120 protein-coding genes and 5 tRNA genes (1 of these 125 cut by a window edge) are annotated in these 115,343 nt (G+C 42.7%); 86 read left to right on the top strand and 39 right to left on the bottom strand.

Annotated elements, in window-relative coordinates:
- Nucleotides 1–7: 7 nt before the first annotated feature.
- From nusA to tpiA, 6 genes are all read right to left on the bottom strand, one after another.
- Nucleotides 8–1,492, bottom strand: coding sequence for a transcription termination factor NusA (gene nusA, locus WDM69_RS09445; RefSeq protein WP_078306353.1), 1,485 nt, complete (start codon nucleotides 1,490–1,492; stop codon nucleotides 8–10).
- Between the two features lie 60 nt (nucleotides 1,493–1,552).
- Complete coding sequence (gene rimP, locus WDM69_RS09440; protein WP_078306352.1) at nucleotides 1,553–2,047, bottom strand: ribosome maturation factor RimP; 495 nt, start codon at nucleotides 2,045–2,047, stop codon at nucleotides 1,553–1,555.
- A gap of 190 nt (nucleotides 2,048–2,237) precedes the next feature.
- A tRNA-Met gene (locus WDM69_RS09435) sits at nucleotides 2,238–2,314 on the bottom strand.
- A 116-nt stretch (nucleotides 2,315–2,430) separates the two neighbouring features.
- Nucleotides 2,431–2,515, bottom strand: a tRNA-Leu gene (locus WDM69_RS09430).
- A gap of 169 nt (nucleotides 2,516–2,684) precedes the next feature.
- Nucleotides 2,685–2,996, bottom strand: a complete 312-nt coding sequence (gene secG / locus WDM69_RS09425; protein WP_078306351.1) for a preprotein translocase subunit SecG — start codon at nucleotides 2,994–2,996, stop codon at nucleotides 2,685–2,687.
- A 111-nt stretch (nucleotides 2,997–3,107) separates the two neighbouring features.
- A complete protein-coding gene (tpiA, locus tag WDM69_RS09420) occupies nucleotides 3,108–3,929 on the bottom strand; it encodes a triose-phosphate isomerase (RefSeq protein WP_078306350.1) in 822 nt (273 codons plus the stop codon).
- A gap of 510 nt (nucleotides 3,930–4,439) precedes the next feature.
- Here tpiA and pilB point away from each other — a divergent pair.
- From pilB to coaE, 4 genes are all read left to right on the top strand, one after another.
- Nucleotides 4,440–6,143 carry a type IV-A pilus assembly ATPase PilB gene (gene pilB / locus WDM69_RS09415; RefSeq protein WP_078306349.1) on the top strand — a complete coding sequence of 568 codons (1,704 nt, stop codon included), beginning with the start codon at nucleotides 4,440–4,442 and terminating at the stop codon, nucleotides 6,141–6,143.
- Between the two features lie 177 nt (nucleotides 6,144–6,320).
- Nucleotides 6,321–7,544, top strand: coding sequence for a type II secretion system F family protein (locus WDM69_RS09410; protein WP_078306348.1), 1,224 nt, complete (start codon nucleotides 6,321–6,323; stop codon nucleotides 7,542–7,544).
- 11 nt (nucleotides 7,545–7,555) lie between these two features.
- Entirely contained in the window at nucleotides 7,556–8,461 is a 906-nt protein-coding gene (locus WDM69_RS09405; RefSeq protein ID WP_205760089.1) for a prepilin peptidase, read from the top strand.
- A gap of 100 nt (nucleotides 8,462–8,561) precedes the next feature.
- Complete coding sequence (coaE, locus tag WDM69_RS09400; RefSeq protein ID WP_078306439.1) at nucleotides 8,562–9,179, top strand: dephospho-CoA kinase; 618 nt, start codon at nucleotides 8,562–8,564, stop codon at nucleotides 9,177–9,179.
- Between the two features lie 11 nt (nucleotides 9,180–9,190).
- On the opposite strand, the gene rlmB is transcribed toward coaE, so the two are convergent.
- Together rlmB and WDM69_RS09390 are read right to left on the bottom strand one after the other, a co-directional pair.
- Nucleotides 9,191–10,024 carry a 23S rRNA (guanosine(2251)-2'-O)-methyltransferase RlmB gene (rlmB, locus tag WDM69_RS09395; protein WP_078306347.1) on the bottom strand — a complete coding sequence of 278 codons (834 nt, stop codon included), beginning with the start codon at nucleotides 10,022–10,024 and terminating at the stop codon, nucleotides 9,191–9,193.
- 60 nt (nucleotides 10,025–10,084) lie between these two features.
- Nucleotides 10,085–10,420 (bottom strand): pyrimidine/purine nucleoside phosphorylase, encoded by a 336-nt coding sequence (locus tag WDM69_RS09390; protein ID WP_078306346.1) that lies wholly within the window; start codon nucleotides 10,418–10,420, stop codon nucleotides 10,085–10,087.
- 374 nt (nucleotides 10,421–10,794) lie between these two features.
- On the opposite strand from WDM69_RS09390, the gene recN reads away from it, so the two are divergent.
- The 8 genes from recN to WDM69_RS09350 all read left to right on the top strand — a co-directional run bounded on the left by recN (nucleotide 10,795) and on the right by WDM69_RS09350 (nucleotide 16,281).
- Nucleotides 10,795–12,480, top strand: coding sequence for a DNA repair protein RecN (recN, locus tag WDM69_RS09385; protein WP_078306345.1), 1,686 nt, complete (start codon nucleotides 10,795–10,797; stop codon nucleotides 12,478–12,480).
- A 197-nt stretch (nucleotides 12,481–12,677) separates the two neighbouring features.
- Nucleotides 12,678–13,193, top strand: a complete 516-nt coding sequence (locus WDM69_RS09380; RefSeq protein WP_078306438.1) for a YqgE/AlgH family protein — start codon at nucleotides 12,678–12,680, stop codon at nucleotides 13,191–13,193.
- 173 nt (nucleotides 13,194–13,366) lie between these two features.
- A complete protein-coding gene (gene ruvX / locus WDM69_RS09375; RefSeq protein WP_169832898.1) occupies nucleotides 13,367–13,816 on the top strand; it encodes a Holliday junction resolvase RuvX in 450 nt (149 codons plus the stop codon).
- Nucleotides 13,813–13,965 (top strand): hypothetical protein, encoded by a 153-nt coding sequence (locus WDM69_RS09370; RefSeq protein ID WP_158077837.1) that lies wholly within the window; start codon nucleotides 13,813–13,815, stop codon nucleotides 13,963–13,965. Before ruvX ends, WDM69_RS09370 begins: the two co-directional genes overlap by 4 nt.
- A gap of 9 nt (nucleotides 13,966–13,974) precedes the next feature.
- A complete protein-coding gene (locus tag WDM69_RS09365) occupies nucleotides 13,975–14,397 on the top strand; it encodes a hypothetical protein (protein ID WP_240494811.1) in 423 nt (140 codons plus the stop codon).
- A gap of 18 nt (nucleotides 14,398–14,415) precedes the next feature.
- Nucleotides 14,416–14,697, top strand: a complete 282-nt coding sequence (gene tusA / locus WDM69_RS09360; RefSeq protein WP_078306436.1) for a sulfurtransferase TusA — start codon at nucleotides 14,416–14,418, stop codon at nucleotides 14,695–14,697.
- Nucleotides 14,694–15,689, top strand: a complete 996-nt coding sequence (gene xerD / locus WDM69_RS09355) for a site-specific tyrosine recombinase XerD (RefSeq protein WP_338755411.1) — start codon at nucleotides 14,694–14,696, stop codon at nucleotides 15,687–15,689. Before tusA ends, xerD begins: the two co-directional genes overlap by 4 nt.
- The gene (locus WDM69_RS09350; RefSeq protein ID WP_143823231.1) at nucleotides 15,667–16,281 is read left to right on the top strand and encodes a class I SAM-dependent methyltransferase; all 615 of its coding nucleotides are present in this window, start codon (nucleotides 15,667–15,669) and stop codon (nucleotides 16,279–16,281) included. The genes xerD and WDM69_RS09350 overlap by 23 nt, the downstream gene beginning before the upstream one ends.
- Before the next feature lie 114 nt (nucleotides 16,282–16,395).
- Here WDM69_RS09350 and tnpA (WDM69_RS09345) read toward each other — a convergent pair whose 3' ends face one another.
- Nucleotides 16,396–16,809 carry an IS200/IS605 family transposase gene (gene tnpA / locus WDM69_RS09345; RefSeq protein WP_078306342.1) on the bottom strand — a complete coding sequence of 138 codons (414 nt, stop codon included), beginning with the start codon at nucleotides 16,807–16,809 and terminating at the stop codon, nucleotides 16,396–16,398.
- Nucleotides 16,810–16,857: 48 nt separating this feature from the next.
- Here tnpA (WDM69_RS09345) and WDM69_RS09340 point away from each other — a divergent pair, with 48 nt between their 5' ends.
- Nucleotides 16,858–17,958: an RNA-guided endonuclease InsQ/TnpB family protein gene (locus tag WDM69_RS09340; protein WP_078306341.1), complete on the top strand. Its 1,101-nt coding sequence runs from the start codon at nucleotides 16,858–16,860 to the stop codon at nucleotides 17,956–17,958.
- Nucleotides 17,959–17,977: 19 nt separating this feature from the next.
- Here the strand turns inward: WDM69_RS09340 and WDM69_RS09335 are convergent, their stop codons facing one another.
- Nucleotides 17,978–19,171 (bottom strand): LptF/LptG family permease, encoded by a 1,194-nt coding sequence (locus WDM69_RS09335; RefSeq protein WP_078306340.1) that lies wholly within the window; start codon nucleotides 19,169–19,171, stop codon nucleotides 17,978–17,980.
- A gap of 57 nt (nucleotides 19,172–19,228) precedes the next feature.
- Entirely contained in the window at nucleotides 19,229–20,437 is a 1,209-nt protein-coding gene (lptF, locus tag WDM69_RS09330) for an LPS export ABC transporter permease LptF (protein WP_276206610.1), read from the bottom strand.
- A gap of 185 nt (nucleotides 20,438–20,622) precedes the next feature.
- On the opposite strand from lptF, the gene WDM69_RS09325 reads away from it, so the two are divergent.
- The 12 genes from WDM69_RS09325 to WDM69_RS09270 all read left to right on the top strand — a co-directional run bounded on the left by WDM69_RS09325 (nucleotide 20,623) and on the right by WDM69_RS09270 (nucleotide 33,359).
- Entirely contained in the window at nucleotides 20,623–22,197 is a 1,575-nt protein-coding gene (locus tag WDM69_RS09325) for a leucyl aminopeptidase (RefSeq protein ID WP_338755410.1), read from the top strand.
- A 77-nt stretch (nucleotides 22,198–22,274) separates the two neighbouring features.
- Nucleotides 22,275–22,793 (top strand): DNA polymerase III subunit chi, encoded by a 519-nt coding sequence (locus WDM69_RS09320; RefSeq protein ID WP_338755409.1) that lies wholly within the window; start codon nucleotides 22,275–22,277, stop codon nucleotides 22,791–22,793.
- A gap of 149 nt (nucleotides 22,794–22,942) precedes the next feature.
- Nucleotides 22,943–24,148 carry a serine/threonine transporter SstT gene (gene sstT / locus WDM69_RS09315; protein WP_338755408.1) on the top strand — a complete coding sequence of 402 codons (1,206 nt, stop codon included), beginning with the start codon at nucleotides 22,943–22,945 and terminating at the stop codon, nucleotides 24,146–24,148.
- A 266-nt stretch (nucleotides 24,149–24,414) separates the two neighbouring features.
- Nucleotides 24,415–25,362, top strand: coding sequence for a transporter (locus tag WDM69_RS09310; RefSeq protein ID WP_338755407.1), 948 nt, complete (start codon nucleotides 24,415–24,417; stop codon nucleotides 25,360–25,362).
- 40 nt (nucleotides 25,363–25,402) lie between these two features.
- The gene (locus WDM69_RS09305) at nucleotides 25,403–25,921 is read left to right on the top strand and encodes a hypothetical protein (RefSeq protein ID WP_338755406.1); all 519 of its coding nucleotides are present in this window, start codon (nucleotides 25,403–25,405) and stop codon (nucleotides 25,919–25,921) included.
- Between the two features lie 100 nt (nucleotides 25,922–26,021).
- Entirely contained in the window at nucleotides 26,022–26,417 is a 396-nt protein-coding gene (locus tag WDM69_RS09300; RefSeq protein WP_338755405.1) for a hypothetical protein, read from the top strand.
- Between the two features lie 13 nt (nucleotides 26,418–26,430).
- Entirely contained in the window at nucleotides 26,431–26,667 is a 237-nt protein-coding gene (locus WDM69_RS09295) for a hypothetical protein (RefSeq protein ID WP_338755404.1), read from the top strand.
- 70 nt (nucleotides 26,668–26,737) lie between these two features.
- Entirely contained in the window at nucleotides 26,738–27,400 is a 663-nt protein-coding gene (locus WDM69_RS09290; protein WP_338755403.1) for a C39 family peptidase, read from the top strand.
- 444 nt (nucleotides 27,401–27,844) lie between these two features.
- Nucleotides 27,845–29,764 (top strand): threonine--tRNA ligase, encoded by a 1,920-nt coding sequence (thrS, locus tag WDM69_RS09285; RefSeq protein ID WP_338755402.1) that lies wholly within the window; start codon nucleotides 27,845–27,847, stop codon nucleotides 29,762–29,764.
- Nucleotides 29,765–29,909: 145 nt separating this feature from the next.
- A complete protein-coding gene (locus WDM69_RS09280; protein ID WP_338755401.1) occupies nucleotides 29,910–31,223 on the top strand; it encodes an ABC transporter ATP-binding protein in 1,314 nt (437 codons plus the stop codon).
- A gap of 92 nt (nucleotides 31,224–31,315) precedes the next feature.
- The gene (gene infC / locus WDM69_RS09275) at nucleotides 31,316–31,816 is read left to right on the top strand and encodes a translation initiation factor IF-3 (RefSeq protein ID WP_338755921.1); all 501 of its coding nucleotides are present in this window, start codon (nucleotides 31,316–31,318) and stop codon (nucleotides 31,814–31,816) included.
- 307 nt (nucleotides 31,817–32,123) lie between these two features.
- On the top strand, nucleotides 32,124–33,359 hold the full coding sequence (locus WDM69_RS09270; RefSeq protein ID WP_338755400.1) for a toxic anion resistance protein: 1,236 nt from the start codon (nucleotides 32,124–32,126) through the stop codon (nucleotides 33,357–33,359).
- 86 nt (nucleotides 33,360–33,445) lie between these two features.
- On the opposite strand, the gene WDM69_RS09265 is transcribed toward WDM69_RS09270, so the two are convergent.
- The 3 genes from WDM69_RS09265 to dapB all read right to left on the bottom strand — a co-directional run bounded on the left by WDM69_RS09265 (nucleotide 33,446) and on the right by dapB (nucleotide 35,030).
- Nucleotides 33,446–33,521: transfer RNA gene (locus tag WDM69_RS09265), tRNA-Phe, on the bottom strand.
- Between the two features lie 146 nt (nucleotides 33,522–33,667).
- Nucleotides 33,668–34,090: a hypothetical protein gene (locus WDM69_RS09260; RefSeq protein ID WP_078306326.1), complete on the bottom strand. Its 423-nt coding sequence runs from the start codon at nucleotides 34,088–34,090 to the stop codon at nucleotides 33,668–33,670.
- Between the two features lie 73 nt (nucleotides 34,091–34,163).
- Nucleotides 34,164–35,030: a 4-hydroxy-tetrahydrodipicolinate reductase gene (dapB, locus tag WDM69_RS09255; protein ID WP_078306325.1), complete on the bottom strand. Its 867-nt coding sequence runs from the start codon at nucleotides 35,028–35,030 to the stop codon at nucleotides 34,164–34,166.
- Between the two features lie 314 nt (nucleotides 35,031–35,344).
- Between dapB and WDM69_RS09250 the strand changes: the two genes are divergently transcribed.
- From WDM69_RS09250 to WDM69_RS09240, 3 genes are all read left to right on the top strand, one after another.
- Nucleotides 35,345–37,216, top strand: coding sequence for a chromosome condensation regulator RCC1 (locus WDM69_RS09250; RefSeq protein WP_078306434.1), 1,872 nt, complete (start codon nucleotides 35,345–35,347; stop codon nucleotides 37,214–37,216).
- A 134-nt stretch (nucleotides 37,217–37,350) separates the two neighbouring features.
- On the top strand, nucleotides 37,351–38,841 hold the full coding sequence (locus WDM69_RS09245) for a di-heme oxidoredictase family protein (protein ID WP_078306324.1): 1,491 nt from the start codon (nucleotides 37,351–37,353) through the stop codon (nucleotides 38,839–38,841).
- A 423-nt stretch (nucleotides 38,842–39,264) separates the two neighbouring features.
- Entirely contained in the window at nucleotides 39,265–39,657 is a 393-nt protein-coding gene (locus tag WDM69_RS09240; RefSeq protein ID WP_078306323.1) for a hypothetical protein, read from the top strand.
- A 207-nt stretch (nucleotides 39,658–39,864) separates the two neighbouring features.
- Here WDM69_RS09240 and tnpA (WDM69_RS09235) read toward each other — a convergent pair whose 3' ends face one another.
- Nucleotides 39,865–40,281, bottom strand: a complete 417-nt coding sequence (tnpA, locus tag WDM69_RS09235; protein WP_078306322.1) for an IS200/IS605 family transposase — start codon at nucleotides 40,279–40,281, stop codon at nucleotides 39,865–39,867.
- Nucleotides 40,282–40,330: 49 nt separating this feature from the next.
- Between tnpA (WDM69_RS09235) and WDM69_RS09230 the strand changes: the two genes are divergently transcribed.
- Nucleotides 40,331–41,434, top strand: coding sequence for an RNA-guided endonuclease InsQ/TnpB family protein (locus tag WDM69_RS09230; protein ID WP_078306321.1), 1,104 nt, complete (start codon nucleotides 40,331–40,333; stop codon nucleotides 41,432–41,434).
- A 154-nt stretch (nucleotides 41,435–41,588) separates the two neighbouring features.
- Here the strand turns inward: WDM69_RS09230 and WDM69_RS09225 are convergent, their stop codons facing one another.
- Nucleotides 41,589–44,165: a Tex family protein gene (locus WDM69_RS09225; RefSeq protein ID WP_078306320.1), complete on the bottom strand. Its 2,577-nt coding sequence runs from the start codon at nucleotides 44,163–44,165 to the stop codon at nucleotides 41,589–41,591.
- A 337-nt stretch (nucleotides 44,166–44,502) separates the two neighbouring features.
- Between WDM69_RS09225 and ompR the strand changes: the two genes are divergently transcribed.
- A complete protein-coding gene (gene ompR / locus WDM69_RS09220) occupies nucleotides 44,503–45,306 on the top strand; it encodes a two-component system response regulator OmpR (RefSeq protein ID WP_240494808.1) in 804 nt (267 codons plus the stop codon).
- 64 nt (nucleotides 45,307–45,370) lie between these two features.
- Here the strand turns inward: ompR and WDM69_RS09215 are convergent, their stop codons facing one another.
- The 3 genes from WDM69_RS09215 to WDM69_RS09205 form a co-directional block, all read right to left on the bottom strand.
- Entirely contained in the window at nucleotides 45,371–46,348 is a 978-nt protein-coding gene (locus WDM69_RS09215; RefSeq protein ID WP_411350668.1) for a polyprenyl synthetase family protein, read from the bottom strand.
- 149 nt (nucleotides 46,349–46,497) lie between these two features.
- A complete protein-coding gene (locus WDM69_RS09210; protein ID WP_338755399.1) occupies nucleotides 46,498–47,190 on the bottom strand; it encodes an RNA-guided endonuclease InsQ/TnpB family protein in 693 nt (230 codons plus the stop codon).
- A gap of 28 nt (nucleotides 47,191–47,218) precedes the next feature.
- Complete coding sequence (locus WDM69_RS09205; protein ID WP_240494966.1) at nucleotides 47,219–47,362, bottom strand: helix-turn-helix domain-containing protein; 144 nt, start codon at nucleotides 47,360–47,362, stop codon at nucleotides 47,219–47,221.
- Between the two features lie 383 nt (nucleotides 47,363–47,745).
- Between WDM69_RS09205 and fadB the strand changes: the two genes are divergently transcribed.
- Together fadB and fadA are read left to right on the top strand one after the other, a co-directional pair.
- Nucleotides 47,746–49,899, top strand: a complete 2,154-nt coding sequence (gene fadB, locus WDM69_RS09195) for a fatty acid oxidation complex subunit alpha FadB (protein WP_338755398.1) — start codon at nucleotides 47,746–47,748, stop codon at nucleotides 49,897–49,899.
- Between the two features lie 80 nt (nucleotides 49,900–49,979).
- The gene (gene fadA / locus WDM69_RS09190) at nucleotides 49,980–51,152 is read left to right on the top strand and encodes an acetyl-CoA C-acyltransferase FadA (RefSeq protein ID WP_078308422.1); all 1,173 of its coding nucleotides are present in this window, start codon (nucleotides 49,980–49,982) and stop codon (nucleotides 51,150–51,152) included.
- A gap of 89 nt (nucleotides 51,153–51,241) precedes the next feature.
- On the opposite strand, the gene asd is transcribed toward fadA, so the two are convergent.
- Entirely contained in the window at nucleotides 51,242–52,156 is a 915-nt protein-coding gene (gene asd, locus WDM69_RS09185) for an archaetidylserine decarboxylase (protein ID WP_338755397.1), read from the bottom strand.
- A gap of 208 nt (nucleotides 52,157–52,364) precedes the next feature.
- Here asd and WDM69_RS09180 point away from each other — a divergent pair, with 208 nt between their 5' ends.
- The 3 genes from WDM69_RS09180 to WDM69_RS09170 all read left to right on the top strand — a co-directional run bounded on the left by WDM69_RS09180 (nucleotide 52,365) and on the right by WDM69_RS09170 (nucleotide 54,886).
- Complete coding sequence (locus WDM69_RS09180) at nucleotides 52,365–52,721, top strand: zinc ribbon domain-containing protein YjdM (RefSeq protein WP_338755396.1); 357 nt, start codon at nucleotides 52,365–52,367, stop codon at nucleotides 52,719–52,721.
- A gap of 29 nt (nucleotides 52,722–52,750) precedes the next feature.
- On the top strand, nucleotides 52,751–52,873 hold the full coding sequence (locus tag WDM69_RS09175) for a hypothetical protein (RefSeq protein WP_276206639.1): 123 nt from the start codon (nucleotides 52,751–52,753) through the stop codon (nucleotides 52,871–52,873).
- 195 nt (nucleotides 52,874–53,068) lie between these two features.
- Nucleotides 53,069–54,886, top strand: a complete 1,818-nt coding sequence (locus WDM69_RS09170) for a YadA-like family protein (RefSeq protein ID WP_338755395.1) — start codon at nucleotides 53,069–53,071, stop codon at nucleotides 54,884–54,886.
- A gap of 72 nt (nucleotides 54,887–54,958) precedes the next feature.
- On the opposite strand, the gene ispE is transcribed toward WDM69_RS09170, so the two are convergent.
- From ispE to gatC, 10 genes are all read right to left on the bottom strand, one after another.
- Nucleotides 54,959–56,059 carry a 4-(cytidine 5'-diphospho)-2-C-methyl-D-erythritol kinase gene (ispE, locus tag WDM69_RS09165; protein WP_143823362.1) on the bottom strand — a complete coding sequence of 367 codons (1,101 nt, stop codon included), beginning with the start codon at nucleotides 56,057–56,059 and terminating at the stop codon, nucleotides 54,959–54,961.
- Nucleotides 56,056–56,799 carry an outer membrane lipoprotein LolB gene (locus WDM69_RS09160; protein ID WP_078308416.1) on the bottom strand — a complete coding sequence of 248 codons (744 nt, stop codon included), beginning with the start codon at nucleotides 56,797–56,799 and terminating at the stop codon, nucleotides 56,056–56,058. The genes ispE and WDM69_RS09160 overlap by 4 nt, the downstream gene beginning before the upstream one ends.
- Nucleotides 56,800–56,806: 7 nt before the next feature.
- On the bottom strand, nucleotides 56,807–58,783 hold the full coding sequence (locus WDM69_RS09155) for a hypothetical protein (RefSeq protein ID WP_338755394.1): 1,977 nt from the start codon (nucleotides 58,781–58,783) through the stop codon (nucleotides 56,807–56,809).
- Nucleotides 58,773–61,109: a DNA topoisomerase IV subunit A gene (parC, locus tag WDM69_RS09150; RefSeq protein ID WP_338755393.1), complete on the bottom strand. Its 2,337-nt coding sequence runs from the start codon at nucleotides 61,107–61,109 to the stop codon at nucleotides 58,773–58,775. Before parC ends, WDM69_RS09155 begins: the two co-directional genes overlap by 11 nt.
- 205 nt (nucleotides 61,110–61,314) lie before the next feature.
- Nucleotides 61,315–61,391 (bottom strand) — tRNA-Pro (locus tag WDM69_RS09145).
- A 60-nt stretch (nucleotides 61,392–61,451) separates the two neighbouring features.
- Entirely contained in the window at nucleotides 61,452–62,444 is a 993-nt protein-coding gene (locus tag WDM69_RS09140; RefSeq protein ID WP_078308411.1) for a DNA cytosine methyltransferase, read from the bottom strand.
- Nucleotides 62,441–63,316 (bottom strand): NgoPII family restriction endonuclease, encoded by an 876-nt coding sequence (locus tag WDM69_RS09135; RefSeq protein WP_078308430.1) that lies wholly within the window; start codon nucleotides 63,314–63,316, stop codon nucleotides 62,441–62,443. The genes WDM69_RS09140 and WDM69_RS09135 overlap by 4 nt, the downstream gene beginning before the upstream one ends.
- Nucleotides 63,317–63,321: 5 nt before the next feature.
- Nucleotides 63,322–64,839, bottom strand: coding sequence for an Asp-tRNA(Asn)/Glu-tRNA(Gln) amidotransferase subunit GatB (gene gatB, locus WDM69_RS09130; protein ID WP_338755392.1), 1,518 nt, complete (start codon nucleotides 64,837–64,839; stop codon nucleotides 63,322–63,324).
- Between the two features lie 210 nt (nucleotides 64,840–65,049).
- Nucleotides 65,050–66,543: an Asp-tRNA(Asn)/Glu-tRNA(Gln) amidotransferase subunit GatA gene (gene gatA / locus WDM69_RS09125; RefSeq protein ID WP_338755391.1), complete on the bottom strand. Its 1,494-nt coding sequence runs from the start codon at nucleotides 66,541–66,543 to the stop codon at nucleotides 65,050–65,052.
- 105 nt (nucleotides 66,544–66,648) lie between these two features.
- Nucleotides 66,649–66,954 (bottom strand): Asp-tRNA(Asn)/Glu-tRNA(Gln) amidotransferase subunit GatC, encoded by a 306-nt coding sequence (gene gatC / locus WDM69_RS09120; RefSeq protein ID WP_338755390.1) that lies wholly within the window; start codon nucleotides 66,952–66,954, stop codon nucleotides 66,649–66,651.
- 482 nt (nucleotides 66,955–67,436) lie between these two features.
- Between gatC and WDM69_RS09115 the strand changes: the two genes are divergently transcribed.
- From WDM69_RS09115 to rplQ, 33 genes are all read left to right on the top strand, one after another.
- Complete coding sequence (locus tag WDM69_RS09115) at nucleotides 67,437–68,465, top strand: rod shape-determining protein (RefSeq protein WP_078308405.1); 1,029 nt, start codon at nucleotides 67,437–67,439, stop codon at nucleotides 68,463–68,465.
- Nucleotides 68,466–68,490: 25 nt separating this feature from the next.
- Entirely contained in the window at nucleotides 68,491–69,387 is an 897-nt protein-coding gene (gene mreC / locus WDM69_RS09110; protein WP_338755389.1) for a rod shape-determining protein MreC, read from the top strand.
- 81 nt (nucleotides 69,388–69,468) lie between these two features.
- Nucleotides 69,469–69,930 (top strand): rod shape-determining protein MreD, encoded by a 462-nt coding sequence (gene mreD, locus WDM69_RS09105; RefSeq protein WP_338755387.1) that lies wholly within the window; start codon nucleotides 69,469–69,471, stop codon nucleotides 69,928–69,930.
- Nucleotides 69,931–69,973: 43 nt separating this feature from the next.
- Nucleotides 69,974–70,678 (top strand): Maf family protein, encoded by a 705-nt coding sequence (locus tag WDM69_RS09100; RefSeq protein WP_205760135.1) that lies wholly within the window; start codon nucleotides 69,974–69,976, stop codon nucleotides 70,676–70,678.
- Nucleotides 70,679–70,818: 140 nt separating this feature from the next.
- Nucleotides 70,819–72,861, top strand: coding sequence for an Rne/Rng family ribonuclease (locus WDM69_RS09095; protein ID WP_338755386.1), 2,043 nt, complete (start codon nucleotides 70,819–70,821; stop codon nucleotides 72,859–72,861).
- A 558-nt stretch (nucleotides 72,862–73,419) separates the two neighbouring features.
- A complete protein-coding gene (rpsJ, locus tag WDM69_RS09090) occupies nucleotides 73,420–73,731 on the top strand; it encodes a 30S ribosomal protein S10 (RefSeq protein ID WP_078308175.1) in 312 nt (103 codons plus the stop codon).
- Between the two features lie 50 nt (nucleotides 73,732–73,781).
- Nucleotides 73,782–74,420, top strand: coding sequence for a 50S ribosomal protein L3 (gene rplC / locus WDM69_RS09085; protein WP_338755385.1), 639 nt, complete (start codon nucleotides 73,782–73,784; stop codon nucleotides 74,418–74,420).
- 14 nt (nucleotides 74,421–74,434) lie between these two features.
- A complete protein-coding gene (gene rplD, locus WDM69_RS09080; RefSeq protein ID WP_338755384.1) occupies nucleotides 74,435–75,037 on the top strand; it encodes a 50S ribosomal protein L4 in 603 nt (200 codons plus the stop codon).
- Entirely contained in the window at nucleotides 75,034–75,390 is a 357-nt protein-coding gene (rplW, locus tag WDM69_RS09075; protein ID WP_078308179.1) for a 50S ribosomal protein L23, read from the top strand. Before rplD ends, rplW begins: the two co-directional genes overlap by 4 nt.
- Nucleotides 75,391–75,401: 11 nt before the next feature.
- Nucleotides 75,402–76,229, top strand: coding sequence for a 50S ribosomal protein L2 (gene rplB, locus WDM69_RS09070; protein ID WP_338755383.1), 828 nt, complete (start codon nucleotides 75,402–75,404; stop codon nucleotides 76,227–76,229).
- A 12-nt stretch (nucleotides 76,230–76,241) separates the two neighbouring features.
- Nucleotides 76,242–76,517 (top strand): 30S ribosomal protein S19, encoded by a 276-nt coding sequence (gene rpsS / locus WDM69_RS09065; protein ID WP_078308182.1) that lies wholly within the window; start codon nucleotides 76,242–76,244, stop codon nucleotides 76,515–76,517.
- A gap of 10 nt (nucleotides 76,518–76,527) precedes the next feature.
- The gene (gene rplV / locus WDM69_RS09060) at nucleotides 76,528–76,857 is read left to right on the top strand and encodes a 50S ribosomal protein L22 (protein WP_078308184.1); all 330 of its coding nucleotides are present in this window, start codon (nucleotides 76,528–76,530) and stop codon (nucleotides 76,855–76,857) included.
- A gap of 2 nt (nucleotides 76,858–76,859) precedes the next feature.
- The gene (gene rpsC / locus WDM69_RS09055; RefSeq protein WP_338755382.1) at nucleotides 76,860–77,585 is read left to right on the top strand and encodes a 30S ribosomal protein S3; all 726 of its coding nucleotides are present in this window, start codon (nucleotides 76,860–76,862) and stop codon (nucleotides 77,583–77,585) included.
- A gap of 2 nt (nucleotides 77,586–77,587) precedes the next feature.
- On the top strand, nucleotides 77,588–78,001 hold the full coding sequence (rplP, locus tag WDM69_RS09050; RefSeq protein WP_078308187.1) for a 50S ribosomal protein L16: 414 nt from the start codon (nucleotides 77,588–77,590) through the stop codon (nucleotides 77,999–78,001).
- Entirely contained in the window at nucleotides 78,001–78,198 is a 198-nt protein-coding gene (gene rpmC / locus WDM69_RS09045) for a 50S ribosomal protein L29 (protein ID WP_078308189.1), read from the top strand. The genes rplP and rpmC overlap by 1 nt, the downstream gene beginning before the upstream one ends.
- On the top strand, nucleotides 78,195–78,470 hold the full coding sequence (gene rpsQ / locus WDM69_RS09040) for a 30S ribosomal protein S17 (protein WP_338755381.1): 276 nt from the start codon (nucleotides 78,195–78,197) through the stop codon (nucleotides 78,468–78,470). Before rpmC ends, rpsQ begins: the two co-directional genes overlap by 4 nt.
- Nucleotides 78,471–78,577: 107 nt before the next feature.
- On the top strand, nucleotides 78,578–78,946 hold the full coding sequence (gene rplN, locus WDM69_RS09035; RefSeq protein WP_003656976.1) for a 50S ribosomal protein L14: 369 nt from the start codon (nucleotides 78,578–78,580) through the stop codon (nucleotides 78,944–78,946).
- Nucleotides 78,947–78,954: 8 nt separating this feature from the next.
- Nucleotides 78,955–79,272, top strand: a complete 318-nt coding sequence (rplX, locus tag WDM69_RS09030) for a 50S ribosomal protein L24 (protein WP_338755380.1) — start codon at nucleotides 78,955–78,957, stop codon at nucleotides 79,270–79,272.
- Between the two features lie 19 nt (nucleotides 79,273–79,291).
- Nucleotides 79,292–79,828 (top strand): 50S ribosomal protein L5, encoded by a 537-nt coding sequence (gene rplE / locus WDM69_RS09025; protein WP_078308193.1) that lies wholly within the window; start codon nucleotides 79,292–79,294, stop codon nucleotides 79,826–79,828.
- A 12-nt stretch (nucleotides 79,829–79,840) separates the two neighbouring features.
- Complete coding sequence (gene rpsN / locus WDM69_RS09020) at nucleotides 79,841–80,146, top strand: 30S ribosomal protein S14 (protein ID WP_078308195.1); 306 nt, start codon at nucleotides 79,841–79,843, stop codon at nucleotides 80,144–80,146.
- A 19-nt stretch (nucleotides 80,147–80,165) separates the two neighbouring features.
- The gene (rpsH, locus tag WDM69_RS09015; protein ID WP_078308196.1) at nucleotides 80,166–80,564 is read left to right on the top strand and encodes a 30S ribosomal protein S8; all 399 of its coding nucleotides are present in this window, start codon (nucleotides 80,166–80,168) and stop codon (nucleotides 80,562–80,564) included.
- A 294-nt stretch (nucleotides 80,565–80,858) separates the two neighbouring features.
- Nucleotides 80,859–81,392 carry a 50S ribosomal protein L6 gene (gene rplF, locus WDM69_RS09010; protein WP_078308198.1) on the top strand — a complete coding sequence of 178 codons (534 nt, stop codon included), beginning with the start codon at nucleotides 80,859–80,861 and terminating at the stop codon, nucleotides 81,390–81,392.
- A 17-nt stretch (nucleotides 81,393–81,409) separates the two neighbouring features.
- Nucleotides 81,410–81,760, top strand: coding sequence for a 50S ribosomal protein L18 (rplR, locus tag WDM69_RS09005; protein WP_078308199.1), 351 nt, complete (start codon nucleotides 81,410–81,412; stop codon nucleotides 81,758–81,760).
- A gap of 2 nt (nucleotides 81,761–81,762) precedes the next feature.
- Nucleotides 81,763–82,260, top strand: coding sequence for a 30S ribosomal protein S5 (gene rpsE / locus WDM69_RS09000; protein ID WP_078308201.1), 498 nt, complete (start codon nucleotides 81,763–81,765; stop codon nucleotides 82,258–82,260).
- 20 nt (nucleotides 82,261–82,280) lie between these two features.
- Complete coding sequence (rpmD, locus tag WDM69_RS08995; protein ID WP_078308203.1) at nucleotides 82,281–82,460, top strand: 50S ribosomal protein L30; 180 nt, start codon at nucleotides 82,281–82,283, stop codon at nucleotides 82,458–82,460.
- 5 nt (nucleotides 82,461–82,465) lie between these two features.
- On the top strand, nucleotides 82,466–82,900 hold the full coding sequence (rplO, locus tag WDM69_RS08990; RefSeq protein WP_240494955.1) for a 50S ribosomal protein L15: 435 nt from the start codon (nucleotides 82,466–82,468) through the stop codon (nucleotides 82,898–82,900).
- A gap of 27 nt (nucleotides 82,901–82,927) precedes the next feature.
- Entirely contained in the window at nucleotides 82,928–84,241 is a 1,314-nt protein-coding gene (gene secY / locus WDM69_RS08985; RefSeq protein WP_078308206.1) for a preprotein translocase subunit SecY, read from the top strand.
- A gap of 29 nt (nucleotides 84,242–84,270) precedes the next feature.
- Entirely contained in the window at nucleotides 84,271–84,387 is a 117-nt protein-coding gene (gene rpmJ / locus WDM69_RS08980; RefSeq protein ID WP_078308207.1) for a 50S ribosomal protein L36, read from the top strand.
- A 170-nt stretch (nucleotides 84,388–84,557) separates the two neighbouring features.
- On the top strand, nucleotides 84,558–84,914 hold the full coding sequence (rpsM, locus tag WDM69_RS08975; RefSeq protein WP_078308309.1) for a 30S ribosomal protein S13: 357 nt from the start codon (nucleotides 84,558–84,560) through the stop codon (nucleotides 84,912–84,914).
- Nucleotides 84,915–84,934: 20 nt separating this feature from the next.
- Entirely contained in the window at nucleotides 84,935–85,330 is a 396-nt protein-coding gene (rpsK, locus tag WDM69_RS08970; protein ID WP_078308209.1) for a 30S ribosomal protein S11, read from the top strand.
- A gap of 22 nt (nucleotides 85,331–85,352) precedes the next feature.
- Nucleotides 85,353–85,994 (top strand): 30S ribosomal protein S4, encoded by a 642-nt coding sequence (rpsD, locus tag WDM69_RS08965; RefSeq protein WP_338755379.1) that lies wholly within the window; start codon nucleotides 85,353–85,355, stop codon nucleotides 85,992–85,994.
- 34 nt (nucleotides 85,995–86,028) lie between these two features.
- Nucleotides 86,029–87,036 (top strand): DNA-directed RNA polymerase subunit alpha, encoded by a 1,008-nt coding sequence (locus tag WDM69_RS08960; RefSeq protein ID WP_338755378.1) that lies wholly within the window; start codon nucleotides 86,029–86,031, stop codon nucleotides 87,034–87,036.
- A gap of 19 nt (nucleotides 87,037–87,055) precedes the next feature.
- On the top strand, nucleotides 87,056–87,421 hold the full coding sequence (rplQ, locus tag WDM69_RS08955; protein ID WP_078308213.1) for a 50S ribosomal protein L17: 366 nt from the start codon (nucleotides 87,056–87,058) through the stop codon (nucleotides 87,419–87,421).
- Between the two features lie 104 nt (nucleotides 87,422–87,525).
- On the opposite strand, the gene WDM69_RS08950 is transcribed toward rplQ, so the two are convergent.
- Complete coding sequence (locus WDM69_RS08950) at nucleotides 87,526–88,146, bottom strand: L-threonylcarbamoyladenylate synthase (RefSeq protein WP_338755376.1); 621 nt, start codon at nucleotides 88,144–88,146, stop codon at nucleotides 87,526–87,528.
- Between the two features lie 88 nt (nucleotides 88,147–88,234).
- A complete protein-coding gene (locus WDM69_RS08945) occupies nucleotides 88,235–88,792 on the bottom strand; it encodes an elongation factor P hydroxylase (protein WP_338755375.1) in 558 nt (185 codons plus the stop codon).
- 192 nt (nucleotides 88,793–88,984) lie between these two features.
- Between WDM69_RS08945 and WDM69_RS08940 the strand changes: the two genes are divergently transcribed.
- The 6 genes from WDM69_RS08940 to htpG all read left to right on the top strand — a co-directional run bounded on the left by WDM69_RS08940 (nucleotide 88,985) and on the right by htpG (nucleotide 95,161).
- A complete protein-coding gene (locus tag WDM69_RS08940) occupies nucleotides 88,985–89,566 on the top strand; it encodes a YceD family protein (protein WP_338755374.1) in 582 nt (193 codons plus the stop codon).
- A gap of 217 nt (nucleotides 89,567–89,783) precedes the next feature.
- Nucleotides 89,784–89,966, top strand: coding sequence for a 50S ribosomal protein L32 (gene rpmF / locus WDM69_RS08935; protein WP_338755373.1), 183 nt, complete (start codon nucleotides 89,784–89,786; stop codon nucleotides 89,964–89,966).
- Between the two features lie 392 nt (nucleotides 89,967–90,358).
- Nucleotides 90,359–91,321, top strand: a complete 963-nt coding sequence (gene fabD, locus WDM69_RS08930; protein ID WP_338755920.1) for an ACP S-malonyltransferase — start codon at nucleotides 90,359–90,361, stop codon at nucleotides 91,319–91,321.
- Nucleotides 91,312–92,046: a 3-oxoacyl-ACP reductase FabG gene (fabG, locus tag WDM69_RS08925; protein ID WP_240494956.1), complete on the top strand. Its 735-nt coding sequence runs from the start codon at nucleotides 91,312–91,314 to the stop codon at nucleotides 92,044–92,046. Before fabD ends, fabG begins: the two co-directional genes overlap by 10 nt.
- 57 nt (nucleotides 92,047–92,103) lie before the next feature.
- Nucleotides 92,104–93,060, top strand: coding sequence for a 4-hydroxy-3-methylbut-2-enyl diphosphate reductase (gene ispH, locus WDM69_RS08920; protein WP_338755372.1), 957 nt, complete (start codon nucleotides 92,104–92,106; stop codon nucleotides 93,058–93,060).
- 136 nt (nucleotides 93,061–93,196) lie between these two features.
- Nucleotides 93,197–95,161 carry a molecular chaperone HtpG gene (htpG, locus tag WDM69_RS08915; RefSeq protein WP_338755371.1) on the top strand — a complete coding sequence of 655 codons (1,965 nt, stop codon included), beginning with the start codon at nucleotides 93,197–93,199 and terminating at the stop codon, nucleotides 95,159–95,161.
- Nucleotides 95,162–95,289: 128 nt separating this feature from the next.
- Here the strand turns inward: htpG and WDM69_RS08910 are convergent, their stop codons facing one another.
- Entirely contained in the window at nucleotides 95,290–95,880 is a 591-nt protein-coding gene (locus tag WDM69_RS08910; RefSeq protein ID WP_338755370.1) for a YhgN family NAAT transporter, read from the bottom strand.
- Between the two features lie 171 nt (nucleotides 95,881–96,051).
- Nucleotides 96,052–96,127: transfer RNA gene (locus WDM69_RS08905), tRNA-Glu, on the bottom strand.
- Between the two features lie 295 nt (nucleotides 96,128–96,422).
- Between WDM69_RS08905 and WDM69_RS08900 the strand changes: the two genes are divergently transcribed.
- Nucleotides 96,423–99,254, top strand: a complete 2,832-nt coding sequence (locus WDM69_RS08900; RefSeq protein WP_338755369.1) for a TonB-dependent receptor plug domain-containing protein — start codon at nucleotides 96,423–96,425, stop codon at nucleotides 99,252–99,254.
- Between the two features lie 154 nt (nucleotides 99,255–99,408).
- Here the strand turns inward: WDM69_RS08900 and rnt are convergent, their stop codons facing one another.
- The 3 genes from rnt to WDM69_RS08885 form a co-directional block, all read right to left on the bottom strand.
- A complete protein-coding gene (gene rnt / locus WDM69_RS08895) occupies nucleotides 99,409–100,062 on the bottom strand; it encodes a ribonuclease T (RefSeq protein WP_205760129.1) in 654 nt (217 codons plus the stop codon).
- A gap of 115 nt (nucleotides 100,063–100,177) precedes the next feature.
- The gene (gene pyrC / locus WDM69_RS08890) at nucleotides 100,178–101,278 is read right to left on the bottom strand and encodes a dihydroorotase (RefSeq protein WP_338755368.1); all 1,101 of its coding nucleotides are present in this window, start codon (nucleotides 101,276–101,278) and stop codon (nucleotides 100,178–100,180) included.
- Between the two features lie 141 nt (nucleotides 101,279–101,419).
- The gene (locus WDM69_RS08885) at nucleotides 101,420–102,817 is read right to left on the bottom strand and encodes a hypothetical protein (protein WP_338755367.1); all 1,398 of its coding nucleotides are present in this window, start codon (nucleotides 102,815–102,817) and stop codon (nucleotides 101,420–101,422) included.
- Nucleotides 102,818–103,004: 187 nt separating this feature from the next.
- Here WDM69_RS08885 and WDM69_RS08880 point away from each other — a divergent pair, with 187 nt between their 5' ends.
- The 5 genes from WDM69_RS08880 (at nucleotide 103,005) to WDM69_RS08860 (ending at nucleotide 108,333) form a co-directional block, all read left to right on the top strand.
- Nucleotides 103,005–103,499, top strand: a complete 495-nt coding sequence (locus WDM69_RS08880) for a L,D-transpeptidase (RefSeq protein WP_338755366.1) — start codon at nucleotides 103,005–103,007, stop codon at nucleotides 103,497–103,499.
- A 312-nt stretch (nucleotides 103,500–103,811) separates the two neighbouring features.
- Nucleotides 103,812–104,288: a TonB-dependent receptor plug domain-containing protein gene (locus WDM69_RS08875; protein WP_338755365.1), complete on the top strand. Its 477-nt coding sequence runs from the start codon at nucleotides 103,812–103,814 to the stop codon at nucleotides 104,286–104,288.
- A 3-nt stretch (nucleotides 104,289–104,291) separates the two neighbouring features.
- The gene (locus WDM69_RS08870; protein ID WP_338755364.1) at nucleotides 104,292–105,971 is read left to right on the top strand and encodes a TonB-dependent receptor; all 1,680 of its coding nucleotides are present in this window, start codon (nucleotides 104,292–104,294) and stop codon (nucleotides 105,969–105,971) included.
- A 26-nt stretch (nucleotides 105,972–105,997) separates the two neighbouring features.
- Nucleotides 105,998–107,320, top strand: a complete 1,323-nt coding sequence (locus WDM69_RS08865; protein WP_338755363.1) for a PepSY-associated TM helix domain-containing protein — start codon at nucleotides 105,998–106,000, stop codon at nucleotides 107,318–107,320.
- Between the two features lie 404 nt (nucleotides 107,321–107,724).
- A complete protein-coding gene (locus tag WDM69_RS08860; protein ID WP_338755362.1) occupies nucleotides 107,725–108,333 on the top strand; it encodes a nitroreductase family protein in 609 nt (202 codons plus the stop codon).
- Between the two features lie 186 nt (nucleotides 108,334–108,519).
- On the opposite strand, the gene WDM69_RS08855 is transcribed toward WDM69_RS08860, so the two are convergent.
- A complete protein-coding gene (locus WDM69_RS08855; protein WP_338755361.1) occupies nucleotides 108,520–110,001 on the bottom strand; it encodes a CHAD domain-containing protein in 1,482 nt (493 codons plus the stop codon).
- Nucleotides 110,002–110,078: 77 nt separating this feature from the next.
- Nucleotides 110,079–111,119 (bottom strand): NADP(H)-dependent aldo-keto reductase, encoded by a 1,041-nt coding sequence (locus tag WDM69_RS08850; RefSeq protein ID WP_078308241.1) that lies wholly within the window; start codon nucleotides 111,117–111,119, stop codon nucleotides 110,079–110,081.
- A 404-nt stretch (nucleotides 111,120–111,523) separates the two neighbouring features.
- Between WDM69_RS08850 and WDM69_RS08845 the strand changes: the two genes are divergently transcribed.
- The 6 genes from WDM69_RS08845 to WDM69_RS08820 form a co-directional block, all read left to right on the top strand.
- Entirely contained in the window at nucleotides 111,524–111,886 is a 363-nt protein-coding gene (locus WDM69_RS08845) for a roadblock/LC7 domain-containing protein (RefSeq protein ID WP_078308243.1), read from the top strand.
- Between the two features lie 139 nt (nucleotides 111,887–112,025).
- A complete protein-coding gene (locus tag WDM69_RS08840; RefSeq protein WP_078308244.1) occupies nucleotides 112,026–112,514 on the top strand; it encodes a PAS domain-containing protein in 489 nt (162 codons plus the stop codon).
- Nucleotides 112,515–112,516: 2 nt separating this feature from the next.
- Nucleotides 112,517–113,263: a PhnD/SsuA/transferrin family substrate-binding protein gene (locus WDM69_RS08835; RefSeq protein ID WP_078308246.1), complete on the top strand. Its 747-nt coding sequence runs from the start codon at nucleotides 112,517–112,519 to the stop codon at nucleotides 113,261–113,263.
- 167 nt (nucleotides 113,264–113,430) lie between these two features.
- Complete coding sequence (locus WDM69_RS08830) at nucleotides 113,431–114,066, top strand: hypothetical protein (RefSeq protein ID WP_338755360.1); 636 nt, start codon at nucleotides 113,431–113,433, stop codon at nucleotides 114,064–114,066.
- Between the two features lie 187 nt (nucleotides 114,067–114,253).
- The gene (locus WDM69_RS08825) at nucleotides 114,254–115,069 is read left to right on the top strand and encodes a hypothetical protein (protein ID WP_338755359.1); all 816 of its coding nucleotides are present in this window, start codon (nucleotides 114,254–114,256) and stop codon (nucleotides 115,067–115,069) included.
- A gap of 189 nt (nucleotides 115,070–115,258) precedes the next feature.
- Nucleotides 115,259–115,343: the 5' portion of a GTP-binding protein gene (locus tag WDM69_RS08820; RefSeq protein ID WP_078308252.1), read on the top strand. It continues 455 nt past the right edge of the window; 85 of the gene's 540 nt are visible here — the first part of the coding sequence; its start codon is at nucleotides 115,259–115,261; its stop codon lies beyond the right edge, outside the window.

Genomic DNA, 115,343 nt, shown 5'->3' with positions numbered 1-115,343 from the left:
ATCATGCTTATTCGTTGAACCACGATTGACGAGCCGTCATAATCAGCCTGCCTGCGGTGTCTTCATCCAGACCTTCGATATCTTGTAAGTCAAAAATGGCTTGCTCTGCTAAGTCATCAACCGTGATGATGTCTTGCTCTGCCAGTTTATATGCCCAAGCGACTGTCATGCCATCAAGATTGAGCAACGCTTCACTGGGCTGTTTGATGTTTTGCTGTTTGACCAATTCATCAGCTATCACAGCTTCTTTGGCACGCTCTTGTATCATGTTAATTGCATCGTCATCTAAGCCGTCGATGTCATAAAAGGTGTCAGCAGGCACATAAGCCACCTCTTCAATGCTGGTAAAGCCAATATCTACCAAAGCTTGTGCCAAATCCTCATCGACCTCTAGGCGGTCATAAAATAGTTGTATGTAGGTTTTGGTTTCATTTTCTTGTTTTTTGAGATACTCTTCTTCGAGCATCATGTTTAGGCGATAACCTGTCAATTCAGATGCCAAGCGGACATTTTGACCTTGGGAGCCAATGGCTCTGGCAAGCTGGTCATTGGTGCTAAAGATGATGTCAGCGGTTTTGGTATCCTCGTCAAGCACAATGCTGTTGACATCTGCAGGCTCAAGGCTACTGATGATGTATTGAGCAGAATCATCTGACCACACCACCACATCAATACGCTCATTATCCAGCTCTTGCTGTACCGCTTGAATTCGAGTACCACGCATACCGATACACGCCCCAACAGGGTCAATGCGGTGGTCGTTGGTTTTAACCGAGATTTTAGCACGCAATCCTGGTATGCGAGCCACGTCTTTGATTTCAATGATTTGTTCAGCAATCTCTGGCACTTCTTTTTGCATCAATGCCACCAACATATCAGAATGCGTGCGTGACAATAGCAACTGTGGACCACGATTGTCTCGGTTAACATGATACAAAATGGCATTGATACGAGACTTGACGCGCAACTGCTCTTTAGGCAACATTTGGTCACGGAATAAATACCCTTCCACATTATCACCCAAATCGATGATGTAGCCATCACGAGTTTGTTTTTTGACCTCACCATAAATCATTTCACCAATACGTGATTCAAAGGCATCTGCCACCAATGAACGTTCAGCTTCACGGATTTTTTGAATGATGACTTGCTTGGCTTGGGTGGCAGCAATGCGACCAAACTTAATTGATTCAATTTGCTCTTCTTTAACATCACCGATGGACCATTCATTTGGGTCTAAGTCGCTGATGGCAAGTTGGCAAGCTGGCATCTCGTGATCTTCATCAGCAACCACCGTCCAATAACGATAGGTATCATAGTCGCCTGTTTTTCGATCAATATCGACTCGCAACGCCACTTCAGGCTGTTCAGTATATACTTTCTTTTTTGTTGATACCACCAACGCCTGTTCAAGTGCCTCAAAGATATCTTCAGGGTCTAAGCCTTTTTCGTTACTGACTGTTTCTACAACCGTTAATATCTCACGACTCATGATAAACCTGCTATGTGATTAAAAATTGGGAAAATAAACTTAAAAAATGTCTTAAATGTCTTATTGATAAATCAGATTGGCTTTATCGATGTTGTCCAATCGGATTTGTAAGGATTCACCTTCTTCACTCAAAAGCTGTAAACTGTCCGTATCAAGACGCTCAAGCTTGCCTGCCACTTTGCGTCGTTTACCTGCTTTTGAAGTAATGGCGTTAATCAAACGTAAATGCACCGTATCACCGACATAATCTGCCATCTGTTCAGCGGAAAAAAACGAACGATTCAAGCCGGGGGAAGACACTTCTAGCACATACTCACCAGCGATGGGATCGTGAACATCTAATACCCCACTGACTTGATGGGTAACAGCAGCACAGTCATCAATGGTAACATGAACGCCTTGTGCCTTGGCATCAGGCAGGGCTTCAATATAGATGCGTAATAATGAGTGTCGCCCTTGGGGGATAAACTCAACGCCCCACAGTGCCACATCGCAAGCCAAAACCGCTGGGGCAATGAGCTGGCTTAATTCACTGACTTTACTGGATAGCTTCATAAATATCAAAGTTAAAAAGTATTGTTAAAGATAACAAGCATCAAGCTTATGGGTATTGTTGATTGATGAACAACACACCATTGCAATGTTTTACGGATTTATTTAAGGTATAAAAAAACCCACAGACAATTGGTGGGTTCATCATATCAAACTTATCAATAAATATGAATAAATTTGATTAAGAAATAAGTGGTAGCGGGGGCTGGATTTGAACCAACGACCTTCGGGTTATGAGCCCGACGAGCTACCAGACTGCTCCACCCCGCATCAATTTAGACGGCATATACTAGCGATTATAAAATGTTTTGTCAAGGTATTTTTAAAGTATTTTTATGTTTTGGGTTGCTCAATGATGAAGCAATTAACGATGATGTGATTAACATTGGTGCGATCGGAGGGACTTGAACCCTCACGCCGTGAAGCACCACCCCCTCAAGATGGCGTGTCTACCAATTCCACCACGATCGCATGTTGTAGATAAAACAATTAACACATATTGACTATAACTTGATACATGACCAAACTGGGGACAAGCCCCAAATAAAGAGCAATATTCTACTGTCTTTAAGGGGGGTTGGCAAGTAAATTATTTTACTCTTTTAAACCTTTTGGTTAAGCTAAGGGCGACTCAGTAACGTCATTGTGTTGGGTTTGTGGGCGTGTCATGAACAGGCATTGAGTTGGTGACAGGCACGTCCAAACGATATTGGTCACTGGCTTGTTCTTTGGCATGTACTGCCAATAGCATGCTGGTGATGAAAAAGATGGCAGTCAAGATGGCAGTGGTACGAGTTAAAAAATTACCTGAGCCTGCTGCCCCAAATACCGTACCAGCACCACCTGCCCCAAAAGAGGCACCCGCATCAGCACCTTTACCATGTTGAATCAGTATCAGCCCAATCATGCTGATGGCAACGATGATGTGTAACGCCAAAATAAATGTGTACATACCGCCTCATATTTAATCATTTGTGATAAAAACCATCATAGCGTCTTAGCTTAAAGTGGTTCTTAACTTAAGTGGTTCGATTTTAATGTGTTTGGGTTTTAAGTGGTTGCGTTATTTTAAGAATGCTTGAGCGATTTGCACAAATTTGTCAGCCACTAAAGAAGCACCACCCACCAACACACCATCTACCAGCTTGCTACTGGCAAATTCGCTAGCGTTACTTTCATTGACACTGCCACCATATAAAATGGGTGCGTTTGCCAAGCTTGGATAATGTTCTTTTATGTGTGTTTTGATGAATTGGTGTGTCTCATTGACTTCTTGTAAGTCTGGTACTTTGCCTGTGCCAATCGCCCACACTGGTTCATAAGCCAACAATAAACGAGAAGATAATTGGGTTAGTTCATCTGTTGTCAAGTGATCGAACACGGCTAACTGCTTGGTTAATGTTTCTTGTGTGAGGGCATTTTGATGGTCTGATAAAGATTCTCCCACACATAAAACAACCCCCAGTCCAACTTTTAAGGCACAGCGGATTTTATGAAACAGCTGCACATTGCCTTCTTGGTGATATTGGCGACGCTCAGAATGTCCGACCAATGTCCAAGTTGCCCCCAAATCTTGTGCTTGCCCAGCTGAACAATCCCCTGTAAAAGCCCCTGTGCTGATGGCATGAGAGCTGATGTCTTGCACACCAAACTGTAAATGAGGCCATGTGATGTTTTTATTTAAAGCATTGGCGGCTGTCGTTATCACCGCATCTAAGTGAAGATGGGTTGGAATAATCATTAATTGGCAGTGTTGCTTTACTGAGTGCTGCTCTACTGATTGCCATGTTTGTGCCAATTTATCTGTCAATTCGTTGGTTAAAGACACCGCTTGTGCCTTAGTGGCAGGGTGTTGTTTCCAGTTTGCAATGACCCAAGCGTGCATGACGTGCCGTCCTCAATTTCAATGTTTGATTGTCAAAGCTCGATTGTCAAAACTTGACCTTTTTTCTTTGGTTTTTAACCCAAGCTGTGTATTATAGCAAAGTTAACAGCAAATTTTTACTGTTAAAATGGACTTGATTTTTCCATTTGCCATAAGCATTGACAAATAAGCATTGATAAATAAGTCAGTTTAAAGTAAGTCAGTTTAGTAACGTTCATGGCAATTTATGATAATCTATGACTTATGATAATCCATGACAAATGACGGTTATTTTTATCACCATTTTTGACCAATTTGACTGTTTTTATGATGGTGGGGGGTTGCTAACGTGTTATCATCATGGTGGTTGATATGACAATGGTGATTTATAATAGTGACTTACATTAACTGATTGGTTACAATATTTTTACTTAACCAGAACATGACTTGACCATAAAAAACTGACAAATCATTGGTTAAGAGATTTTTACAGACTGTTTTTTAGAGATTGTTTTTTTAGAGATTATAGATATGTCATCATCGAATATGTCCTTTAGTGGCATTGCTCAAAGACTGGTCAAAGAAGGGCTGATTGCACCCGATAAGATGAAAGCGGCATTGAGTGCTGTCCAACAAGAGAAAACCAGCTTAATTGCTTATGTGGTTGACAATAAGCTGGCAACACAAGAGAAAGTTGCCAGCATCGTGGCAGATGAGTTTGGTGATCCTCTTCTTGACATTGCTGAACTGAGCGATGACAGCGTTCCTAAAGATTTGGTTGATGAAAAGATTGTTAAGAAATACAGTGCGTTGCCTGTTTTTCGTCGTGGGCAACGTTTGTATGTGGCGATGAGTGACCCATCACGCCTTGATGCCATTGATGCCATCTCATTTAATTCTCGCTTGTCAGTGCAGACGGTGGTGGTGGAGTACAGTAAGCTGGTTAAGAAAATCGAAAGCATTTTTGCAGATTCGATGACCAATCTTCAAGACTTTAGTGATGGTGATTTTGATGTTGATGTTGACAGCGATGGTGATGATGAAACCAATGTAGAGGGGGGGGCAGAAGATGCTCCTGTAGTGAAGTTTATTAATAAAATGCTCATAGATGCCATTCGCATGGGGGCATCGGATTTGCATTTTGAGCCTTATGAAAAATCCTATCGGGTGCGTTTTCGCATTGATGGGGTGATGCAAAAAGTGGCTAGCCCTCCTGTCCAGATTGCTGGTAAAATTGCCGCACGCTTAAAGGTGATGTCGCAGATGGACATTTCAGAACGGCGTGTGCCACAAGATGGGCGTATCAAACTTAAAATATCCAAAGATAAAGCCATTGACTTTCGTGTTAACTCCTTACCGACTCTGTTTGGTGAAAAAATCGTTTTACGTATTTTAGATCCGTCTTCTGCCATGCTCGGAATTGACATGCTTGGTTATGAGCCTGACCAAAAAGAGCTGTTTTTAGAAGCCTTACACAAACCTCAAGGCATGATGCTCATCACAGGTCCAACAGGTTCGGGTAAAACGGTGTCGTTATACACAGGTCTTAATATCCTAAACACGGTAGAAAGTAACATATCCACCGCCGAAGATCCTGTGGAGATTAACCTTGAGGGCATCAATCAGGTCAATGTTAACCCAAAAGTGGGTTTGACCTTTGCCAGTGCGTTAAAGTCATTTTTACGTCAAGACCCTGACATTGTGATGGTCGGTGAGATTCGTGACCTTGAAACGGCTGAGATTGCCATCAAAGCGGCTCAAACGGGCCACATGGTGCTGTCTACTTTACACACCAACTCAGCACCTGAAACGTTGACTCGTTTGCGTAATATGGGCGTGGCATCATTTAACATCGCCACATCAGTCAACTTGGTGGTGGCTCAGCGCCTTGCCAGAAGACTCTGTAAGAATTGTAAGCGACCTGCCAGTGTGCCTAAGCAAAGTTTGTTAGAAATGGGCTTTACTGAAGAAGATTTGAGCAATCCTGATAATATCATCTATGAACCTGTTGGCTGTGATCAATGCCGTGAAGGTTATAAAGGGCGTGTTGGTATTTATGAAGTCATGAAAGTCAGTAATGACATCTCTCGCATCATCATGGAAGATGGTAACGCCATTGCCATTAAGGACGCAGCCCTTAAAAATGGTTTTCGAGATTTGCGCCGATCAGGCATCATGAAGGTCTTGCAAGGTGTCACCAGCATTCAAGAGATGTATCGAGTCACTTCTGAATAACGCATCACGGCCCATGTTCTTAACAGGCATATTGAATTAACTTGATTGAACGAATGTGATTAATATAAATAATTAGGAACACGCCCTAGCCAAATCATGGCAATCTTTTTTTAGCATTTTTAGCACACACGAAGATTTTTAGCACATACAAAGACACACAAAGAAAGGATGACAGTCATGGCAACTGCAAAGACTGAAATGTTACTAGATTTTACCTACAGTGGTACTAACCGCCGTGGGCAACAAGTCAAAGGTGAGACCACCAGTCGCAATATAGAGCTTGCTAAAGCCCAATTACGTAAACAAGGCATTAGTGTTAGTAGCATTAAGAAAAAGCCCAAACCACTTTTTCAAATGAAAAAGAAAATCAAGGCGATTGACATTGCTATTTTTGTGCGACAATTAGCAACGATGATGAAAGCGGGTGTGCCATTGACGCAGTCATTTGAAATTGTGGCAGATTCACTTGAAAACCCAACCATGAAAGATTTGGTCTTAGAGCTTAAAGCAGACATTGAATCTGGAACCACATTTGCTGAGGCTTTGCGTCGCCATCCTCGCTATTTTGATGATTTGTTCTGTTCATTGGTGGAGTCAGGTGAGCAAGCAGGTGCGTTAGAAACCATGCTAGAGAGGGTTGCCACTTATAAAGAAAAAAGTGAGCTACTTAAAGCGAAAATTAAAAAAGCGATGAAATATCCCATCGCCGTCATCGTGGTTGCCATCGTTGTGACCATCATTTTGTTGGTAAAGGTGGTGCCTGTGTTTGCTGAGCTATTTGGTTCTTTTGGAGCTGAACTTCCAGCATTTACCCAAATGGTGGTGAATATGTCCGAATGGATGAAAAAATGGTGGTTTATTTTAATTATTGGCATTGGTGCGACTGTCATTGGTTTTTCTGAAGCCAAAAAACGCAGTAAAAAATTCCGAGATCTTTTAGATAGGATTGCTTTAAAAGCCCCTGTTTTTGGAAAGATTGCTTATCAGGCCGTCATTGCTCGCTTTGCTCGCACTTTATCAACCACGTTTGCTGCCGGTGTGCCCTTAATTGACGCCTTAGATTCAACAGCGGGGGCAACCAATAATGTGGTGTTTTATAATGCCACTCAACAAATTAAAAATGATGTCTCAACCGGTCAACAATTACAGTTTGCCATGCGTACCACCAATTTATTCCCCAGCATGGCCATTCAAATGGTGGGTATTGGTGAGGAAGCTGGTAGTTTAGAAGAAATGTTAGATAAGGTTGCCACCTATTATGAAAATGAGGTGGATAATGCCGTAGATGGTTTGACCAGCTTGATGGAACCAATGATTATGGCATTCTTAGGTGTGGTAATTGGTGGTTTGGTTGTTGCCATGTACTTACCCATATTTCAAATGGGCTCAGTTGTGGGATAGTTATTTTGTCTATGTTTATCGAGCCATTACAGCAACTGCAACAAAACCTTTGGTTGGCATTAACCGTTTTTGCGGTATTGGGGTTGTGTGTGGGTAGTTTTTTGAATGTTGTGATTCACCGCATGCCTTTGATGATGCGATACGAATGGCGGCATGAGATTGCGGAGTTTTTATCTTACCAAGAAGACATTGACGAGCCAGTCAAAATGTCGGTATCTCAAGCAGTTGCCAAGGACACTCGCATGACCTTGTCATTGCCTGCTTCACGTTGTCCACATTGTGAGCACCGTATCCGTTGGTATGAAAACATTCCTGTCATCAGCTGGCTGATGTTGCGTGGCAAATGTGGCGATTGCCATGCTCCCATCTCTATCCGTTATCCATTGGTTGAGATCATCACGGCAGTGCTATCGGTGCTGGTCATTCATCAGTTTGGGGTGTCAATACAAGGCATTTGTGCTTTGATGTTTGTTTGGATACTCATCGCTTTAACAGGCATTGATTTTGATACCCAGTATTTGCCAGATAGATTGGTGTATCCGCTGATGGGTATTGGCTTGGCAGTCAATTCATTTGATGTGTTTGCGTCGCCCATAACTGCCATTTGGGGGTTGTTATTTGGCTTCTTATCTTTATGGGTAGTTGCCAAGGGATTTTATTTAATAATGAAAAAGCAAGGCATGGGGCAAGGGGATTTTAAGCTTCTTGCTGCTTTAGGTGCATGGCTTGGAGTAAGTATGCTGCCGTTCATTATTTTTACATCAGCATTGCTAGGCAGCATGATTGGGCTGGTATTGATGAAAGTTCATGGAGAGAGTCGTCCATTTGCATTTGGTCCTTATTTGGCAATGGCAGGGATATTGGCTTTGTTATTTGGTAATGATATTTTAAATTGGTATTTATCCTTATATGCCTAAATCTCCCTAAAACTCAGATGTGATTTTTGGCAAGTCAAAAGGTGATTGTGTGACTGAACATACGCACTGGCAAAATGCACCATCACAAACCACACCGTCAATGAACAGACTCGTTATTGGTTTGACAGGTGGCATTGGCAGTGGTAAGTCATTGGCAAGCGATTGGTTTGCCAAGCAAGGCATTGAAGTGGTAGATGCTGATGTCATCTCCCACCAAGTGGTTGCTAAAGGCACGCCAACTTTGGTTAAAATTCAGCAACAATTTGGTGATTGGGTATTGGGCAAAAATAATGAGCTTAACCGTCAAGCCTTGCGTCAATTTGTCTTTAATGATGCCAATGCACTGATGGCACTAGAGGCCATTACCCACCCTGTCATCAGGCAACAAGCAGAACAACAACTGGCAGCTGCTCAGTCGGAGTATGTCATTTTATCTGCTCCATTGTTGTTTGAAGCCCATAAAGCAGGGCTTGTTGGCTTGTGTCAAAGGGTGCTGGTGATAGATGCGCCCAAGACATTGCAACTGTTCAGAGCCAGTGGTCGAGATGGGCAAAGTGTTGAGAAGATTAAAGCTGTGATGCAACATCAGTTATCACGCACCGAGCGTTTGGCAAGGGCGGACGATGTGGCAGTCAACGATGGCAGTCCATCTGATTTGTATCAACAATTACAGACATTTCATCAGCAGTATTTGCAACTGGCACAAAACAAAAGCTAATCAATCATCTGTTATGCGTTGGTTTTGGTTAATTTGGTCAATCGCCGTTGCCGAGACACTTCATACAGTATCATGCCTGTGGCAACGCTGATATTTAGACTTTCAATTTTGGGTTTTTTGATTTGATGTGTGGGTGATTGACCATTTGGGGCATCTTTATCATGAGCCATTGGAATGCTAGCCATTGGAATATAGACAACTTGGTCACAACTGTCTGCTGTCAAGCGACGCATGCCGTCTGCTTCAGACCCCATGACAATGGCGATTTTTTGACGATAGTCTGGTGTATCAACCGCTTGGGCAGAGCTGTTAAGTGCTGTGCCATACACAAACACACCAGCATTTTTTAGCTCGTTAAGACACCTTGCCAAATTGGTGACTGCGATGACAGGGATTAACTCTGCTGCCCCAACGGATACTTTTGCCACGGTTGGGGTTAGTGGGGCAGTGTGGTTTTTTGGGCAAATGACGGCAGTTACCCCCATGGCAACGGCAGTACGCAAACATGCCCCAAGATTGTGAGCATCAGTGATTTGGTCAAGCACCAAAAACAGACAATTTTCTTGCTTGCTGTGATGTGCAAGATCATGTTCAGGGGCATAAGTCAGCGGTCTGGCATGTAACACCACGCCTTGATGCTGTGGGCTGCCACAAAGGTCGGTTAAGCTGGATTTTTGAGCGGTTTGGACACTGACTCCAAAGGTGTGTGCCAGCTGTATGATGTCATTGACGCTCTTGTCGTCAGGTTTGCCACTTTGTACAAATAGGCTTAGAGCATCTGTGGGTCGGTGTGTTAACAGTGCCATGATGGCATGAATGCCATAAAAATACACAGGTTTTGCCATGATGCGTACTCGATTTGATGTGAATAAGAAATTTAATATGGTCTACTGATATGACTGACATTAGCCTTCTAAATGACAAATGTATTGAATGATGTCGGCAGTTTTTAGCTTAAAATTGCTGTTCCCTGCCACTAAAAATGATTGGCCTGGGCGGTAGTTTTGATAATCAGATTCTGTGCTGACTTTAACTTGACATTCTCCACTTAAAATCTCGATGCGTTCTGATGTGTGCGTTTCAAAGTGATATTCGCTGATGTTGTTATCATTGGGTAAGATGATGCCCAGCATTTTTTTGCTGCCATCGTCAAATAAGATGGTATGACTGCTACAGCGACCATCGTAAGAAATGTTGGCGTTGGTAAGTACAGATGCTTGGGTATATTCTGCCACAGACATGTTGATGTTCCTTAATCTTCAAAGATGTTTGATGATGTACTGACAATTCATCGATAATTCATTTAAGTAACAAAAAGTCATCTTATCATACTACTTGTTTGCTTTATGTTACAAACACAAAAAATTATCGCATGGGTCGGTGGGTGTGGTGGGTGTATCTGGCCATAATTTATAGTAAACTTAGCTTTTGCCCAAAATAGCCTTTAGCGTTGCGATTGGTTGATACCGTTATTAAACTGGCAATGGCATTAAATTAGCAAGAAACTGACAAGGACATTTCAACGTTGCTGGTTTGGTCTTTAGTCTGTTTGAATTTTATTCTGTTTGAATTGTTTAGTCGATTTGAAAGATGATATCCCCATTGAGAATTTATCATGCTCCTGTATCTGACCCTACATCAGTTTGCTTTGATTGCTGAACATGAAGTTCGGTTTGTTGATGGCTTTAATGTCATCACAGGTGAGACAGGTGCAGGCAAATCTTTGTTATTAGAAGCGTTATCACTGTGTGTGGGTGAGCGAGCAGACAGCAGTATGGTGCGTCATGGGGCAGAAAATGCTGATATTTATGCCGAATTTGATGTGATGGACAATCAAGCGGTACAGACTTGGTTTTTAGAAAATGATCGCAAGCTTGAGAACAGTGAATTGCTTATCAGACGACAATTAAGCAGTAATGGACGCTCAAAAGCATGGCTGAATGGCTCACCTGTCAGTTTGTCAGAGCTAAAGTCATTGGGTCAGTTGTTGGTTAATATTCATAGCCAACATGCCCAGCAAGCCCTACTTAAGCCACAATTTATCATTGATTGGCTAGATACCATGGCAGGCATTCAAAAGATTGTCCATGAGACCAAACGGGCGTATCAACGCCATGCTCGCTTAAAACGCCAACAGGCAAATGCCAGTGAGGTGGACGCACACCGCCAAGACCGCATTGCCCTACTGAAAAATCAGCTTGCTGACATTGAACCTTTGTTGCAAGTTGATTACGCCAGTATTGAAGCAGAACATGAAGAATTATCCAATATCGAGTCTTTGATGCAAGAAGCAGGATTGGCGGTGCAATTATTAAATCATGATGGGGCAGATGAGCCTGATGTGATGGGACTATTGGGTCGAGCCATCAGATTGTGTGATAATCAAGTGGGTGTCAGTGCCACCTTTGAGCAGGTGTCTGAATTGTTGTATCTGGCTCAACAACACATCAGTGAAGCCAGTGGTCTGTTGAATGATTATGCTGACCAGCAATTGCCAGATCCTGAAAGACTGTATGAGCTGAATAATTTAATGAGTTTGGCACATCGACTCTCTCGTAAATATAACACCACGCCAGAGGCGTTAATTGACGAATCAAAAGCATGGCAGACAGAGCTTGAGCGACTATTACAACAGCCAAGCAGTAATGATTTGCAAGTGAAAGTAGATGAAGCATGGCAAGCGTATGTGGAAGTGGCAGAGCGATTATCTGAGTTAAGACGTAAGGCGGCGGCTGCCATTGCTGAACAATTGGCAGAGCAAGTCAGACCATTGGCATTGCCCAATGCTCAATGTGAGTTTGAGTTCATACGCTTGCAAGATGAAAGTGAGTACCATGCTGATGGTATGGATGACATTCAACTGTTATTCAGTGCCAATGTGGGCATGCCGATGCAGCCTTTGTATAAGATTGCGTCAGGTGGTGAGCTATCACGCATGGCGTTGGTGATGCAAGTGCTAAAAGCCACGCAAACCGATAAACAAGAGTCACGCCCAATGCTGGTCTTTGATGAAGTGGACGTGGGCATCAGTGGTGGCACAGCACAGATGGTCGGTGAGCTGTTACGCAAGTTGGGAAAACGCCAGCAACTGCTTGCCATCACGCATCAAGCACAGGTGGCTGCTCAAGCTCACCAACACATTTTGGTACAAAAAAAGCACGACACTCAAAGTGAGAGTATCTTAACCGTTGTTACAGCAGAAACCCAAGTCGAAGAGCTGGCACGCATGTCAGGTGGGGTTACCATCACCGAAGTGACTCGAGAACACGCACGCAGTCTGCTTGTTAATATTGAGCATTGATGTGAGTATTTATTTATGGTTTATTAAGCTTGGGGTTTATTAAGCTTAGGACTTATTACCAGTTATTTATTTAGTTATTCAACTTATCACAGTTAGGTCATCGATTGAACAGCACACATACACACACAAAATCTGTTGCCAACACGCACAAGTTAGCCGAAAATTTATCGCATCATTTTTTGATTGCCACGCCCAAGATGCCTGATCCCAGATTTAGCCAAAGTGTCATTTATCTGTGTCATCATGATGATAAAGGGACATTGGGATTGGTGATTAACGCTCCTATTATTGACACCACGGTGGGGCAATTATTTGATAATTTGGACATTGAGGTTAATGCTCCTAAGTTGCGACACAGTTATCCTTTGTTGGGCGGTCCTATCTACGAAGAAGTGGGTTTTGTTTTGCATACGGGGCAAGCGGTTTGGGCATCGTCATTTTCTATTGCAGAAAATATTTGTCTGACCACCAGCCTTGATATCTTAAAAAGCCTTGCCAATCAAGGTGGTCCTACTCATTTTCAGCTATTTTTAGGGCATGCCAGCTGGGCAAAAGGTCAGTTAAAAAAGGAGATTGATGCAGGGGATTGGTTGATATGCCCTGCTGACAGTCAGCTGATTTTTGATACGCCCTATGATGAACGTTGGCATAAAGCTGGGCAAAGACTGGGGGTTGATTTGGATTTTTTCAGCGATGATATTGGTCATGCTTAAAATTGGTTACTCTTAAAATCATTAAAACAACACATACGTTCATTAATACAGTTTATTAACGTAACAATACAAACATCATCATGACACAAACACCATCATGACATCAACATCGCCATAAACCACATATCATGAATAACCCAAAAAATCACAGTGATTATCTGAGTACTGCCCACATGGCATCACCCCATACGCCAAAGTTGATATTGGCATTGGATTATGGGGTTAAAAAGATGGGCATGGCACTGGGTAATACCTTAACCAAAGATGCCAGAGCTTTTGATATTTTGCCAATGGATAATGGTCAACCAGCTGATTGGGACAATCTACTTGGCATCATCAGCACATGGAAAATCCATACAGTTGTCGTGGGCTTACCACTGAATATGGACGGTACAGACTCCATACTCAGTAAGCGGGCGGCTAAATTTGCCAGACGTTTGACACATCGGATACATGAGCAACGCTTAGCGACGGTTGTTCGGTTATGCGATGAACGGTTAAGCTCCAAGGAAGCTCGTCAGTTGGCATGGCAGTCAGGGTGGATTAAAAATGAGCAAGACCCCATTGATGACATCTCAGCGTGTTTGCTATTGACTTCTTATATGAATGAGCAACTTATATGAATGAGCAACACGCATCACCGCTAAATTTATCCGAATACCTATGTTTCCGAATACCCATGGTTGCCAAAAATCTAAGCTTACTCAAAACTAAGTTTACCCAAACCCCTAATTTCACCCAAATCCCTAATTTCACCCCAATAAGAGTATGAGTAACCATTTTGACTGATTCATTCACTTCATCAACAGGCTTTGCCAAACCTGCTTTGCATCGCATTCGACAAGCAAGGACATTCAATCAGCTGTCGATTTATTTGATTTATGTGGCGATGGTGTGTTTTGTGGGGTTTGGGACTTTGGCAAGTCTGCCAAGTTTGCATGACAGCAGTTTGGTGTATGGGTTGTTTCATTATGTTCCGTATGCTTTGGTGGGGCTTAGCATTTTGCCTAACTTATTTGTGGCGTTTGTGCTGTACCGTTATCGACTTAGCCAGCCGTCCATGATAGCCTTGTGTTTGGTCATGTCGTTTGCCTTGTTTGTGTTCAGTGTTTATGTGGCATTGGCATCGTGGTTGGGGGTGGCTTTTTTGTTTCGAGTAAATTTGAAACGGTTTTTTCAATTTTTGGCAGAGGCAACGAATTAAAAAGTGAGTGAGACAATGATGCAATCTCATCAAACCAGTCAGACTGATCAACAAGCAGAGTATTGTTTGGACACACAAGGGCTAAACTGCCCAGAACCTGTGATGCTACTGCACCGAGCCATACGTAAAGCCAATGTGGGTGAGCGTATTGAAGTGCTGGCGACTGACCCTGCCACCACTCGTGATATTCCTAACTTTTGTCGTCATCTTGGGCATGGGCTGTTATTGGAACAGCATTTTGATGATGATGCCACCCCCAAATATCGCTATGTGATACAAAAAAGAGCGGACGCATCATGAGTCGTACGGTTGCCCTACACCCCAGAGAACCTAAAGCCTTATTTGTTGATGATGAAGCGGTTTATTTGACTGAATTTCGCACAGCGATGTTGGGTAGGGGCTTGGCCACTCGCACTCGTAATGCCTATGTGCAAGACCTTATGGCGTGTGAGACCACGCATTCAAAACCATTGACCCAATGGCAACACGATGATGTCTTAATTTGCTTGTCTGCCCTGGCACAGCAGGGTAAAAGCCCACGCACGCAGGCACGAATGTTATCAAGCTTACGCCAGTTTTATTTATGGCTGATTACTGCCGATCGCCGAGAAGATAACCCCTGTGAGCAAATCAGCCCCCCCAAACTTGGGCGAGAGTTGCCTGATAATTTAAGTGAAACAGAGGTTGAGTCGCTCTTACTTGCTCCTGATGTCAGTACGATTTTGGGCATTCGAGACAAAGCCATGTTGGAGTTATTGTATGCGTGTGGGTTACGAGTATCGGAGCTGATGAATCTGACGTTAGAGCAGGTCAATTTAAACGCAGGATGGCTACAGATTGTCGGTAAAGGCAATAAAAAACGCTTATTGCCCATGGGTGAATATGCCACTGATGCGTTGAGCCACTATTTGACTCATGCAAGAAGTGAGTTGCTTGGTCATGCCAGCAGGCATAAACACAAAACCAATCAATGTCAAGCGGTGTTTTTGACCATGCAAGGTGGCTTTATGACACGGCAAAACTTTTGGCACAGTATTAAAAAATACGCCCAACAAGCAGGTATTGATAAAGACATCTCACCGCACAGTTTACGTCATGCCTTTGCCACACATTTGCTTAATCATGGAGCGGATTTACGCAGTGTGCAGTTGTTGCTTGGGCATAGTGATTTATCCACCACGCAGATTTATACGCATGTGGCGACGGCTCGATTGCAAAAACTACATGCCAAGCATCACCCAAGAAATAACCTCATTTTAGAGAACAACCATGACACTGACACACACCCTTGATATTGAGCTACAACATAAAGCCAAACAATGGCGACAAGACATTCAATTTCGGCAGAATGTGTTGGGTAAGCCTTTTGACTTTACCACCACTTGGGGTATTTTCTCACCAGAGAAGTTAGATGACGGCAGTTTGATGCTTCTTGACCACATTGACTTTATCACTGATGATGACTCGATAGACTTAGGTTGTGGCTATGGGGTACTTGGCATGACCGCTGCCCGAGAATGCCCCCAAGGACAGCATACCCTGATTGATAAAGACTTTATGGCGGTAGAATACGCCAAACGTAACTGCTTGGCAAACGCTCTTAGTAATGTGGACGTGCATTTGTCCAATGGCTTTAACCATGTGGCAGATGATAAAACTTTCAGCTTGGTGATGTCTAATCTGCCTGCTAAAGTGGGTAAAGAACAGCATTATTTGTATTTGCTTGATGCGTATGCTCAGATGCGATTAGGTGGTCGTTTTTATGTGGTCACCATCAACGGATTGCGTCAATTTATCAAACGGGCATTTACCGAAGTGTTTGGGAATGCTGATAAAGTGAAACAGGGCAAAACCTATACGGTAACTTTGGCGATTAAAGAATGATGGCTTATCTTTATCCCACTCCGCCGTAAACCTACGACTTCAGGCGGTGGTTATAAGGCAATTCCGTAACCATGTTGACGCACAGAAAGTTATTTAGTGTGGTGTCCTTGCGTGTCAGCGACACTCATGTTCAATATACTGGCGGATAATTTCAATTGGAGCACCGCCACAACTACCTGCAAAATAACTTGGTGACCACAATGCACCACCCCATAATTTTTTGGTGACGCTAGGGTATTGCCTTTGTCTGATTTTACGACTAGAAACGCCTTTTAGACTATTTACCAGCTTAGAAATACTTACCTTTGGTGGGTAATGCACCAGTAGATATACATGGTCATCTTCTCCATCAAACTCTACCAATTCACTTTCAAACTCATGACACACTTGCTCAAAGATGATTTGTAGCTCATCTAAAATTTCTTTGGTAAACACTTCTTTTCTGTACTTTGTTACAAACACCAGATGCACATGCAGGTTGAAAACAACATGGCGACCACGCCTAAGTTCGGTTTTGGAACTTGACATAAAATTAGACCAATTTATAATTAAGACAATAAAATCATACCAAAACCTATGAAAACACTCAAGCTCCGCATATACACCAAACACACAAACCAACTTGAAAAACTATCAAGTTCGGTAAACTATGTGTGGAACTACGTTAATGAATTAAGTTACAAATACCTACAACGCACAGGCAAATTCTTTAGTGCCTATGACCTAAATCAATACACCAAAGGCAGTGGCGAACTACTTAGCTTACATTCCCAAACCATTCAAGCCATTAACGAAACCCATGCCAAAAGCCGTAAGCAATTTAAAAAGGCTAAACTTAACTGGCGAACCAATAACCCAAAAGCCAAACGCAAATCACTCGGTTGGCTACCATTTAAAAATTCAGCCATCAAACTGCTAAAAACCTACCAAACAGGTAAAAAAGCATTAAAATCCAAACTACAACTAAGCCTAGCCAAAGGACAAAAACTAACAATTACCGTCTTTGACCAATATAACCTTAGTAACCATCACATCAATACCTGTGAGATTATCCAAGACAGCCGAAACCGATGGTATGCGTGCATTACCGTAAAAGATTTCCCAAAAAATCAATGTGGTACAAAATCTATTGGTCTTGATTTGGGTTTAAAAGACAGCGTAACCACCAGCGATGGGGATAAACTAATCACCAAATTTACCCAAAAATACGCAAATAAACTGGCCAAAGCCCAAAGAGCAAATAAGAAAAAGCAAATTAAAGCCATACATGCCAAAATTAAAAATAGCAGGCTTAACGCCATTCATCAATTTACAAGCAAACTTGTCAAACAAAATGCTTTGATTGTGATAGGCAAATTAAAATCAAAAACATTCACATCAAGCAAACTGGCTAAATCGGTTTACGACGCAAGTTGGTATGAACTTAAACGACAGCTGGATTATAAGTGCAAGCATGCAGGTTGTCTGTTTGAAGAAGTGAATGAAAGTTTTACAACCCAGACTTGTTCGTGTTGTTTGAGTATATCAAATAATAGTCCGAAAGGTAGAGCAGGTTTGGCAATAAGAGAATGGACTTGTGGTGCTTGTAACACCACGCATGATAGAGATATTAATGCAGCCAAAAACATTCTCCGTCTCGGACGTGAGACGCTAGCTGTAGGAAGCCCCTTGCTTTAGCTAGGGGAGTACGTCACTGCTATCTTTGTCTGTCTAATAAATACATGCCCAAAATGCTGATGGCAATCATGGGCAACAACACCATCAGCAAGGGTGACACACCTGTTGCCAATGCCACATAACCCACCAAGTCTTGTAAATAACTGAACAATAGCCCAAACAACAACGCCATGACGACACGCAAACCCAAGCTGTACTGACGTAATGAGCCAAACACAAACGAACACGCCACCAACACCAATGCCAACGTCGATAACGGTGATAAAAGCTTTTGCCAAAATGCCAACTCGTGGCGTAAAGACCGCTTTTGCTGACTGTCCATAAAAGAGCGGTGGGCAAGTAACTGGCTCAAAGACAGGTCTTGAGCGTTACGGGTAAGCAGATACACCGATTTTGGCTCTATTGGTAACGTCAAGATGTCTTGGGGTTTATTACTTTCAAAGGCATTTCTGTTTTGATTGGTGGTGCTGTTTTGATTAACGGTATTGCCGATATTGACTTGACTGACTTGGGACAATTGCCATTGATGTTGGACTTTGGGTGAGTGGATTTTGGCTGAATGGAAAGCAGGTGAGTGGGAAGCAAAAGACGATGGAATAGGTTGACTGCCAACATAATGACCACCACGAGCCAAGGTTGCTGACAACAGATTGCCAACGGCATCAAAATGCCAACGCTTGACCAGGCCAATATTACCATCACTGTCTGCATAGTCAATAAACAGCACGTCTTGTCCTATGCCAGTGCCTTTGACATCATAAGTTGGCTGTATCGTCCAATAGCCTGTGATTGATGTCGTGCCATTATCCGCCTGATAACGAATGGTTTTTGCCATGTGATTGCTGGTTGGCAGCACAAACTGATTTATCAATAACGCAACCAACACAAAAATTAGGGCAGGTTGCATCACCCAACTGACAATCTTAACACTGCTCACGCCACTGGCTCGCATCACCACAATTTCGCTGTGATTGGCAAGTAATCCCAACCCGACCACCGCCCCAAGCAACGCCCCTGTGGGAATGAATTGCTGTAAAAAATAAGGCGACATATAAAGAATATACCGCAAAGCATCTACTAACTGGTAACCATCGGATAAATTATCCAATTCTGCCAAATACGCAAACAATGTCTGTAAAAGCCATAACCCAAGTACAGATGTGGTGATGGACAACAAGGCAGTTTTTTTGACGTATCGGCTAAGTAATGACATGGTGTATGACGTATGGTTAAAAAATAATTAGTTTGCTGGCTGATGTGATTTTGCTGATTAATGTAACCTTGGTGATTGATTTGGCGACTGACGCTGTGCATAAAAACCAAATCGCAACCGCTGATTGAGCCGACTTGCCCAATTTAAATACAAGGCTAGGATAAACAGCACAACCAATAATGCCCCATATGCCCACACACCAACCTTACCATCACTGATGGGTTTTTTGAGTGAAATCAGTAACAGTGCAACACTCACAAACAGCAAAATGGCAGGAATAAGACGTAACCAACGCCCCTGTCTTGGTCGCACTTGTGCCAACGGGATGGCAAACATTGGGGCAAGCAACATCAGCCATGGTAACGCCAAGCGATAACCCAACTCAGCTTGAGCGGCAATGTTGGGCGCGTTGTCGACCGTTGGCTGTCGGCTGGCTTGCCAAATTTGACTCAAAGGCTGAGTCTCTTTATTGTCATCATTGACCACGTCTTGGACAGGCTGTGTTAAGGTTAAGCGATAACGAGCAAACCCCACTTGGTTGTATTTTAGGCTGTCAGCACTGATTTCATAACGTCTGCCATTGAATAAATCCAGCTGAGTCTTGCCCATGCTTTTTGCTCTGACTTGTGATTCTGTAGAGTCGGTCAATACTTGTTTGGCAGTTTTTGCCAAAATCAGCGTGTCTTGACTGGTCAGCGGTTTGGGCGGCTGGGTATCTTGTGGTTCAGTGGTTTGTGTTTGGATAAGCAACACGTCTTGTAGCTGTTTTTTATCTGGGCTGACACTGCCCACATACAAATGATAATCACCGCTACTGATAAACTCACCAGGGCGAATAAGCTCAAAGGCACTTTTTAACGCTTGTTCTTGCCAAATGGATTCAGAATGTCTGACACCCCAAGGCTTACCAAATAAGCTCAACGTCGCTTCAATGACAAACAACAGTAAAATTAAGGGGGTTGCCATGCGACCTAACCGCCCACGAGAGATGCCACTGGCGTTGATGACCGCCATTTCATGGTCAACCCACAAGCGTCCGAATACCAACATCAATGCAATAAAAAACGCCAATGGTAAAATCAGTTCAAGAAAAAATGGCAGATTGTAACCAATGATGGTGAACAACAACCCCACATCCAATCTGCCTTCTGCTGCCAAACCAAAATAGCGAATAAGCCGACCACCAAGTAACAGCACCACCAAAAACCCAAGCACCACAGCGGTATTTAGGCTAAGTTGATAAATCATATAACGGCGTAAAATCACCTAAAGCTCTCACAAGATAACATCAAGATAACCTCAAGATAACATTGACATATAAAATTGAAACATAACATTTAATGGCGACAAAAAGCCAAGGTATGGTACACTAAAAGTGCTTATTTTATCATTCATTTTAATGTCTCATTTTAATTTAATGTTTCACTTTAATATTTAATAGGGAAATGCACATGAACATTCAACTGACGCAAAAACTGCCCAAATTACAAGGCAAAAAACTCTTCAAAAAACCCACACCAAAAGATAACCATTGCTTGGTGGTGCTGGTTGATGAAGATGGTCAGCCATTGGCCAGTCAAGAGCTTGGCGACCACAGTGAGCGAATTCATCTTTTGACACAGGTTGCTCATTTTAAAGGCAAGCAAGGCGAGACGCTCAGTGATTATGCCCTTGATACAGATGCCAAAGCCAACCCAATTCAGCTGTTGTTAGTTGGGGTGGGTCAGCGAAGCAAACTCAATGCCCACGCCCTACAAAAGATTGCCAAAGCCATCTATGACAATTTGCATCAACGGGTAACCACCTGCACTGTGGTGTTGGGTGATGCGTTTGACGACATTCAAGGCAACACAAGTGAGCCATTCACCCAATTTGCCTTGAGTTTATTAAACGCCAGTTACCGTTTTGACAAATACAAATTTGACGCCAGCACACCGATGCTTGCCGACATTTATTTGTTGGCGGATAAACGCCATGATGACGCATTACAATTTGTACAAGCGGTATTCACAGGGCAAAAACTGACACGAGATGTTGCCAATGAACCGGGTAATGTCTGCTATCCTCAATACATGGCAAATCAAGCCCTACAGCTGGCAAAAACATATCCTGACATGCTCAAAGTAACTGTCTTGGACGAAAAACACATGCACAAGCTTGGCATGAACTGCTTTTTGGCAGTTGCCAATGGCTCCAGCAAACAAGGTCAACTGGTCATTTTAGAGTATTATGGTCAATCTAAATTCACCGATAAAGCCAGCAAAAACAAAAAACATCACCCAGAAGATGCGCCCATCGCCTTGGTTGGTAAAGGCGTTACTTTTGATTCTGGTGGCATCTCCATTAAGCCATCATCAGGCATGGATGAAATGAAGTTTGACATGGGTGGGTCTGCAGCCGTGCTGGGTACGGTCAAAGCCTTGTGTGAAGCCAAATTGCCCATCAACGTGGTTGCTGCCCTTGCGTGTGCCGAAAACATGCCATCAGGTGATGCCACCCGTCCAGGAGACATTGTTACTGCCATGAATGGCAAAACAGTTGAAATTTTGAATACCGATGCTGAAGGCAGATTGGTGCTGGCGGACACACTCAGCTACATTGAGCGGTATCAGCCCAAAGTCATCATTGATGCTGCCACCTTGACAGGGGCAATGGTGGTCGCCTTAGGTCATGTGCGCACAGGCTTGTTTGGCAATGATGAAGACGTGATATTTGATTTACAAAAGGCTGCTGAACAATCAGGTGATTTGGTCTGGCACATGCCCATGGATAATGAATACCAAAGTCAACTGGATTCACCCATCGCTGACATGCAAAATATTGGCGAACGTTATGGCGGTTCTATAACCGCAGCGTGTTTCTTATCTCGCTTCATCGATGAAAACCAAGCGTGGGCTCATTTAGACATCGCAGGTACAGCGTGGAGCTCTGGTAAAAATAAAGGGGCTACTGGTCGCCCTGTGCCATTGTTCATGACGTATCTGAAAAATGCCAGTCTGAAAAATGCCAGCAAGAAAAGTCACTGATTGCCAATTTTCTGACTGCCATAAGCGTCAACATGACACAAATTACTTTTTACATTTTACAAAATTCAGGTCAGCCCTTGAGCCAAGTTTCTGAACAAGATGTCTTACTGTTGTTTGTGTGTCGTCTGTGTCAGGCCATGCTTGATAAGTCTGAACACAGTGTGGTGCTTGATGACAATGTCAGCAGATTAGAGCGGTTAGACGAGTGGTTGTGGTCATTTGCACCCACAAGCTTTATGCCACATGATGGTTTTGTTGAGTCATCAGTTGAGCAATTTTTGGCAAGTGTTGCTCCCATTCGTCTGCTGAATAACGCCAGTTGGTTGTCAGCAAGTGATGCAAAAGTGCCTTGGAATGGTGTGGTGATAAACTTGTCTACCACACCATTGACGTTGCCCAATGCCGTCGCCAGCCAAGCTGTTACCAATAAGGACGGTTTGGCTGATGAATCGGTGGTGTGTGCCCCCAGTCGTTTGCTTGAAATCATCGCTGGTAATGAAGCGGATAAAGAAATTGGACGGACAAAATACCGCCATTATCAACGTCAAGGCCATCAACCCAAGCATCATGTCCTATCACTTTATCCAAACAAATGACAAAATCCGAACAGATGACAAAATTGTCTTGCTAAATGGTCATTTACTGTTACTATTCAGTAATGATAATTCAGTCATGGCAATTCTGTTATGATTATTCTTCTGTTATGATTATTCAATGGAAGAAAGTTAGGACTTAGGATTAGGTTATGAAAGCCATTGTACAACTTTATAATCGCATTGGTTTGGTACCACTTATCATCGTTGGGTTGGTGTTGGGTACGTTGATTGGTTGGCTGTTGCCCAATGTGGGCTTGGCACTTGGATTGCTTGGCAGTTTGTTTGTGGGGGCATTAAAAGCGGTTGCGCCCATTTTAGTGCTGATTTTGGTGATGGCCGCCATCGCCCAGCACCGTTCTGGCGGTGATGTGTATGTCAAGCCTGTGCTCATTATGTATGTGTTTGGCACATTTTTGGCAGCATTGACGGCGGTTATTGCCAGTTTTATGTTTCCCACTGAGCTGGTGCTGGTTCAATCTGCCATTGAGCAGACACCGCCATCAAGCTTACGAGAAGTCATCACCAATTTGTTGATGAATGTGGTTGCAAACCCCGTTCATGCCCTTGTTAACGCCAATTATATTGGCATTTTGTCTTGGGCTGTGCTGATGGGATTTGCGTTGCGTCAAGCAGGCGAAACCACACAAAAAATGGTGGTGGATTTGTCTGATGCCATCTCACAGGTGGTTAAATGGGTCATTGCCACCGCCCCATTAGGCATTTTAGGACTGGTTGCCCAAACTGTTGCTGAAACTGGTTTTTCAGCCTTAGCAGGGTATGTCCGTGTTTTGACTGTGTTGGTTGGTTCTATGCTGTTCATTGCATTGGTGGTTAATCCCATCATTGTCTATGTCAAAACAGGTAAAAATCCTTATCCTTTGGTGTTTACCTGCTTGCGTGAGTCAGGCGTTACCGCATTTTTTACTCGCAGCTCTGCCGCTAACATTCCTGTTAATATGAACTTGGCTCGCAAATTAGGCTTGCATGAAGACACGTATTCAGTTACTTTGCCATTGGGCGCGACCATCAACATGGCAGGGGCAGCAATCACCATCAACGTACTGACCTTAGCCGCTGCCCAAACTTTGGGCATCAACGTCGACTTTGGTTCGGCATTGATATTGGCGGTGGTGGCGACGTTAAGTGCTTGTGGAGCGTCAGGCGTGGCAGGTGGTTCATTGTTGCTCATTCCTTTGGCATGCAGTTTGTTTAACATTCCCAATGACATTGCCATGCAAGTGGTTGCCATCGGCTTTATCATCGGTGTGGTGCAAGATTCGGCAGAGACAGCACTTAACTCATCGACCGATGTGCTGTTTACCGCAGCAGCCGACCCCAAATATGCACGTCATTGATGTTTACCATAATAACTAAGCCAGCTTAATTTAATTTGATGGCATTCATCTGATAAAAAAGACAGCCGTGCTGCTGTCTTTTTTTTTTTTTGTTAGGGAGTTGAGTGAATGGTAACAGATGAAAATCCGTAGTTAATTAGTGGCTCAGGTGGCAGGGTGAAACACACATGATTGACAGGATAATAAAATTATTTCTTTTAAAATGTATTGACATATTGTAAGCATTTAGTTTATGGTTGTTAAATAATTTAGAAAAGGGAACAATAATGCCTGTTTTAAGACATATCCCTGTATTTCTCATAGGTGCAATGGTATATCAACCCGCTCTGGCAGACCTACCTTTGACGGTTGAAGATTTAACAGCAGATAAAAATAAATTTAAATTGTCGAGCAATTTAAGTTATTTTAACCAAGCACAAAGAAATTTAACCGAACAAGGTTATGGCATTGTAGACCTAGGCAATGGTCGAACAATCACTTTGCCAAATCCTCCAACGGAAGGTGTGAGCAATACAGATAGTTTGATAGGAACACTGGGTTTAAATTACGGCATTACCGATAAATGGGAAATGGGAGCTAAAGCCAATGCCTTGTATCGACAGACAAGGCAAAATGCAGGTGATGAAAATCATCAAAATTCAGACACATATCTACAAGATGTTTCTATCACCACTCAATATCAAACTACCGAAAATCATAAAAAATTCCCTAATAGTTTGATTTTTGGCGAAATATCGCTTTATGATAAAACCGATGGTTTGGATTCAAAAACTTTTTCATCTGCATTGATTGGTGGAACGCTATACACCGTTAACGACCCTATTGTCTTAAGTTTAACAGGCAGTTATCAATACAATGCCAAGCGTGATATTTTAACCCAAAACAAAATAGTGGATATTGGCGATGTTCTGTCTGTCAATGGTACGGTTGGCTTTGCCGTAAATCCTGATATCACCCTAAATACTGGTGTTGGCTGGCAATTAAGGCAAGCGGATAAAATCAATGGCATAAATCTTGGTATCAAACAAACACAAACCAATTTAAGTCTAGGTTTGGCTTATGCCTTATCCCAAAGAAGTAATATCACGGCAAATGTTCGTACCAATATATCAGGAGACGGCGGTAGTACCTTTTCAGTGGGACTAACCACCAAGCTTGGCGAGCTACCGCCACCGCTATCCGAGCGTTATCGGAAGGAAAAAACATTGCAATGATGCAATGAATCTTAACCCTAAATCTAACAAGGAGTTTATTATGAAATTGATGTCTAAAATCGCAGTAGCTTCTTTAGCGTCTACTTGCCTAACTGTATCTGCAATGGCAGAAGTTGCTCAGCCTGCCTTGACAACCCCAAGCACAGAAGCTGTTGTTTTTAACAACCATCTAGACACTGCTGATTTAAACTATGCCTTTGGCGGTAACCAAGACTTGCAAGTACAAGCGATGACAAGTCAAGAGATGGATGAAACACAGGGGGCTGTTGTTCCAGCTTATGCTCTTGGTGTATTTATGATGGGTACGGGTAGATTCATAGCCACTAAATATGTTTCAAGAAGTGTAGCAGTAAATGCCGCCCGTAATGGCAATAATGTAATGGTAAGGGGAACTTCTCAACAAGCTAGAAGTTTAGCTAGACAAGCTTACGGGAATAATAATGTAACTCGGCATGGTCCTAGTGATCATAGAAGCCATGTTGATTATTCACATTATCAACCCACTAAACGAGATGGTAATAACGGGCATATTTTCTACGGTAACCGTTACCATAGGTAAATTTAATTAACTCTAGTCAATCAAACCTTATCTTCTCAGAAGCTAAGGTTTGATTAGATATATTTTAAAATAACTTGGCTATTAAACTGGTTATAATAATATGATTATTGAAATAAAACCGCACAAACCTATTGGTAAAAATTCTTTATATTTTAATGGTCATTATTTAGGAAAAAACAACGAGAGAAATGCTTTTATTTGTGGAGCACATGAAATATGTAGTAGTGAAGTTTTAATCGATAATGAAAAAATAAATGGTTCATGGCTACAACGGGTGCAGAAAATCAAACGCAACAAAAATGCCATTGTTAATTATTTGTTGACAAAAGAAGGAGGTGATTTATTACGGTCTGTTTTTGATAAATTTGGATCATTCGAGCTTGCTTTTTTTGAAGACAATGAAGAAGTCGCAGAGGTATCCAGTCATGTATCCATTAATGACTTGAGGGAAAATATGCTTTTAAATATAAATACAACAATCAGTGTACATAAATAGCTAGAGGCTAATAATGAAAGTATTTGGATTGACCGTTTTAGCAAAAGATATAGTAGGACTTCATTATATCAATCATACTGTTGCAGCTATGAGTTTGGCGGAAGCTGATAATATCGTATTAAAATATTACCAAATGATTCAAGATGAATTGATTGAATTTGATCAAGCTGTAGAACTAGAAATCAACTGCTCAAAATCCAAGTCACAGATTTTAGATACGCAAGGAAAGATTTATTTTCAGGAAAAATAAATCTGTTTCTTTTGCTGAATCTACTTTTTGATATTTGGTAAGTACATTAAAAAAGACGAATATAATTAATATGCCCCTAAAAAATATATTTCTCCCTATTATATTCTGTATTTATGGCATATTACCAGTCCATGCCACGCCCTTTATCATCAATTCCCAAACGCTAGATACTACCAATCTAAATGTAAAATCTTACAAGGATAAAAAAGATGCAGGCGTAGTCAAGCAAGACCTAGACCATTCTTGTGGGGCATCATCGCTTGCCACCATCTTAACTTATTTTTATCAAAATCCCACTTCTGAACGTCAAATACTAGATGACATGGCTTTGTCTGATGTGATGGCTTCTTTTAGCGATTTGGCGACCGTTAGTCAAAAATATGGATTTGTCGCCAAAGGTTTTACTACCAATTACGACACCTTATCAAAATTAAAAATCCCTGCCATCGTTTATCTTAATCACAAGCGTAGCGACCATTTTAGCGTTGTGCGTGCTATTGATAATGACAGGGTTTATTTGGCAGATTCAAGTTGGGGTAATCGAGTATTAAGCAAAAAACAATTTGAACAAATGTGGCATACCAACAATGACCCAAACTTACAAGGAAAGGTTTTATTGATACTGCCTAGCAATGAACAACAAAAACAGTCATCTGACACTAATTTCGTCAAGATACAAGACGCTCAAAAGTTGTTACGAGAATCCCCTGTGCTATTTCGAGACTTTTTATAGATAGCCAATATTTGCATTTGTAATCAAAGCCAAACAACCAATCCTTTGGTTTAACGCCCAGCCAGTTTATGGGCTTGGTGCTAAAATAGGTGGCAGATACAGGCAATTCGTCAGGGTCTTTTGGGCTACTAAAATGATTTGATTCTAAATCGCTTGGGTTGTCAGGCGCTGAAAGGTCAATAGCCAGCTTGTGCAAGTTTTGTTATAATCTTTGGCTTATGCCTGTTTGGTTTTGTGCCTACTTATCAGTTCAGTGTTTTGAATGGTTTTTTTTAAGTGGGCAATGTGGTTTTATTCGTTTTTTATTTCCATTTTTTTGTCTTGTGGTGATATGATTGGAGATGCCTAAAAATCCATCAATCAGCAAGTAGCAATCAGTAAGGCATCAATCAACAAGCATATTCTTAATAAATAGATTTTTAATCAAGGTACTAAGGCAATATTATGGTCGCAATTACCCTACCTGATGGTAGTATCAAACAATTTGACGGTAACACCACCGTGATGCAAGTGGCTCAAAGTATCGGTGCTGGGCTTGCCAAGGCCACCGTGGCAGGTCGGGTTAATGGTCAGTTGGTCGATGCCAGCGACCCCATCACCACCGATGCCACGGTAGAGATAATCACCCCAAAAGATGATGCAGGCGTGGAGATTATCCGTCATTCAACCGCCCATCTTTTAGGTCATGCGGTCAAACAGCTCTACCCTGATGTTAAAATGGTCATCGGGCCTGTCATTGATGATGGCTTTTATTATGACATTTATAGCGAACGCCCCTTTACCCCTGATGACATGGCAAAGATTGAAGCTCGCATGATACAACTCATCAACCAAGATTATGATGTCATCAAAAAAATGACCCCACGAGATGAGGTTATCAAAACTTTCTTGGAGCGTGGCGAGACTTATAAACTTCGCTTGGTGGAGGACATGCCTGATGAAACCCACATGGGCTTGTATCACCATCAAGAATACATTGATATGTGTCGTGGGCCACACGTGCCGAACACTCGCTTTTTAAAGGCGTTTAAACTGACCAAAATGAGCGGTGCGTACTGGCGAGGCGATGCCAAAAACGAACAACTCCAACGCATCTACGGCACGGCGTGGGCGGACAAAAAACAGCTTAAAGCCTACTTACAACGCATAGAAGAAGCCGAAAAAAGAGACCACCGCAAAATCGGTAAAGCCTTGAATTTATTTCACATGCAAGAAGAAGCCCCTGGAATGGTGTTTTGGCACCCCAATGGCTGGACAATCTGGCAAGTGCTTGAACAATATATGCGTAAAGTCCAAAAAGACAACGGCTACCTTGAAATCAAAACCCCACAGGTCGTGGATAGAAGTCTGTGGGAAAAATCTGGGCATTGGGAAAATTATGGCGATATGATGTTCACCACATCGTCAGAAAAGCGGGACTATGCCGTCAAGCCAATGAACTGCCCTTGTCATGTGCAGGTGTTTAATCAAGGCTTAAAATCCTACCGTGATTTGCCCCTACGCTTGGCTGAGTTTGGCTCATGCCACCGCAACGAGCCATCAGGGTCTTTGCATGGCATCATGCGTGTGCGTGGCTTTACCCAAGACGATGCCCACATCTTTTGCACCAATGCCCAAATTCGCTCAGAAGCCCTTAATTTTATCAAACTTACCCTTGATGTGTATAAAGACTTTGGGTTTGACCATATCCAAATGAAGCTGTCCACTCGCCCAGAAAAACGGGTTGGGGCAGATAAGTTGTGGGACTTGGCAGAACAAGCCCTAGCCGACGCCCTAGATAACGCTGGGCTTGACTGGGAGCTACAAGCAGGCGAAGGGGCGTTTTATGGTCCTAAGATTGAGTTTAGCCTACAAGATTGTATCGGACGGGTTTGGCAATGTGGCACATTACAGCTGGACTTTAACCTACCTGAACGCTTGGACGCTGAGTTTGTGGGAGAATCAGGCGAGCGTGAACGCCCTGTCATGCTTCACCGTGCGATTTTGGGGTCATTTGAACGCTTTATTGGCATTTTGATTGAACATTATGCAGGTCTCTTCCCAGCATGGCTTGCCCCCCAACAAGTGGTTGTGATGAACATCACCGACAAGCAAGCTGACAGCGTGGGCGATGTGGTTAGCAAGCTAAACACCAAAGGCTATCGTGCCATCAGTGATTTGCGTAACGAAAAAATTGGCTTTAAAATTCGTGAACGCACCTTAGAACGCATTCCGTTTATGCTGATTTTGGGTGATAAAGAAGTGGAGAGTGGTACGGTCAATGTGCGTACTCGCGCGGGCGATAACTTAGGCAGTATGAACCTTGACGACTTTATCAAAGTATTAGATGGGGCGATTGAGAAAAAAGGTCGGCTAAATTTGTGAACAGAATAAGTTCATTAAGAAAAATCCATTCAAAACATTGAATGGATTTTTTAAAACCATGTTTAACGAAGTTAATTTTGTTGACAACCCATTTGTCTTTCCATTTATCTTTCCATTTATCTTTCCATTTATCTTTATGGATATCATGAAAAGCATCACACCATCATTATGTCTTTGCTTTATTTTTTTACTCATTCAACAAATGATTGTTGGCCTATCCACCTATTTTATTGCCAATCTTGCCATAGACATTGCTAAAAATGATGATTTTTTGCTAAATTTAGCTGGTTTTGTTTTATCGTTAATCATTGTTTATATTCCTGCTTATTTTTCCACCATTTATTTAGAAAAGTCAAAATTTGACCTACTAAATAATTATGTGCAAAAATTTACGACGACTTTTTTTGGCAAAACTGTCTTGCTGAATAATAAAGAACTCAAAGACCAAAGCACCGTTTTTGTCAGTCAAGAGAGCAAATCAGTGATAGATGACATGCTAGACTTTGCATTTGATGGCGTGGCACTGATTTTAAATTTATTGATTAACATCTTAATCTTGGGATTTTTTCTTGATTATGATTTATTGGTGGCGTATATCGTTGGATTTTTATTGGTGGAATTTTTTATTTTTTACCATAAAAATCAAATATCTAAGATGTCAAAAATATCTCAAAAATCCAGAATATATTTTATTGCCATTTTAAATAAAATTTGGGACAATGTGATTATTTCTAATCAATATAATGTGGGTATTTTTAACCGTATTTATAAAAATAATCTTGACCGCTCAAAAAAATATCATATTCACAGCCAATCATTCAATCAATTAATTTCTAGTTTTGGTATGATTTTGTTTATGATTCCTGTATTGGGCTTGATTGTTTATTTGTTTATCAAACACCACAATGATTATGTATTTTTATCATTGTTGGTTGCAACATTACCAAGACAAATACAGCTATTGCAAATGGGTCAGGCACTTGTTTTCCACCAAACCAATTTTTCTGGCATTAAAGCCAGATTTATTGGTTTGCAAAATTCGTTAAATATGCCTGATATTGACATATTAAGCAGAATTAACTTTAAAGAGATTTTTATTAATAACATGCCATTGAGTGATTTTGATTTAAGTCATTTGCCAAAAAAAGGCAGAATGACGATTAAAGGGCGTAATGGGGCAGGTAAAAGCAGTTTTTTGTTGTATTTAAAAACATTATTATCAAACAGGGCTTTTTATTTACCTGTCAACCATGATTTATTTTTTCATCAAAATCATAAAAAATCCACAGGTCAAAAATTATTATCTCAATTAATGCAAATTAATAATAATAAAAGCGATGTTGATGTCATCATTCTTGATGAATGGGACGCAAACTTGGATGGCATCAACAAAAGTCATCTTGATGAGTTAATTAATGAATTGGCAAGACAAAGATTGGTTATTGAAGTCAGGCATTAAAAACCCCTTGAAATCCCTGTCATTTTTAAGTAAAATATAAATCCATATTTTTATTTGGAGTATTTACCATTAAACCGTCAAACCGTTTAAACATCAATGAAGATATCCGTGCCAAAGAAGTCCGTTTGGTCAAAGAAGACGGCGAGCAGGTTGGTATTGTCGATATCAAATCAGCATTACAAGCTTCTCGTGATGCTGAACTGGATTTGGTTGAAATTGTTCCAGATGCCAAGCCACCTGTTTGCAAAATCATGGATTACAAAAAGTATTTGTACGATCAAAAACAGAAGGCAAAAGAAGCCAAAAAAAACCAAAAGCAGACCCAGCTCAAAGAGATGAAACTGCGTCCAGGCACAGAAGAAGCAGACTACCAAGTTAAATTGCGTAAAATTATCAGCTTCTTAGAAGACCAAGACAAAGTTAAAGTTACCATTCGCTTTCGTGGCCGTGAAATGGCTCACCAACAAATTGGCTTACAACAGCTTGAGCGTATCATCGAAGATACCGCCGAATATGCCAACGTTGAGCAACCACCCAAAATGGAAGGGCGACAGATGGGAATGTTGTTAGGACCAACGAAGAAAAAATCTTAACATATACCTTAATATATGGTACTCACTCACAATCCAATGTGAGTACATATGGTCATATGCAATCAGACATACTGACACCGTATATCACTGATGACCATATAGATGGTCATCATATGCCGTTGCCACGTTAATCTAAACCATCATGCTTTGATGATTCAGATTAACGTTTTTTTATGTATGCCAATTGGCGGTTAATTTGGTATTTGGTTTTGTTCGGTTATTGAATTACTTTGCTTACGGAATGACTTTGGTTCACAATGTCATTAATCACTATGTCATAAGGTAAACTGTCATAAGGAATGTCTCCATGCAAGAACTTACCCCCCCAGCCACCGATGTCAAACCCACCATTACCCTTGAGCCGCCCCAATCTGTTGCCCCTGTGGAACAAGATGATGCCAACCAAATGGTTAAATTAGATGAAAGCAAAATTCCTGAACTCGATGCTAAGATTAATGACTTTGTTGCCAGTGTGCTTGCCAGCCCTGTGAATACCCCAGCGTTTGATGAGAAAGTACAATCCATTCACCAGTTAGGCACAGCTGAAATCCGAGCATCCAGTCAGATGTCTAATCGCATGTTAGACAAATCTGCCAAAAGCATGAATGCGTCTTTATTTGACCAATCACCGATTGCCAAATCTTTGACCGAATTGCGTGCCATTGTCGAAGATTTAGAGCCAAGCAAACAAAATCTAGTGCCAAGCTCTCGTAAGTTATTTGGGATTTTACCCTTTGGTAATAAAGTTCAAGATTATTTTCGCCAATACGAGTCGTCGCAAAAGCACATTAATGCAATCATCGAGAGCCTATATAATGGCAAAGATGAACTCATCAAAGATAATGCGGTGATTGAGCAAGAAAAAGTCAATCTATGGGCGTTAATGCAGTCATTGCGTCAATATATTTATGTTGGCCAGCAAATTGATGCTAAGCTGGAGAGTAAAATTATTGAGCTAGAAGCGACTGACCCAGAAAAAGCACGCATCGTTAAAGAAGAGATGCTGTTTTATGTGCGTCAAAAGAACCAAGACTTTTTGACCCAATTGGCGGTGAATATTCAAGGTTATTTGGCATTGGACATGATACGTAAAAACAACCTTGAGCTGATTAAAGGGGTGGACAGAGCCACCACCACCACCATCTCAGCGTTGCGTACAGCGGTGATGGTATCGCAAGCATTAAGCACGCAAAAACTGGTGCTTGACCAAATCAGTGCCTTAAACAAAACCACCAGCAGTATCATTGAATCAACCTCAATATTGCTAAAACAACAAACAACCGAAGTGCATCAACAAGCCACTGACAATACCATTGAGATTGAAAAGTTACAAAATGCCTTTAATAACATCTACGAGACTATGGACATCATCAGTGAGTACAAGCTTGTTGCTCTTGATAATATGAAAGAGACGGTCAATGTGCTAAGTAATGAAATAGATAAGGCCAATAAATATCTTGACCGAGTGAATCAAACCACCATTGTGGAAGTGTCTCGAGACATTAATTCTGAACCCAAACGTTTGGGAGAAGTGAAAATTTAACAGCATTGGCTAAAAAAGTCAGACATAAAAAGGCATAAAAAGGCACACAAAAAACCCCAAATTTATAATTTGGGGTTTATGGATAATGGTGGCTCGAGGCAGGATCGAACTGCCGACACAAGGATTTTCAGTCCTTTGCTCTACCGACTGAGCTATCGAGCCAAATCTGTTATCTGACATTTGTTCTCAGATGTTTGGCGATTTAAGTAACGTAAGTGATGTCGCATTGTTTTATATTGCTTGATGATGCGATGTGCTTCGTTGCGATGCGTATTAAACTAAATTTGTCTGATGCTGTCAAGTGGTTTTTACTCCTTTACTGACAGTAATTCATAATATTGCATGATTTGGTGCAATTTAATATCAACTGGTTCAAAGCGTCGAACGCCTTTTTTGCTCTCGGCATCATAAATAAGTTTGGCAAATTTGGCTTCGATGCCACGATTGTGGTTTTGTGGATGCACGGCTAAATATTGTAACCGTTTGGTATCAGCAATGCCATCATCGAAACAGCCTAACACACATATCGGCTTGTCATTAAACATGCCCACATACATCAGACCGCCTTGAGCAAATGCTCGTTCAAAGACCGCCGTCATTTCTTGGTTGTCGGTGAAGTGATGGGTGGGTTGATACAAAGCTTCGATGCGAATTTTTAGTTCGTCTGGGTGGGTGATTTGTCGCATCAATGGGGCATCAAAGCGTTGAATGGCAATGGCTTGTAGCGGCATGTGTGTCCTTAGGTATTTTGGTTATTCTTATCTTAAATGTTGTTCTTATCTTAAATGATGATGTTTGAAACGATTAAGACGTTAATCCCAGCACGTCTTGCATGTCATATAAGCCTGTTGATGACTTTTGACGCTGAGCCACCCAAATGGCCGCTCGTACTGCCCCTGTGGCAAAAGTCATTCGCTCACGGGCGTGATGCTTGATTTCAACCATTTCGCCATCTGTTATCAGCATGATGCCATGGTCGCCGATAATTTCACCGCCACGAATGGCATGAATGCCAATGCTGTTTGTTGCTCTTGCTCCTGTTTGCCCTTGGCGACCATAGATGACCACGTCATTTAACGCTTGACCACGAGCTTGGGCGGCCGTTTGTGCCATCATAAAGGCAGTACCAGAAGGGGCATCAACTTTATGCTTATGATGGGCTTCGATGATTTCAATGTCAGCGGTGTCGCCAAAGGCTTTTACCGCCATTTCAATGAGTTTGAGTGTTACATTGATGCCAGTGGAATAGTTGCCTGCATACACGATGGCAATGTCTTGGCTTGCTGTTTGTAGTTGGGCATTTTGCTGGTCATTTAGCCCAGTTGTGCCAATCACCATGGCAACCTGAGCGGTCTGGCAAATGGCAACGTGAGCCACAGTGGCATCAGGTGAGCTAAAGTCTATCAACACGTCCATGCCTGTGTCAGCAATGGCAGTGTCTAAGTCATCGGTTAATGCCACATTAAGCCGTTCCATACCGACCAGCTCACCTGCATCTACCCCCAACAGCGATGACCCCGCTCTTTCAATGGTGGCAACCAGTGTGGTGGCAGGGTTTTGACTGATGGCTTGTATCAACATGCGTCCCATGCGTCCACCCGCCCCAGCAATGCCGATATTGAGTGTCTTAGGTTGGGTCTGATTAATGTTTTGAGTGGCAGAAGTGGTCATGATATATCCAACAATGCGGTGAGTTCAGAAGGTGAGTTTAATAATCAATGTTGCCAGTATTTTAATAATCAATGTTGCCAGTATAAAGGTATTACATCAAGTCGCAAATAAAAATCTTGTGGTTTTTGTTTTAAAAATATTTTGGAAAATAAAGATGCAAGTTTTGAATGATTTGGTATATAATTATTATCTTTAATGATAATTGTTATCGTTATTATTGTCATTATTTTTTAATTCTGTCTGATTGGTGATGACAACATGACCATATGACAATGTTATATATGACAATGCCACTAAATCTTTTGGAGTATGGCATGTTACCTGCATATAAAAAGTTAGGTTTGGCTTGTGTTGGTTTATCTGTGGGTGTATTGACCGCTTGTGGTGATAGCAATGATGGGTTAGCTCAGCTTGTTAGGGACACAATAAGCCCTGTGCTGTTCATCAGTAATGAGCCAAATTCAGTGACAAAGCAACCCAAAATAACAATTCAAGGCAATGTCTCAGATAACATCAAAACAGGGTTGTCAGTGATAATAAGCAACAAACAAAACAACATCAGTCAACGCTTGGATATTGATAAAAATGGTGATTTTTTATCAGAAGTCAATCTAAAGCAAGGTGAGAATGAATATGTCATCACGGCGATTGATGAAGCTGGCAATAAAACTGAACAAAAAATCTTAATCGTACTGGATAATATTGCTCCAAAAATTGATTTGGCAAATGACTTAAAAGAGGCTGTCAGTCGCACCAGCGACATTATTTTGTCTGGCAAAGTAACGGATAATGCGTTATCTGCTGTGTTGCTGACTGTTGATGTGAATGGCCAGTCTGTACAGGATATTGATATCAACAGTTCGGGTGATTTTAAGTTATCTTTGGCTTTAGAAGCTGGTGATAATACGATACAACTGTCTGCCAAAGACAAAGTTGGCAATGTCAGCGTCTCAACACAACATGTTTATTTTGGCAATACTTTGACGGCGGCCAATTCGCACACAGGGGCATTGGTCAATGGTAAGCTATATGCGTGGGGACGTAATAATTTTGGGCAAGTGGGTATGGGGGAGGTGACGACACTGAAAAATAACAATCACCCAACCATGCCTGTGCTGATTGATAAAGCACCTGCCAATATTGTGTCAATTTCATTCAATCAAAACCATTCGGCTTTATTAACCAAAGAAGGTAAGGTATATACATGGGGAAGCGATACAAACGGTGAATTAGGTCGAGGAAATGGTGCAAAAGACAGTTGTGGCAAACAAAAAAATAATTGCCGTTTAGACATTGGATTGGTTGAAGGCTTGTCAGATGTGATTGCCATCAGCAGTGGTTATGCTCATAAACTGGCACTCACAAAAACAGGTGATGTTTGGGCATTTGGTAATAACAGTCAAGGGCAATTAGGACAAGACACAGCCACGATAAAAAACAGCAATGTGCCTGTCAAAGTAAATTTTTCTGCCAATGCCAATATGGGGAAAATTATCCAAGTGATTGCCAGCTCAGATGCGTCTTATGCCCTTGATAACAAAGGGCAAGTTTGGGCTTGGGGGTCAAATGAATATGGCAATTTAGGCAAAGGGCTTGTTTGTGATGAATATGACATCACATTAACACCCAACTGTATAAAACATGATTTCATACCTAGTATGGTTTTATTGCCCAACAAGCCAAATGTTACTGAATTGGCGGTTGGTCGTGACCATGTGCTTGCGCTCACGGATAAAGGGCATGTTTATGGCTGGGGACTAAATTTTAGTAGCCAAGTGGGCTATAAAGGCGATGATAAGGTTGGTACGGGTGATGCTTGGGAAGAAGTCATTGATAAACCAACCTTGTTACCGTGGTCAACAACGCAAACAGTCAAGCACATATATGCCAATGGCACAACCAGTTATGCCATGCTCAATAATCGTAAAATCTATCCTTGGGGGATATTTGGCGAGACGAATGCTGAAGGCAAAACAGAGTATGTTGAGCTAAGTATACCAACAGACAAATTACCCAATCTAACCGATGTCAATGACATGGCGGTGGGAGCATTGCATCAAATTGCCAAACGTAATAATCATGGTGGTATTTTTAGCTGGGGCTGGAGTTTTGAAGGGTCTCTTGGTGGCGAGAACATCACCAATATTTGGATGTATAATACCCCCATTGTGGTTGCTATACAATAAGAAGTATGCTGATAAAAAGCATGCTGATAAAAAGTGTGCTGCCTTGCCCATAACACGTTTGCCCATTAGGGTGAATCAAATCAGCCAAACTTATGAACAAGACAGATATTTATCAATGTATCTAAAAAAACATCATGAATAATCAATTTTTAGCCAACCATCATTTTTTAACCTTATCTGTGTTGATTGTGATGAGTATGACCGCTTGTGGCTCTCACTCATCAAGTGGTGATGATGTTTTGGCAAATAACAAAGCAACAAATAACAAGGCGACAAATAACAAAGCGGCAAATAATAACGCCATACAAAGCCCAGTAACACCGACCAACCCTAATCCCACAACACCCACCAATAAACCAAGGGTATGGTTGGAAAGTGGTGGCAATGCAACAGTGGCATATGATGAAAACCCCCCTTTTTTAACCCTAATCCCAAACTTAGACATCAGTCAACTTTCTGGTGTGTCACAAGGGCGAGAGTTATTCATTACCAACTGGCAACCCACTGGGCAGGGGCGAGCATTATTTGATGGGGTAGGACCTTTGTACAATGCGGTGTCTTGTACCAGTTGTCATGCTCAATTTGGGCGTGTTGTTCCATACCATGATGATGGAACGACAACCGATGGCGTGCTGTTTCGTATCGGTGATAACATGGGTGAACAGCACCCAATATGGGGTGGACAACTTCAGCCAAATGTAATCCCAAATAATATTGGACTATTGGCGGAAGGTAGTGTCAAAGTGAGCAATCAAACTGATGCTCAAGGTAGGAACTTTTGGCAATTTAACTTTACCCCAGCTGACAGCAATCAAAGTCTTGGCAAATATCGTTTGGGTGCCAGAATCGCACCCCAATTATTGGGTGTGGGATTGCTTGATTTAGTGCCACAAAGTGCGATTGAAGCCCTTGCTGATGAACATGACAGTAACCATGATGGCATCTCTGGGCGTGTGCATTGGGTGTATGAAGAAAACCAAAAACGCATTGGTAAATTTGGTTGGAAAGCCATTAACTCATCACTTCGCACCCAAAATGCCACCGCCATGTCTCAAGACATGGGCTTAACAACGCCAGTTCACATAGAATCAAGCTGTACCAACAATCAACCACTTTGCCTAAGTTTGCCACTAGGAGGCATGCCAGAAGTGTCAGACAGTGCCTTAACCGCAGTGGTTGATTTTATGACGGCTTTATCCGTCCCCGCCAGACGCATTAGTAACCAATCTGCCTTTGATAGAGGAGCAGATTTGTTTGATGCCGTTGGCTGTGGTGCGTGTCATAATCCAACTTTCACCACAGGCACAAGCCCCAAGTTTGGTGAATTGTCTAACCAAGTGATTTATCCTTATACCGATTTGTTGTTACATGATATGGGAGTAGGTTTAGATGATGGTGTTAAAGAAATCAATGCCCAAAGCTATGAATGGCGGACACCACCGTTATGGGGCATTGGCATCGTGGCAAAAAATCCAGACGCAAGGTTTTTGCATGATGGACGAGCCAGAACCTTAGAAGAAGCCATTAGATGGCATGGTGGTGAGGCCCAATCCGCTCATGATAAATTTCAACAACTTAGCAAACGTGAGAAAGTTGATTTTATGAGTTTTTTAAATGGGATTTGACTATTTAGCCATCATGAGCAAAAAGCCACCGACCTTACAGGGTGATATTTAGGAAATCACAGGAATATAAGGCAACGTCATGGTCATGCTGAAATCATGTGATTTGACTTTATTTTAATCAAATATGGGGTTGGTGTTGTCTCTATGGTTTTGTATAATTGCTTATACAAATTTTAATCTTACTGTTATATTTGTGGTTTATAATAGAGAGTTTGGCTATTTTTACGTAAATCATACAATTTTTACAAATACTCACTGTCTTTTCTTGCTTAATGGCTATAAGATACGCAACCATCAAATTAGTGACGGCTTATGTTTTAAGCCAGAGCTTAATCAACCTTAATCAATAATTGATTATTAATAATTGATTGTGATGAACAATTTAAGTTATATTCAATTCGTCAATCACTTTAGGAGAGTGTTATGAATTTTAAACTATTGGCCATGACTGGTTTAATCGCCGCCTCTATGGGGCTTACCGCTTGTGATAGCAAAAAAGAACAAGCCGTTGAGAGCATTAACAACGCTCAAGAAGAGCTTCAAGACGCAAAAGCCGAATTGCATGAAGCTGCTGCTGACGGTGAAGCGGTTGGTGCTGAATTGGCTGCCACTAATGAAGCCATCGCCACTGCTGACACAGCAGAAGTTGTGGTGGCTGCTGGTGATGCTGGGGCGGTGCAAGAAGCTGACCACATTCACACTGATACCAACGTTGCCGATGCAGCTGCCAATGAAGCCGTTGCCGCTGCTGATGGTACCACCACCACCACGGTAACCACTGAAGAAGTGGTTGTTGAAGAGTCTCATACTCATTAATTTGTCAGATTGGTCAGCTTTATTGCTTAGCTTAATTAAAAATTGGTGTGAGAAGTTGAGAAGCTGGCTTATCATTGATGCCCCCATATTATGGGGGCATTTTTATCCTCCGTTGCCGTAAACCTGCGACTTCAGGCGGTGGTTTTACGGCAACTTAAGTAGTTATGCTTACGCATCGGCCGCTGTTTAGTGTGGCGTCCTTGCGTGTCAGCGACACTCATGTTCAATATACTGGCGGATAATCTCAATTGGAGCACCGCCACAGCTACCTGCAAAGTAACTGGGTGACCACAACGCACCACCCCATAACTGCTTAGAAATAGATGGATACTGCTTTTTGCGAATAAGCCGACTAGACACGCCTTTCAAACTATTAACTAAACTTGAAATAGCCACCTTGGGCGGATAATTCACCAACAAATGCACATGGTCATCCTCACCGTCAAACTCCACAAGCTTGGCTTCAAACTTTTTGCACACACCATCAAAGATAGCCTCAAGGTCATCAAGAACTTGTTTGGTGAAAACTGCTCGTCGATACTTGGCGACAAAGACCAAATGCACATGCAAATTAAAGACAACGTGTCTATCACATCTTAAGCCACGTCTTAAATCGTTTTCCATTGATTAGACCAATATTGAATAAAAGGTAATATCAGTATAAACTAGCCCTATGAAAACCCTCAAGCTACGCATCAAAGACAAACACGCAAATCAGCTAAACAAAATAGCTGGCAGTGTTAACTATGTGTGGAACTACGTTAATGAATTAAGTTGCAAACACCTACAAAAGACTGGTAAATTCTTTTCAGCCTATGACCTAAATACTTACACCAAAGGCAGTGGAGAACTATTAGGCTTACACTCACAAACCCTACAAGCCATCAATGAAACCCACGCCAAAAGCCGAAAGCAATTTAAAAAAGCCAAACTAAATTGGCGAACTAACCGACCCGATGCCAAACGCAAAAGCCTAGGCTGGATACCCTTTAAAAAGTCTGCTATTAAGTATCTAAGCACAAGACAAACAGGCAAAAAAGCACTTAAATCAACCATACAGCTATCGCTCTCTAAGGGTCAAAAGCTCATCATAGATGTCTTTGATAGCTACAACCTAAGTCTATATCAAATCAACACTTGCGAGTTAGTACAAGACAGCCGTAACCGTTGGTATGCCTGTATTACCGTCAAAGACTACCCTAAAACCACTTGTGGCAAAGGTAGCGTTGGCATTGACCTAGGACTAAAAGACAGTGCCACCACCTCAAACGGTAATAAACTACAAATCAAACAGACCCAAGCATGGGCTAAAAAATTAGCAATCGCTCAACGTACCAAAAACAAACAGCGTGTTAAAGCAATCCATGCCAAAATCAAAAATACAAGGTTAGACTTAATTCATAAATTCACCACCCAATTAGTCAAAGACAATGCCCTAATTGTGGTTGGTGACGTTAAAACCACCCAATTTAACAGTAAAAAAGGCAAACTAGCCAAAAGCGTATATGACGCAGGATGGTTTGAACTCAAACGACAACTGGAATATAAATGCAAGCATGCAGGTTGTCGTTTTGAAATCGTGAATGAGAAATACACTACCCAAACTTGCTCGTACTGTGGCGATATGTCCAGTAGTCCGAAAGGTAGAGCAGGTTTGCGATTAAGAGAATGGACTTGTGTAAAGTGTGGCACATGGCATGATAGAGACATCAATGCCAGTCGGAACATTCTTGCGGTCGGGCTTGACCGTCTGGGAGCAGGAATCCCCGAACGATAGGGAGGGGAGGAAGTCAAACCTTTTGTAAATTCATTCACAATCATTCCCCACCCAAATCAAAGATAAAAGTAAATCAAAGATGAAAGATGGGTGGGGAAAAATGATGGGTAGAGAATGATGCCTGATGAGTTAAATCAGGCTTATCATTCAAAATTTACAATCCTGCCTTTTTTAGTAATGCCCCCAAACTGCCTAATTGATTGGCATTGTCTTTAGAATTGACTTTGGCATGGCTCTTTGTACTCTTGGTATTTTTACCATGACCAGAGTGATTGTCTTTGTGGTGATGCTGTGTCTTGCTGGATTTTTGGGAGGAGGAGGGGCGAGAAGATTGGTTGCGACTGCCACGCCCAGTGTGAGTTTTGCTGTGTTGCTTATTTTGATGGTCAGTGTCTGTTTTAATCGGACTGCCATCTTGAGTACGACGGTCTTTGGCGGATTGGTTGGCTTCTTTGCCCACCTCTTTCATGCTAAGCCCAATGCGACGACGCTCTTTATCAACGGACAGCACTTTGACGGTGATGATGTCGCCAGGTTTAACACGATTGAGTGGGTCTTGGATAAAGTCATTCGCCATTTCAGAGATGTGCACCAGTCCATCTTGATGCACCCCCACATCGACAAAGCAACCAAAAGCGGTAACGTTAGTTACCACGCCTTCAAGTTCCATGCCAACGGATAAATCGCTGATGTCATTGACATCATCACGAAAATTGGCGGTTTTAAATTCAGGCCTTGGGTCATGAGCAGGTTTGGCAAGCTCGTTTAACACGGATTGAATGTTATTGGCGTGGCTGTTTTCGGTCTGGGTGTTTTCGGTTGAGCTGACATCGTTGTCAGTAATAAATTGGCTGATGTCCAGCTCTTTTAGGGCTTGTTCTTGACCGATGACATCTGCTAACGATTTGCCAGCTTGGGTAAGTAACGTGGCGACCATGGCATAGCTTTCTGGATGCACGCCAGTGGCATCAAGTGGTTCTTCACCATCACGAATGCGTAAAAACCCAGCCGCTTGTTCAAAGGTTTTAACCCCCAGTCTGGGAACATTTTTCAGTTGTTCACGGTTCTTAAATGCCCCATGCTCTTGACGGTAGGTGATGATTTGTTGTGCAACGTTGCGATTTAGTCCAGCGATGTGTGACAAAATGGCAGGGCTGGCGGTGTTTACGTCCACGCCCACAGCATTCACACAATCTTGAGTGACTTTATCTAGGCTGTCTGCCAGTTGGTTTTGGTTGACATCGTGTTGATATTGTCCTACGCCAATAGCTTTTGGGTCAACTTTAACCAGTTCAGATAAGGGGTCTTGTAGTCGGCGGGCGATGGATACTGCCCCACGCAATGATACATCTAGCTCACCCAGCTCATTGCTGGCCAGTTCACTGGCAGAATACACCGATGCGCCAGATTCATTGACCACGATTGCGGTGGCGGTGAGATTGTCTTCTTTTAGGATATTTTTGATTAACGCATCGGTCTCTCGGCTGGCGGTACCATTGCCAATGGCGACTAAATTTACCCCATGGTCACGAATGAGTTGGCTGATGGTGGTTTTGGCTTCAGCGACTTTGTTATCAGGTTGGAACGGATATACGGTGGCGGTGGCAGGGTTGCCATTTGTGTCTTTAGCCACATGACCTTGGGCATCAATCACCGCCATTTTTACCCCATGACGGATACCGGGGTCAACGCCTAAGATGATTTTTGCTCCAGCAGGGGCTGCCATCAGCAGGTGCTTTAAGTTATTGGCAAACACATTGATGGCATCGGCTTCGGCGGTTAGGCGTTTTTCGGTCAGTAGCCGATGTTCGATGTGTGGTCGCCATTTGTCTGCCCAAAGGTTTGTTGCCGTTTCTTGTAAAAAGGTTTGGCGTTCAATTGGCTGTTTGTCATTAAGAGCAAAGTGGCTGATGATTTGTTCAATAAAAGGGGTGTCTTCGCCATCTACCTTGAGTGTCAGCACGTTTTCTTGTCGCCCTCTTAGCATGGCAAGTAGGCGGTGGTTGGGTAAGCGGGTTAGGTTTTCGCTGTGGTTAAAATAGTCTTTAAACTTCTCACCCACGTCTCGTTTTTCTTCATTGGCAAGGCTGGCATTGATGGTGGCGGTTTTGCTAAAACCATGACGCACCTTGTCTAATAAGTCCAGTTGTTGTGTCCATTCATCAATGATGATGGCTTGCACGCCTGCCAACTGTTTGTCAAGGTCGCTAAAGTCCACATCAATGGGTTCACCTGTGTCATCAGTGACTGTCTCGGGGGGTTGGTAGTCAGCCAAGGCAACGGTCGGGCTGATTGATTCGTTTAAAATGGTGTGAGCGATGCTGTCTAGTCCAGCTGCCTGTGCCTTGGCAGAGAGTGAACGGCGACGTGGGCGATAAGGCAGATAGATGTCTTCTAACTCAAGCTTGGATTTGGCATTGTCGATGCGAGTTTTTAAGTCATCGGTAAGCTTGCCTTGATTGTGTAATAACTGCACGATTTTGTGACGGCGTGTTGCCATGTCACGTTCATAATTAAGAGCAGTCTCAAGGTGTCTTAGTTGAGCATCGTCCAAGCCTCCTGTCTGTTCTTTGCGATAGCGAGCGATGAACGGCACAGTTGCTCCGTCATCATACAGTTTGACAAAGGCGTCAATTTGGCTGCGTTTAACACTCAGCTCATTGGCAAGTTTGTCATGAATGTGTGCTTGGGTTTGTGGGTCTAGAACGTCATCAAGGGTGGTGGCAGACATGCGTTATCCGTTATCGTATCTGTTGCTGTTAGTATGGGTGCTGTTATTATGGGGTACGTATCATGTTCAATGAAACTAAATGGCAGACATTATAACAAAGAATAACAAGGAATAACAAAGAAAGATTGTCTGTAAATGTTCAACTACTTTTACGTTTTGTATGATGCAATTTGTTTGTCAATCTTATACACTTATTCACACAGGTGTATTTTTATGGTTTTTTTCACCGTTGTTTTTTATCAAACAGCTTGTCAGCCAGTCGCACAATAGTAAGCAAAGCAGTAAGCAGTAAGCAATGGCATGATAGCAAATCATCACACAAGATAAGGATAACGCCATGATGGCAGATGACCCAAATCAAAATGACGACATGACAGACATCACCAACCTGCAACATCAAAAGCAGGCATATAAAGATGCCTGTGAGCATTTTAATCAACGCATCTTGGTGGTAGATGATGATGCTCGCTTGCGGACATTGTTACAGCGGTTTTTAGAAGATGATGGCTATGTGGTGCGTACCGCTCACGATGGCAACCAAATGGATAAGCTGATGCAACGAGAAATGTTTTCTTTGATTGTGTTGGATTTGATGTTGCCTGGTGAAGATGGCATCAGCATCTGTAAGCGTCTGCGTCAAGACAGTGGCGACATTCCCATTATCATGCTGACCGCCAAAGGCTCAGATAATGACCGCATCGCAGGGCTTGAAGCAGGGGCAGATGATTATTTGCCCAAGCCATTTAACCCAAAAGAATTGCTCGCTCGCATCAAAGCTGTACTGAGACGACAAAGCCGTGAGTTACCCGGAGCCCCAAGCCAACAGGTGGAGGTGATTGAGTTTGGTCCTTGGACGCTGGATTTGTCCACTCGCATGTTGAAGCGAGATGATTCGGTGGTCACTTTAACCACAGGGGAGTTTTCGGTATTAAAGGCGTTGGTACAGCACCCTCGGGAGCCATTGACTCGTGATAAGCTGATGAATCTTGCTCGTGGGCGTGAATGGGGGGCGATGGAGCGTTCAATTGATGTGCAGGTATCTCGTTTGCGTCGTTTGATTGAAGATAACCCTTCTCAAGCACGCTACATTCAGACGGTGTGGGGCGTGGGTTATGTGTTTGTGCCTGATGGGGAAAACTGATTTGATGTCGTGATGACTGCCATCATAAGGTTGGTTGTTTTTAATCCTTGATTATTCCTAATGCTTAGTTATTTCTTCGCCAAAGCCAATCGGTCAATTGCATCAATGGACTGAGGTTGGCGGTTTTACCGAAGGCACAAGTTAGGTTGGCTTTTGCGTCATCATATAAACTTTGGGCGTACGTTTTTGCTTGAGCCACCCCCATCAATTTGACATACGTGGATTTGTCAAGTTTTTCATCACTGCCTGTGGGTTTGCCCAATGTGTTGTTGTCAGAGATGACATCTAAAATGTCGTCTTGCACTTGGAATGCTAACCCCAAGCTTTTGGCAAAGCCAGTCAGGGCGGTTGTCTGTTGATGATTTGCCTGAGCATCATTTATCTTGGCACACATCGCCCCCATCAATACGGACGCTTCAATCAACGCTCCTGTTTTGTCTGTATGAATGGCTTGCAGTTGAGTTTGGTTTAGGGTTTGGTTTTCGCCATTTAAGTCCAACATCTGTCCGATGACCATGCGTCTGGCACAAGGGGCAAACACCCTAAGCAGTTGCTGACAGCTGGGGGCATCGGTGTGTTTGTCAAAAGCATTGCCAGAGAAAATGTCTGCCACCAAGGCTTCAAACGCCAATGTTTGTAACACATCACCCACCAATAGGGCAGTGGCTTCATCAAAGGCAATATGACACGTGGCACGCCCTCGACGTAGGTTGTCATCGTCCATACATGGCAAATCGTCATGCACCAGTGAATAACCATGCAAAAACTCCACCGCCAGCATCGAACGGCGGACGACATCGGGCAACGACGCATGAGCCAAGCCATCACATGATGCAGGGTGCAGGCTGGCATAAGCACAAGCCACCAATAAAGGACGCACCCGTTTGCCATGACCTGCCATCACATAATGACAGGCATCACCTAAGGGTGTGGGCAAGTGGCCATGTTGTAACAATACGGTGCTGTCTTGCTGAAACTGAGCCAATGTCTGTGCCATAAAGTCAGAAAATGCCTGCTGTGCCATGCTGGTTCTCAAAGACATGCTAATCTGTTCCTTAAAACCCATCTAAACCTACCCAAAGGTAAATTTAGCGTTTAATTTCTACTTCAACGTTGTTTGCCTTATTCATTTGAACTTGGACTTACATCAACTCCATAGACTAACACGGTAGAACCTACCGCTTGTTTATATTAAGATAAAGTTAGGACTTTATCCGCCTTGTTTAAAATGTTTAAACTTGCATTCACATCACGGTCATGACTTGCTTTACAATTTGGGCAAGTCCATAGACGTGTTGCCAACGTCAAGTTTTCTTTAGCCATCACAAAACCACAAGATGAACAGGTTTTACTGCTTGGATAAAATCTGTCCACTTCTTTAACAGTTTTGTGATGAATGTTGGCTTTGTAGATGAGTTGCCGCTTAAATTCATAAAAACCCAAATCGCTAACAGCACAGCTTAATTTGTGGTTTTTAATCATGCCTTTAACGTTAAGGTTTTCAAGGCAAATCACATCAAATTGTTTTACTAAGTTGGTTGTTAATTTGTGTAAAAAGTCTTTTCTAATGCAGCTGATTTTATAATGCAGCCGTGAGAGCTTGGTTTTCGCTTTTTCACGGTTGTTACTGCCTTTTTGTTTACGGCTAAGCGATTTACTTAGTTGTTGTAATTTTTTAAGGTTTGTTTTTAAAGGTTTGGGTGCCCCAATTTTTGTGCCGTCTGATAACGTGGCTAAATCGGTAATCCCTAAATCAATGCCAACACTTTTGTGTGTTTTGGCATTTAATTTTGGTGGATTGTCAATTTCCACACCAATCGATACAAACCATTTACCGCCTTTTTTAAAAACGGTGGCGTTTAAAATTTTTCCATTAAAACGCAAATTTTCTTTGAGCTTTACCCAACCTAAGTTAGGAATTTTTATCCGCTTCGTGTTGTTTTTGCCACTCGGCTAATGCCCAGTTGTAGGCAAGACGTGCGATACCGCAAGCTTTATTAAAGTAGGTGGCTTGTTTGTTATTGGGAGCAAGTTCTATCGTGTGTCCTAATATCATGGATTTTCTTTAATCATCTGTTTGACTTGCTTTTTGTATTTTTTAAGTCCATACAATCGGCTACTAAAGCTATGAATAATAGCAAGCATGTCTTCAACCAACTCCAAAGACATGCTGATTCCAAAAAAGATAACAGCGATAAACTCACAAAACAACCAAAAGCATGATTTTACCATGAATCCAGTGATGACGGATAAATGACTTATAAGTCATTGTGAGGTTTGTGGCACATCAGAAAATATCCTACACTAAGGCATGACCCACTAAGTCTTGCAACCGTTGCTTGATTTTAGTTGCTTGATTTAACTTCATAACTGAATAACTGAATAACTGAATAACTGATAATCAAATCATCAAATCATCAATTCATCAAGGAGTATCCCATGATATACCAAGGAGACCGTATCCAAATTGACATCATAGATGATGGCATTGCCAACATGCACTTTAATGCCAAAAATGAAAGTGTCAATAAATTTGATGCCCAAACCAACCAACAATTCACAGAAGCGGTTACCGCTTTACAAAACAATGACACCATCAAAGGCTTGGTGGTTACCAGTGGTAAAGGTGTATTCATCGCTGGGGCGGACATCACCGAATTTATCGGTTACTTTCAACAGAATGAAAGCGACATCAAAAAGTGGATTATGGACATCAATGCGGTGTTTAATCGCTTTGAAGACTTGCCATTTCCCAAAGTTGCTGCCATCAATGGGGCTGCGTTGGGTGGTGGTTGTGAGATGACTTTGGTGTGTGATTACCGTGTTATGAGTGATGACGCCCAAATCGGTCTGCCAGAGACGCAATTGGGCATATTCCCCGGCTTTGGTGGCAGTGTGCGTGCCCCACGCATCATCGGTATTGACAACGCTTTAGAATTGATTGCCACTGGCAAGCCACAAAAATCCACCGAAGCGTTAAAATTAGGCTTGGTAGATGCCGTGGTTGCCCAAGATGGGCTGATTGATGCTGCCATTGATTTGGTTAAAAAATGTATTGCAGGTGAGCTGAATTGGCAGGGCAAACAAGCAGAAAAACGCAACCCTGTTAAACTCAATGAATTAGAGCAACGCATGGCATTTGATTCTGCCAAAGGCGTGATTTTTGCAAAAGCCAATCCCAAGCAATACCCTGCTGTGGCGTTGGCAATTGATGCGATTGAACAACACGTCAATCTGCCACGTGATGAGGCAATCGAAGTTGAAGCGACTCACTTTGCCAAAGCTGCCAAAACCCCACAAGCCACTGCTTTGGTTGGGGTATTCTTAAACGACCAAGCCGTCAAAAAACTGGCAAAACAGCACAGCAAAGATGCTCATGATATTCATGAAGCCGCCGTGCTTGGGGCGGGCATCATGGGCGGTGGCATCGCCTATCAGGCCGCCAGCAAAGGCTTGCCCATCATCATGAAAGACATCAAAGCACAACAGCTTGAGCTTGGCATGAATGAGGCAAGTAAACTGCTTAGCAAAGGTGTTGAACGTGGCAAATTGACCAATGCCCAAATGGGGGAGACGTTGGCACGCATTCGCCCCACCTTAAACTATGGTGATTTTGCTGAGACTGACATTGTCATCGAAGCGGTGGTGGAAAACCCCAAAGTCAAACACGCCGTACTAAAAGAAGTCGAAAGCTTGGTTAAAGATGATTGCATCTTGGCATCTAACACGTCCACCATTTCTATCAGCCATTTAGCAACCGTGCTTGAGCGTCCAGAGAATTTTGTCGGCATGCACTTTTTTAACCCTGTGCATCGCATGCCCCTTGTGGAAGTCATTCGTGGGGTGCAATCTTCAGAGCAGGCGATTGCCACCACCGTGGCGTTGGCACAAAAAATGGGCAAAATGCCTATTGTGGTCAATGACTGTCCCGGATTTTTGGTCAATCGTGTGCTGTTCCCCTATTTTGGGGCGTTTGACTTATTGGTCAAGCAAGGGGCAGACTTTGCCCATGTGGACAAAGTCATGGAGAAATTTGGCTGGCCCATGGGTCCTGCTTATTTGATTGACGTGGTGGGTTTAGACACAGGCGTGCATGGTGCTGAGGTGATGGCTCAAGGATACCCTGACCGCATGAAACCTGATTATAAAGGTGGCATCAAGCACCTGTTTGACAATGAGCGTTTGGGACAAAAAAATGGCATGGGCTTTTATCAATACGAAAAAGACAAAAAAGGCAAACCCAAAAAGACCGTTGATGCCACCACGTATGAACTGTTGGCACAAGTGCAAGATGATGACAAACAACGCTTTAGTGATGAACACATCATTGAGCGAATGATGCTGGCATTTTGTAATGAAACCGTGCGTTGCTTAGAAGATGACATCGTGGCAACCGCTGGTGAAGCAGACATGGCAATGTTGATGGGCTTGGGTTTTCCGCCGTTCCGTGGTGGACCTTGTCGATACATCGACCAGATTGGTTTAGACAACTATTTGGCACTGTGCAACAAGCATGCCCACCTTGGCAAAGCTTACCAAGCCCCCCAAAAAATCCAAGATATGGCAGCGGCAGGCGAACGCTTTTATGAATGATGAGTTGATGAATGATGATGTCATCATCACCGTTACCCAAATACCGATAAATTACAATTACTCATAAATAAGGAATAACAATGACAACTTTAAGTCCCAAAGACGTGGTGATTGTCGATGGCGTACGCAGTGCCATGGGCAAATCAAAAAACGGCATGTTTCGCCATGTGCGAGCCGACAACCTATCTGCTGAGTTGGTCAAAGCCTTGGTGGCACGCAATCACTTTGACCCAAAAGACATCGAAGACATCATCTGGGGTTGTGTCAACCAAACCTTAGAACAAGGCATGAACATCGGTCGCAACATTGGCTTATTGGCAGACATTCCTAAAACCACAGGTGGCCAGACCGTCAATCGCTTATGTGGCTCGTCCATGCAAGCCCTGCACACCGCCGCCGCCCAAATCATGACCAATCAAGGCGATGTGTTTATCATCGGTGGTGTGGAGCATATGGGGCATGTGGGCATGATGCACGGCATTGACATCAACCCTGCGGTGTCCAAACATTATGCCAAAGCGTCCAACATGATGGGTCTGACGGCTGAAATGCTCGGTCGCATGAATAACATCAGCCGTGAACAGCAAGATGCCTTTGGGCTTGAATCGCACCGCCGTGCGTGGGAAGCCACTCAAAAAGGTCGTTTTGATAACGAAATCATCGGAATAGAAGGTCATGACGATGAGGGCAAATTACAACGTTGCACGGTAGATGAAGTGATTCGCCCCGATGCCACCATGGAATCCATGCAAAAACTACGCCCCGTATTTGACCCTGTTCATGGCACAGTTACCGCCGCCACCTCATCAGCCTTATCTGACGGTGCGTCCGCCATGTTGCTGATGAGTGCTGATAAAGCCAAAGCGTTGGGGCTGACACCCAGAGCTTGCATTCGCAGTATGGCAATCGCTGGTTGTGATGCTGCCATCATGGGTCATGGTCCTGTGCCAGCCACCCAAAAAGCGCTCAAACGTGCTGGCATCAGCCTTGACGATGTCCAAACCATTGAACTCAACGAAGCCTTTGCCGCTCAAGCGTTATCTGTATTAAAAGCCTTAAATCTAACCGATAAACAAGACATCATCAACGTCAATGGTGGGGCAATTGCGTTGGGACACCCATTGGGTTGTTCGGGGGCTCGCATTCTTGTCACCTTACTTAACGTCATGGAGCAACAAGACACCCAAATCGGTCTTGCCACCATGTGTATCGGCTTGGGGCAAGGCATTGCCACGGTGATTGAAAGAATTTAATGACACACGATAAATTAATGACGCACGGCGATTAGTCAAACAAACCGTTTTGAATTCAAAACGGTTTTGTCTGTTTTGTTTTTTCTGCTTTAAGGTGCTGATGATGTTGACGGTGATTTATCCCCCATTTTTTGCCCCATTTTAACCACACTGCCTTGATGAATGTCAGCTTGCCACATCACCCCTGCCTGTTTTGGCATCAGCACAATGGCGGTTGAGCCCAAATAAAACCGCCCCAACTCCTCGCCTTTATTGAGCATGATGTCATGGTTTAACTCTTGAACATGATTGCTTCGTACGATTTTGCCCGTTGCCACCGTCTCTATGCCTGCCACAATCATCGCCCCCACCATCACCACAGCAAAGCGTCCTGTCTGCCCATGAGCAAACGTGGTTTCAAACACACACACCAAACGCTCATTGCGAGCAAACACATCTGGCACGTTTTGAGCCGTCGCATCATTGACCGAAAACAACGTCCCCGGCACATAACGGGTTTTTAGCAGACGGCCATTTAATGGCATATGCACACGGTGATAGTTACTGGGCGCAAGATACACCGTGGCAAAACTGCCATCGGTAAAATATTGCCCATCATCAAGGTTAGCAAGCAGTTGAGCCACCGAATAATCACGCCCTTTGGCTTGTAATATCTGTTGTTTGTTCATGTGCCCAAGGGCAGACACCACCCCATCAGCAGGGCAAGCAATGCCATTTGTCGAGTCATCAATGGGTCGTGCGTCTTGTGCCAGCTCACGAGTAAAAAAATCATTAAAACTGTCGTATTGGCTTAAACTTTGGCGTTGATATTCGTCCAGCTCAATGTCATAGGCATTGGCAAATCCGTGAATCAGCACCTTTTTTAACATGGCATGACGTGAACTGGCAAGTTGTCCAGCCACTTTGCTTAGGGTTTGTTGGGGGATAAGGTGTTGCACGGTGGCAAATAACTTGGCGGTCAGATGCTGACTGGGTTTAATGCTGGGTTTGATGGTGTGTCTCATGGTATGTCTCTCTGATGTTGGCACATGGGTGATTGATGGGTGATTGGATTAATGGGTGATTGTGATGGAATGACGCTTATTTTAGCATAAGTGAAACATGGTAAATTGACCGATAAAAACGTACAATACGCACAATACTTAAGTTAACCAAAAAAAAGTTAACCAAAAAATCAGTTAACCAAATGAACAAACAATAGGCGAGAATATCATGAGTCTACCCAACTGCCCAAAATGCACGGCCGAATATACCTATGAAGATGGGGCATTGCTGATTTGTCCGATGTGTGGTTACGAATGGACGCAAGCGGAAAGTGATGCCCAAGAGCAAGCAGACAGCGACAGCCCAATCATTCGTGATGCGGTGGGCAATGTGTTGCAAGATGGTGATTCGGTAACGGTGATTAAAGACTTAAAAGTCAAAGGGTCATCAACACCGATTAAGGTTGGCACTAAGGTGAAAAGCATTCGCCTAATCCATGATGCCCCTGATGACCATGACATCGATTGCAAAATCGAAGGCTTTGGGGCGATGAAACTTAAGTCATCGGTGGTTAAAAAAGCATGACGTGATGACAGATGATGACTGCGTAAAATTTGGGACATAAGAACATCAGTAAAGCACATGGTACGATTGCCATTCAAGAGCTGACCGCTCATTTTGATTGGTTTGACACGCTTGGCTTACTCATCATTCTTAATCTTACTAAAAAAAAGTAAGGAGTTTGACAAAAGAGCAACCATCGACTAAACTATGCTTGACTGCTTGACTGCTTGACTGCTTGACTGCTTGACTGCTTGACTGCCATATCTACGTCTACGTCTTTCATGCTTGTGGTCTGTTAGTTAGGTCAGGTTATTTAGATGCTGTCTTAGACTCTTAGACATTATGATAACCATCGTGGAGATGACCTTATGAAACACACAACCTTAACTCCCCCTCCCTTAAAAATCGCCATTGTCAGTGCCATCTTAGGCTTAGGTGCGGTGTCTACTGTGCATGCACAACAAGCTCAGCAGAGCGAGAAAATAGATATGAAGCAAGTAGAAGCTAGGATACAGGAATTAGAAAAAACTCTTCAAAGTGGACAACAGTTACAAAACGATCAAACAATAAGTGAGCTTCTATCATTATCTAATATCCGAAATTTTAAAACTATCCAAGAAAATAGCCAAAAAATCACAAATACGGCAAACCTTTATGTGACTCAGACAAGAACGGTGGGGAATAACGAAAAAAAAATCGAACAACACCAAAAGAAGATTGCTGAAAACACAAAAAATATTGATGAAAGTATTCAACAATTGACCCAAACTCAAAATGCTCTGATTGAGCAAAACGAAGAAATTAATCAAGATATTCAAGGGGTTGCAGAGCTTGTAGAAAGCCAAGGCAGTCAAATTGAGAAAAACAAAACTGCCATTGAACAAAATGCTAATAAAAACCTTATCAATGTGTTTGAGATTGAGAAAAATAAGACTGCCATTGCTAAAAATAAAAAACATATCAAAGACTTAGCAAGAGCTCAGCTTGCTGGCGTGGCGGTCATGGAGGAGCTAGATAAAAATATCCAAGAAAATAAAGCTGATATTTCTTCAGTAACCAAAAAAGCCTTTCAAAATCAAATTGACATTCAAAAAAACAACAGCTCTATCGAAGATCTGTATGAAGCCACCAGTGATAACTTGGATAAAATCTCACAGCTAGATGGCGCAGTGTTTAACAATACTCAAAACATCAAAGATTTGGTTGCTTACAGTGAAATGCAAGACAAATACGCTCAACAGCAAACCGATGCGATTGATGCACTCAACAAAGCAAGTTCTGAAAATACGCAAAACATCGAAGACCTAGCCGCTTATAACGAGCTACAAGATGCCTATGCTAAACAACAAACTGAAGCCATTGACGCTTTAAACAAAGCAAGCTCTGCTAATACCGATAATATTGCTAAAAACCAAGCAGATATTGCTAATAACATCAACAATATCTATGAACTTGCTCAACAGCAAGATCAGCATGCCTCTGACATCAAAAACCTTGGTAAAGCAAGCTTAACCAATACCAAACGTATTGCCACTGCTGAACTGGGCATCGCTGAAAACAAAAAAGACGCTCTGATCGCCAAGAAACAAGCTAACCAAAACAAAGCTGACATTACCACCAACAAAGCTGACATTACGAAAAACAAAGCTGGTATTACCACCAATAAAGCTGATATTACGAAAAACAAAACCACACTTGCTCAACATCACCAAAGAATCGATGCAAATAAAAGAACCATTGATGCAAACCAAAGAGCCATCGAAGCAAAATTGGGTGGTAAAGTAGATGCCCAAAAATTGGTGGATTTAGAAACAAAAGTTAAGCAAAATCAAGACAAAGTTGACGAAAGATTGACAACCGTCCAAGAAAACTATAGCCAACTTAACACACAAGTCCAATCCGTCGACAACAAAGTTGGCACTGTGAATGCTCGGGTTAATGACCTAAATGATAAGGTTGAAAACAGCATGGCTGCCCAAGCTGCCTTAAATGGTCTGTTCCAACCCTATAATGTCGGTAAAGTCAGCGTCTCTGCAGCCGTTGGGGCTTATGGCTCAAAATCTGCCATCGCTGTCGGTGCAGGCTATCGTGTTAACCCACACTTGGCATTTAAAGGCGGTGCAGCCATTAACACCAGTGGCAGTAGAAAAGGCTCTTATAACCTTGGCATTAACTACGAGTTTTAATCGTTAATAAAATCTGTTCATCAATAAAAGCTTAGTGTCCCAAAAAAGCAGTCAGTTAATTGACTGCTTTTTTTATACCAAAGATTCCACCACCACCGCCTGACAAAGTGCGTTTTTATGCCAATGCTGTTGCCAATATTGTAACAGTGTGGGGTCTGTGTCGTCGTCGATGGGCAAAAATACACATGCCCCAGAACCCGTTAACCGTGGGGTAGCAGATAGCTTGTGTGTGTGGCAAAGATGCCATAACGCATCAAACGCACTCGCCACGTCATCGCTTAACTGCCTAACCACAGGTTCAAACACATTACAAAATGGTGGCACAAGTCGGAATAAATAGTCATCTTGTCTATCAACCAACTCTGCGGTGCTGAGCATGGGCAAGTTTCGTTGTAATTGGGCATGGGCAAACAACTGAGCGGTGGCGATGTGTGCCTGTGGCAATAACAACAAGTGGCGTTGATTGGGCAATCTAACTGGCTCAAGCACATCACCGATGCCTGTGGCATAAGCGTCCTGCCCCAACACAAAGATTGGCACATCTGCCCCAAGCGTCCGCCCAATGGATTGTAGTTGTGGATTGGATAAACCGAGTTGCCATAGGTGGTTGAGCATCAACAAAGCAGTGGCGGCATTAGAAGAACCGCCACCCAGCCCAGCCCCTGTGGGAATGCGTTTGTCTAAGCTGATGTCAATGATGGGCAAAGAAACTGGCATGGCAGTGGCATGCTCTGCCACGTAAGACAGCAGTGCGTCAGTCGCCTGATGGATAAGATTGTCGGTTACAGAGGGCGTGATGCCATCAGCCCCATTTAAATGTATGGGGCTGATTGATGTTTGTGTGCTTTCTTTTTTTGTGCTTTCTGTTTTTTTGATATGTGCTTTTGTCGCCAAATAATCGGCTAAGACAAACTGCCTTGCCAATGGCTCAAATCGCATGGCATCGCCCCAATTCACCAGGCGGAACAGTGTCTGTAGGTCATGATAACCATCTGCCCGCCTACCTGTGATGTGTAAAAAAAGATTGAGCTTGGCAGGGGATAATAGCCAAGATGATGCCATGGTTGGGGTTGGGCAGTTGTCTGATGCCATGTGGTTAATGATGGCATGAGCGGTTGGCATTGATGGCAGATGCCTTGCTGTTGCTTGCTTTATCGTTGCTCTCTTTATCATTGATGGCGGATACTCATGGTGAGTTTACTGCCATTGGCATGGGTGGCAGTGATTTGATTGGGCAAGGCGTAAGGATATCCATCAAGGCGTGTATCATGGTGATGCTTGACATCATTGGGATAGGTAAAATGGGCTGTCCACTCACCATTAACCGCTTGTGTCAGGCGGCCATGTTCGTCTTGATGTTGGGTGGTGTCTGATGGGGCTGGTGAGCCTGACAGCCAATAGGGTAGGTGTGAGATGGGGGCTTGCCAGTTGGTTGCTTGCAATAACAAAGCTTCAGGGGTTGGGGCAGTCATTGTGCCTATGCGGGCATTCTTTAACATGGCGGTACTGCCATTGTATGTGATGGTGGTCAAGCCTAAGCCCAACGCCCCTTGCAACTCAATGGTAAAGCGGTCTTGTTCTTGCCCCCACGCATAAAAGGCACTGCCAGCTTGGTTGTTGCTGGTGTTGACCATGCCAATTTTGCCCAACAGTGCAAATTTATCTGGTTTGATGGGGGTTAGCGGTGTCATGTCTGATGCTGTAATTTCTGATGCCTTGATTTCTGACGCCTTGATGTCTGAGACCGTTTGTGCGGGCATGTTACTGGCTGTGGTGTTAGGCGTGCTTTGACAACCAACCAACCATGATGCTGACAGCACCGCAGATAGGGCAATGCTGGTGCGATGTTTGCATGGGGCTAATTGAGTGCGTGAGTCAGGGCGAACAGATGGGTCAGGGTGGTTAATACGCATAAACGTCTCATTTGTTTGGGCTGTTGCTGTCTAAATTAGAAAAATAGGCGTCATCATAGCCAAATCTTTGTTGCAAGTCAGTGAGCAATTTGTCAACTTGTTGCTGGTCATTAAGACCATGATAAGCACTTAACAACATGATGCCAACCTGTAAATCCGCTTCGATGGCATACATGTCCTGTAAATATGCCACCACTTTGGCATGGTCGCCTTGCCTTAAAGCACCACGAGCCAGTAACTGAATGGCTCGGCGATGATGATGGTGGTCATGGTTAGGGTCATCAAACGGCACATCAGCAATGCGTTGTGCCAGCTGTTGCCCTTTGACAGAGTTGGGGTCGTTGTCTAAAAGTAATTCTGCCAAGTTTAACACATAAAGGGAATCATCAGGATAGGCATGTGTTAAGCGGGTGAGCAGTTGCTGTTTAAGAGCAAAATCACGCTGATTATCAAGCAGTTGGGTATAAGCGTACAAAATCGCTTCTTTATTCCCATAAGTCTGTAATGCCATTGCCAAGATGGATTTGGCATCGTCATGTTTGCCTTGTTGGTGCAAAATGTCCGCTTGCAAAATATCGGCATCATGGGCGTATTGGGGGTATTGCTGACGTAAGTCGTTGATGATGCTCAAGGCGGTATTAGGCTGATTTTGTAATAACGCAAACGCCACCATTTTTTTGCGCGCGTTCAGCACCAATTCAGCTTGATTGACGTTGGCATAAAACTCATAAGCACGGTGATACAAATGCTGACGCTCAGCACTGATGGCAAGATAATGATTGGCTTGGTCTTGATAATGGGCATCAGTCAGTAGGTGTTCTAGCAGTTGCTCAGCTTTGGCATAATCTGCCACATCAATGCCCACCAGTCCTGCCAGCAGCGTCAGCTCGTGGTCATCTGTAAATCGGTCATGCGTGCGTTGTAGTAACTGCCACGCTTGCTGGCTTTTTTTTAACGCCAGCAAGTGGCGGACTTGTGCCAAATACAGCTCTTTGTTGTCAGGCAGTTTGCGTTGTTGTTGTTGCAAAAATGTCAGCACGTCATCTGAAGAAGCGGTTTGTTTTAAAATGTCGGCTTTTAGGTTGATGACCGCCAAATTATCAGGGTTTTGTCGCAAAGCTCGGTTGATGTGTAACAGTGCCAACTTGGCTTCATCAAACTGCAAAAGCAGACCTGCTTGTAATACTGACAATGACCAATTTTGTTCGCTGTCAAGCTGTTGTAAGGTGGCCAAAAGACGGCGTTGTTCGCTCTCTTCGGTGGGATAAATGCCTTGTAATAATTGGCTTAAATCCGCTTTTGGGTCATATTGTAAAATCTGCTTGAGTGTTTGACTGGCCGTTTCGTAATCACTCGACTGTAGGGCAAGGTGAGCCACATAAAATAACGCAGGCGTGTGTGCTGGATTGTTTTTTTGCCAATGCGTCGCAAATTGCAATGATTGTGGCGTGTCTTCATGGTGTAAAGACAGTTGTAAGGCACGCTCAAACACTGGACTGGCATTGTCTTTAAAGGCTTGTTGTTTATATAAATCCAAACCCACGTCAGTTTGCCCCCGACTGATGGCAAATTCAGCCAATAACAGTTGATACAGACTGGGTTTTTGATGGTGATTTTCTTGCTCAAGCCGTTGTGTGGTGGTGTGTGTTGCGATGATGGTGTCGGTTGAATGGTCTTGTGGTGAATTGGTGATGTCCTTGGTTGTTTTTTGAGTTGTTTTTTGGGTCGTTTTTTGAGCTGTCTTATTGGTTGTGCCTTTAAAAAAAGAATAAGGCTGGCTGGGGGGAGATGATGTGTTGGCTGGATCGTTGTTTTGCCCATCGATGCCATCTGTTGGGTTGGCTTGGTTGGCTTGATAGTTGGGTATCAATACCCTTAAAATGGGGTCAAAAATCCCCGCCTGTGTCATCGGTGTGTGGCACAGCAATGCCACACCAATGCCAAGTGATAAAAGCCAGTTGGGGCGATGATGCTCAAACCACATCTAACCCACTCACATTGTGAAATCCCCTTGGTAACTGGCTGCCTCGATTGCCTCGTTTGCCTTGATGGTTGGCGATGTCGATGGGTTTTAGAGTCATGTGGCGTTTGCCTGATGTTACCATTAAGCTGTCATCATGATGCAACGTGGTTACCGCCAACACCTCTTCATTGTCTTTTAAATGAATGAGTTTATTGCCTTTACCACGAGCTTGCTTGGGCAGGTCTGCCAACTCAAATACCAACAGATACCCTGCTGATGTCGCCACTGCCACCAAATCATGGGCAAATGAGGCCGTTTGTTCACTGCTGTTGTGTTCATCTTTATCTTGACTGTTTTTATCTTGACTGTTTTTATCTTGATTGTCATCGCTGTCATTAGCATCATTAATCAGCTTAATGGGCAATAGTTTGGCATTATCGGCAAAATTGATGATGTTTTTGCCTGCTTTTTGATTGCTGTCTAGGTTGCCAAGCTGATTGATAAAGCCATAACCTTGTGAGCTGGCCAGCAGTATTCTTTGTTCATCATCTCCTGCCAACACTTGCACGAATCTTGCTCCTGATGGTGGTTTTAGCATGCTGGTCAATGGATCGCCTTGCCCACGAGCAGATGCCAAGGTGTGGGCATCAATGCCATAGCTGCGTCCTGTGTTGTCCATGACATAGATTTTGGCGTTGGATTTGCCAAAGGCGTGCGACTGATAGGCATCACCTGAGCGGTAATTCATGTTGATTGGGTCAATGTCATGCCCTTTGGCGGCTCGTATCCAACCTGCTTGTGATAAAATGGCGGTAATTGGCTCACTTGGCACAAGGTCTGATTCTTTTAGGGCTTGGGCATCTTCACGCTCAATAACTGGGGAGCGACGAGAATCGCCATGTGTTTTTAGGTCTTCCTTTAACTCGTTAATCAGTCGTTGCGTTAGGCTGTCAGGATTTCCCAACTGTTCGTGGATAATGTCTCGCTCAGCTTTTAGCTCACTTTGCTCTTTTTTGATGTCAATCTCTTCAATTTTAGCAAGCTGTCTTAGGCGAATGTCTAAGATGGCGTTGGCTTGAGTTTCACTCAGCTCAAAATCGTGCATCAGCTGGGCTTTTGGGTCATCTTCTTCACGAATGATGGCAATGACGGCATCAATATTCAAATAAGCGATGAGCAGCCCTGCTAAGATGTGTAAGCGGTTATCAATTTTGTTCAAGCGATATTGCAGACGGCGAATGACGGTGGCTCGGCGGTAACTGAGCCATTCACTTAAGATGTCTTTTAAGTTCTTGACTTGTGGTTTGCCATTTAAGCCAATCATGTTTAGATTTACTCGATAACTGTTTTCAAGGTCAGTACTGGCAAACAGATGACTCATCACCCTTGCCACATCAACACGATTTGAACGCAATGTCAGTGTGATGCGACAAGGGTTTTGGTGGTCGGATTCATCGTGAATATCCACCACCCATGGCAGTTTTTTATGGGTCATCAGTCGAGCGATTTGCTCTTGTACCTTGCTACCAGAGACTTGATAGGGCAGGGCGGTGATGATGATTTGGGTTTTGTCATTGGGGTCGATGTGATACACCGCACGCATCTTATAACTGCCTTTGCCTGTCTCATAGATGGTTTGTAGTTCAGCTTTAGATGTGATGATTTCAGCATCGGTTGGCAAGTCAGGGGCAACAATGGATTGAGTCAACTGTTTGACGGACAGCTGTGGATTTTTAAGTAACCTGATGGCGGCTTGTACCACTTCGCTGATGTTGTGTGGTGGAATGTCGGTTGCCATGCCCACGGCGATGCCTGTTGTGCCATTGAGTAAAATATTGGGCAGGCGAGCAGGCAGGGTAGCAGGTTCGGTAAACGAACCATCAAAGTTGTCTTGCCAATCCACCGTGCCTTGTTCCAACTCTGTGAGTAAGGTGTTGGCATAACTGCTCATTTTGGCTTCGGTATATCTCATGGCGGCAAAGGATTTTGGGTCATCAGGACTGCCCCAGTTGCCTTGTCCAGTAATCAGCGGATAGCGGTAACTAAACGGCTGTGCCATCAGCACCATGGCTTCATAGCAGGCACTGTCGCCATGTGGGTGATATTTGCCCAACACATCGCCAACCGTGCGAGCGGATTTTTTGGGTTTGGCAGATGATTTTAGCCCAAGCTCACTCATGGCATAGATGATGCGTCGCTGGACAGGTTTTAGCCCATCAGCAATGTGTGGCAATGCCCTATCCATGATGACATACATGGCATAGTTCAGATAAGACTGCTCAGTAAACTCAGCAATCGAACGGTTGTCTATGCCGCTTGCGACTAAAACTCTGGTGGTGTCGGTCATTTGGTGTCTCTTTTTATACGCTGTCTTGTCTGATTATAAGCTGTTTGGACATATTGCAATTGATGTGAGCATTCATTTTAATCAAGCTCTCAATGATTATACCCAAAAAAATAAGGGGTTGCCGTATGATACGAACAACCCCAAACAATAGTACAGTATATAATATAGTACAGTAACAGTATATAATATAGTACAGTATATAATATGGTCGGGACGGCAGGATTTGAACCTGCGACCCCTTGCACCCCATGCAAGTGCGCTACCAAGCTGCGCCACGCCCCGAAAGAATGGTTTATTTTACCCAATTTTTTTTGATTTGCAAGGGTTAACACAAAAATTATTTTAGCTCAGTTGGCAAGCGATGGCTTTAGCAACATGGCATGCCAGTTGTACTGGAACAGCATTTCCAATCATTTTATAGCCATCATTTAGTGAGCCATAAATAAATTCAAAATCATCTGGAAAACCTTGAATTCTGGCACATTCTCTAATGGACAGTCTACGATATAAATCCAAGTCTGTTGAAGAAAATTCAAACACGTTTTTAGTAACTTTGGTCATTTTGGGGGCTTGTGGGTGTTGGGGAGCTTGTCTACCACTGGCTTGAATGGTAAAAGATGGTTCATGCCAACTACGGACACGATTTCGGCTCATATAAATGGGTGAATAACTTCCAACAAAATACTCGTGGTTTAATATGTAGCAATCATCACCATTGGTTTTATTATTTTTTATGGCAGGAATGGCCGTTTCTTTTAAATCAAAAATCACATCGTGTAAGTTTTTCTTTTTTTTATCAGGCACAGGTTTTGGAAATTCAAAATTGGTGATGTTTAAATCATGGCGAAAACCGACATAAAAAACCCTTTTGCGATTTTGTGCCAGACCATAATCATAGGCATCAAGCAATTTGATAAAAACATAATAACCTGCTTGTTCGAACATTTTAAGGATATTTTGAACAGCACTGTCATGACGTTTAGCAAGCATGCCTGACACATTTTCAGCAACAAAAAACTTTGGCTGTTTGGCTTTTAGGATACGAATATAATCAAAAAATAATTGACCACGCTCGTCATTAATGCCTCGTAATGCCCCTGCTTCACTCCAACTTTGACAGGGAGGGCCGCCAATAATACCATCGCAATCAGGAAAAACATCTGCTGAAAACTGGCGAATGTCTCCTTTTAGTAAGCGATTAGGATGGTTTTTTTCATAAGTTGACCAAATTTTTTTGTCATATTCATTTGCCATCAGTACATCAAATCCTGCTTGGCGAAATCCTAAGTCCATACCGCCAGCTCCAGCAAATAAGCTAATGAGTGTTGGTTTCATGACTTTGCCTCACTAACGGGGATATGAAACTCAATCAGTTTGGCAGATACTAATTGAGCAGGATTGTTTGGGTTTTTAATATGAATATCAGAAATATTTGCCGTTTCAATGGTGTTAATTTTATCAATCAAATCTTGCCGATTATCTAAACTTTGCCATTTTTTATTGTTGATTATCGTCATAAAATTAAATTGATGGTCATAATTACGCTGATACACATATTCAAATACTCGAAAAGGATTTTCTATGTGCCACATACCACGCACACGTAGGTTCGTTATGCCTAATGGGTCTATGCGTTTAATTTTGCCAAGCTCATTGGTTGGATGAAACTCAACACCTTCAATGGTTTCTACCCCAGATTTGATACGCTGTTTTACTGTTTCATAAACTTCATGGGCGGCAGCGTAGTCAACGCCATATACAAAACATAATGAAGTTAAGCATTCATTGCCCACAACGCCAACCACATATAACATGTCTTTTTCTTGCCAAGCTTCAGCTTCTTTGCAACTGACAGTGAGCATTGGATTATCAGCACGTAAAGTAGATTTGGGATGGCTGGAATTAAGGGCAAGGGCAGCGTTTTTAGATTGAATTTTTTTCACTTCAATCGCATCATCACCTTTTAACATCATATCTGGTGGATTGCTGGTATTGCCAAGATAGGAAAAATGCTCACTAACCTTTTGATTGCGGATATTGTCATTTAAATCAAAGCCATTGATGAATAAATCTTGCACATAACGCTCCAAGGCGTCGCCCACGTTATTGATTCTATTTTTACCGATGTAAATGGTTTTTAAATCGACAATGGGATTGTTAAGCAAATTCACAATGGCATTGATAATATTAGCTGTATTAGCCGTCATTATGCTCATTCCCCCAAAAGCGTCTTTAATATTTCATTGACTTGTTGTGGATTTGCTTTACCACGACTGGCTTTCATCACCTGCCCAACCAAGCCATTAAACGCTTTTTGTTTACCGCTTTTGTATTCATCAACCATGGCTTGATTTTTTGCCAATACATCTTCGATAATTGCTTTAATCTCCCCTGTGTCGGTGGTCTGTTTTAAACCCTTCTTGGCGATGATGGTGTCTACCGCATCGTCATGATTACCCCCTTCACCTGCAAATAAGGCGCTAAAGGCTTGTTTTGCCAGTTTGCCTGATAAAGTTTTGTCATTAATGCGTTCAATCAATTTGGCAAGTTGTTCGGCAGAAATTGGCGATTGTTCTATGGTTTTTTCGTCTTTATTTAATGCCCCAAGCAAATCCCCCATTATCCAGTTGGCACTTATTTTTGCGTGTTGCTTACCCACGATTGCCACCACGTTTTCATAATAATCTGCCAAGGCTCGGCTGGCGGTTAAGATTCGGCTGTCGTATTCTGACAGACCCAGCTGAGCGACAAATCGCTCACGGCGGGCGGTGGGCAACTCTGGCATGGCTTTACGGATTTGTGTGATGGTGGCATCATCAATGTGTACAGGCAACAGGTTTGGGTCAGGGAAGTAACGGTAGTCGTTGGCTTCTTCTTTTTCACGCATGGCACGAGTGGTGTTGGTGATGGGATCGTATAGGCGAGTGGCTTGTGTGACTTGACCACCGTCTTCAATCAAATCAATTTGGCGTTCTATTTCAGCATTGATTGCCATTTCAATAAAGCGAAATGAATTTAAGTTTTTAAGTTCATTACGAGTGCCAAAGGGCTGACCGGGTTTGCGTACCGACACGTTACAGTCACAGCGGAATGACCCTTCTGCCATGATGGCATCAGAGATTTTAAGCCAAGTAACCAGTTGATGAATGGCCTTGGCATAAGCAACCGCTTCTAAGCTTGATCGCATGTCAGGTTCAGAGACGATTTCAATTAGGGGTGTGCCTGCACGATTTAAGTCCACGCCTGTCATCTGTGGCACAGCGTCATGCACTGATTTGCCAGCATCTTCTTCTAGGTGAGCACGAGTGATGCCAATGCGTTTGGTGTATTCGTTTTTTTCCCCTTCATTGACCACGATGTCAATATGACCTTTACCCACGATGGGGTGAGCCATTTGGCTGATTTGGTAGCCTTTGGGCAGGTCTGGATAAAAGTAGTTTTTGCGGTCAAAGGCGTTCATTGTGCCAAGCTTAGCATTGATGCCAATACCGAATATTAAGGCTTTTTCTACCACGTCTTTGTTAAGCACAGGCAACACACCGGGCAAAGCCAAATCAATGATGTTGGCTTGGGTATTGGCTGGCTGACCAAACTCGGTAGAAGCAGGTGAAAAAATTTTGGTCTTGGTGTTTAATTGACAATGGATTTCTAAGCCAATAACGACTTCATAACCATCAACCAAAGGGGCATTGTGTATGGGGGCATTGTGTATGGGAGTGTGTTGGGTCATTCATTTTTCCTAAAGTGTTATCATATGAAATGTGAGCGATTAAACATAAGTCATTAAACATAAGCGATTAAGTTAAACGGTGTTGGCTAATTTTTCTAAAGCGATTTGCATCAATTTTCCTTAATCTGAGTATCTTTTCTTAATCTGGTATTAATCTGGTATTAATCTGGTCTTAATTTGGTATCAAAGCAAAATCATGATTGAGAACTTTTAGCCCTTGGCAATCGGTGATAAACTCTGATGAAAATCGGTAGCCTGCTGATAAGTATCCGCCACATTTAATAAAATTTGCTCTTGCCAATGATTGGCAATCAACTGCAAACCCACTGGCAAATTCATCTTATCAAAACCAATCGGGTGGCTTAACGCAGGCAATCCTGCCAAATTCACCCCAATGGTGTACACATCACCCATATAAATTTCATTTGGGGTTAAGCTTGCCCCAATTTCATAAGCAGTGGTGGGGGTAGTTGGCGTAGCGATGACATCGCAATGGGCAAAGACATTGGTAAAATCATCACGGATTAAACGGCGAACCTTTTGAGCTTTAACATAATAGGCATCAAAATAACCCGCCGATAACGCATACGTCCCCATCAAAATACGCCGTTGCACTTCTGTTCCAAAACCCTCAGAGCGTGAGCGGGTATATAAATCATGCAAATCTGCTGGATCATCACAACGATGGCCATAACGCACCCCATCATAACGAGATAAATTAGAAGACGCTTCAGCAGGGGCAAGCAGATAATAGGTGGCAAGGGTAATTTCTGGTTTGGTCAAATGCACATCAACCAAAATCGCCCCAAGTGCTTCATATTGCTGTAACGATTGATGAACCATGGTTTTAACATCATCGTTCAAGCCATCAGCAAAATACTCTTGTGGCACACCGATTTTTAGCCCTGCTAATGGCTTATCGTCCATGGCGTTTGCGTGATGATTGTGCAAGGTTTCTACCCAATTTGGCACGTTTTTATTGACGCTTGTTGAGTCCTTTGGGTCATGCCCTGCCATCACTTGCAACAGATAGGCACAATCTTGGGCAGACTTGGCAAAAACCCCTGCTTGGTCAAAACTTGACGCATAAGCAATCATGCCAAAACGAGAAATCCGCCCATAAGTTGGCTTAATCCCTGTCAAACCACAAAAGCTGGCAGGTTGACGGATTGAACCTCCTGTGTCTGACCCTGTGGCAATCGGAGCAAACCCTGCTGCCACGACTGCCGCACTGCCACCAGACGACCCCCCTGGAACACGGCTGATGTCCCATGGATTATGCACCGCCCCAAAATATGAGCTTTTGTTATCCGACCCCATGGCAAACTCATCCATGCTGGTTTTGCCAAGTGTTACCAATCCTGCATCTAAGCATTTTGCCACAATGGTGGCGTTATAAGGGGCAACATAATTGGCAAGCATTTTTGAGCCACACGTGGTCAAAATACCATCGGTATTAAAAATATCTTTATGAGCTAAGGGAATGCCTGTTAAGGGGTGGGCATTGCCTTGGCTCAGACGTTTGTCAGCTTGTTTGGCTTGTTGTAAGGCAAGCTCTGGCGTCACGGTGATAAAGCCATTAATGTCTTTATCATGTTTGCCAATGCGGTCAAGAAAATGTTGGGTAAGCTCCACACTGCTAAATTGATTGTTTTTTAAGCCATCTGATAGGGCCTTGACAGATAAGTGATGTAACTGAGTCATGGTGGCTCTCTTGTCATTTTGTTTAAAAATAAAAATTGTCTAAAAATAAAAATTGATTGTGTTTTGAATGTCTTATTAATTAAATATCTTGTATCTTGTTAAAAATCACTCAATCACTTGTGGCACAAGATACAAACCGTCAGCTGTGGCAGGGGCAATCGCTTGATTTTTTTCACGATTGATGGTTAAGCCTTCTGCATTCATCACATCATCACGTAATGGTTGGGTCATGTCATGCACATTGGTAAGTGGTGCGATGCCATCGGTATCCACATTGGATAAAATGTCCATCATCGCTAAGATTTTACTTAAAGCCTTGGCATAACTATCTGCTTGCTCTTTACTGACGACAAGGCGAGAGAGTTTGGCAACATCAAAGATGTCTTTACTGCTTATTTTACTATTTGTCATAACCACTCCAATCATAATCAATAAAACGTCAATGACCGTTATTATAGTGCATATGGAAAGTTTTTTTTAGTGGTGAATGCGTCAGTAAAACAGGCAAAGCCATCAGTATCCAAATAGGAACACGCCCTATATGGTAAGATTTTTGTAATAAAAATAAACAAAAATCATCAAGTTGGTAGCAGAACACGCATGTTAGTAATTTTACTTAAGATTAATTGCACTTAAACCAACAAAAAAGCAAAAATCCCCATGATTTTTTTATTGTTAATCGGTATAATCTAGCACTATTTAACCCCTAACCTTAACCCTCTATGTTAAATAACTTGATTCATTAATCCTTAAGTTAATTAACAAATGAATTAACATAAGTTACCCCATGTGGGTGAGTTATCCCATGTGGATTTTATTGGATTTGGCTTGCTTTTCATCTTAACGTGCCTGCTTGACCATTCGTTACTCAACAGTTGCTGGATAATCGAAACATGAACCTTTTTGGATTTTTATCAACCAACATTGCCATTGACCTAGGCACTGCCAACACATTAATTTTTACCCCTGGTAAAGGGGTGGTGTTAGACGAGCCAACCGTGGTGGCATTGCGTAGCAACCGCACCCAAAACCCAACCGTAGCAGCGGTTGGTTTAGATGCTAAGCAGATGCTGGGCAGAACACCTGATAACATCACCGCCATTCGCCCACTTAAAGACGGTGTGATTGCTGATTTTGAAGTCACACAACAGATGCTGAAACATTTTATTCATAAAATCAAAGCCAAAAAAATGTTCGCTCAGCCCAATGTGGTGGTATGTGTGCCATGTAAGTCGACTTTAGTTGAGCGTCGTGCCATTCGTGAAGCGGTCAGCTCAGCGGGGGCAAACAAAGTGTTTTTATTAGAAGAGCCGATGGCAGCGGCAATCGGAGCAGGCATGCCTGTGCATGATGCCAGTGGCTCTATGGTGGTGGACATTGGTGGTGGCACAACCGAGATTGCGGTCATATCGCTGTCAGGGTGCGTGTATGCTGATTCCATTCGCATTGGTGGTGATATTTTTGATGAAGCCATCATCAACCATGTGCGACGCAATCATGGTTGTATCATTGGTGAAACCACTGCTGAACGCATCAAAACAGAAGTCGGTACTGCCATTGATGAAGGTGAGCCACTGGAGGTTGAAGTGCGTGGGCGGAGCATGGCAGAAGGTGTGCCTAAGACTTTATCAGTAACCTCCTCAGAAGTACAAAAATCCCTAAGCGACCCATTAAGTGGCATCATCACTGCTGTTAAAGAAGCCCTTGAGCAGACACCGCCTGAGTTGTCATCAGACATTGCTGAGCGTGGGATTGTTTTGACTGGCGGTGGGGCGTTACTGCGTAACCTTGACCATTTGATAGCCAAAGAGACAGGCCTGCCTGTAACCGTTGCTGAAGACCCATTGACGTGCGTGAGCCGTGGTGGTGGTCGTGCGTTAGACTTTATTCACAATAAGTCTTTGAATATGATTTTTGTATAATGAGCCATTTTTATATCATGAGCCTATGAACTCAAGCATCTTTGCTCGTCAGCCACTGTCCTTACGATTGACCGCCATTTTTCTGGTGTTGTCAATGATATTGATGTGGGTAGATAGCAAAAACCCCACTTGGTTTGACAAGCTAAGAAGCACCAGTCACGCAACGATGCAACCGATTTATCAGTTTTCTGTTGTTCCTAATTTTGCGACCCATTGGGGCATGGGAACGTTGCAGAGTAAAGAATCTCTTCGCCGTGAAAACATACAGCTTAAAACTCAGCTGATACATGCTCAAGCAAAATTGCAACAGCAGGACTATGTACTGGCACAAAACGCCCGATTGCAAGGCATTTTATCCACCACCAAGCCAGACCAATATAATCTACAACTGGCACAAGTCATTGGTACGGACACCAACCCTGTTAATCAAATCGTGGTGCTCAATCAAGGACGACATAATGGTGTGCGTGTGGGACAGACGGTGATTGATGAAAATGGCATCTTAGGACAAATCATTAATGTCTATCCCAATACCAGTCGTTTGCTGTTGATTACTGATGACCAGCAATCTGTTGCCGTAACCATCAAGCGGACAGGACAGCGAGCAATCGTTACTGGCACAGGCGAGCCCAGTGAGCTAAAGCTTGACTATGTGTTTAAAAACGCTGATGTGCAAGTCGGTGATGAGCTGATTTCATCTGGCTTGGGTGGTCGCATTCCTGCAGGTTATCGAGTTGGCACAATTAGCCACATTGACCCCATACAGAGCGATAACTTTGCCAATATTGCGGTCAAGCCAGCTGCCAATTTTATTAACAATGCTTTTGCTCTGATTTTACAAGATAAAAATGATGCCATTAATCCACCGACCAATGAGCCATCGCCAACCAAGCCATCACAACCAGTCAGTGATGTGTCTTAGCCATTTTAGCCATCTTAATCAGATGCGTCTTAATAAACTGCCTGTGAGAAATGTGCTGTGACTAAATTGGGTGAGAGCAAGATGAAATGGCCCAAGCTGATGCTCTCTTTGATTGTGGCATCAATGCTCAATGTTTATCCGCTAAGCCCAACGTTGGCATTATTTCGCCCCATGATATTGATGATGGTGCTGATATTTTGGCTGATGTTCCGTCCACAGATAGCAAGTATGGGGTTGGCGTTTGCGATTGGTTTGGTGGCGGATTTTTTAATGGATACCCGAATCGGACAACAGGCATTCTCTGCGGTTTTGATGGCGTTTGTGTTGCGTTTTGCCAGTGGATACGTTAAACGGCTGACGTTGCTAAGTGCGTGGCTGTTAGCAAGCATGTGTTTGTTAACTTTTCAGCTCAGTTTGTGGTTATTGCAGTACATTACCCAAAATCTTTTTGTCCCCCAATTTGGCTTATCATTGATGGTCAGTATGTTCAGTTGGCCTTTGCTGTTATTGTTGTTGCCAACCGAACAAAGCACATCGGCTTAAACTGGCTTAAATTTGGTGAATTTGTTAACTGTTTTTTTATCTTATGTTAGATTTGCCCATCATTTTAGCGTCAGGTTCTCCCAGACGGCGTGAATTGCTGACCCATTTGGTTGAAAAGTTCACGGTATTACCTGTCGATGTGGACGAAAGCAAGCACACTGATGAAACCCCCATACAATACATTCAGCGTATGGTGGTGGATAAAGCGGTTGCCAGTATCGCTTACCTTAATCAGACTAAGAATCAGATTGAGTGTGAATCAGAGACTGTCAATCAATCATGGCTTGATGGCGTGAATCATACCCATGCGTTATTGATATTAACCGCAGACACCATTGGCGTGTTGTCTGATGACACCGTATTACTTAAGCCCACTGATTATGATGATGCCAAGGCGATGTGGCAAAGCATGTCAGATGATGTGCATGAAGTTTGGACAGCGGTACAAGCCACCTTAGTCACCAAATCAGCAAACGGGTGCCACCCCCCAATTTGGCAACAATCTTGGCAACAGTCATTGCTTGAGCAGACAACCGTGTCTTTTATTAAGCTGAGTGATGATGACATGCAAGCGTATTGGCAGACAGGAGAACCAGCTGATAAAGCAGGGGGTTATGCCATTCAAGGTAGGGGAGCGGTTTGGGTACGACGCATCGAAGGCAGCCATACCAACGTGGTGGGTTTGCCATTGGCTCAAACCAAAGCCCTAATCGAAGCAGGTCAAAAGGCATGTCAGAGAATGGGTTAAAGGTCAGACATGACGCACATGTGCCACACAACTTTTACCCATCCTTATTCTGTCTTTATGGACTTTTTTTGTTATCATACCCATCATCTCTTAACATAAGAAGCAAATCTTAACATAAGCACCAAAAGGCAAAATCACTCATGTCCGAAGAAATTCTCATCAATATCAGTCCCATGGAGTCCAGAGTTGCCTTAATGGACGATGGTGTGTTGAGTGACATTTATATTGAACGTCATAACAAACTGGGTTTGGTGGGCAACATCTACCTTGGTACGGTGGTGCGAGTATTGCCAGGAATGCAGGCGGCATTTATTGACATAGGGCAACAGCGAACGGCATTTTTGCACGTTAATGACATGCAAAAACCCAAAAAATACGATGACAACACACAACAGACGGTGTCGTCAGCAGTGGTGATGGCCACGACCAATAACCCCAGCGTGCCACCGATGCCATCATTACCGTTGCCAACAGTACCAACAGCACCACCGTTGTCGACAATGCTAACCATGCCAACAATGACCACAGAACATGCACAAGCACCTTCATTGACAACCAACCCTTATTTGCATCTGTTGGTTGACCCACATCAGCCTTTATCGACCAATCATTTTATCAGTAAAAGCACATATAATAAGGCTGGCAACTCTTTAGATGGCATGACAACTGAGCCTAGCAGACAAGACGTAACCACCGAAAATACAGCGGTTAACACTCTGTTGATTGACGATAACCCGTTGATGAACAACAATCTGCTGATTGATGACGCAACAACGGATACTTTGGCTCATCACCACCACCCCAATCAAGATGAAGAAACGTCATCAGCAAAGGTAACCAGCTTATTGAACCGTATGACTACTTTCACCCCACCACGCACCCTAACAACCGTGCATGGTGAGCCTACTTTACCAAACAGTACCAGTAAAGCCAATAAAAGACCCATAAAAATCAATCCAAAAGAACTCATTCAAAATCGCCTACATGAAGGGCAACGCATCTTGGTACAAGTAACCAAAGACGAACTGGGAACAAAAGGAGCAAGGCTGACCACACAAATCTCGTTACCATCACGTTATCTTGTGTATATTCCTTCTAGTGACCATATTGGCGTGTCGCAACGCATTGACAATGAAACAGAGCGTCAGCGACTTAAAGGTGAACTGAGCGGACTGATGCAAAAAGTCAATCTACAAGGTGGCATCATTGCTCGCACAGCCGCCGAAAAAATTCCAGCCCACAAACTAGAAGAAGACATTGGTTATCTGTTACAACTTTGGCGTATGGTCAAAGAACGTCAAAGACAACTGAGTCACAATCACCGTTCTGTGTTAATTTACCAAGAATTATCTTTGCCATTTCGTGCTTTGCGTGATTTGGTGCATGCTCAGACCAATAAAGTGGTGGTCGATGATGTGCGTACCTTTGAAGAATTAAGGCAGTTTGCCCAAGAGTTTGTACCCATGATTGTGCCTAAACTGGCACTGCATCAATCTGAGCAAGCATTGTTTGACATTCATCGAGTGGAAGAAGACCTAAAAGATGCCTTAAAAAGACGAGTGGAGCTTAAGTCTGGCGGTTATCTTATCATCGATCAGACCGAAGCCATGACCACCATAGACGTGAATACAGGCTCTTACGTTGGTGGTCGCTCTTTAGAAGACACCGTGTACAAAACCAATCTAGAAGCCACCCACGCCATTGCCCGTCAGCTAAGGCTAAGAAATTTAGGCGGCATCATCATTTTAGATTTTATTGACATGCAAGAACAAGAGCATAAAGACGATGTGCTTAGCAGTTTGCAGCTGCAATTACAACTGGATTATGCCAAAACCAACATCACCCAAGTCAGTGAGCTTGGATTGGTAGAAATGACTCGCAAACGCACCCGTGAATCACTGGAACAACTGCTTTGTGAACCATGTAGCACATGTGGTGGACGAGGATTTGTCAAGACTGTCGAAACCGTGTGTTTTGAAATTTTTCGAGAAATCATGCGATTTGCTCGAACCTATAACAACCCCAAACAATTCACAGTCGTGGCACATGCGTCCGTTATTGACTTATTGCTCACCAGTGAAGCCGATACGGTGGCAGATTTAGAGTACCTGCTTGGTCGAGTCATCACCTTTGAAGTGGAGCAGTTATATACCCAAGAGCAGTATGACATCATCTTAGATTGACATCCTCTTGGATTATAAGGAAATCAGGTGAAAGAACACCAAATTAAAGAGAAAAAATAATCCCTTGCAATCTTTTTGTTAACGTGTATAATAGCACCACTTTAAAGATTAAGCAGATAACAATCACGCTGTCTTTATACTCATCTCACTATATTCAATGTCTTACATTCCACAGTTAAGTTAAGACTAAATTGCGAGTACGCAGTAACTTAACTGGTAAGACGTTTCCAAACACACACTTAAGCTAATTCGTGTCTATGACAATTCTAACGGTAGGATTAGCTTAAAATAAGAACCTAAGATGTACGGTGTGTCGTACGGGCGGTTGCCACTATCTTAGGCTTGCGGTAGGGCTTCACCGTCTTGCAGAAGGAATCCCCGAACGATAGGGAGGGGAGGAAGTCAACTGCATAACAGCCAAAGCATCGTTTTTGGCACTAAATTCACATGCCTTTGCTACCTCTTTATATAAGAAAGGTTGGCAGGGCTTAAAATTATTTTGCTTTTGGTTGTTATTGATATGACAACACCAAAAGACATGTTTAGGAGCTTGCTGGCATGGCTAACCAGAGAATCCGTATTCGACTCAAGTCATTTGATCATCGATTGATTGACCAGTCAGCACAAGAGATTGTGGATACCGCTAAGCGTACTGGTGCACAAGTGTGTGGTCCTGTTCCACTACCCACTCGCATCGAACGCTTTAACGTATTGACCTCGCCACACGTAAACAAAGACGCTCGTGACCAATACGAAATCCGTACTCATAAACGCATGGTTGACATTGTTCAGCCAACTGACAAAACTGTCGATGCGTTGATGAAATTGGACTTGGCTGCTGGTGTTGATGTTCAAATCGCATTGAGCTAATCACTTATTTGATGGTTCAACTTAATTAAGACAAATCATAGAGGTTTAACATGGCAATCGGTTTAGTCGGTAAAAAATGCGGCATGACCCGTGTCTTCACTGAAGCAGGCGTATCCATTCCTGTTACAGTGGTTGAGGTCACTGCAAACCGCATAACTCAAGTAAAAACAGAAGCAACAGATGGTTACACTGCCATTCAAGTGACCACAGGTGAGCGTCGTGACAGCCGTGTCACCGCACCCCAAAAAGGTCATTTTGCCAAAGCAGGTGTGGCTGCAGGTCGTGGCATTTGGGAATTTCGTGCTGAAGAAGCTGAATTAGAAGGTCGTGAATTGGGTAGTGACATCTTGGCTGATTTGTTTGAACAAGGTCAATTGGTGGATGTGACTGGTCAAAGCAAAGGTAAAGGCTTTCAAGGTGGTGTAAAACGCCATAACTTCAGAACACAAGATGCCACTCATGGTAACTCAGTATCCCATCGTGTGTTGGGTTCAACAGGTCAAAACCAAACCCCAGGTCGAGTATTTAAAGGTAAAAAAATGCCAGGTCAAATGGGTAACAAACGGGTAACCGTTCAAGGCCTTGAAGTCATCTCGGTCGATGCTGAAAAAGGCATTCTGGTCATTAAAGGTGCCATTCCTGGTGCCAATGGTGGCGATGTCATCGTACGTCCGTCAATCAAAGCCTAAGCAAGGGGATTAACGTGAATTTAAAAACAGTTACAGGTGCGGCGGTAGAACTTTCTGACACAGCTTTTGGTCGTGAATATAACGAAGCATTAGTACATCAGGTGGTAACAGCCTATTTGGCGGGAGCTCGTCAAGGCACACGTGCCCAAAAAACCCGTGCCGAAGTTTCTGGCGGTGGCAAAAAGCCATGGCGTCAAAAAGGGACTGGTCGTGCTCGTGCAGGCTCTATCCGTAGTCCAATTTGGGTTGGTGGTGGTCGTGCTTTTGCTGCTAAACCACAAGATTGGTCACAAAAAGTGAACAAAAAAATGTATCGTGGTGCGATGCAGTGCATTTTAGCTGAGTTGGTTCGTCAGGATCGTTTGATTTTGGTTGACCAAATCAGCGTTTCTGCACCAAAAACCAAAGAACTGGTAGCCAAATTGGCAGAACTTAAAGCACCAAGAGCTTTAATCGTAACCAACGAAGTTGATGAAAATTTATATTTAGCAGCCCGCAACATTCCACATGTGAATGTATTGGGTACTAAAGAAGTAGACCCAGTTAGCTTGGTTGCATACGACAAAGTCATCATGTCTGTCGAAGCAGCAAAACAATTTGAGGAAGCACTAGCATGAATAACGCAAGACTTTATCAGATTATAAAGAAACCCATCTATTCTGAAAAAACTCAAATGCTTGAGCCTCAAGGTGTACAGACATTACAAGTCGCTAGCAACGCCACTAAGCTTGAAATCAAAAAAGCAGTTGAGCTTATGTTTGATGGCGTAGAAGTGGTCAAAGTAAACACCTTAAATGTCAAAGGTAAAACCAAACGCTTTGGTCGTACCATTGGTCGTCGCCAAGATTGGAAAAAAGCGTATGTCACGCTAAAATCTAATCAATCATTGGTTGATGAAGAACCATCACAGGCTGACGCTGGTGAAGTAAACAATACTTCAGCTAGTGAAGACACTGCCAATAACGAATAAGGATACTCATCATGCCTATCGTAAAAGCAAAGCCGACATCACCAGGTCGCCGTTTTGTCGAAAAAGTGGTGCATCCACACTTACACAAAGGTCGCCCTTATGCACCTTTGTTGACTTCAAAATCAAAGACAGGTGGTCGTAACAATAACGGTCGTATTACCACTCGTCACATTGGCGGTGGTCATAAACAGCATTATCGCATCATCGATTTTAAACGCACCAAAGATGGCATTCCAGCCATCGTCGAGCGTATTGAATATGACCCTAACCGCACAGCTCACATTGCCTTATTGAAGTATGCTGATGGTGAGCGTCGCTACATCATCGCTCCTAAAAAATTAAGCGTTGGTGATACTGTACAATCAGGTGAAGGCTCACCAATCCGTCTAGGTAACTGTTTACCACTTAAAAATATTCCAGTGGGTACAGTGATTCACAACATTGAGTTAAAAATTGGCAAAGGTGCTCAGATGGCACGCTCTGCTGGTGCAGCCGTTCAACTGTTGGGCCGTGATGGTACTTACGCCCTGATTCGTCTACGTTCTGGTGAAACTCGCCGTGTTCACATTAATTGTCGTGCCGTTATTGGCGAAGTTTCGAACACAGAGCATAACCTAAGATCACTAGGTAAAGCAGGTGCATCACGTTGGCGTGGTATTCGTCCGACTGTCCGTGGTACTGCCATGAACCCGATTGACCACCCACATGGTGGTGGTGAAGGTCGTAACTTTGGTAAGCACCCAACCAGTCCTTGGGGTCAGAAGGCTAAAGGTCTTAAGACACGCTCTAATAAGCGTACTGACAAAATGATTATCCGTCGCCGTCGTGCCAAGAAATAAAGGAAAAATTTCATGCCTCGTTCTTTGAAAAAAGGTCCATTCATTGATGTGCACTTGTTTGAAAAAGTCGAACATGCGTTAGATACTAACTCACGCAAACCAATAAAAACTTGGTCACGTCGCTCAATGATTTTGCCTCAAATGGTTGGTCTAACCATCTCTGTTCATAATGGTCGTACTCATGTACCCATTATTATTAGCGAACAAATGGTTGGTCACAAATTAGGCGAATTTGCCCCCACCCGTACCTACCGTGGTCACGGCATAGACAAAAAAGCTAAGAGATAAGGTGCTTACTATGGAAGTAACTGCAAAACTACGCGGTGCCGCCATTTCGGCACAAAAGGTCAGACTTGTCGCAGACGAAATTCGTGGCAAATCAGTAGAACGTGCACTTGATATTCTTGCCTTTAGCAACACCAAAGGTGCTAAACTGGTTAAGAAGTGCTTAGACTCAGCCATTGCCAATGCAGAACACAACAATGGCTTAGACATTGATACCTTGCGTGTTTCTACCATCTATGTGGATGAAGGAATTACCCTAAAGCGTATCTTACCTCGTGCTAAAGGACGTGCTGACCGTATCAGCAAACGTACTTGTCACATCACCATCAAGGTAGGAGAATAATCATGGGTCAAAAAGTTCATCCAATCGGAATTCGTTTAGGTGTCGTCAAAAAACACAATGCCAACTGGTATGCTGATCCTAAGCAATATTCAGAGTTTCTGATTAACGATTTGCAAGTACGTGAATATTTGCGTAAAGAGTTGCAAAGTGCCATGGTCAGTAACATCACCATCGAACGACCAACAGGTGCAGCTAAGATCACCATCTCAACTGCTCGTCCAGGCATTGTTATTGGCAAAAAAGGTGAAGACATCGAAAAGTTACAGAAGCAACTGACCAAAATCATGGGTGTGCCTGCTCAAGTAAATATTGAAGAAATCACATCACCTGATTTAGATGCTCGTTTGGTTGCTGATGGCATTGCCAGTCAGCTAGAACGCCGTGTGATGTTCCGCCGTGCCATGAAACGTGCGGTACAAAATACCATGCGTTCTGGTGCTGAAGGCATCAAAGTTGAGCTTTCAGGTCGTTTGGGCGGTGCTGAGATTGCTCGTACCGAATGGTATCGTGAAGGTCGTGTGCCATTACATACCTTGCGCGCTGACATTGACTATGCGTCAGTTCGTGCTGAAACCACTTATGGCACCATCGGTGTCAAGGTTTGGATTTTCCGTGGTGAAATTCTAGACGGCATGGATCGCATTTATCATCCAAAAGAAGAAGACAAAGCCCGTGCACCTAAGCAACGTCGTGGTCGTGGCAACCGTCGCAACTCAGACAGAGGTTAATTATGTTACAACCAAAACGTACCAAATTTCGCAAAATGCAAAAAGGACGTAATACTGGGTTAGCTCAACGTGGTAACACGGTTGCGTTCGGACAAATTGGTCTTAAATCTGTTAGCCGTGGTCGCATGACTGCTCGTCAAATTGAAGCGGCACGTCGTACCATCACCCGTAAAATTAAACGTGGTGGTAAGATTTGGATTCGTGTGTTCCCAGATAAACCCATTACTGAAAAACCATTAGAAGTGCGTATGGGTAAGGGTAAAGGTCCTGTAGAATATTGGGTAGCAGAAATCAAGCCGGGGAAAATGTTGTATGAAATTGAAGGTGTGAGTGATGAATTAGCATCAGAAGCCTTAAAATTAGCTGCAGCAAAACTTCCTTTCAAAACCACCATTGTTAAGCGGACGATAATGTAATGAAGATCAGTGAATTACGTGAAAAATCAGTAGAAGAACTGACCCAATTACTTGATGAAAAGCAATTAGCCGCTTTTCAGTTGCGTATGGCAAAAGCAATTGGTCAGTTGGGCAACACGCATGAGATTAAACAAAATCGTCGTACCATTGCCCAAATTAAGACTTTGATTAATGAAAAACAGCGAGGCGACGCATGAGCGAGAATAATCAGCAATCATCAACCGTTGGTGTGGTGACTGGCAAAGTCGTTAGCGATAAAATGGACAAATCCATTGTTGTGCTAATCGAGCGTCAAATCAGACACCCAATGTACGGCAAGCAAATCCGTCGTTCAACCAAGCTTAAAGCTCACGATGAGAATAACGTTTGTCAGCAAGGTGACATTGTCCACATCAAAGAGACCAAACCTTTTTCTAAAACCAAATCTTGGGTTTTAGTAGATGTGGTTGAAAAAGCAAGTCAAGTATAATTAAATTGCATAAGCTGTCTGTATTTGATAGTATGTATGCCCCTTAATAGGGAATGGCTTTATATAAAGAACATACAGACAATTTTTGCTTAAGTTGGAGTAACGCGATGATTCAGACTGAAACAATGCTGGAAGTTGCAGACAACAGCGGTGCAAGGCGAGTTCAGTGCATTAAAGTACTGGGCGGATCTCATCGTCGTTATGCATCAGTCGGCGACATCATTAAAGTCACAGTAAAAGAAGCCATCCCTCGTGGTCGTGTTAAAAAGGGCGACGTAATGAATGCGGTGGTTGTTCGTACCAAAAAAGGCGTACGCCGTCCAGATGGATCGGTGTTACGCTTTGACGACAATGCGGCGGTATTGTTAAATAATAACAAAGCACCGATAGCCACTCGTATCTTTGGTCCAGTAACTCGTGAATTGCGTAGTGAACAGTTTATGAAAATTGTGTCACTAGCACCAGAAGTATTGTGAGGAAAACCATGGCTAAGTTACGTAAAGGTGATACCGTTGTTGTTATAACGGGTAAAGACAAAGGCAAGCAAGGAACCATCCTTGCTGTTAAAGATGATAAAGTGAAAGTAGAAGGCATTAATATTGTTAAAAAACACCAAAAACCCAACCAAATGACGGGTCAAGAAGGTGGCATTATCAAAAAAGAAGCTTTCTTACACATTTCTAATGTGGCAATTTTTAACCACCAAACCCAAAAGGCTGATCGTATTGCTTATCAGATAAACGAAGATGGCAAAAAACAACGCATCTATCGTTCAACTGGTGAAGTGGTGGCGACAGCATAACTCACTAAGGGTCATAGTAATGGCAAGATTAAAAACTTTATACAATGACCAGCTCAAACAACAGATTAAAGAGGAGCTGGGCTTAAATAACGTGATGGAAGTGCCTAAAATCACTAAAATCACACTCAATATGGGTGTTGGCGGTGCCGCTCAAGACAAAAAAATTCTTGAGGGTGCGGTCAGTGATATGACAGCGATTGCAGGTCAAAAACCCGTAGTAACCAAAGCACGCAAATCAGTGGCAGGTTTTAAAATTCGTGAAGAATGGCCCATTGGCTGTAAAGTCACTTTGCGTGGTGAACGCATGTACGAATTTTTGGATCGTTTGATTGCCATTGCTATTCCACGTATTCGAGATTTCAGAGGCTTTTCTCCAAAGGCATTTGATGGTCGAGGCAATTACTCTTTGGGTATTAAAGAGCAAATCGTTTTTCCTGAAGTTGACTTTGATAAAATCGATCGCATTCGTGGTCTTGATGTCACCATAACAACGACAGCAAAAAATGATGACCAAGGTCGTGCGTTACTAAAAGCATTCGGCTTCCCATTCAAATAAGGTAAAGACGTTATGGCAAAAAAGAGCATGATCAATCGTGAATTAAAACGTGAAAAAATGGTCGCTAAGTACGCTCAAAAGCGTACTGAGCTTAAAGCAATCATCAGCGATATGAATGCCAGTGACGAAGAGCGTATGGACGCAATGTTGCAATTGCAATCATTGCCACGCAACTCTTCTCCTGTGCGTTTACGCAATCGCTGTGGCATTACTGGTCGTCCACATGGATATTTCCGCAAGTTTGGTCTATCACGCAATATTTTGCGTGAACGTGTCATGCAAGGCGATGTCCCCGGTGTACGCAAGTCAAGTTGGTAAGGATTAGGGAGTATCATCGATGAGTATGCAAGATCCTGTTGCAGATATGCTAACCCGTATCCGCAATGCCCAAGCAAGAAATAAAGTATCTGTTGCCATGCCTAGCTCAAAGTTACGCAAATCCATTGCTGATCTGCTGGTAACCGAAGGTTATGTGGCTTCAGCAGAGGTTGAAGAAGGCGACAATGGTCATAAGACATTGACCATTGAGTTAAAGTATTACAATGGTAAGCCTGTGATTGAGCAACTAAAACGCTATAGCCGACCAGGTTTGCGTCAGTATCGTGGCAAAGATGAAATCCCCAGTGTTAAAAAAGGATTGGGCGTTACCATTGTTTCTACCAGTCAAGGCATCATGAGCGATCGTTCTGCTCGTGAAGCAGGTATTGGTGGTGAAATTATTGCTTTCGTAGCATAATTTCATCATAACAATCACATTTTTATAACAATCACATTTTTATTAGAATGTGCTTTTGAAATGGATAAGTTAATTGGATTGATGCCATAGGCTTATTAAAACCCTTTAAGTTGGCTTATTAACAATTTAATTTGTTGCTATGCTTGCTTTTGTGATAAACTAACGGGTTTGACACTCGTTAGTTTTTCATTATTGGTCTTGTCATTTTTTATTTTATTCATTATCTATTTTTAACGATTGAAAAATGATTAAAAGCAGAAAGTGGCTAATTTTTTTATCTCTAAGGAATTTTTTATGTCTCGTGTGGCTAAAGCCCCTGTGACGCTACCAAAAGGTACGACTGTCACTTTGAACGATCGGCAGGTAGAAGTTAAGGGCAAAAATGGTAATTTGTCTTTGCACCTGCATGAATTGGTCGAGCTAAAACAAGAAGATGATGCCATCATCTTATCGCCTGTTGCTGATACTCAAGATGCGTGGATGCACACAGGCACGGTACGTGCTCTGTTAAACAATATGGTGCAAGGCGTCAGCGAAGGATTTGAACGTCGCTTACAACTCATTGGTGTTGGTTATCGTGCCCAAGCGGCTGGTAACAAAATAACATTAAACGTCGGTTATTCACACCCTATTGAATACACTTTGCCAGAAGGTGTCAGCGTTGAAACCCCAAGCCAGACTGAAATTATCTTAAAGTCTAGCGACAAGCAAAAATTGGGGCAAGCTGCTGCCAATATTCGTTCGTATCGTCCACCAGAGCCATATAAAGGTAAAGGGATTCGCTACAGCGATGAGCATGTGGTTCGTAAAGAAGCTAAGAAAAAATAAGATAAGGTGAGCTAATCATGTTTGATAAAAAATCGGCTCGTCTGCGTCGAGCTAAAAAAACCCGCGCACATATTCGTCATTTAGGTGTTCATCGTTTGGTGGTTAACCGTACTCCTAAGCACATCTATGCTCAAATCATCTCCCCTACGGGTGGTGAAGTCATTACCCAAGCATCTACTTTAGATGCCAGCTTACGTTCTGGTGCGACAGGTAATATTGATGCTGCCACTTCTGTCGGTGCTTTGATTGCTGAGCGTGCTAAGTCAGTGGGTGTCACTAAGGTTGCATTTGACCGCAGTGGCTTTAAATATCATGGTCGAGTTAAAGCATTGGCAGAAGCCGCTCGTGAAAATGGACTGGAGTTTTAATCATGGCAAAAATTGAACAAACAGACGGATTGGTGGAACGCTTAGTTTCTGTTGACCGTGTGGCAAAAGTAGTAAAAGGTGGTCGTATTTTTTCTTTCACTGCCCTAACTGTGGTTGGTGATGGTAATGGTCGTGTTGGTTTTGGTCGTGGTAAAGCTCGTGAAGTACCTGCAGCCATTCAAAAAGCACTTGAAGCTGCTAAACGCAACATGATTACTGTGGAATTAGATGGTACAACACTTCAACACCCCATTAATGCTCGTCACGGTGCTTCTAAAGTATACATGCAGCCAGCTTCTGAAGGTACAGGTGTGATTGCTGGTGGTGCTATGCGTGCTGTATTGGAAGTGGCTGGTGTTGAGAACGTATTGGCAAAATGCTATGGCTCAACCAATGCTGCTAACGTGGTACAGGCAACTTTTAAAGGGTTGCGTGACATGACTTCTCCTGAACAGATGGCCGCCAAACGTGGCAAATCTGTTGAAGAGATTTTGGGCTAATCAGAGAATAGGTGAGTTAGATGAAAACGATGAAAGTCACTCAGACGAAATCAGGTGCCCATCGCCTAAAAAGCCATAAGGCTTGCCTAAAAGGCTTGGGCTTGCGTCGCATCGGTCATACAGTTGAGGTGGAAGATACCCCTTCAACTCGTGGCATGGTCAATCGCATCAACTACATGGTTAAAGTGGAGGAAGCGTAATGGGACTGAGATTAAATGAATTATCGCCAGCTCCAGGTGCTAAGAAAAAAGCACTACGTCGTGGGCGTGGTATTGGCTCAGGTCTTGGTAAAACAGGTGGTCGTGGTGTAAAAGGTCAAACTTCTCGCTCAGGTTCTAGCATTCCTGCTGGTTTTGAAGGTGGTCAGATGCCGATTTATCGTCGTCTACCTAAGTTTGGTTTCACCAGTAAAATGGCAATGACCACCGCAGAAGTGCGTCTTTCTGAATTAAACAAAATTGAAGGTGATGTGGTGAGTATAGACACATTGAAGCAGGCGAATATCATTCGTCGTGATATGCAACGTGCTCGCATTATCTTATCAGGTGAAGTCAATAAAGCCTATACATTTAAAGGTGTTAAAGTCACCAAAGGTGCCAAGCAAGCCATTGAAGCGGCTGGTGGTAGCGTCGAGGAGTAATAAGCTGTGGCTAAATCGAACACATCAATGACCTTAGCAGCAGTTCCGCTTAATCCAATTGCTTTTATCCGTAAGTATGATGAGTTATGGAGACGGCTGTTGTTTTTAATTGGTGCCTTGATAGTGTATCGACTTGGTTCACACATTCCTGTGCCAGGTGTTAATCCTGACGCCCTAGCAGATTTGTTTTCACGTAATGAAAATACCATTTTGAGCATGTTTAACATGTTTTCTGGTGGGGCGTTAGAACGTATGTCCATCATGGCGCTGGGTATCATGCCGTATATTTCAGCATCCATTATTGTGCAGATGATGTCTGCTGTCATTCCTTCGCTTGAGGCGTTAAAAAAAGAAGGGGAGTCAGGTCGTCGTCAAATCAATAAATACACTCGTCAAGGCACATTGGCTTTGGCTTTTGTGCAAGCAGTTGGTATGAGTACAGGCTTAATAAGTCAAAACTTAACCCTTACTCAAGGTTTGGCATTTTATATTCCTGCAGTGTCATCATTGGTTGCAGGAGCGATGTTTTTGATGTGGCTTGGTGAGCAAATTACCGAGCGAGGTGTTGGTAATGGCATTTCAATGTTAATTTTTGCCAGCATTGTTGCCAGTATGCCAGGCATGTTGGCTCAAACGTTTGAGCAAGTACAACAAGGGCAGATGAATTTGATTTCATTGTTTTTGTTTGCCTCCCTTGGCATCGGTGTGACGGCGGGCATTGTTTATATAGAACGAGCTCAGCGTCGTGTGCCTGTTAATTATGCCCAAAAACAAGCCCAAGGTCGTAAAATTTATGCTCAGCAACAATCACATTTGCCTTTAAAGCTGAATATGGCAGGCGTTATTCCTGCCATTTTTGCCAGCTCACTTTTGTTAGTGCCTGCAAGTTTGGGGCAATGGGTAAGCCAGTCACCAAACCCAACGACATTACAGTCTATTTTGCAAAACATGGTGCTGGTGTTATCACCTGGGCAACCGTTGTATCTGATGCTATTTGCAGCGATGATTATTTTCTTTTGTTATTTTTATACGGCTTTGGTGTTTAGTCCTAGAGAAGTGGCAGAGAACTTAAAACGCAGTGGTGCCTATGTTCCTGGCATTCGACCTGGGTTACAGACTGAGCGTTATTTGGACCATGTGCTTAATCGCTTAACTTTCATTGGTGCCATGTACATGACTGTCATCTGCTTGATGCCTATGGTATTACAATCATCATTTGGTGTGCCTTTTTATTTGGGTGGTACGTCTTTGTTAATCATGGTGGTCGTTATCATGGACTTTGTGGCTCAATTGCAGGCACATTTAATGACCCATCAATACCATGACCAAGGTTTGATTTAATTTTTTACTTTTATCTACAGGAGTATGCTATGAAAGTTCAAGCATCTGTGAAAAAAATTTGTGGCAACTGTAAAATTGTTCGTCGCAAAGGTCGTGTTCATGTTATTTGTAGCTCAGAGCCTCGTCATAAACAGCGTCAAGGCTAAGAGAAATAAAAACTTGAATTTTATTGGTGGATAAGCTATTATCCGCCCCTTGCCAAGATGATTTATTTGTATTTTTCTTTTTATCACATACAAATGATTGGTCAGTAGGCAAGTTCATCACATCATGAAAAGGTCATATGAATGGCTTTTTTGTCAATGGAGAAAAATCAATGGCTCGTATTGCCGGCGTTAACATTCCGGATAACAAGCATGCTGTTATTTCATTGACTTACATTTTTGGGATTGGTCGCACCACTGCCAAGCAGATTTTATCTGCTGTTGGCATTGAACCGACCACCAAAGTCAGTCAGTTAGATGATGCTCAGCTTGACGCTATCCGTTCAGAAGTTGCAAATCATACCGTCGAAGGCGATCTTCGCCGTGAGGTTTCAATGAATATTAAACGTTTGGTTGATTTGGGTTGTTACCGTGGCTTGCGTCATCGTCGCAATTTGCCTGTTAACGGTCAACGTACTAAAACCAACGCACGTACCCGTAAAGGGCCACGTAAAGCAATTAAAAAATAATCAACTTAGGAAGCTAAAAGATGGCTAAAGACACTCGCAGTCGCAAAACTAAAAAAGTGACTCGTCGTTCAGTATCCGAGGGTATTGCCCACGTTCATGCGTCTTTTAATAACACCATTATCACCATTACCGACCGTCAAGGTAATGCTTTGGCTTGGGCCACCTCAGGTGGACAAGGCTTCCGTGGTTCACGTAAATCTACCCCATTTGCCGCTCAGGTGGCAGCAGAAGTTGCTGGTAAAGCTGCACAAGAATATGGGTTAAAGAATGTCGATGTTTTGGTTAAAGGACCAGGACCCGGCCGTGAGTCTGCGGTAAGAGCATTGGGTGCTTTGGGTTATAAAATTAACAGCATCAGCGATGTAACCCCCATCCCACATAATGGTACTCGTCCGCCTAAAAAGCGTCGTGTATAAGACGGATTAAGGAGACTCAAACATGGCCCGTTATATTGGTCCAAAACTTAAATTGTCTCGTCGTGAAGGCACAGATTTACAATTAAAATCTGGTGTGAAACCTTTTGACGTAAAGACAAAAAAAGCGGGTAAAGCACCCGGTCAACATGGCAATAGCCGTAATAAAACGTCAGAATATGCCCAACAATTACGTGAAAAACAAAAAGTTAAACGTATGTATGGTGTGTTAGAGCGTCAATTCTCAAACTACTATAAAGAAGCGGCTCGCATGCGTGGGGCGACAGGTGAAAACTTGTTACAAATGCTAGAGCGTCGTCTTGATAACGTTGTGTATCGTATGGGTTTTGGCTCAACTCGTGCTGAAGCTCGCCAACTGGTCAGCCATCGTTCTATTTTGCTTAAAAAAGCAGGACGTGATGAGTTTGTGCGTGTGAACATTCCATCTATTCAGTTGCAAGATGGTGATGTGGTTGCTGTGTATGAAAAGTCAAAAGAACAGTTACGCATCAAAAATGCCATGGAATTGGCCGCTCAGCGTGGCATTCCTGAGTGGTTAGAAGTTGATACCAGCAAAATGAGTGGCACTTTTAAACATGCGCCAGATCGTATTGATTTGCCAGCTGAAATTAACGAAAACTTAATCGTTGAGCTGTATTCTAAGTAACCATCATATCAATATTATCAATCGAGGTGACACCATGATGCTAAATGCAACCGAGTTTCTTACACCGCACACCATTAATGTGGAAACGGTTGATGAAACCACTGCAAAAGTCACGCTCGAGCCGTTAGAACGTGGCTTTGGGCATACCCTAGGTAATGCCCTTCGTCGTATATTACTTTCCTCCTTGCCTGGTGCTGCTGTTATCGAAGCTCAGATTGAGGGTGTTGAGCATGAGTATTCAACCCTTGAGGGTTTGCAAGAAGATGTGCTGGATTTGTTGCTTAACTTAAAAAATCTTGCCATCGTATTGCACGATGACCATGAGGCCAATTTAAGCATTGATAAAAAAGGTCCTGGTGTTATCACAGCTGCTGACCTTGTTTTGCCTCATAATGTCGAAATCATGAACCCTGATTTGGTGCTTGGTACGCTCAGTGACCGTGGACATCTTCAGATGCGTCTGCGTGTGGTTATTGGTCGTGGTTATCAACCTGCTAATCAGCGTCGTGAAACGGCAGACAGTAAAGTCATTGGTCGTTTAAAGTTAGATGCCAGCTTTAGCCCAATAGTCAAAGTTTCTTATCAAGTCGAAAATGCTCGTGTTGAGCAACGGACTGATTTGGATCGTTTGGTAATCAATCTTGAAACCAATGGTACGATTGATCCTGAAGAGGCTATTCGTAAAGCTGCAACGATTTTGCAACAGCAAATCTCCATCTTTATCGATTTAGAGACAGAGGAAGCCCCAGAGCCAATCAAAGTGAAAGAAGAAATCGACCCAGAGCTATTGCATCCTGTGGATGATTTAGAGCTAACGGTTCGCTCAGCTAACTGCTTAAAGGCAGAAAATATTTATTATATCGGCGATTTGGTACAGCGTTCAGAGACTGAATTGCTAAAAACACCGAACTTAGGTAAAAAGTCATTAACCGAGATTAAAGACGTATTGGCGTCTCGTAATCTAGAATTGGGTATGCGTTTGGATAATTGGCCACCATCTGATTTGCGTGTTGATGATCGTTTTTCGTACCGTAGCCGTTAACATTTAAGGATACTTGACCATGCGACATCGTAAAAGTGGAAGAAAGCTGGGTCGTACCAGCAGTCATCGTAAGGCAATGTTCCAGAACATGACCAACTCTTTGTTTGAGCATGAACTGATTAAGACCACATTGCCAAAAGCAAAAGAACTTCGCCGTGTTGCCGAACCATTGATCACGTTAGCAAAACAAGATTCGGTGGCTAATCGCCGTCTTGCTTTTAGCCGTATGCGTAACAAGGATATGGTAGGCAAATTATTCAGCGAATTAGGTCCTCGTTATCAACAACGCCCAGGTGGTTATTTACGCATTATTAAATGTGGTCATCGTGATGGTGATAATGCCCCAATGGCTTATGTTGAGTTGGTAGACCGTAATCAACAATGATATTTATACCAGCTAGGTTTTTATGCCAGCTAAAAAAAATCCCAGTAAATGCTGGGATTTTTTATTGCTGGTTATTTGTGTTTTATGATTTGGTATGGTTATGATTAGAACACCAATGTACTAGAATCAACAGCACCTTCTCGAATCACCATAGGGCTATTGTTGGTCATGTCGATGATGGTGGTTTGTTCGGTGGTAAGCAATCCTGCATCAATCATCAAATCTACTTGATTAGATAAGGCTTGTTCAATAATAAAAGGGTCATCTGTTTGTAGTTCTGTGTTTGGTAAGTGAATTGAGCTGGTTAATATGGGTTCATTAAGCTCAGCTAATATGGCTTGAGCAATGGGATTGGCTGGAACACGAATGCCGATGCTGTGTTTTTTTGCGTGTGCCAGTTTTTTTGGTACGTCTTTGGTTGCGTTGAGGATATAAGTGATGGCAGCTGGGGTGTTGGCTTTTAATATTTTAAATTGTTGGTTATCAATACTGGCATAAGTGGCAATTTCGCTTAAATCTCGACATAGTAGGGTAAATTGATGCTTATCGTCCAGTTGACGAATGTGTTTAAGCTTTTGTAAGGCTAACTTACTGCCGATTTGACAGCCAAAAGCATAGCTGGTGTCAGTGGGATAGATGATGAGTTGGTCTTGTTTGAGTGCGGTAACAACTTGTTGGATTAAGCGTGGTTGTGGGTTTTCTGGGTGGATATAAAGTGTTTGCATGACATTCCTAATGATTGATTTTATTGGATAATAATTGGTTTTCTTGATAAGAATAATATGTCATGGATAATCTAATGCGACTGATGGTTTATGTTTGCTTTAGCATGACATGACATTGTGATAAGGCTTGTAGTGCTTTTTTTGCTGATGGGGGTGGGTTGGCCATCATGCTTTCATGGTGTTTTTTTAGCGCATGTACAAATGTTTCAGATGCCTGTTTACCAGAAAAATCATCTAAACTTGGGCAAAATGGCAAGCCAATGTGTTGACAAAACGCTTTTTCTAATGCTTGTGGTCTGGCTTCTACGTTTTCAAAGGCTTGTTGTTGTTCAGCCGTGCGTCCACAAGGAGCATACCAATAGCCATAGTCGTCCAGCTGTCGCCGTTTTTGCCCCGCCAAGCAATAATGGGCCATTTCGTGTAATAGGCTTCTTGGGTAGTTGGCTTTATAATAGATGATGGCAGGGGTGTTTTTGGTAGGGGCTTGATAAAAAGGCTCTTCTGCACCACCGATGATCTGCACATTAAAACTGGCTTCAAATACTTGTTTTAGTATGGCACAGTAATCGTCATCTGTGTATGGGGGATTGTTTGTGGTGATGGTATCGGTTGTATTGATTGTGTCGGTGTCTGCGAAACTTGGCATCTTCTGTCCATGGCTATGTGTTGGTGTATTGGGTGTTTTTGGTTGGGTGTTTTTAATGGCTACTTGGGTTTTATGTGGTTTGCCCCCATTTTATTTGGCTTGTTGCTTTAAGATGCCCAGTTTGCCCCAGTTCAGTCATGACAATCACTGGCAATGACTGATAATGACATAATGACAGTGAAAAGGATAATTATGAGTACTTCTACCACAAGCGTCAATAGGATAAATCAAGCAATGATAAATCAGGCATCAGAAAAAACATTGCCCAAACGTTTGGATTTAAATAAATGGCAAGACACGGGTTTTTTTTGGCAAGGGAATTTGCCTTTATCATCATTTTCTCGTTTAGCGAATTTATGTGATGACGGTGATGCCACTGATGTGGTTTGTCAGTTGTCATGTACATTGAAAAAATCGGGTCAAATTCTATGGTTATCATTTTCAGCAAATGCCAACTTACCGATGCAATGTCAGCGTTGTCTTGAGCCTGTTGATGTGATTTTGGATAAATCACATCGCCTTGCTTTGTTGACAGACAATACGCAATTATCAGCAGTGCCAGAGCAAGACCATGTGCTTTTGGCAGATTTACCAGACTATGATGAAAAAGAGCAAATGTTGCCTTTGGCGATGCTGTTAGAAGATGAGCTGTTGCTTGATTTGCCTTTATCACCAAAGCATGAAGATTGTAGAGTTAGGCTACAGCAAGTGGGCGAGTTGCCTAAGGTCAAAATGGACAATCCATTTGCGGTATTGGCAACATTAAAAAATTGATGCTGTCCTTTTGATGTGAGAGATGATGTGAAAAAATTTCAGTAGATTGAATATGGTCTTATTTAATGCTTTATTTATGATGCTAAATTGCGTATAATTGGGGGTTTATTGTATTTGGTTATATTTGGCTGATTTTTAGCACCAATCTGTTTTTTTGTTACAGAATTTTTGTTATAGATTAGTATTTTATCGAATTTAGAAGCACAGGAGTTATCTCATGGCTGTTCAACAAAACCGCAAAAGCCGTTCACGCCGTGACATGCGTCGTTCACATCACCATATGTCTGTGGCTGAGCTGAGCGTCGATGCCACCACTGGTGAAAAACATCGCCGTCACCACATGACCAAAGATGGTTTTTATCGTGGTCGTCAGTTATTCACTGTTAAGCAAGACGATTGATTTGCTTAATTGATGGGGCAGTTTATGCCGATAAATTGTTCTCAATATTTTTTAACATGATTGATTGTATTGACTGTTTGGTAAGTGGTCATAACCAAGTGATTTGTTCTTCAATAATATGGACAAATCACTTGGTTTTTTATTGTTTAAGCCATGTGGTTTAAGCTTGTTGTTTAAGTTTTGTTGCCACTTATTCAAAAAAAACCTTGCTCAAAAAACCTTGTTAAGTTAGCAGGCTAACATAAAAATACTTTTACATTCAATCATTGATGTTTAGTTATTCATTCATATTATTTAATTAATCATTCATATTTAATCAATCACCATTCATGAGTGTCGGCATGAGTACAGCTGAAAATAACGCAAAAGCCAGTTTGGGTAAGCATGGTCATATGGAGCATGGTCATATGGACAGCAAGCATCGCATTGCTGTTTTGTTTCCAGGGCAGGGGTCACAGCAGGTAGGTATGCTCAGTGAGCTTTGGGACAGTTATCCTATGATTGAGCAAACGTTTACTGAAGCCAGTGATGCTTTGGGATTTGATTTATGGCAGGTGTGCCAAGATGATGTGCTGTTGGCACAGACTCAATACACACAGCCTGCTTTGTTGGCTGCCAGTATGGCACTGTGGCGAATAATTGAGCCTAAATTGCAACATTCTCCCATTTATTTGTTGGGTCATTCTTTAGGTGAATTTAGTGCATTGTGTGCATCAGGGGTATTCAGTTTGGCTGATGCGGTGCGATTGGTGCATCAGCGTGGTCAGTTCATGGCATCGGCGGTGATGGGCATGGATACTAAAATGGCTGCCATTTTGGGCTTGGAAGACAGCCAAGTTGCCAATATGTGTGAGCAGATAGGTGATATGAATCCTACAGCATTGGTTGACCCTGCTAATTTTAATAGCCCCGGACAAGTGGTGGTGGCTGGTAATGCGATTGGGGTGGATGCGGTGATTGAGCAAACTCAAACCTGCCATGGTAAAAAGGCAGTACCGCTAAAAGTGAGTGTGCCATCACATTGTCGGTTGATGACTCCTGCGTGTGCCAAACTCAAAGATAAACTGGATAATATTGAGTTTTTACCTGCCAATATCAATGTTATCCAAAACCGTCACGCACGAGTTGAACAAAGTACGGATGAGGTTAAGACTGCTCTGGTTGAGCAGTTAAACCACCCAGTACGATGGTCTGAAAGTATGCAAATGTTGGCAGACATGCACATTGATGTGTTAATTGAATGTGGTAGCGGTAATGTGTTGAGCAATTTAGCAAAACGCCAAGCTGATCCCATAATCGCTTATCCCACAGACAAAATCAGTCGTTTACAAAAATTAGATGAGATATTGTTATGAGTCGTAATATCGCTTTGGTGACAGGAGCCAGCCGTGGCATTGGCAAGGCCATTGCTAAACGCTTGGCAAAAGAAGGCTACTTTGTTATTGGCACAGCAACCAGCAATGCAGGGGTAGAGGGCATTGATGCGTATTTGCATGAGTTTGGTGGCATTGGTCGGATACTCGATGTGCGTCAGCAAGAAAATATTGATAAGCTTTTTGAAGAAATCGAAAGTGTCTATGGCAATGTGCAATTATTGGTGAATAATGCAGGCATTACCCATGATGGCTTGCTGATGCGTATGAAAGATGAAGATTGGCTTGATGTGCTTGAGACCAATTTATCATCTGTCTATCGCATGAGTAAACGTGCCATTCGTGGCATGATGAAAGCTCGTAAAGGTCGCATCATCAACATCACATCTGTGGTGGCTCAAATGGGCAATGCAGGGCAAGCCAATTATGCGGCAAGTAAGGCGGCGGTTGAAGGTTTTACCCGTACCTTGGCTCGTGAGGTTGGCTCTCGGCAAGTTACCGTCAATTGCGTGGCTCCCGGTTTGATTGAAACCGACATGACTGATAAGCTAGATGAGCGTTTACTCAACTCCATGCTTGATGCTGTGCCTGTTGGGCGTTTGGGTCAGCCTGAAGACGTGGCAGCGGCGGTGATATTTTTGGCAAGCGATGAAGCCAGCTACATCACAGGGGCAGTATTGGCGGTAAATGGTGGCATGTATATGTAAGATTTTGTTGATTTACCCACCAACACAAAACGGTCAGACAAAATAAAGGGGAGAATTGTGCAAATATTATTAGCCAATCCAAGAGGGTTTTGTGCTGGGGTTTATCGTGCTATTGCCATTGTCAATCAGGCTTTAGAACGCTTTGAACCGCCCATTTATGTGCGTCATGAAGTGGTGCATAATAAGTTTGTGGTGTCGGATTTGGCAGCTCGTGGGGCGGTGTTTGTTGAAGAATTAGATGAAGTGCCAGATGGCTCAATCGTGATTTTCTCGGCTCATGGGGTATCAAAAGCGGTGGAAGATGAAGCCAAACGCCGTGATTTGACCGTATTTGATGCCACCTGTCCACTGGTTACCAAAGTGCATATTGAAATCAATAAATTTGCCAAAACAGGCATGGATGCAGTTTTGATTGGACATGCAGGACACCCAGAAGTTGAAGGCACGATGGGACGTTTTGATCCGCAATATGGTGGGCGCATTCATCTGATTGAGGACATTGCAGACGTTGCTAAGTTAGACATGCCAAAGAACAATGAACTGGCGTTTGTTACCCAAACCACTTTGTCTATAGATGACACCGCAGGGGTGATAGATGCCTTAAAAGATAAATTCCCCAAAATTCATGCCCCACGTAAAGATGACATTTGTTATGCCACTCAAAACCGTCAAGATGCAGTTAAGCAACTGGCGGATAAATGCGATGTGGTATTGGTGGTAGGCTCGCCCAATTCGTCCAATTCCAATCGCTTGCGAGAATTGGCTGAACGCATGGGCTGTCAAGCGTATTTGATAGACAATGCCAGTGAAATGGATAAAACTTGGTTTGATGGTATTCAAACGGTTGGTGTGACAGCAGGGGCATCTGCTCCAGAAGTACTTATTCAAGAAGTGCTTAGACAGCTACAAAATTGGGGTGGCAGTTTGCCTAAAGAAATTGAAGGAATCGCTGAAAACGTTACTTTCAGCTTACCAAAAGAATTAAGAGCATCACCCACTGATGCGTCTACTTAAAAGTGGCGTTAAAAATACCTTGAAAAATTATCGCCTTGTCCTTATTTGATGTCATAACTGCTTGGTATTTATTCACCATAAAGACAAGCTGATTTTTAAACAAAAATCATTCACATCAATGAAAGGATAACGATTTATGAGTGATAATTCTCAGTCTCAGCAATCCACTCAACACCAACCCACTCAACATCAGTTTGAAGCTGAGGTTGCCCAGTTATTACATTTGGTAACACATTCTTTGTATTCCAATGCTGATATCTTTGTGCGTGAGCTGGTTTCTAACGCATCAGACGCTTGTGATAAACTTCGTTTTGAAGCCACCAATGATGACAGCTTATATGAAGATGACAGCGAATTACATATTCGCATTGAGCTGGATAAAGACGCTAAAACCATCAGCTTTATTGATAATGGCATTGGCATGAATGAAGCTGATGTCATCGAAAATCTAGGTACGATTGCTAAGTCTGGCACAAAAGCCTTTTTAGAAAAACTATCAGAAGATAAGAAAAAAGATGGTCAGCTGATTGGTCAGTTTGGTGTGGGATTTTATTCTGGTTTTATCGTTGCTGATAAAATCACTGTAGAAACCCGCAAAGCAGGTGAGAACGCCAACCAAGCTGTGCGTTGGATATCAGACGGTACAGGGGCATACACCACTGAGACCATCAGCAAAGACAGTCGTGGTACGACGGTGATTTTACACCTAAAAGATGAATACAGCGAAGGTGATGATAACTATCTTGACCGCCATAAAATTAAACAACTGGTCAATAAATATTCTGACCATATTAGCTTGCCGATTGAGATGCGTAAAGAAGTCTGGCAAGAAGAGGTCAAAGAAGACGAAGATGATGACACCCCAGCAGGTGGGGACTATGTGCTAACGGACGAATGGGAAGTCATTAACCAAGCATCTGCCCTATGGACTCGCTCAGCCGATGACATCAGTGATGAAGAATACAGCGAGTTTTATAAAAATATTAGCCATGATTATGCAGATCCCTTAGCGTGGACGCACAATCGTGTAGAGGGGCGTGTGCAGTTTACCCAACTGCTTTATATTCCCCAAAAAGCCCCATTTGACCTATATGCTCGTGAGCAACAGCGTGGATTAAAGCTTTATGTCAAACGTGTATTTATCATGGATGATGCCGAACAGCTGTTGCCCATGTATCTGCGATTTGTTAAAGGCATCATTGATTCAGCTGATTTGCCATTGAATGTCAGCCGTGAATTACTTCAAGAAAGTCGTGATGTTAAATCCATAAGAGAAGGCAATGCTCGACGTGTGTTGACTCTACTGGCAAGCTTAGCCAATAGTGAAGACGCTGAAAAACAAGCGAAGTTTAAAGCATTTTATGCTGAATTTGGTGACGTGTTAAAAGAAGGTTTGGGTGAGGACATAAGCAACCAAGCTCGCATTGCCAAGCTATTACACTATGTTACCAGCACGCATGACGGGTTAGAAACCAGCTTTGCCGATTATAAAGAACGTATGAAAGATGGACAAAAAGCCATCTATTATCTGACCGCTGATAACTTGGCATCTGCCAAAAATAGTCCACAACTTGAGTTGTTTAAGAAAAAAGGCATTGAAGTCATCTTAATGACCAACCGTGTTGACGAATGGGCAATGAACTTTTTACACGAGTTTGATGGCACACCGCTACAAAACATCGCCAAAGGGGCGGTGGATTTGGGTGATTTGCAAGATGAAGAAGAAAAGCAAGAAGCCGAAAAAGCCCAAGAAACACTGAAACCTGTGGTGGATAAATTAAAAACTGCCCTAAGTGAGCGTGCCAAAGATGTGCGAGTGTCTAACCGTTTGGTGGACAGCCCTGCATTGTTGGTTACCGCTGATGGTGAGCTGTCCCCTCAAATGGTGCAAATGCTCAAGCAAATGGGGCAGGAAGTACCCGAGACTAAGCCCATTTTGGAAATTAATCCCAATCACCCACTCATTAAACGCCTTGAAACCAGTGAACAGTTTGATGACCTGGCTCAAGTTATTTTTGATCAGTCCTTGCTTGCTGAAGGTGGTCACTTAGAAGACCCAGCAGGGTATTTAAAGAGAATAAATGACTTGTTGATGAAATAAGTTTCACGCAACTGAGTAACTCATAAAAAATACTAAGTAAATTAAATTGAACCGTACTCCCAAAAGTTAGATATTCCAACACTAACCTTTGGAGTGCGGTTCAATCATATTGGTCATCTTGGTATTTTTTATGCCAGATATGATTTAAAACCATTTAACAACATCTGCACTGAAATCGAGATTAAAATCATTCCCATCAGCCGTTCAATTGCTTTTAGCCCCCGACTGCCCAAAATTTTATACAATTTGGTTGAAAAATATAAAATCACCGCTGAGACCGACCATGCCAATACAACCGCTGATAGTGATTTCATGATTTGATCAGGGTTACGTTCCACCAGTAAAATCAGTGTTGCCAAAATTGAAGGACCTGCTACCAAAGGAACGGCAAGTGGTACGATAAACGGCTCACCACCATCATCACTATCATCAGGTAAAACCCCACCTGGAGCAGGAAAAATCATGCGAATGGCAATAATCATCATCACCACACCACCGCCAATAGCGACCGCTTCACGACTTAGCCCAAGTGTGTGTAAAATGCTACCACCAGCAAATAAAAACAACACCATCAGCCCCAATGCGATGAGCAATTCACGCACGATGATGGGTTTGCGACGCTTTTCTGGCACGCTGTCTAGCACAGACAAAAATATGGGAATATTTCCCAATGGATCCATGATTAAAAATAAAGTCAGAGCAGTGGCAAAAATTTCCATAAAAAATCTCTAGGGTGTGTTCATATTTGGATAATATGGCTAAAAAGTTGGTTAAGATAGTCAGTAAAAACCACTAAAAATAATGGATAAAACAAAAAACCCCACGCAAGAGCGTAGGGTCATTGTGCTGGCAGGTGATGAGTGATTAACATCATAACTGCTAAAGAATATTGGCATCCCGTAGGGGATTCGAACCCCTGTTACCGCCGTGAAAGGGCGGGGTCCTAGGCCTCTAGACGAACGGGACGCAAGAACCGAACTTCAATTGCTATGATACTATACTGCTGCCGCTTTTACCGTATCGTATCATGTTGAAGTGGGGCGTATTCTAATGAATATTGCCAATGATGTCAAGGAATTATTAATAAATAATATAATTAAGAGCTTGAAAGTCAAATGATAATGATTTATATTATTGTCTATTACATTTTAATAAACTTTTCAATAAATATTATATACTTTAATAACAAAGTAACAAAGTAACAAAGTAACAAAGTAACAAAGTAACAAAGTATATAGTTTTCTTTATACAGGCAATAATCATGAACCAAATAAAAAAATCCAGACATGTATTAAAACTCAGCATGCTGTCTTTAAGTTTATTAAACATTACTCAAATAGCAATGGCAGAAGATACGTCTAATATAACAGATAAAAAAATAGCCCCATCTGTTATATTAGATGAGCTTATTTTGACAGCAGAAACCATTAAAGAGACCCAAAAACCCTTTACCAAAGCATCAGCCACCAGTGTGCGAGAAAATGTATTTAATGCCAGTGAGAATGTTGATGCCATTGTGCGTAGTATGCCAGGGGCGTTCACTCAGCAGGATAAATCCTCTGGGCTGGTATCATTAAATGTGCGAGGCGATAGCGGATTTGGGCGTGCCAACAGCATGGTTGATGGTGTCACCCAAACCTTTTACAGCACCTCAACCGATGCTGGGCGTGGGGGTGGTACCTCACAGTTTGGTGCGGTGATTGACCAAAATTTCATCGCAGGCGTTGAATTAAACAAAGGCAGTTTTAATGGCAAAGGTGGTCTAAATACCTTAACAGGTTCGGCCAATTTTCGTACGCTAAATGCTGATGATGTGATTAAAGATGACAAAAATTTTGGCGTCATTGCCAAGGGTTTGACAGGTAAAAATGTGACGGATAAAAATTTTATGCTGGCAGCTGGCGTTCGTGGATGGCTTGATAATGGCAGTATCAGTGCTTTATATGCTTATAGCCACAAAGACATTAGCCAAAATTATAAAGTTGGCGGTGGTGGGACACACATTGGCAATGTTGGTGATGATTTGCTACTTAGTAAACAAAAACAAGTTTTTGCCAAAGAGCATGCACTCACTTACGATGAAGCCAGCCAGTCTTGGCAAAAAGATTTGACCAAATTAGATGAAGAAACAGGCAAGCCTTTATGGGACAGAAAATATCGATTTAGCGGTAAGTGCTATGGGCTGGGCTGTATTGATACAAAAGAAAAATTTGATGATTATGTTGCTGATAAGCAGAAACAATGGCAAGAGCATGGTGCAAAAGAGTACAGCATCGCCCCCATTGATATAACCGCCTTAAACCAAACCTCAAAAAGCCATTTGGCAAAAATTCGTTACAACAATGACACCAGCGATGTTGGTCTACAACTGCGTAAAATGGACACCACGATAGGCAGTCGCCGTATCAGCAATGATAATTATCAACTTGATGTTGCTTACAACCCAAATGAGATCATTGATTTAAAAGTGTTGGCAGCTCATAATGTGGGCGTACAAAAATACCCCAAAGGTTCAACTTTTACAGGCTGGAAATTGGATAAAGACTTTGAAGCCAAAAACACTGCCAATCTTTTTGACCTGAACAACACTCACACCTTTAATTTGCCAAAGCAAATGGATTTGACCACGACCGTTGGGCTTAACATATTGCATAATGAATATTCAAAAAATCGCTTCCCAGATGAGCTTGGGCTATTTTATACCAATGATTTATTATGTGGCGGCGGTTATGATGCCTGTGGTGGTCGTTTTCAGGGGACAAGCAGCACATTGCCAAAAAAATCGGTGATTGTACAGCCCTCAGGCAAACAGCGTTTTCATTCTATTTATTTGGACACATCATTACAAAAAGACAAATATCAGCTAGATTATAGCGTTAATGCCAGTCAGTACCGTTTTAGTGGTGAGCATGCCAGTTATTATAGTAGCCAAAAAGAGTTTAAAGATAAGTTTGGTGAAGATTCGCAAATTTATAAACAGCACTGCTCACCAAGTTGTGATGTGTATGAGCCTTTGGTAACCACTTCTGGTAAAAAACACGCCATCAACCATTCTGTTACTTTAAGTGCCAAATATGACACAGGTTTTATGCCTTTTGTCAGCTTTGCACGCACGCACAGAATGCCCAACATTCAAGAAATGTTCTTTTCTCAAATTGGTGATGTTGGTGTCAATACCGCATTAAAACCAGAACAAGCCAATACATATCAGTTGGGTTTTAATGTTTTTAAGCACAATCTATTGACAGACAACGATACTTTGGGGCTAAAAGTATTGGGTTATGAAAGCCGTATCAACAATTACATTCATAATGTTTATGGCAAATGGTATGACACAAAAAATCCGCCCAGTTGGGTTGCCAGTGGTGCATTAAAAGGCAATACCATACAACATCGCAACTGGCAAATGCCTGTGCATAAACAGGGCTTAGAGCTTGAAATAAACTATGATGCTGGGCGATATTTTACCAATTTGTCTTATGCCAGACAAAAGACCGACCAGCCAACCAATTATAGCGATGCCAGCGAGTCCCCACTAAATAGTTCAAAAGAAGACCAATTAACACAAGGCTATGGGCTAAGCAAAGTGTCAATGTTGCCCAAAGATTATGGTCGTTTTGAACTTGGTGTGCGTGCATTTGATAATAAACTCACCGCGGGCAGTGCGGTGCGTTATTATGGACAAAGCCCACGAGCGACCATTGAACCCAGATACATTGATGGCACGCATGGCGGTAATACATCGCATTCAGATGATAAAGGTGCCCATGTCATCAAACAAATTGAGATGCTAAAAAGACAGCCTTTGGTGCATGATTTTTATGTTGCTTATGAGCCGATGAAAGATTTGGTGATGCGTCTTGATGTGCAAAATGCGTTTGATAAACTGTATATTGACCCCTTAGATGCCAACAATGATGCCGCCACTCAGCGTTATTATCATTCATATTATAATGATGCAGACGAAGGTGCACCTTGTGCGGCGGGACAGTTGTGTAAGCCTGATGCAAAATACGGCGGTACTACTCGCTCGGTATTGACCAATTTTGCCAAAGGGCGTTCTTTATTATTTTCAATGACTTATAAGTGGTAGTTGTTTTACTTATCATGGGTCATTCTCCACCTAAATCAAAAATTTAGGTGGAAATTTCAGCCTTAAGCCTAAGTGGCGTGTTCTTGTTTTTCAATATACTATCTAATGCACATCTACCATTCAATCAACTCACCTAACTAACATACCTAAACCGCTAGGTTTGGTGGGGAGGTTGGGTTAATAACATCGGATAGCTGTTCATGATAAAACAAAATAGCTCAGCAGTTTTTTGAGTGTCATAAATGGCAGAGTGGGCTTCACGACTGCTAAACTCAATACCAGCAGTGGCACACGCCCTTGCCAAGACTGTTTGTCCAAATGCTAATCCTGCCAAAGTTACGGTATCAAACACCGAAAACGCATGAAAGGGACTGTGATTTTTGCTATTGGTGCGTTCGATGGCAGCATTTAAAAATGCTAAGTCAAAATGGGCATTATGCCCAATCAACACACATTGGCGACAGTCGTTATCTCGGCGAATGTCTTTGAGTTGTTTAAAAATACGTCTTAGGGCGACTTTTTCGTCTTCGGCGATTGCTTTTCTTAAAGGGTTGTTGGGGTCAATGCCTGTAAATTCTAGGGCACTGGCTTCTAAGTTTGCTCCTTTAAAAGGGTTTATATGGGCACTGATGGCATCGCTTGGATAAAGTTTGCCATCAGTATCCATTAAGATGGGCTGGCAGGCAATTTCAAGTAGGGCATCGGTTGTGGCATTGAAGCCTGCGGTTTCAACATCGACCACCACAGGCAAAAAGTTGCGAAATCGTTCGGCAATTTTAGGCTTGGTGGGCTTGGTAAGATTGGCAATGTTTGTCATTGATGCGTTTGTACTTTGGTTTTGTGGTTCGTTACTCATGCGTCGTGTCTGCTTATGTTGTGCCTGTTACGTTGTGTCTGCTTGGTTTTTTAACTGGTCTGTCGAATTATCTGTCAGTCTGTATTTGCCAAGTGGTCATTGACCCTGCCAATAGTGGGGTTAGGGTTTTGTTGTCAAAATAGGGATAATGCTCAGGAATGGTCAAGGGTGATTTGATTAATGTGATGTGTGTGTTATTGACTGGTAAGCCATAAAAAAGTGCCCCAAAAATGCTGGCAAATCCTTCTAATTTGTCCAATGCCCCTGCTTGTTCAAAGGCATTGGCATACAGTGATATGGCGATGGGAGCTGAGTAACAGCCTGCACAACCACAAGCATTTTCTTTGGTGTTGGTGGTGTGTGGGGCAGAATCTGTGCCTAAGAAGAATTTTGGGTTACCACTGGTGGCGGCTTTGATAAGGGCGTGCTGATGGCGTTGGCGTTTTAGGATTGGCAAGCAGTAATAATGGGGTTTGATGCCACCAACCAGCATGTGATTGCGATTAAACAGCAAATGTTGTGGCGTGATGGTTGCTGCCACATTATCACCATGAGCCATGACAAATTCAACAGCATCGGCGGTGGTGATGTGTTCAACCACGACTTTTAATTCAGGAAAATCCTTTAATAATGGCGATAACACACTGTCTAAAAAGCAAGCTTCACGGTCAAAGATATCCACGTTGCCATGCGTAACTTCACCATGTACCAGTAAGGGCATTGCGTATTTTTGTGAGGCTTCTAGCACGGCATGGCAGTTTTTTAAATCCGTAACACCGTCTGCTGAATTGGTGGTTGCCCCTGCTGGATAGAGCTTGACTGCTTGTACCACGCCGCTGGCATGAGCGTGGGCAATCTGCTTGGCATCGGTGTTATCTGTCAGATATAGCACCATGCGCGGGTTAAAGGCATTTTTGCGAGATGGACTTAGGTCGCTGTCTGCCAATGCTTGTAAGATACGCTCACGATAAGCAGATGCTTCTTGTGTGGTTTTGATGGGCGGTACAAGATTTGGCATACATATGACCCGATTAAAGGTGGCAGCTGCGTGTGGCACGGTGGTGGCAAGGGCATCACCATCACGCAAATGAATGTGCCAGTCATCAGGTTGGATAATGGTCAAGCGGTTGGGTGTTTGTGCTGAGTTTGTTGGGGTCTGTGTGGGCATGATGTTGCGTTTCCTAAGTGTTGGATAATCTTTGGATAATCCATCGCCATTGAATAACCACTGGATTGTTTAATCACTGGATTGTTATTAGGGACATGCCCTAAGAATCTGCATTGATTGGGCATTGATTTGGGCTACTTGTTATTTTTTTGTCTCTTTTGTCTGGTTATTGACTGTTTGTTTATCAACTTTTGGGTCAGATGGTGGTTCAGGTGTGTCGTCTTCATTCACTCTTAAAATCACCACGTCTTGTGATGGGGCAATGGTTGGTGTGGTTGGAGCAGATGGTTGATGGGCAGGTTGCTGATGGTGATATTTTAGCACTGTTAATAACAATAGTCCGCCAATCACCGCCACAATCAGCAAAATCACTGGATTTTTATAAAAGGGTGCAGGTTCATCAAACTCAAATGGCGTTTCATTGGTGGCCAGTGGTCGGTTTTCTTGCAAAAACCCAAAGTTCACCAAAGGACGAGAGTGCGATATGTTGGGTTCTTCATTGATTTTTAGCCGTTGTCTGCTGAGATAAACATCTGTTACTTGGGCTAATTGTAATAGCCAACGCCGATACGGCAGGTGAATGCCTGTCATGCTGGTAAACTGTGTGACTAAGGGTGGTTGGTTGGTGGTGGTTGGCATGTTTGCTAAGGTTGCTGATTTTGCTGTCGATGTGGTTGTCAATGCCTTGGGTGTTTGGGTACGTCCAATGGCTTTGGCATAGCTTGGTAGACCTTTATCAGCGTTACCATGGTTGGCATTGTTGTTTGTATTGGTTATTAGGTTGTTTGTTGCATTGCTTGTTGAGCCATCAGTATGGAAATTGTCAGTATGGGTGTTGTCAGTTGGTGTTGGCGGCGTTGGTAGTATCATTGCCAATAGGGTTTGCCAATGCTTGACATCGATGGTGGGGGGTGTGGCATTATCTGATGATGATTGTTGAGTTAATTGGTCTGATTGCTCGATTTGTGTGGTTACTGTGGGGCTTGTTTTTTCCACATTTGTTTTTTTCTCGTCAGTCATGGCAAAACGTTTGGCTTGCAAAAATTGTGGCTGTAGGGACAACCATTGGGCAATTTCATCACTGTTAAGCTGAGCATAATCAACAATGATGCTCAGTTCCCTGAGTGCCAAACCGATGACCAAATCCAATAAAATTTCTGCTTGATGTGGTTTGGTCGCAAGACGTTTGGCAATGTCATCGCTGATGACAGAGGCTGTGTTTGCACCGTGAAATAACAGGGTTGCCATACCCTGCACATTAAGGCTGACTTGTTGCATGGTATGTAGGTTCATGGCATTGTATTGGCGTAAGGTTTTGATATTGGCACGTTGTAACAAACGTTTGTAAACAGTGTCTGCATCTAAGGCTTGATGAGCCTTAATCAAACCAAAGCAAAATGATTGTAAGCACAATGTCAGACCTTGTCGAGCTTGGGGCAGAGACAGTTGGGTGGCATCTGCCAACAGTGGCACGATAGGCTGGGTATCTTGGTACAAGAAATCATAAACAGAAACACGAGTGGGAGATAAATGCGACATAAAAGCATCAAATCATGATTAAAATTGATGACAATCTTACGCATTTATGACCCAATAGACAACCCAAGCGTTATCATTTAAGCTTTATTGACAAATGTTTCAGTGATGAATGTTAATTTATCAATGGATTTTTAACAATTAAACAATTAAACAATTAAACAATATGGTATGCAACACATCAGACGACATGACTCACATCATCATCAACATCGCCAAGCAAACGCTTTTTCTTTACCAATCCGATGTCTTGACAGAGACGTTTACCATCTCGACAGGCAAAAATGGCATTGGCAATCTTGAAGGCAGTGGACAAACGCCACTGGGCAGACACGTCATCACGGAAAAAATCGGAGCAGACGAGCCGATGAATGCGGTGTTTGTTGGGCGTGTGCCAACAGGGGAGGTATACACACAACTGCTTGGTGAGCAAGCACCTAAGCGAGATTGGATATTAACTCGCATCTTATGGTTATCAGGCTGTGAACAAGGCATCAATCAAGGGCATAATTCACAGGGTTGTTGTGATACACATGCCCGCTATATTTATATCCATGGCACACCAGACAATGAGCCAATGGGTGTGCCGATGTCACATGGTTGTATTCGTATGCGTAACGCTGATGTGATGCGGTTGTTTGATGAAGTCAGCATAGGGACGAAAGTCGATATCATTGCTAAATAGTCATTACTGATTTAGTCATTAATAACAGGTTTTAACATTGAATTTTAACATTGAATTTTAACAATGTAATTAAACTTAAAGTGTGATTAAGCATCAATTATTAACTGATACTGTTAACTGACATTGTTAACTGATACTATTAAACAAAAATCAGATAAATCTGTGCCATAATTTTTTATTCGATGCCATCGTACCTTGATAGCATGCCAATAACTCATCGTATCTTATCGAAAATAATAATAATTATTATTTACATTTAAGTAGTCATCTTGTAATATTTGCACCCATTACCGTTATGAAGGATATTGATTGATGAGTGCTTATTCCCAACCCTTTTCTTTTAAACTTTCTGTGTTGGTTCGTTGTTTAAGCGTGGTTTTATTGATGGGCAGTTCCACGGTTTATGCCGAAGTGGTTGCCGACGAAATGGACATCAATGGCATTTCTAAAGAATTTCAAGTCACATTACCAACCATCATCATCGAATCCACCTCTGACCAAAAACAGACACTTGGCTATAACAAGTATCATCAAGCGTCAATCACTCGTGGTGAGATGGCCGTTAAAGATGTGCCTCAAACCATAGAAACCATCAATGTGCAAAAAAATAAACTATATGGTACGAATGACTTAAGCTCGATTGTGGAAGGCAATGCAGGAATTGATGCGACCTATGATATGCGAGGTGAAAGTATCAACATTCGAGGCTTCTCTGCCGATGCCAGCGATATCTACCTTGATGGTATCCGATCTAGTGGTCAAGTGCGTCGTAGTACCGCCAATGTTTAGCGGGTGGAAGTGTTAAAAGGGCCTGCTTCGGTGTTGTTTGGGCGTAGCCGTGGTGGTGGTGTGATTAATCTGGTCAGCAAAAAAGCCAATTTTGCCCAACGTAACTCAGTTAATGTGCGGGGTGGTTCGTGGGATAGAATGGGTATTTCGCTTGATAGCAATCAAGTGCTAAATCCCAATACTGCTGTGCGTTTGACCACCGATTATGAACAAGGCGATTCTTTTCGGTCAGGCATTGAATATAAAAACAAAATGGTTTCACCCAGTATCATATGGCGTTCAGATGATAAGAAACTGCGTTGGGAAGGGCAATATACCTACGATGAAGCATGGCGTGTCCCTGACCGTGGCCCAGAAAAATCCGTATATGACACCCTAAAACTTGGCTATGATAAAGGTTTTGCCCATGATGGTGATGAAGTGACTGATAAATTGCACTTTTTACGCTCATCATTGGCGTATGATATTTCGCCAAACTGGACAGCGGAATGGACGGCAGGCTATCGTAAAGCCAATCAAGACTTTGACCATTACTATGGTGGAACACTCACACCCGATAATCGACTTAGACAAAGCTATGCGTGGCAACAAACTGAAAATAAAACCCTATCTTCAAGTGTGATGTTAAAAGGTACTGCCACGACAGGGAAAATCGACCATCAAATCTCACTTGGTTATGACTTTTCGCAAGAACAACGTAATCCGCTATTGTTTGCAAGGTCAGGAGCAGTAACGATTGATCCCTATTTGCCAAATACTTGGATAAAAAATACCCATCGACTGTCCCCTGCTAGCATCGATAACCACCATAAAGGGACAACGCATTCATTATTTGCTCAAAATTTAGTCAGCTTAACCCCTGATTTTAAAGTCATGCTGGGTGGACGTTGGGATAATTACAGTTTTGAAAGTGAAAATATCACCCACCAAAAACAAAAAGTCAATGATACCGCCTTTAGCCCAAATGTTGGCTTGGTTTGGAATGTTACTCCAGAGCATACTCTCTATACCTCTTATGCCAAAAGCTATTCACCGTATGGTGGCAACGGCTATTTGGGCGTAACCATCGGTGACCAACGCAGAGTCAATCAAGCTCCTGAACATAATAAACAATATGAAATCGGACTAAAAAGTGATTGGTTGAATGGTAAACTTAGCACCACCGCCTCACTTTATCAATTGTCGCACTATGACATTCGCTATCGCCCCGACCCCGAAAATCGCCCATTCGACTTTGCGATACGAGGTGAAGAACAATCTCAAGGGATTGACCTAAGTGCTGTCGGTAAACTAAGTGATAAATGGTATCTGCGTGGCTCTTTGGGCGTGATGTCTGCCAAAGTCAAAGAAGACAAAAGCAACCCCATCTTTGAAGGTAAACATCTAAATGGCACCAGCGATATTCAAGGCAATTTATTCGTACGTTATGTACCAAACCCTACTTGGTATGGCGAAATGGGCGTCACTCACTCAGATGAACGTTACAATTATAATACCAGAACAGGTGTGGATAGCAACATTGAAGGCTTTACCCGTGTCGATGCGATGTTTGGTTATCAAGTTAACAAGCAACTGAGTACCACGCTGGCAGTCAACAACCTATTTAACACGGAATATTGGCGCTCTGGCAGTATGCCCGGCTCACCACGGTCATTTATGGCACGGTTAAATTATGAGTTTTAAATCGGATAAAAATATTTGACCCAGAGATGCTGATGACCTTTCGTGAACTGAATATTCATATTCACCGCTATATTGGCTTAGCCACGGTGATATTTTTAATAATAACGGCGATAACTGGCATGGTGCTGCCCTTTTACGACCCATTGGATGAATGGTTTAACCAACGCTTGGCGTATGTTGAACCCAGTAATTCTGCTGTTTTACCAATTGCCGTATTGCATGACAAAGTGGTGGCAAGTTTTCCTGATAAAAAATTCTCGTCAATGCCTGTGCAGATTAAGCCAAATCGCTCGGTAAAATTTGTCGTGGACAGACAACCCCCAAAACCCAATCAACCACAAGCAAAGCCTACTTTTAACCAAGTATTCGTCAATCCTTATACAGGTCAAATCATCGGTACTCGTAACCAAAATATGTGGGCATGGCAAAACACCATGTACAAGGTTTTTTGGTTTCATAGAAACCTGTTATTAGGCAACTTTGGTAAAACCGTGATGGGAATGGTGGGTTTGTTATGGACAATAAACTGCTTTATCGGCTTTTATCTGACATTTCCTCGCAGACCAGCCAAGAAAAAGCAAAAACCCACCACCACATCACAACCAAATCGGCTCAAAAACTGGTTTCAACGCTGGTCTCGGGCGTGGAAAATTCGCAAATTTTCTAGCGTATTTAAGCTTAATTTTGATATGCACCATGCGTTTGGGCTGTGGTTTTGGGTCTTATCGCTGATGGTGGCGTGGTCAAGTGTGGGTTTTAATCTCAAGCCTGTATATCAACCTGTCATGCAAGCAGTGGTTGGCTTAAAACAACCTGCACCCAAGCCTATAATAGAAAAATATCAAGAAGTACAATCCGATGAAGTACAATCCAATTCAATCAATGCCTTGGCGATTGATAAATATCATGCCATTGACTTCTTGATTCAAATTGCCCAAACCCAAAGTCAACAAACAGGCAAAAGCTTTGAAAGACCGCTTAGTTTGCGTTGGGTGAGCGATGAACAAGCGTGGCAACTCCGATTTACCACCAATGAGGATTTTGGCACAGGTCGTGGTGCATCTAGCGTAACCGTTAATGCGGTAACTGGCAATGTCGAAAAAGTAACGTTTGGCTCGGAAGCGAATTTTGGCAATCGGGTGGAACAGGTAATTTACGCTATTCATTTGGCTCAGATTGATTCGATTGCGTATCGATTATTTTTGAGTGTGTTTGGTGTGATAGTAGCGATATTGAGCGTTACAGGTGTGTATCTGTGGTGGCATGGCCACAAGAATCGTAGGCATGCCAAACATAGGCATGCCAAACAAAAATTTGCAAAAAAAATACGCAAAGAAAGCATGTCCTGAGGCACTCATTTAAACTTATCGTGCGTCATTTTCCACCCATAATTTTTTGATTTAGGTGGTTTTGATTTAGGTGGAGATGTCAGCACCAACATGGTATCATCTAACCATTAAACATGATGACAATTAAACATGATGACCATCAATGAAAAACCCAAGCATTGACTAAAATAAATCTGTTTAGCTGATGTGCTGGGACTTGGTGCTGTGTAATTTGGGACTTTGTAAACAGTTCTCCAGTACGTAACTTTCAGCGTAAGTGTACTGGCGAAAGGAAGCAACTCAATTATTGGTAAGCAACTATTGGCAACCAACACAGTAAAAATCATTGTTCACTTCAATGACCATGTGTTTAAATATTAACATTACCCATTTACCCATTAAGTTTAACTAAAGGAAAAAAATCTATGTCAGCAAGCCTACACGCCCTACATGATGCCCACAAAAATCGCCGTACAGTTTATGCGTTAAACAATCAATTGCCTGTTGCCAAACAATCAGTAATTGATGCGGTTGAACACGCCATTTTGCACACGCCTTCATCATTTAACTCACAATCCACTCGCATTTTAGTGCTGTTTGGTGAAGAACATCAAAAGTTGTGGGACATGTGCAGTGTTCAACTAAAAGCGATTGTCGGTGATGGCGATTTTTCTGCCACCAAAGACAAGATGGCAAGTTTTCGGGCAGCGGCAGGCACGATATTGTTTTATGAAGACCAAACAGTGGTTAAAGAATTGCAAAAGCAATTCCCAACCTATGCAGACAGTTTTCCTGTGTGGTCAGAGCATACCAATGCCATGCACCAGTACGCCATTTGGGTTGCTTTGCGTCAAATGGGCATTGGGGCAAATTTGCAGCACTATGCTCCTGTGTTTGAAAAACAAGTCGCCAATGAATTCAATGTGTCGTCAAATTGGCAATTGATTGCTCAAATGCCATTTGGTGGCATTGTAGAGCCAGCTGGCGAAAAATCGTTTAAACCTGTGAGCGAACGTATGAGAGTGTTGGGTTAATGGAGTGATTTAACCTAAAAAATCAATCTAAGAAAAGACAGCCAACTTGGACTGTCTTTTTTATTCAGTCATTTCAATCCAGATGCCCAAGCAAGGGTACAAATATCCAAACAGGGCGTGTCCTTATTTGGGTGTTTTTAGCCACATTATCCAAATAGAAGCACGCCCTAATATTAATCCCAAATATTAATCCCAAAATTTTGGGGCATCTTTGACCGTTTTTAACGCATTGGCACACACTTTGGCGGCTTGCTGTCTTTGAACATAAAACCAACCCACCGCAAAGTAGGCATTGGGGTCAGTGCTGGCTTTGTGTTGATAAAAGTCATACCCAACCATGTTGTCATTATATTCGCCCAGTACGTCTTGAGCTGGCTCAAGATGGCGTAGGAATTTTTTGCTCTTTTTTGTTTGATACATGGGGGCGGTGAACTCGCTGATGTAACGGAGGCTTTTTAGCTGTTTACGCACGTCATGCTGAGCTTCCACGTCCAAATCCGCAAACCGCTCACTGGCATTGGTGATTTTGCCAAATAACTTAGTCATGATTTTGCTTAATTTGGCTTTGGCGGGTTTTTGAGTGTCATCTTTGTCATCAGACAAGGCAAACGCCATCAAATCCAATAAAGTCAGCTGAAAATCATTGGCTCGCACCGCATCGATGGGCATCACCTTGATGTCTATTTGCCAGTCCACTTTGGGTGAGCCTTGGGTCTCTAGCATGGGTTGAGTTTTATTTTGCAAGACATCACAATCACGATATTCACCAAGCAAACTGAAAGTCTGCTTAAGCACCAATGCCCAATCAGGATTCAACTGCTTGCTAAAACCGTCAAAAAATTTCAATGCTGTTCGTAAACGGCGAATGCCCACTCGTAACTGATGTACATGATTGCCGTCCTGACTGCCTGCCACAATGGCACTGGCGTTAGGCAGTATCTGCAACAGACAATGATGCACCACCGCACGCATGAATGCTCCTTGGCTCATGTTTTTATCAACTTGTAAGGCAGATAAATCCGCTTTGGTGGCGTTGCCATGTTTTTGACCTGTCAATAACATTGAACCACGTTCCGCTTTTGTTACCGTGGATAAGCACAGCGTATAGCGTCTGCACCACGTCTTGGCGGTGTCAAATAAAAATGCCACGTCCCCTTCAATCAGCTCAAACTCGATTTCTTGTAGTGATTGCTGGTTGTTGCTATCCGTACCGTGAATGACCTTACCTATGTCAAACGCCACTTCCACCACGTTGCCATCTTGCTTAATAAGTCGTTTTGTGCGACTGACGTCGGTGATGTATTGACGTGTCAGTTGCTGTTGTATGCGTTTGTCATTGATGGGTAAATCTGCTTGTTCAGCATATGGGCTTAAGTCAGGTAACAGGCTGTCAGTGGCCAGTGCTTGCTTGATTTGTTGGCTGTCTTGCACGTTGTTAAACTCGGTACGGCTTGTCAGACCGTTACCGTTCATCTTTAAAGTTTGTACCCATTCATCGCCTTCTTGACGGATACGCAACGCCATGCCTGCTTTAGCAAGGTGTTGCTCTGGGGTGTCAAAATAGTGTGCTGCCAACGTTTCGGTTACCGCAGACTTGACGTGCGTTTGGCGTTTGATGGCATCGATTTTGGCATCAGGTACTAAAAATTTTAGCTCAATCTCTTGCATGATGATGTGTGTCCTTACTTTAAATGGCTTTACTTTAAATGGCTTTGCATAAAAAATAACTTTGTATAAAAAAATGTTTAGGGAGAAGGATTGGGCTGTTGGGTATGCACGTTTTCAATTGCTGTCAGCACATCATCAGACAATGTCAGATGGATAGAATCAATGTTGGTTTTTAATTGCTCAAGGTTGGTGGCTCCGATGATGGTACTTTTGATAAAATGACGGCTATTGACATACGCCAACGCCATTTGAGCCATGTCCAACCCTGCCACTTTGGCGATATCGGCATAAGCTTGGGTGGCAACTTGAGCTTGTGGGTTGGTATAACGGCTAAAGCGGTCAAACAAAGTCAATCTTGCCCCATCAGGTTTATTGCCATTTAGGTATTTACCCGATAACACCCCAAAACCCAATGGCGAATATGCCAACAGCCCAACATCTTCTCGGTGGGCAATCTCTGCCAAACCAATCTCATAAGTGCGGTTGAGTAAGTTATAGGGGTTTTGCACACTGCTGGGCGGTTGCAAGCCATGTTTTTGAGCCTCGGTGATGTATCGCATCACGCCCCAAGCGGTCTCATTAGACAACCCATAAGCTCGGATACGTCCTTTTTTGATTTCATCGTTTAATGCTTCGATGGTCTGTAAAAATGAAGTGAGACCCTCTAATGATTGCTCTGCCATCTGATTGTCATAGCCACGCTTGCTAAAGAAGTTGGCTTGACGTTCTGGCCAGTGCAACTGATACAAATCAATGTAGTCAGTTTGCAACCGCTCAAGGCTACCGTCAATGGCTTGAGCGATGTGCTTGGCGATGTAACGGGTGTTGCCATCTCTTAAGTGGTCGGCAGGGGAGATTTTGCTTGCCAGCACCACCTCTTGACGTTTGCCCGTCTTAGCAAACCAAGAGCCAATACAGCGTTCGGTGTTACCTTGGCTGGCAGGCTTGGAAGGCGCAGGGTACATTTCAGCGGTGTCCCAAAAATTGACTCCTTCGCCTAAGGCAAAATCCATCTGTTTGTGAGCGTCAGATACGCTGTTTTGCTCACCCCATGTCATCGTTCCCAAACAAATTTTTGAAACTTTGTCGTCTAATTTTGCTAAATGAGAATATTTCATAAAATCCTTATCAAATTCTATTGTATTTTGATGCCATTCGTATTAATCTGACACTTAGGATAAGTGGCCATATTTTATGGTTTGTCAGTCATCTTTATCCTATTTTCTTTGTGATGCCATCATTCATTCATCTAAGCGGTCTTATTTGAACTGCCAGCGGTCTTTTTTGGATTGACGGTTTTGTTTGAATTCATCATGGCAACCACACTGATTTACTGTAACGCAACTTTGCGTTAATTGCCAATGACTTTTGGTTAGCCAATGTTATTTTGGTCTATTTTGGTCAATGTTATTATGCCTTGATGTTTATTATGCCTTGATGTTCATTGATGACCATAAGTTGAGCAATGTTTTATCCATCATTCATTCATTTTAAATGTTAAATTTTTTTAAGGAAAATGCCCATGCGTACTGATATGTTCCAACAAATTTTAGAAGATTTAAACAGCTCTTCTGCTGATGTTGAAGCATCTGCCTTGATTTCAACTGATGGTCTGATGATTGCTTCTGCCTTACCAACTGGTGTTGATGAAGACCGTGTGGGTGCGATGTCTGCCGCCTTGTTATCACTGGGTGATCGTGCTGGTAGTGAGCTGGGTCGTGGCAGTACTGACCGTGTTTTGGTACAAGGTGAGCGTGGTTATGTCATCATGACATCAGCTGGTCGTGAAGCGGTATTGACCATCATGGCAAAACCCAACGCCAAACTTGGCTTGATTTTCTTGGACATCAAACGTGCCGCAGAAGCATTGGCAAAGCTTATCTGATTGGGTGGCTTGTCCGCCTTAAGACGGTCTGTTTTACTTTAGGGAAAAAATTTTAGACAAACTAATAGAAAACTAATAGACAAATTGATAAAGACAATTAACACACATCACATAATGAATCATATTAAGGAGAATGTCCATGAGCGTTCAGCTAGATGACATGCCTAAACCTGCTGGCAACAGCACAGAACACCACATGACCTATCATGATGGTACGACTCGCACGGTCTATGATACCGACATCGAACGAGAATACCCAGATGGCAAGCTCATCGTCTCTCGCACAGACTTAAATGGCATCTTAACCCACGTCAATGATGCCTTTGTGGAAATCAGTGGCTACACCGAAGATGAACTGATTGGTAAACCACAGCACATTTTACGCCACCCAGACATGCCAAAAGCCGCTTATGAAAGCCTATGGTCAACCGTCAAAGCTGGCAAAAAATGGCATGGCTATGTTAAAAACCTGTGTAAAGACGGCACGCATTATTGGGTATACGCCACCGTTGTGCCTAATGTCCGCCGTGGTGAAACCGTTGGCTACACATCTGTGCGTCGCAAGCCATCTCGCAGTAAAATCGAAGACACCAAAGCCCAATACCAAGCCATGAAGCAAGGAGAATAGTTATGGCAGAGACCTTTGTAATCGCTCCCGACTTCTCGCCAGAACGTTTTGCTGGCTGGCACATGTTCAACACGTTGCTACAAAAGCGTTCCCATCTGTCCTTGCATTTAGAAACGCCATCTTCTCATGAAGAGCAAGAACAGCTGATTGCTGATAAAAATCCACCCTTGGTATATGCCAACCCATTTGATGCAGCAGAGCTTATCCGTAAAAAAGGCTATCAAGCTGTCGCTCGCCCCATCAATCATTCAGATGAAATGGTCATCGTATCCTCCGCCAAAGGCGACATCAACACACTTGAGCAACTCAAACCTGGCAGTAAAATCGCCATGGCAGATAACCGTGATGTCAAGCTGATTGGCATGCGATTGCTTGAAGCGGTGGACTTAAGTGAAAATGATGTCAATTTTGAAATTACCGAAAACTATCAGGCGGCCGCTCGCACCCTCATTCAAGGCAAAGCCGATGTTGCTTTTTTTATGGCAGAAGTGTACGAATCACTGTCAAACCTAACCAAATCACAGCTTCATGTGCTGATTGAAAGTGATATTTCTGAAATTAGCCATGTGTTGCTTGTCAAAGAAGACTTTGCTGATGCCCAATCCTTAACCGATGTGGTGCTGTCCCTTAAAGATGATGCTGATGGACAAGCGGTGTTGGCTGAACTTGGCATGACATCAGGTTTTGAGCCGATGAATGAAGAAGATGCTGAGTTTATGATTGATTTGATGGCGACACTGCTGGATTAACTCAGCCAAATTAGATGAATCAGAGTAAATCACATGGGCTGCTTAAGCGTTGCCCATGCTGGATTTAAAGTTGGATTTAACATCAGCCATTTTTGTTGTTATTATTAAGTTGTTGTTATTATTAAGTTGTTATTGTTAAACTGTAAAAAGAAGCCATGATATTGCCCATGACGCCTAAAATCACGCCTTTGCCTGCTCAGTTTTCTACCAGTCATCAGATAAAAACCCGCTTTCGGCAACTATCACGCCACATTGCCAAAATGCCTAATGATGCTCGTTTACATCATGAACGGATTGATGTCGCCATGCAGTTTTATGAATCTGACCCTGTACAGGGGGCGTTGGCAGATTATTTTTTTGGTTGTTGGTATGATGTGGCATTTGAAGGTAGGGCGATATTGGATAAAGTCGCTGATAAATTGCGTGCTGGTGTGTATGATGATTTTGCTGAATGCGTGAATCGACAAGGGTTTGTGATGCGTAGCAGTCAGCTTGCCACCGAATGGAGTGTGTTGCTCACGCCATCGTTGCAAGTGCCTGTCCATCGACAACGCACCAACCGTGACCATTCATTTTATGTGGCTGATAGGGTGATTGAACAGCTGTTATTAGCAAGGCAGAGTCATGATGTGGCACAAATTCTACATTTAGAAGAAGAATTTTTTTTGCATTGTTTGGCATGTGGCGACAAAATAGCCTTTATGAAAGTGTGGTTTTGGTTAAATAAACAAAATTGGGTATTAGATGCCCGCTGGCAACGCTGTCGTGAGTCATTAGAGTCTTTAAGTGGTGAAGATTCATAGCTGTCGCTTTGTCCATTGCTTTTGCTTTGCTTGTGGCGTTGAGTGTTGTTTTGAATATTTTGGCTGATGGCACGATTTTGATGGCATTTAAATTTGATGGTATTTAAATTTTGATGGTATTTATTTTGTGGTACTTAAATTTTTGTGGTACTTAACTGTTAATCATTTTACCTAGGACAATAAACCCATGAGCTTATCCAGTCAATGGTCAGCACAAACCAAATCAACACAAAACACAATCATGACCCAATTAAAAATGAATGAAACAATCAAAGACCTGCTACAAAGGCATTTTAACCATGTTGGCAATCAAAAATTTATCCTTGGATTGTCTGATTTGTTTGCCAAAACCACTCCGTTTATCATCAAAGTACATCGCACTTGCACATTGGTACACCCACCACAAGGCTATGCCATCAGTGAAAATCTGCCAAGAATACTTGAATACTTATCACTGACCAAAAGCTATAACGTGTTAAGTGATATGATACAAATTAATGAAATTAGTGAACAAGAAGCCCAACAATATCTCAACATGCTTAAAAAACTTGGCGGCCGTCAGATGAGAGTTAATGTCTTAATGTGGCAAGTGTATCAGACGGTATTAAGCGAAGAAGTGGCTTATGATGGTCATCGACTGTCTTTAAAGCTCAGATACATGCCCAATCTGGCTCATCTGGGTGATGTTGATGCGTCTGTTGGGCGGGTATTTGCCACGTGTCTGAATTCGCCCCAAAATGTCAAACAATTAAAAGATTTTTTTCCTAATGTCAGTGAAGACCGTTTAAATGCCATTTTATTGCTCAGCATCTTATCCAAAATGGCAGATTTTTCAGTCATCACATCGCAAATCATCGCACAAGGTGTTGATGCCACAAGTTTTGATGCCAAAAAAAATGTGGAACAATTCGCTACCAAGGCAAACTGGCAACAAAATAATGACATCAACCGAGCCAGAAAATCGGGATTTTTTCAGCGTTTGTTAAGCAAATTATCTTGGTAATGCAGCCTTGGTAATGCAGCTTATCTTGGTAATGCAGCATTCAGTAACACAAAATTGAATGACGCAACATTGAATGTTCAATCTGATTTTTATCAGATAAAAGGTTGCAAAAGTTTAAACGTTTCACAACGCTTTTAATTCGTTGACGATGACAAATGAATAATAAATTGATGATAAAAAGGTCGAATTATGCCCAAAAATGACATCTATAAATTGATAGTGGCAGGTCCTGTGGGAGCAGGTAAAACAGAAGCCATTCGCTCCCTATCTGATA

The organism is Lwoffella lincolnii, from assembly GCF_037201985.1.
Lineage (GTDB): Bacteria > Pseudomonadota > Gammaproteobacteria > Pseudomonadales > Moraxellaceae > Psychrobacter > Psychrobacter lincolnii.
This window is presented reverse-complemented; position numbering and strand designations above follow the sequence as displayed.

Excerpts from the sequence above, each read along its gene's own strand:
- nusA (WP_078306353.1), bottom strand. The coding sequence starts at position 1,492 with ATGAGTCGTGAGATATTAACGGTTGTAGAAACAGTCAGTAACGAAAAA.
- rimP (WP_078306352.1), bottom strand. The coding sequence starts at position 2,047 with ATGAAGCTATCCAGTAAAGTCAGTGAATTAAGCCAGCTCATTGCCCCA.
- secG (WP_078306351.1), bottom strand. The coding sequence starts at position 2,996 with ATGTACACATTTATTTTGGCGTTACACATCATCGTTGCCATCAGCATG.
- tpiA (WP_078306350.1), bottom strand. The coding sequence starts at position 3,929 with ATGCACGCTTGGGTCATTGCAAACTGGAAACAACACCCTGCCACTAAG.
- pilB (WP_078306349.1), top strand. The coding sequence starts at position 4,440 with ATGTCATCATCGAATATGTCCTTTAGTGGCATTGCTCAAAGACTGGTC.
- WDM69_RS09410 (WP_078306348.1), top strand. The coding sequence starts at position 6,321 with ATGGCAACTGCAAAGACTGAAATGTTACTAGATTTTACCTACAGTGGT.
- WDM69_RS09405 (WP_205760089.1), top strand. The coding sequence starts at position 7,556 with ATGTTTATCGAGCCATTACAGCAACTGCAACAAAACCTTTGGTTGGCA.
- coaE (WP_078306439.1), top strand. The coding sequence starts at position 8,562 with ATGAACAGACTCGTTATTGGTTTGACAGGTGGCATTGGCAGTGGTAAG.
- rlmB (WP_078306347.1), bottom strand. The coding sequence starts at position 10,024 with ATGGCAAAACCTGTGTATTTTTATGGCATTCATGCCATCATGGCACTG.
- WDM69_RS09390 (WP_078306346.1), bottom strand. The coding sequence starts at position 10,420 with ATGTCTGTGGCAGAATATACCCAAGCATCTGTACTTACCAACGCCAAC.
- recN (WP_078306345.1), top strand. The coding sequence starts at position 10,795 with ATGCTCCTGTATCTGACCCTACATCAGTTTGCTTTGATTGCTGAACAT.
- WDM69_RS09380 (WP_078306438.1), top strand. The coding sequence starts at position 12,678 with ATGCCTGATCCCAGATTTAGCCAAAGTGTCATTTATCTGTGTCATCAT.
- ruvX (WP_169832898.1), top strand. The coding sequence starts at position 13,367 with ATGGCATCACCCCATACGCCAAAGTTGATATTGGCATTGGATTATGGG.
- WDM69_RS09370 (WP_158077837.1), top strand. The coding sequence starts at position 13,813 with ATGAATGAGCAACACGCATCACCGCTAAATTTATCCGAATACCTATGT.
- tusA (WP_078306436.1), top strand. The coding sequence starts at position 14,416 with ATGCAATCTCATCAAACCAGTCAGACTGATCAACAAGCAGAGTATTGT.
- xerD (WP_338755411.1), top strand. The coding sequence starts at position 14,694 with ATGAGTCGTACGGTTGCCCTACACCCCAGAGAACCTAAAGCCTTATTT.
- WDM69_RS09350 (WP_143823231.1), top strand. The coding sequence starts at position 15,667 with ATGACACTGACACACACCCTTGATATTGAGCTACAACATAAAGCCAAA.
- tnpA (WP_078306342.1), bottom strand. The coding sequence starts at position 16,809 with ATGTCAAGTTCCAAAACCGAACTTAGGCGTGGTCGCCATGTTGTTTTC.
- WDM69_RS09340 (WP_078306341.1), top strand. The coding sequence starts at position 16,858 with ATGAAAACACTCAAGCTCCGCATATACACCAAACACACAAACCAACTT.
- WDM69_RS09335 (WP_078306340.1), bottom strand. The coding sequence starts at position 19,171 with ATGTCATTACTTAGCCGATACGTCAAAAAAACTGCCTTGTTGTCCATC.
- WDM69_RS09325 (WP_338755410.1), top strand. The coding sequence starts at position 20,623 with ATGAACATTCAACTGACGCAAAAACTGCCCAAATTACAAGGCAAAAAA.
- sstT (WP_338755408.1), top strand. The coding sequence starts at position 22,943 with ATGAAAGCCATTGTACAACTTTATAATCGCATTGGTTTGGTACCACTT.
- WDM69_RS09310 (WP_338755407.1), top strand. The coding sequence starts at position 24,415 with ATGCCTGTTTTAAGACATATCCCTGTATTTCTCATAGGTGCAATGGTA.
- WDM69_RS09305 (WP_338755406.1), top strand. The coding sequence starts at position 25,403 with ATGAAATTGATGTCTAAAATCGCAGTAGCTTCTTTAGCGTCTACTTGC.
- WDM69_RS09300 (WP_338755405.1), top strand. The coding sequence starts at position 26,022 with ATGATTATTGAAATAAAACCGCACAAACCTATTGGTAAAAATTCTTTA.
- WDM69_RS09295 (WP_338755404.1), top strand. The coding sequence starts at position 26,431 with ATGAAAGTATTTGGATTGACCGTTTTAGCAAAAGATATAGTAGGACTT.
- WDM69_RS09290 (WP_338755403.1), top strand. The coding sequence starts at position 26,738 with ATGCCCCTAAAAAATATATTTCTCCCTATTATATTCTGTATTTATGGC.
- thrS (WP_338755402.1), top strand. The coding sequence starts at position 27,845 with ATGGTCGCAATTACCCTACCTGATGGTAGTATCAAACAATTTGACGGT.
- WDM69_RS09280 (WP_338755401.1), top strand. The coding sequence starts at position 29,910 with ATGAAAAGCATCACACCATCATTATGTCTTTGCTTTATTTTTTTACTC.
- WDM69_RS09270 (WP_338755400.1), top strand. The coding sequence starts at position 32,124 with ATGCAAGAACTTACCCCCCCAGCCACCGATGTCAAACCCACCATTACC.
- WDM69_RS09260 (WP_078306326.1), bottom strand. The coding sequence starts at position 34,090 with ATGCCGCTACAAGCCATTGCCATTCAACGCTTTGATGCCCCATTGATG.
- dapB (WP_078306325.1), bottom strand. The coding sequence starts at position 35,030 with ATGACCACTTCTGCCACTCAAAACATTAATCAGACCCAACCTAAGACA.
- WDM69_RS09250 (WP_078306434.1), top strand. The coding sequence starts at position 35,345 with ATGTTACCTGCATATAAAAAGTTAGGTTTGGCTTGTGTTGGTTTATCT.
- WDM69_RS09245 (WP_078306324.1), top strand. The coding sequence starts at position 37,351 with ATGAATAATCAATTTTTAGCCAACCATCATTTTTTAACCTTATCTGTG.
- WDM69_RS09240 (WP_078306323.1), top strand. The coding sequence starts at position 39,265 with ATGAATTTTAAACTATTGGCCATGACTGGTTTAATCGCCGCCTCTATG.
- tnpA (WP_078306322.1), bottom strand. The coding sequence starts at position 40,281 with ATGGAAAACGATTTAAGACGTGGCTTAAGATGTGATAGACACGTTGTC.
- WDM69_RS09230 (WP_078306321.1), top strand. The coding sequence starts at position 40,331 with ATGAAAACCCTCAAGCTACGCATCAAAGACAAACACGCAAATCAGCTA.
- WDM69_RS09225 (WP_078306320.1), bottom strand. The coding sequence starts at position 44,165 with ATGTCTGCCACCACCCTTGATGACGTTCTAGACCCACAAACCCAAGCA.
- ompR (WP_240494808.1), top strand. The coding sequence starts at position 44,503 with ATGATGGCAGATGACCCAAATCAAAATGACGACATGACAGACATCACC.
- WDM69_RS09215 (WP_411350668.1), bottom strand. The coding sequence starts at position 46,348 with ATGTCTTTGAGAACCAGCATGGCACAGCAGGCATTTTCTGACTTTATG.
- WDM69_RS09205 (WP_240494966.1), bottom strand. The coding sequence starts at position 47,362 with ATGATATTAGGACACACGATAGAACTTGCTCCCAATAACAAACAAGCC.
- fadB (WP_338755398.1), top strand. The coding sequence starts at position 47,746 with ATGATATACCAAGGAGACCGTATCCAAATTGACATCATAGATGATGGC.
- fadA (WP_078308422.1), top strand. The coding sequence starts at position 49,980 with ATGACAACTTTAAGTCCCAAAGACGTGGTGATTGTCGATGGCGTACGC.
- asd (WP_338755397.1), bottom strand. The coding sequence starts at position 52,156 with ATGAGACACACCATCAAACCCAGCATTAAACCCAGTCAGCATCTGACC.
- WDM69_RS09180 (WP_338755396.1), top strand. The coding sequence starts at position 52,365 with ATGAGTCTACCCAACTGCCCAAAATGCACGGCCGAATATACCTATGAA.
- WDM69_RS09170 (WP_338755395.1), top strand. The coding sequence starts at position 53,069 with ATGAAACACACAACCTTAACTCCCCCTCCCTTAAAAATCGCCATTGTC.
- ispE (WP_143823362.1), bottom strand. The coding sequence starts at position 56,059 with ATGATAAAGAGAGCAACGATAAAGCAAGCAACAGCAAGGCATCTGCCA.
- WDM69_RS09160 (WP_078308416.1), bottom strand. The coding sequence starts at position 56,799 with ATGCGTATTAACCACCCTGACCCATCTGTTCGCCCTGACTCACGCACT.
- WDM69_RS09155 (WP_338755394.1), bottom strand. The coding sequence starts at position 58,783 with ATGTGGTTTGAGCATCATCGCCCCAACTGGCTTTTATCACTTGGCATT.
- parC (WP_338755393.1), bottom strand. The coding sequence starts at position 61,109 with ATGACCGACACCACCAGAGTTTTAGTCGCAAGCGGCATAGACAACCGT.
- WDM69_RS09140 (WP_078308411.1), bottom strand. The coding sequence starts at position 62,444 with ATGAAACCAACACTCATTAGCTTATTTGCTGGAGCTGGCGGTATGGAC.
- WDM69_RS09135 (WP_078308430.1), bottom strand. The coding sequence starts at position 63,316 with ATGACGGCTAATACAGCTAATATTATCAATGCCATTGTGAATTTGCTT.
- gatB (WP_338755392.1), bottom strand. The coding sequence starts at position 64,839 with ATGACCCAACACACTCCCATACACAATGCCCCCATACACAATGCCCCT.
- gatA (WP_338755391.1), bottom strand. The coding sequence starts at position 66,543 with ATGACTCAGTTACATCACTTATCTGTCAAGGCCCTATCAGATGGCTTA.
- gatC (WP_338755390.1), bottom strand. The coding sequence starts at position 66,954 with ATGACAAATAGTAAAATAAGCAGTAAAGACATCTTTGATGTTGCCAAA.
- WDM69_RS09115 (WP_078308405.1), top strand. The coding sequence starts at position 67,437 with ATGAACCTTTTTGGATTTTTATCAACCAACATTGCCATTGACCTAGGC.
- mreC (WP_338755389.1), top strand. The coding sequence starts at position 68,491 with ATGAACTCAAGCATCTTTGCTCGTCAGCCACTGTCCTTACGATTGACC.
- mreD (WP_338755387.1), top strand. The coding sequence starts at position 69,469 with ATGAAATGGCCCAAGCTGATGCTCTCTTTGATTGTGGCATCAATGCTC.
- WDM69_RS09100 (WP_205760135.1), top strand. The coding sequence starts at position 69,974 with ATGTTAGATTTGCCCATCATTTTAGCGTCAGGTTCTCCCAGACGGCGT.
- WDM69_RS09095 (WP_338755386.1), top strand. The coding sequence starts at position 70,819 with ATGTCCGAAGAAATTCTCATCAATATCAGTCCCATGGAGTCCAGAGTT.
- rpsJ (WP_078308175.1), top strand. The coding sequence starts at position 73,420 with ATGGCTAACCAGAGAATCCGTATTCGACTCAAGTCATTTGATCATCGA.
- rplC (WP_338755385.1), top strand. The coding sequence starts at position 73,782 with ATGGCAATCGGTTTAGTCGGTAAAAAATGCGGCATGACCCGTGTCTTC.
- rplW (WP_078308179.1), top strand. The coding sequence starts at position 75,034 with ATGAATAACGCAAGACTTTATCAGATTATAAAGAAACCCATCTATTCT.
- rplB (WP_338755383.1), top strand. The coding sequence starts at position 75,402 with ATGCCTATCGTAAAAGCAAAGCCGACATCACCAGGTCGCCGTTTTGTC.
- rpsS (WP_078308182.1), top strand. The coding sequence starts at position 76,242 with ATGCCTCGTTCTTTGAAAAAAGGTCCATTCATTGATGTGCACTTGTTT.
- rplV (WP_078308184.1), top strand. The coding sequence starts at position 76,528 with ATGGAAGTAACTGCAAAACTACGCGGTGCCGCCATTTCGGCACAAAAG.
- rpsC (WP_338755382.1), top strand. The coding sequence starts at position 76,860 with ATGGGTCAAAAAGTTCATCCAATCGGAATTCGTTTAGGTGTCGTCAAA.
- rplP (WP_078308187.1), top strand. The coding sequence starts at position 77,588 with ATGTTACAACCAAAACGTACCAAATTTCGCAAAATGCAAAAAGGACGT.
- rpmC (WP_078308189.1), top strand. The coding sequence starts at position 78,001 with ATGAAGATCAGTGAATTACGTGAAAAATCAGTAGAAGAACTGACCCAA.
- rpsQ (WP_338755381.1), top strand. The coding sequence starts at position 78,195 with ATGAGCGAGAATAATCAGCAATCATCAACCGTTGGTGTGGTGACTGGC.
- rplN (WP_003656976.1), top strand. The coding sequence starts at position 78,578 with ATGATTCAGACTGAAACAATGCTGGAAGTTGCAGACAACAGCGGTGCA.
- rplX (WP_338755380.1), top strand. The coding sequence starts at position 78,955 with ATGGCTAAGTTACGTAAAGGTGATACCGTTGTTGTTATAACGGGTAAA.
- rplE (WP_078308193.1), top strand. The coding sequence starts at position 79,292 with ATGGCAAGATTAAAAACTTTATACAATGACCAGCTCAAACAACAGATT.
- rpsN (WP_078308195.1), top strand. The coding sequence starts at position 79,841 with ATGGCAAAAAAGAGCATGATCAATCGTGAATTAAAACGTGAAAAAATG.
- rpsH (WP_078308196.1), top strand. The coding sequence starts at position 80,166 with ATGAGTATGCAAGATCCTGTTGCAGATATGCTAACCCGTATCCGCAAT.
- rplF (WP_078308198.1), top strand. The coding sequence starts at position 80,859 with ATGTCTCGTGTGGCTAAAGCCCCTGTGACGCTACCAAAAGGTACGACT.
- rplR (WP_078308199.1), top strand. The coding sequence starts at position 81,410 with ATGTTTGATAAAAAATCGGCTCGTCTGCGTCGAGCTAAAAAAACCCGC.
- rpsE (WP_078308201.1), top strand. The coding sequence starts at position 81,763 with ATGGCAAAAATTGAACAAACAGACGGATTGGTGGAACGCTTAGTTTCT.
- rpmD (WP_078308203.1), top strand. The coding sequence starts at position 82,281 with ATGAAAACGATGAAAGTCACTCAGACGAAATCAGGTGCCCATCGCCTA.
- secY (WP_078308206.1), top strand. The coding sequence starts at position 82,928 with ATGACCTTAGCAGCAGTTCCGCTTAATCCAATTGCTTTTATCCGTAAG.
- rpmJ (WP_078308207.1), top strand. The coding sequence starts at position 84,271 with ATGAAAGTTCAAGCATCTGTGAAAAAAATTTGTGGCAACTGTAAAATT.
- rpsM (WP_078308309.1), top strand. The coding sequence starts at position 84,558 with ATGGCTCGTATTGCCGGCGTTAACATTCCGGATAACAAGCATGCTGTT.
- rpsK (WP_078308209.1), top strand. The coding sequence starts at position 84,935 with ATGGCTAAAGACACTCGCAGTCGCAAAACTAAAAAAGTGACTCGTCGT.
- rpsD (WP_338755379.1), top strand. The coding sequence starts at position 85,353 with ATGGCCCGTTATATTGGTCCAAAACTTAAATTGTCTCGTCGTGAAGGC.
- WDM69_RS08960 (WP_338755378.1), top strand. The coding sequence starts at position 86,029 with ATGATGCTAAATGCAACCGAGTTTCTTACACCGCACACCATTAATGTG.
- rplQ (WP_078308213.1), top strand. The coding sequence starts at position 87,056 with ATGCGACATCGTAAAAGTGGAAGAAAGCTGGGTCGTACCAGCAGTCAT.
- WDM69_RS08950 (WP_338755376.1), bottom strand. The coding sequence starts at position 88,146 with ATGCAAACACTTTATATCCACCCAGAAAACCCACAACCACGCTTAATC.
- WDM69_RS08945 (WP_338755375.1), bottom strand. The coding sequence starts at position 88,792 with ATGCCAAGTTTCGCAGACACCGACACAATCAATACAACCGATACCATC.
- WDM69_RS08940 (WP_338755374.1), top strand. The coding sequence starts at position 88,985 with ATGAGTACTTCTACCACAAGCGTCAATAGGATAAATCAAGCAATGATA.
- rpmF (WP_338755373.1), top strand. The coding sequence starts at position 89,784 with ATGGCTGTTCAACAAAACCGCAAAAGCCGTTCACGCCGTGACATGCGT.
- fabD (WP_338755920.1), top strand. The coding sequence starts at position 90,359 with ATGGAGCATGGTCATATGGACAGCAAGCATCGCATTGCTGTTTTGTTT.
- htpG (WP_338755371.1), top strand. The coding sequence starts at position 93,197 with ATGAGTGATAATTCTCAGTCTCAGCAATCCACTCAACACCAACCCACT.
- WDM69_RS08910 (WP_338755370.1), bottom strand. The coding sequence starts at position 95,880 with ATGGAAATTTTTGCCACTGCTCTGACTTTATTTTTAATCATGGATCCA.
- WDM69_RS08900 (WP_338755369.1), top strand. The coding sequence starts at position 96,423 with ATGAACCAAATAAAAAAATCCAGACATGTATTAAAACTCAGCATGCTG.
- pyrC (WP_338755368.1), bottom strand. The coding sequence starts at position 101,278 with ATGCCCACACAGACCCCAACAAACTCAGCACAAACACCCAACCGCTTG.
- WDM69_RS08885 (WP_338755367.1), bottom strand. The coding sequence starts at position 102,817 with ATGTCGCATTTATCTCCCACTCGTGTTTCTGTTTATGATTTCTTGTAC.
- WDM69_RS08880 (WP_338755366.1), top strand. The coding sequence starts at position 103,005 with ATGACTCACATCATCATCAACATCGCCAAGCAAACGCTTTTTCTTTAC.
- WDM69_RS08875 (WP_338755365.1), top strand. The coding sequence starts at position 103,812 with ATGAGTGCTTATTCCCAACCCTTTTCTTTTAAACTTTCTGTGTTGGTT.
- WDM69_RS08865 (WP_338755363.1), top strand. The coding sequence starts at position 105,998 with ATGCTGATGACCTTTCGTGAACTGAATATTCATATTCACCGCTATATT.
- WDM69_RS08860 (WP_338755362.1), top strand. The coding sequence starts at position 107,725 with ATGTCAGCAAGCCTACACGCCCTACATGATGCCCACAAAAATCGCCGT.
- WDM69_RS08855 (WP_338755361.1), bottom strand. The coding sequence starts at position 110,001 with ATGCAAGAGATTGAGCTAAAATTTTTAGTACCTGATGCCAAAATCGAT.
- WDM69_RS08850 (WP_078308241.1), bottom strand. The coding sequence starts at position 111,119 with ATGAAATATTCTCATTTAGCAAAATTAGACGACAAAGTTTCAAAAATT.
- WDM69_RS08845 (WP_078308243.1), top strand. The coding sequence starts at position 111,524 with ATGCGTACTGATATGTTCCAACAAATTTTAGAAGATTTAAACAGCTCT.
- WDM69_RS08840 (WP_078308244.1), top strand. The coding sequence starts at position 112,026 with ATGAGCGTTCAGCTAGATGACATGCCTAAACCTGCTGGCAACAGCACA.
- WDM69_RS08835 (WP_078308246.1), top strand. The coding sequence starts at position 112,517 with ATGGCAGAGACCTTTGTAATCGCTCCCGACTTCTCGCCAGAACGTTTT.
- WDM69_RS08830 (WP_338755360.1), top strand. The coding sequence starts at position 113,431 with ATGACGCCTAAAATCACGCCTTTGCCTGCTCAGTTTTCTACCAGTCAT.
- WDM69_RS08825 (WP_338755359.1), top strand. The coding sequence starts at position 114,254 with ATGAGCTTATCCAGTCAATGGTCAGCACAAACCAAATCAACACAAAAC.